This window comes from Clostridium sp. CM036 (assembly GCF_055081135.1).
This window is the reverse complement of the sequence record NZ_CM143652.1, coordinates 3,461,370-3,576,712: the sequence shown is the minus strand read 5'-3', so window position 1 is coordinate 3,576,712 and position 115,343 is coordinate 3,461,370. Positions and strand designations below refer to the sequence as shown.

The 115,343-nt window shown below is 31.7% G+C and carries 101 protein-coding genes, 20 tRNA genes, 1 riboswitch and 2 other annotated features (2 of these 124 cut by a window edge); of the genes, 23 read left to right on the top strand and 98 right to left on the bottom strand.

Going from position 1 to position 115,343, the window contains the following annotated elements; all coding sequences use genetic code 11:
* The 12 genes from hemB to ACWJKE_RS16925 all read right to left on the bottom strand — a co-directional run.
* Positions 1-63, bottom strand: the 5' portion of a protein-coding gene (gene hemB, locus ACWJKE_RS16980) for a porphobilinogen synthase (RefSeq protein ID WP_216301932.1). It extends 903 nt beyond the left edge of the window; 63 of the gene's 966 nt are visible here — the first part of the coding sequence; it begins with the start codon at positions 61-63; its stop codon lies beyond the left edge, outside the window.
* A gap of 94 nt (positions 64-157) precedes the next feature.
* The gene (gene cobA, locus ACWJKE_RS16975) at positions 158-1,615 is read right to left on the bottom strand and encodes a uroporphyrinogen-III C-methyltransferase (protein WP_462959039.1); all 1,458 of its coding nucleotides are present in this window, start codon (positions 1,613-1,615) and stop codon (positions 158-160) included.
* Positions 1,616-1,644: 29 nt separating this feature from the next.
* The gene (gene hemC / locus ACWJKE_RS16970) at positions 1,645-2,520 is read right to left on the bottom strand and encodes a hydroxymethylbilane synthase (RefSeq protein ID WP_165411632.1); all 876 of its coding nucleotides are present in this window, start codon (positions 2,518-2,520) and stop codon (positions 1,645-1,647) included.
* Between the two features lie 27 nt (positions 2,521-2,547).
* Entirely contained in the window at positions 2,548-3,207 is a 660-nt protein-coding gene (locus tag ACWJKE_RS16965) for an NAD(P)-dependent oxidoreductase (RefSeq protein ID WP_462959038.1), read from the bottom strand.
* The gene (gene hemA / locus ACWJKE_RS16960) at positions 3,171-4,355 is read right to left on the bottom strand and encodes a glutamyl-tRNA reductase (protein ID WP_220286079.1); all 1,185 of its coding nucleotides are present in this window, start codon (positions 4,353-4,355) and stop codon (positions 3,171-3,173) included. Before hemA ends, ACWJKE_RS16965 begins: the two co-directional genes overlap by 37 nt.
* 30 nt (positions 4,356-4,385) lie before the next feature.
* Positions 4,386-5,336 carry an adenosylcobinamide-phosphate synthase CbiB gene (cbiB, locus tag ACWJKE_RS16955; RefSeq protein WP_216302036.1) on the bottom strand — a complete coding sequence of 317 codons (951 nt, stop codon included), beginning with the start codon at positions 5,334-5,336 and terminating at the stop codon, positions 4,386-4,388.
* 80 nt (positions 5,337-5,416) lie between these two features.
* Positions 5,417-6,910 carry a cobyric acid synthase gene (locus tag ACWJKE_RS16950; protein ID WP_216301928.1) on the bottom strand — a complete coding sequence of 498 codons (1,494 nt, stop codon included), beginning with the start codon at positions 6,908-6,910 and terminating at the stop codon, positions 5,417-5,419.
* Between the two features lie 135 nt (positions 6,911-7,045).
* Positions 7,046-7,229: riboswitch (cobalamin riboswitch) on the bottom strand.
* Between the two features lie 221 nt (positions 7,230-7,450).
* Positions 7,451-8,104, bottom strand: coding sequence for a tRNA (guanosine(46)-N7)-methyltransferase TrmB (gene trmB, locus ACWJKE_RS16945; RefSeq protein ID WP_216301927.1), 654 nt, complete (start codon positions 8,102-8,104; stop codon positions 7,451-7,453).
* Between the two features lie 67 nt (positions 8,105-8,171).
* Positions 8,172-8,789 (bottom strand): site-2 protease family protein, encoded by a 618-nt coding sequence (locus ACWJKE_RS16940; protein WP_187351393.1) that lies wholly within the window; start codon positions 8,787-8,789, stop codon positions 8,172-8,174.
* Positions 8,790-9,080: 291 nt separating this feature from the next.
* Positions 9,081-10,127 (bottom strand): hypothetical protein, encoded by a 1,047-nt coding sequence (locus tag ACWJKE_RS16935; protein WP_216301926.1) that lies wholly within the window; start codon positions 10,125-10,127, stop codon positions 9,081-9,083.
* Between the two features lie 46 nt (positions 10,128-10,173).
* A complete protein-coding gene (locus ACWJKE_RS16930; RefSeq protein WP_462959037.1) occupies positions 10,174-11,199 on the bottom strand; it encodes a phosphodiester glycosidase family protein in 1,026 nt (341 codons plus the stop codon).
* A 162-nt stretch (positions 11,200-11,361) separates the two neighbouring features.
* On the bottom strand, positions 11,362-12,738 hold the full coding sequence (locus tag ACWJKE_RS16925) for a PhoH family protein (RefSeq protein WP_165411624.1): 1,377 nt from the start codon (positions 12,736-12,738) through the stop codon (positions 11,362-11,364).
* 179 nt (positions 12,739-12,917) lie between these two features.
* Here ACWJKE_RS16925 and perR point away from each other — a divergent pair, with 179 nt between their 5' ends.
* Positions 12,918-13,334 (top strand): transcriptional regulator PerR, encoded by a 417-nt coding sequence (gene perR / locus ACWJKE_RS16920; protein ID WP_165411623.1) that lies wholly within the window; start codon positions 12,918-12,920, stop codon positions 13,332-13,334.
* A 48-nt stretch (positions 13,335-13,382) separates the two neighbouring features.
* On the opposite strand, the gene ACWJKE_RS16915 is transcribed toward perR, so the two are convergent.
* Complete coding sequence (locus ACWJKE_RS16915) at positions 13,383-14,612, bottom strand: ABC transporter substrate-binding protein (protein ID WP_216301923.1); 1,230 nt, start codon at positions 14,610-14,612, stop codon at positions 13,383-13,385.
* A gap of 106 nt (positions 14,613-14,718) precedes the next feature.
* On the opposite strand from ACWJKE_RS16915, the gene ACWJKE_RS16910 reads away from it, so the two are divergent.
* Complete coding sequence (locus tag ACWJKE_RS16910; protein ID WP_216301922.1) at positions 14,719-15,660, top strand: VCBS repeat-containing protein; 942 nt, start codon at positions 14,719-14,721, stop codon at positions 15,658-15,660.
* Positions 15,661-15,872: 212 nt separating this feature from the next.
* On the opposite strand, the gene ACWJKE_RS16905 is transcribed toward ACWJKE_RS16910, so the two are convergent.
* The 12 genes from ACWJKE_RS16905 to ACWJKE_RS16850 all read right to left on the bottom strand — a co-directional run bounded on the left by ACWJKE_RS16905 (position 15,873) and on the right by ACWJKE_RS16850 (position 30,170).
* Positions 15,873-16,847 (bottom strand): hypothetical protein, encoded by a 975-nt coding sequence (locus tag ACWJKE_RS16905; protein WP_462959036.1) that lies wholly within the window; start codon positions 16,845-16,847, stop codon positions 15,873-15,875.
* 54 nt (positions 16,848-16,901) lie between these two features.
* Entirely contained in the window at positions 16,902-17,147 is a 246-nt protein-coding gene (locus ACWJKE_RS16900; protein ID WP_165412004.1) for a hypothetical protein, read from the bottom strand.
* A 101-nt stretch (positions 17,148-17,248) separates the two neighbouring features.
* Positions 17,249-17,716 (bottom strand): hypothetical protein, encoded by a 468-nt coding sequence (locus ACWJKE_RS16895; RefSeq protein ID WP_253198077.1) that lies wholly within the window; start codon positions 17,714-17,716, stop codon positions 17,249-17,251.
* 241 nt (positions 17,717-17,957) lie between these two features.
* Positions 17,958-18,551: a ribosome biogenesis GTP-binding protein YihA/YsxC gene (gene yihA, locus ACWJKE_RS16890; RefSeq protein ID WP_165412005.1), complete on the bottom strand. Its 594-nt coding sequence runs from the start codon at positions 18,549-18,551 to the stop codon at positions 17,958-17,960.
* Positions 18,532-20,874 (bottom strand): endopeptidase La, encoded by a 2,343-nt coding sequence (gene lon, locus ACWJKE_RS16885; RefSeq protein WP_216301920.1) that lies wholly within the window; start codon positions 20,872-20,874, stop codon positions 18,532-18,534. The genes yihA and lon overlap by 20 nt, the downstream gene beginning before the upstream one ends.
* Positions 20,875-21,113: 239 nt before the next feature.
* A complete protein-coding gene (lonB, locus tag ACWJKE_RS16880; RefSeq protein ID WP_165412007.1) occupies positions 21,114-22,796 on the bottom strand; it encodes an ATP-dependent protease LonB in 1,683 nt (560 codons plus the stop codon).
* 252 nt (positions 22,797-23,048) lie between these two features.
* Positions 23,049-24,458: a group II intron reverse transcriptase/maturase gene (gene ltrA / locus ACWJKE_RS16875; protein WP_462952630.1), complete on the bottom strand. Its 1,410-nt coding sequence runs from the start codon at positions 24,456-24,458 to the stop codon at positions 23,049-23,051.
* A 500-nt stretch (positions 24,459-24,958) separates the two neighbouring features.
* On the bottom strand, positions 24,959-26,251 hold the full coding sequence (clpX, locus tag ACWJKE_RS16870; protein WP_165412008.1) for an ATP-dependent Clp protease ATP-binding subunit ClpX: 1,293 nt from the start codon (positions 26,249-26,251) through the stop codon (positions 24,959-24,961).
* A 34-nt stretch (positions 26,252-26,285) separates the two neighbouring features.
* Entirely contained in the window at positions 26,286-26,870 is a 585-nt protein-coding gene (gene clpP, locus ACWJKE_RS16865; protein ID WP_216301919.1) for an ATP-dependent Clp endopeptidase proteolytic subunit ClpP, read from the bottom strand.
* Between the two features lie 153 nt (positions 26,871-27,023).
* Positions 27,024-28,316 carry a trigger factor gene (tig, locus tag ACWJKE_RS16860; protein ID WP_165412010.1) on the bottom strand — a complete coding sequence of 431 codons (1,293 nt, stop codon included), beginning with the start codon at positions 28,314-28,316 and terminating at the stop codon, positions 27,024-27,026.
* A 170-nt stretch (positions 28,317-28,486) separates the two neighbouring features.
* The gene (locus tag ACWJKE_RS16855; protein WP_216301918.1) at positions 28,487-29,323 is read right to left on the bottom strand and encodes a sugar phosphate isomerase/epimerase family protein; all 837 of its coding nucleotides are present in this window, start codon (positions 29,321-29,323) and stop codon (positions 28,487-28,489) included.
* A gap of 16 nt (positions 29,324-29,339) precedes the next feature.
* Positions 29,340-30,170 (bottom strand): hypothetical protein, encoded by an 831-nt coding sequence (locus ACWJKE_RS16850; RefSeq protein WP_216301917.1) that lies wholly within the window; start codon positions 30,168-30,170, stop codon positions 29,340-29,342.
* A 559-nt stretch (positions 30,171-30,729) separates the two neighbouring features.
* Here ACWJKE_RS16850 and pflB point away from each other — a divergent pair.
* The 3 genes from pflB (at position 30,730) to ACWJKE_RS16835 (ending at position 34,952) form a co-directional block, all read left to right on the top strand.
* Positions 30,730-32,958 carry a formate C-acetyltransferase gene (pflB, locus tag ACWJKE_RS16845; RefSeq protein WP_216301916.1) on the top strand — a complete coding sequence of 743 codons (2,229 nt, stop codon included), beginning with the start codon at positions 30,730-30,732 and terminating at the stop codon, positions 32,956-32,958.
* 176 nt (positions 32,959-33,134) lie between these two features.
* Positions 33,135-33,860 carry a pyruvate formate-lyase-activating protein gene (gene pflA, locus ACWJKE_RS16840; RefSeq protein ID WP_216301915.1) on the top strand — a complete coding sequence of 242 codons (726 nt, stop codon included), beginning with the start codon at positions 33,135-33,137 and terminating at the stop codon, positions 33,858-33,860.
* Between the two features lie 465 nt (positions 33,861-34,325).
* Positions 34,326-34,952 (top strand): class I SAM-dependent methyltransferase, encoded by a 627-nt coding sequence (locus tag ACWJKE_RS16835; protein ID WP_216301914.1) that lies wholly within the window; start codon positions 34,326-34,328, stop codon positions 34,950-34,952.
* Positions 34,953-35,249: 297 nt separating this feature from the next.
* On the opposite strand, the gene pyrE is transcribed toward ACWJKE_RS16835, so the two are convergent.
* From pyrE to ACWJKE_RS16685, 30 genes are all read right to left on the bottom strand, one after another.
* Positions 35,250-35,816: an orotate phosphoribosyltransferase gene (gene pyrE, locus ACWJKE_RS16830; RefSeq protein ID WP_216301913.1), complete on the bottom strand. Its 567-nt coding sequence runs from the start codon at positions 35,814-35,816 to the stop codon at positions 35,250-35,252.
* An 11-nt stretch (positions 35,817-35,827) separates the two neighbouring features.
* Positions 35,828-36,724 (bottom strand): dihydroorotate dehydrogenase, encoded by an 897-nt coding sequence (locus ACWJKE_RS16825; protein WP_462959035.1) that lies wholly within the window; start codon positions 36,722-36,724, stop codon positions 35,828-35,830.
* Positions 36,717-37,451, bottom strand: coding sequence for a dihydroorotate dehydrogenase electron transfer subunit (locus ACWJKE_RS16820; RefSeq protein WP_216301911.1), 735 nt, complete (start codon positions 37,449-37,451; stop codon positions 36,717-36,719). The genes ACWJKE_RS16825 and ACWJKE_RS16820 overlap by 8 nt, the downstream gene beginning before the upstream one ends.
* Before the next feature lie 35 nt (positions 37,452-37,486).
* Positions 37,487-38,356 carry an orotidine-5'-phosphate decarboxylase gene (gene pyrF / locus ACWJKE_RS16815; protein WP_216301910.1) on the bottom strand — a complete coding sequence of 290 codons (870 nt, stop codon included), beginning with the start codon at positions 38,354-38,356 and terminating at the stop codon, positions 37,487-37,489.
* 51 nt (positions 38,357-38,407) lie between these two features.
* On the bottom strand, positions 38,408-39,595 hold the full coding sequence (locus tag ACWJKE_RS16810; RefSeq protein ID WP_216301909.1) for a dihydroorotase: 1,188 nt from the start codon (positions 39,593-39,595) through the stop codon (positions 38,408-38,410).
* 96 nt (positions 39,596-39,691) lie between these two features.
* Positions 39,692-40,126, bottom strand: a complete 435-nt coding sequence (locus tag ACWJKE_RS16805) for an aspartate carbamoyltransferase regulatory subunit (protein ID WP_165412713.1) — start codon at positions 40,124-40,126, stop codon at positions 39,692-39,694.
* A complete protein-coding gene (pyrB, locus tag ACWJKE_RS16800; protein ID WP_462959034.1) occupies positions 40,126-41,052 on the bottom strand; it encodes an aspartate carbamoyltransferase in 927 nt (308 codons plus the stop codon). Before pyrB ends, ACWJKE_RS16805 begins: the two co-directional genes overlap by 1 nt.
* Before the next feature lie 280 nt (positions 41,053-41,332).
* Positions 41,333-41,409 (bottom strand) — tRNA-Arg (locus ACWJKE_RS16795).
* Between the two features lie 52 nt (positions 41,410-41,461).
* A tRNA-Gly gene (locus ACWJKE_RS16790) sits at positions 41,462-41,535 on the bottom strand.
* Positions 41,536-41,540: 5 nt separating this feature from the next.
* Positions 41,541-41,615, bottom strand: a tRNA-Gly gene (locus ACWJKE_RS16785).
* A gap of 26 nt (positions 41,616-41,641) precedes the next feature.
* A tRNA-Leu gene (locus ACWJKE_RS16780) sits at positions 41,642-41,726 on the bottom strand.
* A gap of 15 nt (positions 41,727-41,741) precedes the next feature.
* Positions 41,742-41,817, bottom strand: a tRNA-Lys gene (locus ACWJKE_RS16775).
* A gap of 79 nt (positions 41,818-41,896) precedes the next feature.
* Positions 41,897-41,972: transfer RNA gene (locus tag ACWJKE_RS16770), tRNA-His, on the bottom strand.
* Positions 41,973-42,050: 78 nt separating this feature from the next.
* Positions 42,051-42,126: transfer RNA gene (locus tag ACWJKE_RS16765), tRNA-His, on the bottom strand.
* A 4-nt stretch (positions 42,127-42,130) separates the two neighbouring features.
* Positions 42,131-42,207 (bottom strand) — tRNA-Arg (locus ACWJKE_RS16760).
* A 35-nt stretch (positions 42,208-42,242) separates the two neighbouring features.
* Positions 42,243-42,316: transfer RNA gene (locus ACWJKE_RS16755), tRNA-Gly, on the bottom strand.
* Between the two features lie 14 nt (positions 42,317-42,330).
* Positions 42,331-42,406: transfer RNA gene (locus ACWJKE_RS16750), tRNA-Pro, on the bottom strand.
* 15 nt (positions 42,407-42,421) lie between these two features.
* Positions 42,422-42,497 (bottom strand) — tRNA-Lys (locus tag ACWJKE_RS16745).
* 4 nt (positions 42,498-42,501) lie between these two features.
* A tRNA-Arg gene (locus ACWJKE_RS16740) sits at positions 42,502-42,578 on the bottom strand.
* A 33-nt stretch (positions 42,579-42,611) separates the two neighbouring features.
* Positions 42,612-42,686: transfer RNA gene (locus ACWJKE_RS16735), tRNA-Gly, on the bottom strand.
* Between the two features lie 43 nt (positions 42,687-42,729).
* Positions 42,730-42,814, bottom strand: a tRNA-Leu gene (locus ACWJKE_RS16730).
* A gap of 15 nt (positions 42,815-42,829) precedes the next feature.
* Positions 42,830-42,905, bottom strand: a tRNA-Lys gene (locus ACWJKE_RS16725).
* A 4-nt stretch (positions 42,906-42,909) separates the two neighbouring features.
* A tRNA-Gln gene (locus ACWJKE_RS16720) sits at positions 42,910-42,984 on the bottom strand.
* An 8-nt stretch (positions 42,985-42,992) separates the two neighbouring features.
* A tRNA-His gene (locus ACWJKE_RS16715) sits at positions 42,993-43,068 on the bottom strand.
* A gap of 4 nt (positions 43,069-43,072) precedes the next feature.
* A tRNA-Arg gene (locus tag ACWJKE_RS16710) sits at positions 43,073-43,149 on the bottom strand.
* A gap of 35 nt (positions 43,150-43,184) precedes the next feature.
* Positions 43,185-43,258, bottom strand: a tRNA-Gly gene (locus tag ACWJKE_RS16705).
* Between the two features lie 6 nt (positions 43,259-43,264).
* Positions 43,265-43,340 (bottom strand) — tRNA-Pro (locus ACWJKE_RS16700).
* A 260-nt stretch (positions 43,341-43,600) separates the two neighbouring features.
* Complete coding sequence (locus tag ACWJKE_RS16695) at positions 43,601-44,071, bottom strand: metallophosphoesterase (RefSeq protein ID WP_216301908.1); 471 nt, start codon at positions 44,069-44,071, stop codon at positions 43,601-43,603.
* 63 nt (positions 44,072-44,134) lie between these two features.
* Positions 44,135-44,740 carry an XTP/dITP diphosphatase gene (locus tag ACWJKE_RS16690; RefSeq protein WP_216301907.1) on the bottom strand — a complete coding sequence of 202 codons (606 nt, stop codon included), beginning with the start codon at positions 44,738-44,740 and terminating at the stop codon, positions 44,135-44,137.
* Between the two features lie 78 nt (positions 44,741-44,818).
* Positions 44,819-45,793, bottom strand: a complete 975-nt coding sequence (locus tag ACWJKE_RS16685; RefSeq protein ID WP_462959033.1) for an AIR synthase family protein — start codon at positions 45,791-45,793, stop codon at positions 44,819-44,821.
* A gap of 91 nt (positions 45,794-45,884) precedes the next feature.
* Between ACWJKE_RS16685 and ACWJKE_RS16680 the strand changes: the two genes are divergently transcribed.
* On the top strand, positions 45,885-47,267 hold the full coding sequence (locus ACWJKE_RS16680; RefSeq protein ID WP_253198076.1) for a hypothetical protein: 1,383 nt from the start codon (positions 45,885-45,887) through the stop codon (positions 47,265-47,267).
* A gap of 118 nt (positions 47,268-47,385) precedes the next feature.
* Here the strand turns inward: ACWJKE_RS16680 and ACWJKE_RS16675 are convergent, their stop codons facing one another.
* The gene (locus tag ACWJKE_RS16675) at positions 47,386-49,005 is read right to left on the bottom strand and encodes a peptide ABC transporter substrate-binding protein (protein ID WP_462952799.1); all 1,620 of its coding nucleotides are present in this window, start codon (positions 49,003-49,005) and stop codon (positions 47,386-47,388) included.
* 479 nt (positions 49,006-49,484) lie between these two features.
* On the opposite strand from ACWJKE_RS16675, the gene ACWJKE_RS16670 reads away from it, so the two are divergent.
* Entirely contained in the window at positions 49,485-49,667 is a 183-nt protein-coding gene (locus ACWJKE_RS16670; RefSeq protein ID WP_268064085.1) for a hypothetical protein, read from the top strand.
* A 58-nt stretch (positions 49,668-49,725) separates the two neighbouring features.
* Here ACWJKE_RS16670 and ligA read toward each other — a convergent pair whose 3' ends face one another.
* The 21 genes from ligA to ACWJKE_RS16565 form a co-directional block, all read right to left on the bottom strand.
* Positions 49,726-51,720 carry an NAD-dependent DNA ligase LigA gene (gene ligA, locus ACWJKE_RS16665; protein WP_462954360.1) on the bottom strand — a complete coding sequence of 665 codons (1,995 nt, stop codon included), beginning with the start codon at positions 51,718-51,720 and terminating at the stop codon, positions 49,726-49,728.
* Positions 51,721-51,874: 154 nt separating this feature from the next.
* On the bottom strand, positions 51,875-54,133 hold the full coding sequence (pcrA, locus tag ACWJKE_RS16660; RefSeq protein ID WP_216301903.1) for a DNA helicase PcrA: 2,259 nt from the start codon (positions 54,131-54,133) through the stop codon (positions 51,875-51,877).
* A 74-nt stretch (positions 54,134-54,207) separates the two neighbouring features.
* Positions 54,208-54,510 (bottom strand): YerC/YecD family TrpR-related protein, encoded by a 303-nt coding sequence (locus ACWJKE_RS16655; protein ID WP_462959365.1) that lies wholly within the window; start codon positions 54,508-54,510, stop codon positions 54,208-54,210.
* 186 nt (positions 54,511-54,696) lie between these two features.
* Positions 54,697-54,927: a preprotein translocase subunit SecG gene (secG, locus tag ACWJKE_RS16650; RefSeq protein ID WP_216301901.1), complete on the bottom strand. Its 231-nt coding sequence runs from the start codon at positions 54,925-54,927 to the stop codon at positions 54,697-54,699.
* 112 nt (positions 54,928-55,039) lie between these two features.
* Entirely contained in the window at positions 55,040-56,335 is a 1,296-nt protein-coding gene (gene eno, locus ACWJKE_RS16645) for a phosphopyruvate hydratase (protein WP_165412702.1), read from the bottom strand.
* A gap of 126 nt (positions 56,336-56,461) precedes the next feature.
* Positions 56,462-57,991 (bottom strand): 2,3-bisphosphoglycerate-independent phosphoglycerate mutase, encoded by a 1,530-nt coding sequence (gpmI, locus tag ACWJKE_RS16640; RefSeq protein WP_216301900.1) that lies wholly within the window; start codon positions 57,989-57,991, stop codon positions 56,462-56,464.
* Between the two features lie 175 nt (positions 57,992-58,166).
* Positions 58,167-58,913 carry a triose-phosphate isomerase gene (tpiA, locus tag ACWJKE_RS16635; protein WP_216301899.1) on the bottom strand — a complete coding sequence of 249 codons (747 nt, stop codon included), beginning with the start codon at positions 58,911-58,913 and terminating at the stop codon, positions 58,167-58,169.
* Positions 58,914-59,021: 108 nt separating this feature from the next.
* Complete coding sequence (locus tag ACWJKE_RS16630; RefSeq protein ID WP_216301898.1) at positions 59,022-60,218, bottom strand: phosphoglycerate kinase; 1,197 nt, start codon at positions 60,216-60,218, stop codon at positions 59,022-59,024.
* Positions 60,219-60,444: 226 nt separating this feature from the next.
* On the bottom strand, positions 60,445-61,452 hold the full coding sequence (gap, locus tag ACWJKE_RS16625) for a type I glyceraldehyde-3-phosphate dehydrogenase (RefSeq protein ID WP_165412698.1): 1,008 nt from the start codon (positions 61,450-61,452) through the stop codon (positions 60,445-60,447).
* A gap of 80 nt (positions 61,453-61,532) precedes the next feature.
* Complete coding sequence (locus ACWJKE_RS16620) at positions 61,533-62,567, bottom strand: sugar-binding transcriptional regulator (protein WP_216301897.1); 1,035 nt, start codon at positions 62,565-62,567, stop codon at positions 61,533-61,535.
* 157 nt (positions 62,568-62,724) lie between these two features.
* Positions 62,725-64,095, bottom strand: a complete 1,371-nt coding sequence (gene rpoN / locus ACWJKE_RS16615) for an RNA polymerase factor sigma-54 (RefSeq protein WP_216302031.1) — start codon at positions 64,093-64,095, stop codon at positions 62,725-62,727.
* Between the two features lie 189 nt (positions 64,096-64,284).
* Positions 64,285-65,217, bottom strand: coding sequence for an ABC transporter permease (locus ACWJKE_RS16610; protein ID WP_462959032.1), 933 nt, complete (start codon positions 65,215-65,217; stop codon positions 64,285-64,287).
* Positions 65,210-66,316, bottom strand: a complete 1,107-nt coding sequence (locus tag ACWJKE_RS16605; RefSeq protein ID WP_462959031.1) for an ABC transporter permease — start codon at positions 66,314-66,316, stop codon at positions 65,210-65,212. Before ACWJKE_RS16605 ends, ACWJKE_RS16610 begins: the two co-directional genes overlap by 8 nt.
* Positions 66,309-67,850 carry an ABC transporter ATP-binding protein gene (locus ACWJKE_RS16600; RefSeq protein ID WP_462955223.1) on the bottom strand — a complete coding sequence of 514 codons (1,542 nt, stop codon included), beginning with the start codon at positions 67,848-67,850 and terminating at the stop codon, positions 66,309-66,311. The genes ACWJKE_RS16605 and ACWJKE_RS16600 overlap by 8 nt, the downstream gene beginning before the upstream one ends.
* Before the next feature lie 180 nt (positions 67,851-68,030).
* Positions 68,031-69,113: a BMP family lipoprotein gene (locus ACWJKE_RS16595; RefSeq protein ID WP_462959030.1), complete on the bottom strand. Its 1,083-nt coding sequence runs from the start codon at positions 69,111-69,113 to the stop codon at positions 68,031-68,033.
* Between the two features lie 274 nt (positions 69,114-69,387).
* On the bottom strand, positions 69,388-70,311 hold the full coding sequence (gene trxB / locus ACWJKE_RS16590) for a thioredoxin-disulfide reductase (RefSeq protein ID WP_462959029.1): 924 nt from the start codon (positions 70,309-70,311) through the stop codon (positions 69,388-69,390).
* A gap of 40 nt (positions 70,312-70,351) precedes the next feature.
* A complete protein-coding gene (locus tag ACWJKE_RS16585) occupies positions 70,352-71,191 on the bottom strand; it encodes a DegV family protein (protein ID WP_216301891.1) in 840 nt (279 codons plus the stop codon).
* 55 nt (positions 71,192-71,246) lie between these two features.
* Positions 71,247-71,714 carry a tRNA (cytidine(34)-2'-O)-methyltransferase gene (locus ACWJKE_RS16580; protein ID WP_216301890.1) on the bottom strand — a complete coding sequence of 156 codons (468 nt, stop codon included), beginning with the start codon at positions 71,712-71,714 and terminating at the stop codon, positions 71,247-71,249.
* Between the two features lie 133 nt (positions 71,715-71,847).
* Entirely contained in the window at positions 71,848-73,410 is a 1,563-nt protein-coding gene (locus ACWJKE_RS16575) for a MutS-related protein (protein WP_462959028.1), read from the bottom strand.
* Between the two features lie 165 nt (positions 73,411-73,575).
* Positions 73,576-74,166, bottom strand: coding sequence for a response regulator (locus ACWJKE_RS16570; RefSeq protein WP_220286097.1), 591 nt, complete (start codon positions 74,164-74,166; stop codon positions 73,576-73,578).
* Complete coding sequence (locus ACWJKE_RS16565; RefSeq protein ID WP_462959027.1) at positions 74,163-75,959, bottom strand: ATP-binding protein; 1,797 nt, start codon at positions 75,957-75,959, stop codon at positions 74,163-74,165. Before ACWJKE_RS16565 ends, ACWJKE_RS16570 begins: the two co-directional genes overlap by 4 nt.
* Positions 75,960-76,261: 302 nt before the next feature.
* On the opposite strand from ACWJKE_RS16565, the gene ACWJKE_RS16560 reads away from it, so the two are divergent.
* The 3 genes from ACWJKE_RS16560 to ACWJKE_RS16550 are packed head-to-tail and all read left to right on the top strand — an operon-like array spanning position 76,262 to position 79,550.
* Positions 76,262-77,404, top strand: a complete 1,143-nt coding sequence (locus ACWJKE_RS16560; protein WP_216301887.1) for a LuxE/PaaK family acyltransferase — start codon at positions 76,262-76,264, stop codon at positions 77,402-77,404.
* The gene (locus tag ACWJKE_RS16555; RefSeq protein ID WP_216301886.1) at positions 77,401-78,750 is read left to right on the top strand and encodes an acyl-CoA reductase; all 1,350 of its coding nucleotides are present in this window, start codon (positions 77,401-77,403) and stop codon (positions 78,748-78,750) included. Before ACWJKE_RS16560 ends, ACWJKE_RS16555 begins: the two co-directional genes overlap by 4 nt.
* A 29-nt stretch (positions 78,751-78,779) precedes the next feature.
* Positions 78,780-79,550 (top strand): SDR family NAD(P)-dependent oxidoreductase, encoded by a 771-nt coding sequence (locus tag ACWJKE_RS16550; RefSeq protein ID WP_216301885.1) that lies wholly within the window; start codon positions 78,780-78,782, stop codon positions 79,548-79,550.
* A gap of 86 nt (positions 79,551-79,636) precedes the next feature.
* Here ACWJKE_RS16550 and ACWJKE_RS16545 read toward each other — a convergent pair whose 3' ends face one another.
* Both ACWJKE_RS16545 and ACWJKE_RS16540 read right to left on the bottom strand, forming a co-directional pair.
* Entirely contained in the window at positions 79,637-80,464 is an 828-nt protein-coding gene (locus tag ACWJKE_RS16545; RefSeq protein ID WP_216301884.1) for a Cof-type HAD-IIB family hydrolase, read from the bottom strand.
* An 83-nt stretch (positions 80,465-80,547) separates the two neighbouring features.
* Entirely contained in the window at positions 80,548-81,900 is a 1,353-nt protein-coding gene (locus ACWJKE_RS16540; protein ID WP_462959026.1) for a VanW family protein, read from the bottom strand.
* A gap of 174 nt (positions 81,901-82,074) precedes the next feature.
* On the opposite strand from ACWJKE_RS16540, the gene ACWJKE_RS16535 reads away from it, so the two are divergent.
* The gene (locus tag ACWJKE_RS16535; RefSeq protein WP_216301882.1) at positions 82,075-83,115 is read left to right on the top strand and encodes a M42 family metallopeptidase; all 1,041 of its coding nucleotides are present in this window, start codon (positions 82,075-82,077) and stop codon (positions 83,113-83,115) included.
* A gap of 49 nt (positions 83,116-83,164) precedes the next feature.
* On the opposite strand, the gene sleB is transcribed toward ACWJKE_RS16535, so the two are convergent.
* Positions 83,165-83,881: a spore cortex-lytic enzyme gene (gene sleB / locus ACWJKE_RS16530; RefSeq protein ID WP_369811880.1), complete on the bottom strand. Its 717-nt coding sequence runs from the start codon at positions 83,879-83,881 to the stop codon at positions 83,165-83,167.
* Positions 83,882-84,319: 438 nt separating this feature from the next.
* Between sleB and ACWJKE_RS16525 the strand changes: the two genes are divergently transcribed.
* Positions 84,320-86,275, top strand: a complete 1,956-nt coding sequence (locus ACWJKE_RS16525; protein WP_462959364.1) for a YgiQ family radical SAM protein — start codon at positions 84,320-84,322, stop codon at positions 86,273-86,275.
* Between the two features lie 71 nt (positions 86,276-86,346).
* On the opposite strand, the gene ACWJKE_RS16520 is transcribed toward ACWJKE_RS16525, so the two are convergent.
* The 3 genes from ACWJKE_RS16520 to ACWJKE_RS16510 all read right to left on the bottom strand — a co-directional run bounded on the left by ACWJKE_RS16520 (position 86,347) and on the right by ACWJKE_RS16510 (position 88,563).
* A complete protein-coding gene (locus ACWJKE_RS16520) occupies positions 86,347-86,997 on the bottom strand; it encodes a hypothetical protein (protein WP_462959025.1) in 651 nt (216 codons plus the stop codon).
* Between the two features lie 65 nt (positions 86,998-87,062).
* The gene (locus ACWJKE_RS16515) at positions 87,063-87,950 is read right to left on the bottom strand and encodes a YegS/Rv2252/BmrU family lipid kinase (RefSeq protein WP_220319577.1); all 888 of its coding nucleotides are present in this window, start codon (positions 87,948-87,950) and stop codon (positions 87,063-87,065) included.
* Positions 87,951-88,134: 184 nt separating this feature from the next.
* Positions 88,135-88,563, bottom strand: a complete 429-nt coding sequence (locus tag ACWJKE_RS16510) for a CBS domain-containing protein (RefSeq protein ID WP_216301879.1) — start codon at positions 88,561-88,563, stop codon at positions 88,135-88,137.
* Between the two features lie 231 nt (positions 88,564-88,794).
* Here ACWJKE_RS16510 and pssA point away from each other — a divergent pair, with 231 nt between their 5' ends.
* Positions 88,795-89,307 carry a CDP-diacylglycerol--serine O-phosphatidyltransferase gene (gene pssA, locus ACWJKE_RS16505; protein ID WP_462959024.1) on the top strand — a complete coding sequence of 171 codons (513 nt, stop codon included), beginning with the start codon at positions 88,795-88,797 and terminating at the stop codon, positions 89,305-89,307.
* A gap of 100 nt (positions 89,308-89,407) precedes the next feature.
* Here the strand turns inward: pssA and ACWJKE_RS16500 are convergent, their stop codons facing one another.
* The 5 genes from ACWJKE_RS16500 to ACWJKE_RS16480 all read right to left on the bottom strand — a co-directional run bounded on the left by ACWJKE_RS16500 (position 89,408) and on the right by ACWJKE_RS16480 (position 94,472).
* Positions 89,408-89,737, bottom strand: a complete 330-nt coding sequence (locus tag ACWJKE_RS16500; RefSeq protein ID WP_216301877.1) for a hypothetical protein — start codon at positions 89,735-89,737, stop codon at positions 89,408-89,410.
* Positions 89,738-89,845: 108 nt separating this feature from the next.
* On the bottom strand, positions 89,846-90,892 hold the full coding sequence (gene cax / locus ACWJKE_RS16495) for a calcium/proton exchanger (protein WP_165412673.1): 1,047 nt from the start codon (positions 90,890-90,892) through the stop codon (positions 89,846-89,848).
* 272 nt (positions 90,893-91,164) lie between these two features.
* Positions 91,165-92,055 (bottom strand): L-serine ammonia-lyase, iron-sulfur-dependent, subunit alpha, encoded by an 891-nt coding sequence (gene sdaAA / locus ACWJKE_RS16490; RefSeq protein ID WP_216301876.1) that lies wholly within the window; start codon positions 92,053-92,055, stop codon positions 91,165-91,167.
* Between the two features lie 20 nt (positions 92,056-92,075).
* Positions 92,076-92,753: an L-serine ammonia-lyase, iron-sulfur-dependent subunit beta gene (gene sdaAB / locus ACWJKE_RS16485; RefSeq protein WP_165412671.1), complete on the bottom strand. Its 678-nt coding sequence runs from the start codon at positions 92,751-92,753 to the stop codon at positions 92,076-92,078.
* A 60-nt stretch (positions 92,754-92,813) separates the two neighbouring features.
* Positions 92,814-94,472: a nucleoside kinase gene (locus tag ACWJKE_RS16480; protein ID WP_220319576.1), complete on the bottom strand. Its 1,659-nt coding sequence runs from the start codon at positions 94,470-94,472 to the stop codon at positions 92,814-92,816.
* Between the two features lie 126 nt (positions 94,473-94,598).
* Between ACWJKE_RS16480 and ACWJKE_RS16475 the strand changes: the two genes are divergently transcribed.
* The 3 genes from ACWJKE_RS16475 (at position 94,599) to ACWJKE_RS16465 (ending at position 96,750) form a co-directional block, all read left to right on the top strand.
* Entirely contained in the window at positions 94,599-95,288 is a 690-nt protein-coding gene (locus tag ACWJKE_RS16475) for a DUF421 domain-containing protein (RefSeq protein WP_216301874.1), read from the top strand.
* Complete coding sequence (locus ACWJKE_RS16470; RefSeq protein ID WP_165413649.1) at positions 95,285-95,665, top strand: DUF4363 family protein; 381 nt, start codon at positions 95,285-95,287, stop codon at positions 95,663-95,665. Before ACWJKE_RS16475 ends, ACWJKE_RS16470 begins: the two co-directional genes overlap by 4 nt.
* A gap of 137 nt (positions 95,666-95,802) precedes the next feature.
* Complete coding sequence (locus tag ACWJKE_RS16465; RefSeq protein ID WP_165413650.1) at positions 95,803-96,750, top strand: ketose-bisphosphate aldolase; 948 nt, start codon at positions 95,803-95,805, stop codon at positions 96,748-96,750.
* Positions 96,751-96,939: 189 nt separating this feature from the next.
* On the opposite strand, the gene ACWJKE_RS16460 is transcribed toward ACWJKE_RS16465, so the two are convergent.
* Positions 96,940-97,977 carry a nucleoid-associated protein gene (locus tag ACWJKE_RS16460; RefSeq protein ID WP_216301873.1) on the bottom strand — a complete coding sequence of 346 codons (1,038 nt, stop codon included), beginning with the start codon at positions 97,975-97,977 and terminating at the stop codon, positions 96,940-96,942.
* A 343-nt stretch (positions 97,978-98,320) separates the two neighbouring features.
* Between ACWJKE_RS16460 and ACWJKE_RS16455 the strand changes: the two genes are divergently transcribed.
* From ACWJKE_RS16455 to leuS, 5 genes are all read left to right on the top strand, one after another.
* Positions 98,321-98,869 carry a class IV adenylate cyclase gene (locus tag ACWJKE_RS16455; RefSeq protein WP_216301872.1) on the top strand — a complete coding sequence of 183 codons (549 nt, stop codon included), beginning with the start codon at positions 98,321-98,323 and terminating at the stop codon, positions 98,867-98,869.
* Entirely contained in the window at positions 98,869-99,789 is a 921-nt protein-coding gene (locus tag ACWJKE_RS16450; RefSeq protein ID WP_462959023.1) for a DUF5685 family protein, read from the top strand. Before ACWJKE_RS16455 ends, ACWJKE_RS16450 begins: the two co-directional genes overlap by 1 nt.
* Positions 99,790-99,913: 124 nt before the next feature.
* Positions 99,914-100,543 carry a J domain-containing protein gene (locus tag ACWJKE_RS16445; protein WP_220286203.1) on the top strand — a complete coding sequence of 210 codons (630 nt, stop codon included), beginning with the start codon at positions 99,914-99,916 and terminating at the stop codon, positions 100,541-100,543.
* Between the two features lie 26 nt (positions 100,544-100,569).
* Positions 100,570-101,070 (top strand): hypothetical protein, encoded by a 501-nt coding sequence (locus ACWJKE_RS16440; protein ID WP_253198072.1) that lies wholly within the window; start codon positions 100,570-100,572, stop codon positions 101,068-101,070.
* A gap of 76 nt (positions 101,071-101,146) precedes the next feature.
* Positions 101,147-101,408: a binding site (T-box leader), on the top strand.
* A 96-nt stretch (positions 101,409-101,504) separates the two neighbouring features.
* Positions 101,505-103,964 (top strand): leucine--tRNA ligase, encoded by a 2,460-nt coding sequence (gene leuS, locus ACWJKE_RS16435; protein WP_220286106.1) that lies wholly within the window; start codon positions 101,505-101,507, stop codon positions 103,962-103,964.
* A gap of 87 nt (positions 103,965-104,051) precedes the next feature.
* Here the strand turns inward: leuS and ACWJKE_RS16430 are convergent, their stop codons facing one another.
* From ACWJKE_RS16430 to ACWJKE_RS16400, 7 genes are all read right to left on the bottom strand, one after another.
* Positions 104,052-104,843: a GTP pyrophosphokinase gene (locus ACWJKE_RS16430; protein WP_216301867.1), complete on the bottom strand. Its 792-nt coding sequence runs from the start codon at positions 104,841-104,843 to the stop codon at positions 104,052-104,054.
* Positions 104,844-104,896: 53 nt separating this feature from the next.
* Positions 104,897-105,586 carry a metallophosphoesterase gene (locus tag ACWJKE_RS16425; RefSeq protein WP_216301866.1) on the bottom strand — a complete coding sequence of 230 codons (690 nt, stop codon included), beginning with the start codon at positions 105,584-105,586 and terminating at the stop codon, positions 104,897-104,899.
* A 308-nt stretch (positions 105,587-105,894) separates the two neighbouring features.
* On the bottom strand, positions 105,895-107,115 hold the full coding sequence (tyrS, locus tag ACWJKE_RS16420; protein WP_216301865.1) for a tyrosine--tRNA ligase: 1,221 nt from the start codon (positions 107,113-107,115) through the stop codon (positions 105,895-105,897).
* 209 nt (positions 107,116-107,324) lie between these two features.
* Positions 107,325-107,540, bottom strand: a binding site (T-box leader).
* A 188-nt stretch (positions 107,541-107,728) separates the two neighbouring features.
* On the bottom strand, positions 107,729-108,139 hold the full coding sequence (locus ACWJKE_RS16415) for an ATP-binding protein (protein WP_216301864.1): 411 nt from the start codon (positions 108,137-108,139) through the stop codon (positions 107,729-107,731).
* Positions 108,140-108,256: 117 nt separating this feature from the next.
* A complete protein-coding gene (locus ACWJKE_RS16410) occupies positions 108,257-109,402 on the bottom strand; it encodes an AlbA family DNA-binding domain-containing protein (RefSeq protein ID WP_216301863.1) in 1,146 nt (381 codons plus the stop codon).
* A gap of 107 nt (positions 109,403-109,509) precedes the next feature.
* The gene (locus ACWJKE_RS16405) at positions 109,510-110,628 is read right to left on the bottom strand and encodes a Ger(x)C family spore germination protein (protein ID WP_462952791.1); all 1,119 of its coding nucleotides are present in this window, start codon (positions 110,626-110,628) and stop codon (positions 109,510-109,512) included.
* Positions 110,621-112,027 carry a spore germination protein gene (locus tag ACWJKE_RS16400; protein WP_462952790.1) on the bottom strand — a complete coding sequence of 469 codons (1,407 nt, stop codon included), beginning with the start codon at positions 112,025-112,027 and terminating at the stop codon, positions 110,621-110,623. Before ACWJKE_RS16400 ends, ACWJKE_RS16405 begins: the two co-directional genes overlap by 8 nt.
* A 129-nt stretch (positions 112,028-112,156) precedes the next feature.
* Here ACWJKE_RS16400 and ACWJKE_RS16395 point away from each other — a divergent pair, with 129 nt between their 5' ends.
* Positions 112,157-113,236 (top strand): GerAB/ArcD/ProY family transporter, encoded by a 1,080-nt coding sequence (locus ACWJKE_RS16395; protein WP_462959022.1) that lies wholly within the window; start codon positions 112,157-112,159, stop codon positions 113,234-113,236.
* Positions 113,237-113,467: 231 nt separating this feature from the next.
* Here the strand turns inward: ACWJKE_RS16395 and ACWJKE_RS16390 are convergent, their stop codons facing one another.
* Positions 113,468-114,010 carry an ECF transporter S component gene (locus ACWJKE_RS16390; protein WP_216301859.1) on the bottom strand — a complete coding sequence of 181 codons (543 nt, stop codon included), beginning with the start codon at positions 114,008-114,010 and terminating at the stop codon, positions 113,468-113,470.
* Between the two features lie 251 nt (positions 114,011-114,261).
* Here ACWJKE_RS16390 and ACWJKE_RS16385 point away from each other — a divergent pair, with 251 nt between their 5' ends.
* A complete protein-coding gene (locus tag ACWJKE_RS16385) occupies positions 114,262-114,417 on the top strand; it encodes a DUF5670 family protein (RefSeq protein WP_165413665.1) in 156 nt (51 codons plus the stop codon).
* A gap of 64 nt (positions 114,418-114,481) precedes the next feature.
* Here the strand turns inward: ACWJKE_RS16385 and ACWJKE_RS16380 are convergent, their stop codons facing one another.
* On the bottom strand, positions 114,482-115,343 hold the 3' portion of the coding sequence (locus ACWJKE_RS16380) for a peptide chain release factor 3 (protein ID WP_216301857.1). 740 nt of this gene lie beyond the right edge of the window; 862 of the gene's 1,602 nt are visible here — the last part of the coding sequence; its start codon lies beyond the right edge, outside the window; it ends in the stop codon at positions 114,482-114,484.

Below are 115,343 nucleotides of genomic sequence, written 5' to 3'. Positions count from 1 at the left end.
CGTTTCTCTTACTAAATCTCTTATATTACTTGTTTCTCTTAATCTTCTATTCCTTTTGAACACAGTTATCCACTCCTAATTAAATAAATTATCATTTTATCCACAAATTGTTATTAATTCATCACCTGCGGTGCTGTAAATCATCTCTAAATTAACATTACATTTTTACAAGCTTGCTTATAACCCCTTCTGCACTATATTCATCACATATAATAGATTCTATACCATTATCTGAAAGTCCCTTTGCAGTTATAGGTCCTATAGCCAGTGCCGTTTTCGATTTTATAACTTCAATACCTACCATTGTAATCATATTTTTAACAGTCGACGGCGAAGTAAATACTATCAAATCTACATCTTTTATTTCATTTTCATATCTTAATTTACCACAAACCGTTTCATATGTGAAAACTTCATCCACGCTGCAGCCAATACTTCTTAATTCTTCTACCAAATAAGGTCTTGCATCTTTAGATCGAGGAACTAATATTTTATCTTTCGTTTTTACGTATGTATTCATTTTCTCAAACAAACTTTCAGCAACAAAATGATCTGCAACTATTTCTGGCATAATCCCTCTATTTTTAAGAGCGCTTGCAGTGGCTGGCCCTATGGCTGCAATTTTAGCTTTGAGCTTCCTAATATCAAATTCAATATCCTTTAAGTAATCGAAAAAGATATTCACTCCATTTACACTGGTTAAAGTTAAAAAATCATAGCCCGCAAGCTTTGTTTTATAATCATCTAAATTATATGAAGTGTTTTTAAATTCAATGGAATTTATCTCAAGTACTTCTGCACCTAAATCTATTAATTTTTCTCTTAATTCCTTTGATTGCTCTTTTGAACGAGTTATACAGATGTTCTTCCCGAATAAAGGTTTCTTCTCGTACCAATTGAATTCATCATTAAATTTAATTACTTCCCCCACTACGATAATGCAAGGAGATGATATTTCTGATTTTTGCACCTTACATAAAATATCTTCTAGCGTTCCCACTACCTTCTTCTGCTTTGATGTAGTTCCTCTCATTATTACCGCGCAAAGAGTATCTTTACTTTTTCCATTGGATATAAGATTTCCTGCAATCTTTTCTAGATTTTTAAAACCCATCATAAAAACCAAAGTTCCGCCAAGCCTTGCTACCGCATTCCAATCAATATTAAGTTTTTCTGCGGTCATTGCAGTGAATATATGGAAACTTTGAGCTATCCCTCTATGAGTGATAGGTATCCCAGCATAATTGAGCACTGCTATTGGTGAAGTTATTCCTGGTATAACTTCAAATTCAATGTTCTCTTCAAGAAGTGCTAAAGCTTCCTCTCCGCCACGTCCAAATACAAATGGATCTCCGCCCTTAATTCTTCCAACTACATGTCCTTTTTTAGCGAGCATTACTAGCATTTCATTTATCTCTTCCTGAGTTTTATAATGACAGCCCGGCTCTTTTCCACAATAGTATATTTCACATTCCGCTTTTAAATATTTAAGTATACTAGTACTTGCTAACCTATCATACATAACTGCAGTACATTTTTCTAGCATTCTTATTGCTTTTAGGGTTATTAGTTCCTCATCTCCTGGACCGACTCCCATTAAATAAACCTTTCCCATTAGTATCCCCTTTCTACTTTTTAATATGATTAATTATCTTCTAATATTTTTTTAGCTAGATCAGCACCTAGCTTTATATAATCATTTTTATCTCCTGAAAGTTGTTTTTTCACTATTTTCCCATCAACTTCAAACACGCCAAGCATGTGCATAGTTTCTCCTTCAAAATAAGCATATGCTCCTATACAACCATGGCAATCCCCATTAAGTGTCGCCATAAAGCTTCTTTCTGCGTCTACGCAAATTCTAGCATCGTAGCAATCTAATTTTCTAATCATAGATACTTGTGGATGGCTTTTAACCATTTCAATACCTAATGCACCTTGGGCTATTGCTGGTACAACTTCCGTTGGTTCAAAATAGTTAGTAATTATCTTTTCCATACCTAGTCTTTTTAGTCCTGCAGCCGCTAGGATTATGCCATCTAGGTTTTCCTTTTCTATTTTTGCTATTCTAGTCTGTACATTACCTCTTATAGGTACAATCTCCACATCTGGTCTTAGTATCTTAATTTGAGTGCCACGTCTAATACTACTAGTTCCTATTCTTGCGCCCTTAGGCAAGTCATAAAAACTAATGTTGTTAAAGGCAACAAATGCATCCCTAACATCTTCTCTAACTGGAATAGCCACTATTTCAAACTCCTCTGGTATGTCGTAGGGTACATCCTTCATACTATGTACTGCTATATCAACTTTTTGCTCCAGCATTGCAACCTCTATTTCCTTTACAAAAAGACCCTTACCTCCTATTTTATCTAAAGTTACATTTAAAATTCTATCTCCCTTAGTCTCAATAAGTACCTTTCCAGAGTCAATATTAAATTTTTCTTTAATCATAGCCATAACTGTATTAGCTTGTACTTGTGCAAGTTCACTTCTCCTAGTTCCTATATTAATTTTCAAAATTTATTCCTCCTTTAACTTCAACTTTCAATTCTCAACTATCCCAAATTCAGCTCCATAAAACATTTCTAAAATAGTATTTTGCACTCCCTTATTATAGAAAAAGTAGAAATCTTCACTACATACAAAATTCATAATTTCCTTTTTGACTTCACTATTCTTTACCATATTTCTCATGCTACATGTATAATTTATAAAACCTTCATACTCACAAATTTTATCTTCTATGACTTTCGACATGAAAAGTGTTGTTTTAGGGCTACCGTTTTTAGTATGTAATGCAAATTTCATATTGGGTGTACTTCTTTGAACTGGTGTTACAAATAACCCTTGTTTATAATCCCCGCAGTGTACATATAGTTTACTTTTTCTATCGCAGTATTCTTTTATACCATCATTTGTCTCTATATTATCTGTAGCAATAATTACAATATGATTCTGATCCACATATCTTTCATCATATTCACCCTTTATTAATTTTAGGTTATAAATATTTTGTAGTGTGTAAAATTCTAGGCAAAACTCTTTTGATACTACAGTAATATTACAACCTTCTTTTGAGAAAGTTTTACATTTTATAAGAGCTGCCTCTCCCCCACCAACTATAAGTATATTAATCTTATCTGATAGCAGTGAAATCATGGTATAATTTAAACCTGAAAAATCCTGCTTATTATGTCCACGCATTCCTTAGACCTCCCCTTCAAATGTTCCTCCTTTAACACCTCTATAGCTTTGTTTACATAGGCATTTGAAGTACTCTTCAAAAGTATCTCTGCTAATTTTTCATTATCCTTAGTCTCTTTCTTGTGCTTAAAAGTCTCTAGTCTTTCTTTGTAAACACCTTCACCATTGTGTTTTAACTTTTTTATAAAAGGCGATAACTCTTCCATGGTTTTCCACTCTATATACTCTTTTATAGCTTCATCCACAATGTATCTATTATCCCTCATAGAGGCTTCACGTCTTTTGTAGTTGGCATCATGGATATCGCCTAACATATCTATGTCATACACTTCATATAAGGGGTTTTCACTTACTATTTCTTCAATGTCCCTTGGTACAGCTAAATCAAATAATAATAAGTGTTTGCTCGGTAACTCCTTTAAGTGAACCACAGTATGAGGGGCCGTTGTACAAGATATAACACAATCCACCTTTTCATAATATTTATGTATGTCGTTAAACGGTATCATTTTCACCCTCGGATCTTCTATATTAGCCTTATGAATATCCCTAACTGCAATATATAGTAAATTTATTTTTCCCTCTAGTATATATTTTGAAGTTAATTCTCCTACCGCTCCATAGCCTAAAATCATAAAATTTTTGTGTCCCCTATCTATTGCTTCTTTAACTACCATAGAAGATGAAGAAACCGGTATCTCACTTATTTTAGATTTATTTCTAAACTTCTTGCCACAAGCGATAGCATTTTCAAAAAGTCTTTGAAGTTCCTTTTTAGTTGATTTTGAACCTTTTGCAGCTTCATAAGCATCCCTAACTTGCCCTAAAATTTGGTCCTCTCCAAGTAATAGTGAATCAAACCCACAGACCACATCCATTAAATGTTGTATTGCTTTTTCTTCCTTATAATTTTCTACACACTTTATTAAAGACCTATCCCAATTTAATGCCTTAAAAATCTTATCAACAATCTCTTCATCCTTAGATTTAAAATATATCTCTGTCCTGTTGCAGGTACTTAAAATAACTGCCTCTTCGCAAATATTTAAAAGTTCCTCTAAGCACTTTCCTTGGCGTTTTGGTATAATTGAGAGTTTTTCTCTAATTTCTATTTTCACATCATGCTTTAGCCCTATAAGTTGTATCATTATATCATCTCCAAAAATACATCACTATTACTAATATTTCATATATACGCATATTTCATATAACATGCATATTATTATTAAATAAAACATTGCCCCATACATTAATTTTATTGTATCTATTATATGTTCTTTCCCCAAATCGTTTATTTTGTTTCCTATTGTTGGTTTATACATTTTTTCTCCAAAATATTCATTCGTACCACCTAGTCTAACTCCCATAGCCCCCGCTGCTGCGCCTTCTGGATAAGCACAATTAGGACTTTTATGATTTTTTCTATCTCTTATCATCACTTTTATACTGCAAGCAATATTTCCTCGAACAAGTGGTGATGCCAAACAGATTAAAAATCCTGTTATTCTTGCTGGTATAAAATTAAATACATCGTCTGTTTTAGCTGGAAAGAACCCAATATATTTATATTTTTCATTCATATATCCAAGCATTGAATCCATGGTATTTATGCCCTTATACATCATAGCTAAAGGTGCTCCCCCTAATAATGCATAGAGAATAGGGGCTATAACACCATCTGCTGTATTCTCTGCAATGGTCTCCACATCAGCTCTTACTATTTCATACTCAGTAAGGGTTTTTGTATCTCTCCCTACAAGGTACGATAATTTAACTCTTGCGTCATAAATATCATTATTAACTAAAGAATCATAAACCTTCTTACCTTCTTTATGAAGGCATCTAGCAGCTATTGTCGTCCAAAGCAATATTATATTGAGAATATGGTACAACCAAAAAAACTTATTAGAAATTCTCAAAATTATAAAAGGCACTAAAAAACTAGAAAGTGCTACTATAACTACAATAATTCCGCCAAAAACTTTAATTTGACCATTAGTTTTACATATCGTTCTGCCTAACTTATCTAATTTAGAAATAAGCTTTCCTATATAAATCACCGGATGTTTAAACCAATATGGATCTCCAATTAATAAGTCTAACATTACCGCTAAAATTAAATCTATTATGTTCGTCTGAAATAGTATTGCCATTTTAATTCCTCACTATCTTATACTGTTATAATTTTTTAAATAGTTGTTAACTGTCCCTAACTTTTTCTTTTTATTCCTATGATTTTATAGATTGAATCCATATCTACATTATCTCTAACTATATCTGCTAGCTTGTCTAATTCTTTTTCTCTTAGATTTTCATAAACCTTAGATTTTTTAGGTTCCATAGCTTTTTTTACCCTTAAAGTATTAATCATATGTTCTCTAAACTCTACTCCATCAAAAACTCCATGAATATATGTACCCATAACATTTCCACCTGCATTTATTGCTCCATCGAAGGATGACGTATCAGAACCATTCTTATCATAGATTTCAAAAAGTGGTTTTGCATTATGACCATATTTACAAATTCCCATATGTATTTCGTAACCATAAGTTTCTATACTAGTATCCCTAATGTTAATGCTACGAGCCTTTACTCTTGTAGTTATTTTCTCATCTTCAAATATTGTGTCTACGTCTAAAAGCTTCATACCCTCTGTTTCTTTTGAATTTCCCTCTAAGCCATTAGGGTCACTTAAGCTATTTCCTAACATTTGATAGCCTCCACAAATGCCTAATACGTTACCTTGTACACTATATTGCTGAACCGCTTCTGCAAGTCCCGAATTTCTTAAAGAAATTAAATCATCAATAGTATTTTTTGTTCCCGGTATGATAAGGAGGTCTGGTGTGCCCAATTCTCCTTTAGTTGTAACAAATCTAACTGATACATCTTCTTCAGCCTTTAATGCGTCTAAATCCGTAAAATTCGATATATGTGGAAGCTTTATTACAGCAATATCAATAGGTGCAGTAATTTTTTTGTTAAATTCTACTGCACCATCTTCATCTTCGAGTTCCAATCTAAAATAAGGAACTACTCCTGCACATGGAATATGTATAATATCCTCAAGCATTGTAAGTCCTGGCTTTAAGATTTCTAAATCTCCTCTAAACTTATTAATAATAGTGGCTTTAACTCTTTTTTTCTCGGCCTCATTAAGCAAAAGCAAAGTCCCTGCTAGTGACGCAAATACTCCACCCTTATCTATATCTCCTGCGAGTATCACAGGTGCATCTATAAGTTCCGCCATTCCCATATTCACTATATCTCTATCTCTTAAATTAATTTCTGCTGGGCTACCTGCTCCTTCCATTACTATAATATCAAACTTCTTCTCTAATTCTTCAAACTGCTTTTTTAACATGTCTTTGAATTCCAATTTCATATTATGATATTCCATAGCTGTACTATTCCCAAAAACCTTTCCATTAACGATAATTTGGCACTTTTTATCCGAGGTAGGTTTTAATAAAATCGGATTCATATATACCTCTGGCTCCAATCCTGCCGCATAGGCTTGAAGCACCTGCGCACGTCCCATTTCTTTTCCATCCAATGTAATATAAGAATTCAATGACATATTCTGTGACTTAAAAGGACATACTGAAAACCCATCTTGCACAAAAATTCTGCAAAGTGCTGTTACTAATATGCTTTTTCCTACTGATGAAGCGGTTCCTTGAACCATTACTTTAGCCATTACTATTTCTCCTTTCTTCCTGCTTGTATTCTTATTTGGCACACAACAAAAAAACAGCAAGCTTGCGCACCTGCTGTTATGTACAAATTTTTCATTGCACTAACTTGAATTCTACAGTTCTTTCCCGCCGAAAGCTTAATATTACTAATTTAGGCAGGTCTCCTGGCTCTTGATACACTTTCTCTTATCACTTTCCCTTTCAGGTAGTTATAAAAGATTTTCTCTCAATTACAGTAGCGGGGGCTGCTGTGGAATTACACCACATTCCCTTTTCACCTTACTAATCATATACTAAAGTAGCTGCATCCACTTTAGTGGCTGATTAATAATAGGCACCTAAACAAATCTATTCATTTTTAACTAATATAATTCATAATTTTCATTTTTAAAATTTTCAATTTAATACATTTCTATGTAATTAAGTTTATAGCATTATGTTAATCCTGTCAATAAATAAGAATCTAAAATGCTTAAGTCTCATATGGTTATAAGTTATCTCCTGCGAAGCTGCAACAGTTCCACAGGAGATGCATTAATTCGCTAAATTAATTTTGCCTGTAGAAACATAGCTTGTTTGCCTATTTCTGTGAATTTAGCTTCATATTCTGTAACTACGTTATCTTTAAAATCACTCTTATGCAAATCATAGGTTGAAAATAATATTTCAAACCCACACTCTTTGAAATAATCTACCGATTCTTCGAATAACTCTGTATCATCTGTTTTGAACCAAACTTCAGATCCCGGTTTTAAGAATTTCTTATAGCTCGTCAAGAACTTAGTATGAGTTAATCTTCTTTTATTATGTCTGTCTTTTGGCCAAGGATTACAAAAATTTATATAAATTCTGCTTATCTCATCTTTTGCAAACACATCATCAATAAGCATAATGTTCATTGGCATAAGACGTACATTTATGTCTTGTTCCCCTTCAACTTCTCTTACTTCTATAACTTTTCTAAGGGCAAATACCAGAACCTCATCTTTTAAATCAATGCCTACAAAATTGATATCGAGATCTCTCCTGGACTTTTCTGATATAAATCTACCTTTACCGCAACCTAGTTCTAGATGAATTGCATTGTTATTTTTAAACTCTTCATTCCATTTTCCTTTGTGATCATATTGGTCAGTTATTACAATATGACTAGTTTCCAGCTCTGGCCTAGCCCAATATTTTTTTCTTAAGCGCATATATTTTTCTCCTTACATTCTAAATAATAAAAAATCACTATATGATTTTCTTAGCTTTATATTAATATTAAAACATCCCTGCAATATTTAAAAATTGTTTAAATAACCATAACCCTGGCGCTTGCACGATATAAGTAAAAACTGATTGTCCACCAGGTAATATAGGCAATATTAACACCATAAATATTAAGAATTGATACCTATAAATTGTATCTGGTAAATTGTAAAAAAACTTTGGGAACAAATCCCTAACTATATGAGATCCATCAAATCCCGGTATTGGCACTAAATTAAGAAAAAACAAAATACAATTTAGGTACCCTGTAATTATTAAAATTTGGCTAATAATAGTATATAATCCACCATGAATTGGTGGAAATTTCGAAAATAACACAGTAAGAATTGCAAATACAAACCCTAGAATTAGATTAGCAATTGGGCCTGCAACTGAAACTTTCAAATCATCCTTATAATAATTTTTAAATGCACTAGGATTTGTCTGAACAGGCTTTGCCCAACCAAACCCTACTAATATAATCATAAGAAATCCCATTGGATCTATATGTGCGATTGGATTCAGCGTAAGTCTCCCTTGAAATCGTGGAGTTTTGTCTCCTAACCTATCTGCTACGATAGCATGCGCATACTCATGAAAAGTAAATGCTAATAAAATTGCGGGTATCATCAAAATCTTATTTAATATTTGTTGTGTATCCAAATTTATTCCTCCTTATACTCCTACATGGTAGGCAATGTTAATCGCTACTCACCTTGTTAATGCATCTTTGACTTGTTATTTTTTAAGATGTCTACTATCCTATTATAACAAAGTTTATTGTTATTTTGAATTGAATATTCTTAAAATAAAATAATATATTCCCACAACTATATCCTTATGAATTAACTTATATTTTCAGATTATAGAAAAAACCTTATCTTAAAAAGATAAGGTCTTAAATAAACATCATAGTATCGACTACTTAAAAAGAACAAAAGATACTTCTTTATCATTAACCAATGATACTATTCCCTTAGTATACAATTGCAATAATTTTCCTTTATAGCTAGTTTCAGTTCCAGAACTAACATCTTTTATTACAGCTTTCATTACATCATTTTGATAGACCTTACCAAGAGATGTAACAAATAGATCATTTTTTTTAGAAGGTTTTTGTAAATCAATCACTTTCCAATTTTCAGTATTTTCTAATGTTTTCCCATAATAAATTTTGCTTACCAAATTATCTTTTAATTCTCCAAGATACACATTGTCCTCATCATCAGTGCCAATTAAAGTAAGTTTTTCTACACCTTTAATATTTATAGGTTCCTCAAGGGTGGTAGAATACATTTTATTATAGACTAATCCCTCGTACACCAAATTATCTTCATGGCGCGCTAATGCCATATTACTCACACTCTTTGGTATTGTATCAATTTTTGTCATCTCTTCGTCTCTGTCACTTCTATAGTCTCTGTCAATTCTGTATATACTACTGCTACCACCTTCATTTAAAACCTTTATATAAATAACCCCTGTTAAAATTGATACTTGAATATCTTCTACTTCATCATTTGTACCAGTATAGGCTAATTTTCCTATCTTTACTTTTTCACCTTTTTCTACGTCATAAGAATATACTACTAATTTACTAGACTCATCATCACTTTTCTCTACTAAAAACATTCTATTTCTATCTGGAAGCCATTTATAAAAAGAAATTTCACTTCCATCTTCAGCCTCTATATTTTTAACGTTTCCATTCTTACCATCAGCAATTTTTAATTCTTTATTCTCATAATAGCATAAATATTTAGCACCATAGGATACTAATATATTTTCTGCGTTTGCTGGCAATGTAATATCAATATTTTTTAATTTATCGCTTTTATTTTCATCAATTTTTTCCGTAACCATTTTTGAATCAGTAGCTAAAAAATAATGATCTATATAAAATAGAACTAAACATTGCATGGATAACGAAAATACTATCCATATACTTATTCTTTTCTTCCAACTCATAGTTTCTTCTCCTTTAATTTAAAATGTACTATGCTCAAATTTCACTTTATTGCCTACTCTCCACATAAATAATTGAAGGTATAGATCTTTCTCCATAGCTGTCGCTAGGATTGTTTATAACTTCATCATCATAAAACAAGGTAGAAGAAGAACCTCCATCTAAATTAGTAGCATTATAAGCACCAAACTTATACAATTCGTCTTGTACCTCTCTTAAAGTAGCCCCTAAACTGCCTACCTGTCTACCATCGATAACTAATAATATTATTGCTCCATCTTTTCTTTGTCCAATAGCTGTTCTAGGTGCTATCCCCTGCCCTCCGACACCCGTATTTATAGTTTTCTGTCCATTAACTATAAGTGCCGGACCAAAAGATACCGCTTCCATCACTTCAAGCTCTTTCATTTCTTTAATTGAATGAGCTCCAACTAATAGATTTCCCGACTTAGTAAATGCTACAACCTCTGTTTTTTCATTTTCATTTTTTATATCATTAAAAATTTCTTTACCATTAGACATTATAATTCCTGTTGGATTTGCTCCCGTTCCTGCCCATTTTGTGTCACCAGCTTTATCTGTAAACGCGCCACCATTAACCGCTGCAATTGCATTATTATTTTTTGCAATATCACTAGTTAATTGCCCTTCCCTTAATTGCCCTTCCCGGTTGAGCTTACTACTATACCCTACTTTTAATCTAGTCGCGTCACTGATTACTAACACATGCCCTTTAAATTTTGTCCCTTTAACATCATATCTTTCAATACTATTATCATCTTTATTTTCTACATTTACGCCAGCCAAGTTATCTTGAGCTATAGTTTCCACTACTTGGTCCTTCATAATTTCTTTTATTTTTTCATCGGATAAAAATGATGTTGCTAGCCACTGTAATGAAAGAGTGGTCATTGCTGAACCTACCACTGTAGTCTTTACATTTTTAAACGGACCATAATAAATCATAAATGGGCCTGTAATAGCTGTAAAAGTTAATTCAAATATTATAAAAAATAAAACAAGCGTGCTTTGACTTCTTTTTTTTCTCTTCCCACATTTTTCTATTTTTTTCATCTTTCCCATCCTTTTCTTTATTATGTACTATCATATTATACAATAAAACTATATATTTTAACACATCTTTTAAATGTAATTTTTGTGAATATAAATATCATATGATAAATTAATACAAAAGAGAGTATAAATTTTTATACTCTCTTCTATAGAATTAAATTTTTATAATTTTTTAGAGCCTTCGTATGCTAGGGGCGACCTCTCACATTCATCATATTTCAAAGTTACTTGATAACACAAGTCACTACCCTTCATTTTTTCAGAGGCATAACACAAACCATTTGACCTTGAATCAAGAAAAGGATGATCTATTTGTTCTGGGTCACCTATAAGAATCAACTTAGTTCCCTCTCCAACTCTAGTTATTATTGCTTTAACTTGTTTCGGCGACAAATTTTGTGCCTCATCTATAATTACCCAATTTTTAACTATGGACCTTCCTCTAAGATAAGCAACAGCTTCAGTAGTTATAATTCTCCTATCAAACAAGTCATTTATTTTATCTAATAGTTGCTTCTCATTTTTGTAACGTTCTTTTTCATCAGATTCCACAAGTATCTCTAAATTATCAAATATCGGCCTCATGAATGGTGATATTTTTTCTTGTTCTGTACCCGGTAAAAACCCTATTTCCTCATCCATAGTAACATTGGGTCTGCAGATTAAAATCCTTCTATAATGTTCATTACTATCCTGTAATATTTTTTGAAGTCCTACCGCTAATGAAAATAATGTTTTAGCTGTTCCTGCAGGTCCTTTTATAATTACGAGTGGTGCTTTTACTGAGTCAGCGCTTAAAGCTTCCAGCATAAATTTCTGACCTACATTTCTTGGCGAAACTCCTGAAGGTTTACTTTCCTTATTATAAAGAGGTACTACATTTTTACCATCATATCTAGCGAGTGCTGTTTGTTTAGGATTTTCCATTGAATGAATTATTAAAAATTGATTTGTGTATAAAAATGGAGTGGTATATTCTTCTGTTTCCTCATCATATTTAAGTAAGGCACCAACTTCCAAATTTTTTTTACTGAAAAACTCCTGAAGCTTTTCTGGAGATACAAATACCTCCATTCTTCCTGTATACTGATTATCATACTCCGGTACAAATTTTTCATAAAAATCTTCTACATTAATATCTACGGCATCTGCCTTTATTCGTTGAAAAATGTCTTTGGTTATTAACCATACATCCTCGCCTTGCTCTTTAAGCCCTTTACATACCTGCAATATTCTATTGTCAGCTTTTTCTTTATTCCAAGAATCAGGAATTTTGGTATCATAATGATTCATCTCTACTCTAAGTCTTCCTCCACTTGTTAAATCAATACCCTCATTTAGTTTCCCCTGCTTCCTAAGTTTATCAATAAGTCTAGCCGCATATCTAGCATTAGCCCCTAAATCACTTTTATCTTTCTTAAAACTATCTAATTCCTCGAGTACCACTTCAGGTATTATTACATCATTATCTCCAAAAGATAATATGGCGCTTGGTGAATACAAAATAACATTTGTATCTAGTACATAGGTTTTTTTCAAAATGTCAGCTCCCCCTTTCTCTATTACTAATATATGTTACTTATCCTATAAATGAATTAAAAATAAAATAAAATTTGAAATTCCTATTAATTCTAAATATATTATTTTTTTGACAAGTAATAGTTTTTATTATATAATAAAACCTACAACAGATTTGATAACATTATAGGATGGTGTATATGGATAACATTACAACAATTTTTAAAGAGAAGAAATTAAAACTTACACCTCAACGGATTGCTGTTTATAAATATTTGCAATCAACAAAAGAGCATCCTTCTGCAGAAGTGATTTACAAAGCTCTGCAACCAACGTATCCTACTATGAGTTTAGCTACGGTTTATAAAGCATTGAAAACTCTTATAGAAGTTAAATTAATAATTGAACTTAATGTAGGTGAGGGTAACTTTAGATATGATGGCAATGTGTCTTCACATCCTCACATACATTGCATAAGTTGTGGCAGGGTTGATGACATAGAAGGCATACGTTTTTCAAATATACGCGAAGATGTAAAACAGCATACTAGCTATGAAGTTTTAGAGAGTAAAGTATATTTTTATGGTTTATGTGAAAATTGCAAAATAATTAAATAAAGAAAGAAGTATGAAATTAAATTCATACTTCTTTCTTTATTTACCAAATCATTTATAACTTTCTTTTAATAACTCTTCCCATTCTTTAGAGCTATAACCACCACCTAAAATCTTTTTCAAAGCCAAAAGTACATTGTTTTTGAGTTTATCAGGTAAATTATATAATATAGGTATATTATTATCATTAGCTTTATATATATGTTGAACCATTATTTTACCAATACCTGTGACTTTATTATTTGCGATTTTATTTCCACTTATAATTCCTTTCTGCACAATTCTTGCTTGAACCTCATCACTGTAAATATATTTAATAAACGCATCGGCATTATCGCCATTCTTTGCATTTACAGGAACACTTAATAAAGAATTAATTATAATAGGCCCATTAGACCCATACTTTGAATTATTCTCGTAATCTCCTATTATGCCTATGTTACTTCCATTAAGTTTAGAATTATAATAAGAAATACATACTAATAATGGAGAATCGCCATTATTAAAACCCGTAATATTTTGTTCATTACCTAATTCAAAAGAGTCTTTAGTAATTCCATTATTTTTTGTTAAAGAATCAAATTCTTTAAATATTCCCTGTACATCTTTCAATTTTTTATAAGATTCCTCACCACTATCATATTTTTCCTCAACGTCATGAATACTTATGCTCTTGCTAGCTATTAATGAAAATAGAAATCCACTCGCATCTACATCTCCCGTTAACACTACAGGAGTTTTCATACCCTTACCATTAATTTGCTTTAGCACATTTAACCATTGTTCTAAATTATTAGGGTTAGATATTTTTAGTTTCTCAAGATTCGCTTTATTATATAGTAGCTCAATAGAATATGGCACAACCCCTATTCCATAGTATTTATCTCCTACTCTACCATAAGAACTCATAATATTATAGTATCTATTATTTATAGTATTATCATCATAAGAATCTTTCATATCACTCAAAACTCCATTTTTACTAAGTTCAATAAGTTTATTCCTATTAGTAAAAATCACATCAATTTCTGTTCCTAAATTAATGGTCTCCATGATATCACTTTTATCACCTAGTGCATCATTTAGTTTTACTTCAACATCAGGGTTGTTCTTTTTAAAATCATCAATTAAAAGCTTAATTACTTTTGAAGAAGACTCATCAGTTGTGTCTAAAAATATATTTAATTTTTTTTCTTTTTCATCCATTTTGCATGATGAAAAGCTAAACACCATAGTTAAAACTATAAGAACGCAACATAAATTTTTTAATGATTTTTTCATAAGTTCACCTCACTTTATTAATAAATATGAATCTTTTTTAAATTTATTTAATATAAATTAATTAAACATACAATTGTTACATATAATTTAGAGGGGGGTGTAATATATGAAATTACAGATACTATTTTTTAAGAAGAAAATTGTCTATTATACTTTAGCAATTATTACCTTTACCATAATGCTTACATTTTTTTTGTTTTTCAGAAAATGTTCAATAAGTACGTTTAATGTTGTTAATGAAAACAAAATGATGCAAGCTGATCTAACAGCAGATGGGAATAAGGATATTCTCTACATAAAAACAGATGCAGATAAATATTATATCCAAATAAATTCAGAATCTAAAAGTTATTACCTAGAGCCTTCTAAAAAAAGTAACACAGTGGGAAATTATTATTCACAGTGGCCGATGCGACTTACTTTAATGGACATATCTAGAAATAATATACCTGAAATATTTACTCAAGCATCAGTAAAGGATGAGGCTATTCAGCATGTATTTCTTTGGACCGGAGAAAAATTTGATGATATATTTTGCAGCACAAACAATATTTTAGGTTTTATAGATAGTAAAAATAATAAAACTCCTAAAGTTATATCTGGAAATATTAAAGATGGTGAAATGAACTTAGTCAGTTATATTTTCATTAAAAATAATTTAAAGTCTTTTAACTATAATTATGCCGATAATTATATGGGTAAAAACACCATGTTAGGTTTTGTAAACCTGATGGAAAGCTTTCCATTATCAGAATTAAATATGTCAAAAGAACTTTTCGCACCTTATTTAAATGGTAATGATATTTCACTATTAGGCGATTTATCAAGCCAAAAAATACATTTTACTTTTCAAGATGCTGTTTTCAAAGATTATAATTGGGACAAAGACGGTAATGCCAGTGAAATTCTATGGACATTAAATTTTAAAGGAACTAATACAAATGATTTAAAAGAAACAAAAAACTATACTATAGACCTAATTGTAAAGCTTATGCCTAATGAGAATAAAGTTTCTATCTTCAAGATCAGCTCTGTAACCCTTAAGTAATAAAGCGATATTATTAAGATATACACAATTATAAAAGGGACCGTATTATCGGTCCCAAGGGGGATGGGGGGTTACGCATAAAATAATTATTTTATGCTAATGGAGATTTCAACTCCGATTACATTTATAATATTACCCTTTTTACGGAGTTTTATTCATTATAAAATATATTTAAATTTTTTATATAGAATACACATTTATTTGTAGAAATTCTAATGTCTTGAGGTATCATTTTCCTCTACGATTTTATTGAGCACTTCAATTTTTTTATCATCTACTAGATGAGCTAATATAAAAATAAGCTGTTCCTTATCCTCATCCTCTAAGAATTGTAAAATGCTATGTGTACTTTCTTTAGGACTCGTATGTTTAAATTCAACGTCTTTGCTTTCAAAAGAATCATTATTCGATATGGAATTCATAATATCATCAAGATTTGGATTGTTTAAGTCTAGATTATTTAAATCTATTCCAGATAGCATATTTGAAATTTCGCTTAAATCTATACCACCCATACCTGAAAATATATTTGATAACATGTTATCTTGCCCATCTTCATTTGAATTTACTAAATCATTATTCTCATTAAGATCATTGTTTTTTTCATTACTATTACCATTATTACGATTACTATTACTATTACCATTATTACGATTACTATTATTACTATTATTACTATTATTATTTTTATTATTTTTATTTTGATTATTTTGATTATTATTACCATTTTGATTATTATTATTATTTTTTGCTGAATTCGATGTTGAATTTACATTTCCTGAATAACTATCCGCTGAGTTGCCTCGCATGTTATTACCTTGCCCTCCTAAACTGTCCATCAAATTTCCTAACATATTATTGTCTTGTCCGCCTAAACTGCCAATTAAATTTCCTAGCATATTATTGTCTTGGCCACCTAACCCAGAAATTAACCCTTCAAGCATATTATTGCCCCCGCCATTATTTCCTCCAAGAAAGCTAGTTAATAATCCCATCAAAGGATTTGCAGAATTTCCATTAATCATTTGTGCTAATGGGTTATTGCCAGAATTGTTATTGTTATTATTGTTGCCGTTGTTATTATTATTGTTACCGTTATTATTACTGTCATTGTTATTATTTGCATTATTATTATTATTATTTTCATTATTCATATTATTTCTATCATGTTTATGATGTTTTGACATATTTATCACCTCATTTATAAATGGGAGAGCATAAGCTCTCCCTGATTTTTAGAATTAACAACAACATCCTCTCGCTGGTGTTTCAACATTTCTACCTTTACAACAACAACAAACTATGAATATCAATATTAGCAAGAAAGCATTTTTGTTTTCAAGTAGACATGTTCTTTGAAGTATAATTAAGAGTATTAACGCACAACATGGATTTGTACATATACTTGAAAACTGATTTCCATTTCTACATCCACATTCTGATGTTCTATCACAACATCTTCTTACACGACGTCTTCTTTTTGACATATAAAACTCCCCTTCCTGGGCCATGTTTTAATGCACTATTTATTTTAACTCAAGTTAATTAATATTTTAATTTATCTATTTGTGCAATTACAATTATTTATCTAACAATCTTCATCACAGTTATCTAGATTTATAAAATTATTTGTGCATCCTCTGCCTTGTCTACCATTATTGCCACCACATGCGAATATAAGAATTAAGATTATTATCCAGCAACATGCACCGCCGCCGCCGAATCCGCCACATCCGCCACCAAATCCACCAAATCCGCCAAATCCACCTCTACTACTTGAGCCACATCTGCAAAGTTCCTTGCAGTGTTTAGGATCGCATCCGCAGACAGTTCCACTCTCTTGTCCTTGACCCCATCCTCCGCATAAGCATAATAGAATAATGATCCAAATTATTGAGCTTCTTCCGCCGCCGAATCCGCCACATCCGCCACCAAAGCCGCGTCCACAGTCACAGTCTCCTCTGTTGTTACAGTTGCCACCTCCGATGCCACAGTTGCCACCGCCTAAATTTCCTTTGCCACTACTCAAGCCACTTAATAAGCTATTCATATCCATTTACTTGCCTCCTTATTGTTGTTTTACCTTTTAAAATCTTTTTCTTTGGTTCTAATATATACTATTCTTGTAGAAATAAATTGACACAGATTTTCAAATTAAATCATCTTTTCCATGTGCTTAAATCATTACCTGCGATCTGTATATTTTTTACACATGCTAAAGGCAAAAAAAAATAGACCTCATTACTTTATGCACAAAGTACTAGTTTGCACGCCGTAATGTAGGTCTCTTTTATTTTTTATTCTTCTATGTGATCATCTTTAAACATGTTTCCTAGTAACTCTTTTACACCTATTTTCTTTAGTGAGGAAATATTAATAATTTCCTCATTCGCCTCAAGAGCAAATGTTTCCCTTATCAACTTATTATTTTTTACAAGCTCTGCTCTATTTAACTTATCTTTTTTTGTTGCCACTATTACAACTTCATAACCAAAATGTTTAATCCATCCGTACATTAGAAGATCATCTTTAGTTGGCTTACGTCTACAATCCACAAGTAATGCTACCTTTTGAAGTTGTGGTCTACGAATTAGGTAGTCCTCCATCATCTTACCCCATTTAGCTTGTTCAGTTTTTGATACTTTTGCATATCCGTAACCTGGTAAATCAACAAAATAAAAGCTATTGTTTATTAAAAAAAAGTTTATAAGTCTAGTTTTTCCAGGTGTTCCACTAACTTTAACCAGCTTTCGCCTATTTGTTAAAGTATTTATTAAAGAAGACTTTCCTACGTTGGACCTACCAACGAAAGCATACTCTACCATATTATCTGTAGGATACTGGTTAGGTTTTACTGCTGAAATTATGAATTCAGATTGTTTTATCTCCATTATATATCTCTCCAATTAATGCATTTTCAAGCACATGTTCTACTTTACTTGCAATTATAAATTTTAGTTTATTTTTAATACTATTTGGTATTTTTTGTATGTCTTTTTCATTATTTTTAGGTATTATAATTGTATCAATTCCTGCCCTATAAGCAGCTAGCGATTTTTCCTTAAGTCCACCAATAGGCAGCACTCTTCCTGTAAGTGTAATCTCCCCTGTCATCGCTACATTATGTCTTACTTTTTTGTTAGTTAAGGCAGATACCATTGCAGTTATCATAGTTACCCCGGCCGATGGTCCATCTTTAGGCACCGCTCCCTCTGGTACATGAATATGAATATCTTTATTTTTATAAAAATCTTTATCAATATTATATTTGGCTGCATTAGCTCTAACATAGCTGTATCCAGCTTTAGCAGATTCTTTCATAACATCTCCTAATTGACCGGTAAGTTGAAGCTTACCAGTTCCATCCATAGCACTTACCTCTACAGGCAAGATAACCCCACCAACCTCTGTCCACGCAAGGCCTGTTACAACTCCTACTCCATCTTCCTCGTCAGCTTTATCATAGGTATATAAAACTGGACCTAAATATCGTTTAACATGTGAAGTTGTAACATTAACATTTTCTTTACCCTTTTCTACCGTTTCAGTTATTGCCTTTCTTATAACTGAGGCAATTTTTCTTTCAAGATTTCTAACCCCTGATTCCCTAGTATAATTTTCGATAATGCAATTCACCGAAGAATCGGAAAAAGTTATTTTATCATCATCCATATTATGTTCTTTTAACATCTTTGGAATAATGTGATTTTTAGCGATATGGAATTTTTCTTCTGAAGTATAGCCTGACACCTCAATAACTTCCATTCTATCTAGTAATGGTCTTGGAATGGTATCTAATTTATTTGCAGTAGTTATAAATAAAACTTTCGATAAATCAAAGTCTAATTCTAGGTAATGATCCCTAAAAGTTGCATTTTGTTCACTATCCAAAACTTCTAAAAGCGCATCTGCCGGGTCACCCTTAGAATCACTGCTCATTTTATCAATTTCATCTAATAAGAATAATGGATTTCTATATCCGGCTTGTTTCATGGCATATATAATTCTACCTGGAATTGCTCCCACGTAAGTTTTTCTATGTCCTCTTATTTCAGCCTCATCTTTTACTCCACCAAGTGACATTCTAACGAAATTTCTATTTAATGCATTAGCAACAGACTTTGCTATAGATGTTTTTCCAACTCCTGGTGGACCTACCAAACAAAGTATAGGACCCTTAAGCGTATTACTGATTTTTTTAACTGCTAAATATTCTATTATTCTTTCCTTAACATCCTCGAGCCCATAATGTTCCGCTTTAAAAACTTCTCTAGCCTTGTTAATATCAATGGTATCTTTAGTCACTTTATTAAAGGGTAGTGCTAATATCCAATCCAAATAGGCTTTTGTTACTCCACTTTCAGAAGAATAACTCCCTGAACTTTTCAATCTATTTAGTTCATAAATTGCTTTTTCTTTTGCCTCTTTAGGAAGCTTTGCCTTTTTTATTTTATTTTCATATTCTACTATTTCTCTCTTATCTTCGTCATCTTCTCCTAATTCTTCTTGTATAGCTTTTATTTGTTCTCTTAGGTAATATTCCTTTTGGATTTTATCAATTCTACCTTTAACCTTGGTTCCAATCTTCTTTTCTATTTTTAATACTTCAACCTCATTTTTTAATATAAATAACAATTTTTCTAATCTTTTAATAACTTCTACTGTTTCAAGCAATTCTTGTTTTGTCTCTGGCTTTAGTATTAAATATGAGCTTACCATATCACAATATCTTCCTGGCTCTTCCGTCTCTTCTAAACTGAATAAAGCATCTGGGAAGTTGTTAACTGATAGATTTATGTATTCTTCAAAGGCTTTATCTATACTTCTAATGTATGCCTTACATTCCTTATTATCTTCATACAGTTCATCTTCAATAATTTCTACTTCCACCCGTACAAAAGGTTCCTTCTCTTTGTACTCAAGAATCTTACCTCTCTTTATTCCCTCAACTAGTACCCTAATTGCATCTCCTGGCAACTTTAATATTTGTTTTACGTTACAAATAGTACCAATATTATATATATCCTTCTCTTCTGGTTCTTCAATTTTTGATACTTTCTGTGAACCCAGAAAAATCTCTTGATTATTTAGCATAGCATCCTCTAATGCAAGTATAGATTTTTCCCTACCAACATCAAAGTGCAATACCATATATGGAAATATATTCATGCCTCTTAACGGAATTAACGGAAGAAGTTTTGTAATTTTATCCATTTTTCTCCCTCTTTTCTATATTATATTAATTTTTTTCTATTAATGTAAAATCAAACTTCTACTTTACAAAGAATAGATATCACAAACTATAAATATTTGATCATTATATTTTTATGTTTTTATATTTCGACTACTATAGTATACCTATAATACAATTATTTTTCAATACTACAAAGTTTAAAATAAAAAAGGTAATCTACTATAATTAAATAGTGATCACCTTTTTTTTAAAATATGATTTATCCTTTTAATGATTCAGCTGCTATAACATCCACATCTTTCTCAAATGCAATTGAAATATTTTTAGGATTCTCCTGAAGTAACGCCTCACGAATTACCTCACTAATATTACTCACTGGTATAATCTTAATATTTTCAATACTTTTAAAACTATCTTGCCAATTATCCCTCGGAATAATAACTCTTGTGGCACCTGCTTTTTTTGCAGCAGCGATTTTAGCATTGACACCGCCTATCGGCTTTACATTACCATGAATTGATATCTCTCCTGTCATTGCAACCATATTATCAACTGGCACACCTTTTATTGCACTATATATTGCAGTTGTTATGCTAACCCCGGCTGATGGGCCATCTACTGGTGATCCACCTGGAAAGTTTACATGAATATCATAATCATCACAATCTATATCAAAATATTTTTCGAGTACTGTAACCACATTTTCTACTGATGATCTCGCAGTACTTTTTCTTTTCAATTTTTTATTGCTACTACTTATTTCTTCTTCTTCAATAATTCCTGTAATTTTAAGAACACCTTTTCTAAGCTTTATTTTTTTTGCACTAGCTTCAATTTCCATTACCGCTCCTATATTAGATCCGTAAACCGCAAGCCCGTTTACATATCCAATTTGTGGTTTATCGGATATCATATTTTCGAACCTTGGGGAGTACTGACCATTTTCTATAACCCACTCAACATCCTCAACACTTACTTCATCTCTATCATCGTTAATAGCCATACCACTAGCTAACTGAATTAAATTAACAGTATCACGTCCATTGCTAGAGTATTTACCAACAAGCTTTAATGCTTTTTCACATATTTTAAGACCTATTTTATTTATTGAATTTTCAGCGATTGTTTGTAATTCTTCTGGTAGTAATGCCCTAAAAAATATCTCTATGCACCTTGACCTTATTGCAGGCATTATTTCTTCTGGATTACGTGTAGTTGCACCTATAAGTCTAAAATCAGCTGGAAGCCCTTCATCAAATACTTCTTTTATATAAAGCGGCATGTTAGGATCTTCTCCATTATAATAAGCGCTATCTAAAAATACTTTTCTATCTTCTAATACTTTAAGGAGTTTATTCATTTCTATAGGATGTAGCTCTCCAATTTCATCAACAAATAGAATTCCGCCATGTGCTTTTGTAACCGCTCCAGGCTTTGGTTGAGGTACTCCAGCCGCTCCGAGTGGTCCGGCTCCTTGGTAAATGGGATCGTGAACGGATCCAATAAGCGGATCTGCAATCCCTCTTTCATCAAATCTAACAGTTGTTCCATCTATTTCTACAAACTTAGAACATTCATTAAATGGAGATCGTTCTCTTTTTTTAGCGTCTTCAAGTACTAATCTAGCAGCCGCTGTTTTTCCTACTCCAGGTGGCCCATAAATTATGACATGTTGAGGATTAGGTCCGCATATTGCTGCTTGCAGTGCCTTAATTCCTTTTTCTTGTCCTATAACCTCCTCGAATCTTGTCGGTCTGCTTTTTTCAGTAAGTGGTTCTGTAAGGCTTATGCTTTTCATTTTTCTTAAATTTTCCATTTCTTTTTTGTTTCCTTTATTAACAACCACCTTACTACTTTGCTGACTTTTTAATGCATTAAAAAAATATAATCCAATAACTATTGTAAAAAAAAGTTGTATTGCCATAAGAAGTTTCATTGTCATATTATTTAAAGTTTAATATTTAATATATTAAACTAATCCTCCTTTCTCATATTAAATTTGCATATTTTAGTAAATATTGCATCATTTATATTATGGTCAAGAAATGAATAATATATTCTTCTTATTCCATATATTATTCAAATTTTTAATTTTATAATTTCCTCAAATCGAGTAGGAGCTAAATAATTAATTTATTTAGCGACCTCTCACACCACCGTGCATACCGTTCGGTACACGGCGGTTCAATAGAAATTAATGTTTTAATAAATATGTCTCAGATATAGAAACTAATCCTATATTTTTAAGGTATTTATTGGTCAATGTTTTGTTTAATATAGGGCTATTGGATGTTCTCCAATAGCCTTTCCTTGTATTTGCATATTGCAAAGCTTTATTGTTTGGTATTCCTAATTTAACAAGGTTCCCATATTTTGTTTTAATCTTTTTCCATTGTTTCCAAAAACACATTCTAATTCTTCGCCTTAACCATTCATCAAGTGTTTTAAGAATACTTTTAATGTCTGCAATAGCAAAATAATTTATCCATCCAACTATCACTTGCTTAAGTTTCATAAACCTATATTTCATGCTCATCGCATTACTTCTTGAAGTTAATTCTTTTAGCTTTGCTTTGAATTTGATTATAGGTTTTTGAGGAACTCTCATTCTGTATTCACCTTTTGCTCGGTAAAATGAAAATCCTAAAAATTTAAGTTTCCAAGGTCTATCTACTGTACTCTTTTCTTTATTCACTCTAAGCTTTAACTTTTCCTCAATAAATCTCGTAATACTCTTCATTACTCTATTTGCTGATTTCTCACTTTTGACGTATATATTCGCATCATCAGCATATCTACAAAAGTTTAGTCCTCGTTTTGTTAGTTCTACATCGAGTTCATGTAACATTACGTTACTTAATAATGGGGACAAAGGCCCGCCTTGAGGTGCTCCTTCTTCTGTATTCATAAATACCCCATTTATCATCACTCCACTTTGTAGATACTTTCGTATCAGAGAAATTACTCTACTATCTTTAATATCTTCCGATAGTATCCTTATTAATTTATCATGATTTATCGTATCAAAGTATTTAGAAAGGTCTATATTCACCGTCCATGTATGTCCAGCATTAATATATCCCCTACATTTTTCAACAGCTTGTTTTCCACTTCTTAAAGGTCTAAAACCGTAACTATTATCAGAAAATTTCTTTTCATATATTGGTATTAGAGTTTGTGATATCGCTTGTTGAATAACTCTATCTAATACAGTAGGTATTCCAAGTAGCCTAATTCCACCGTCAGGTTTTGGTATTTCTACCCTTCTTACGGCTAGAGGTCTATATCTACTTTCTAATAATGATTGCCTTAATTCTTGTCCATGCTCTTTTAGATAATGTAGAAGTTCATCTACTGTCAAACCATCAATCCCATGACTTCCTTTATTGGCTTTTACTCTTTTATATGCTTTATTCATATTATCTCTCGATAATATCTGCTCGAGTAAACCATTATCATATTCATTCACATCGTTTCTTCCTTCTTCTGACATAGAGGAAATACTATGCACTTCTACATTACCTTCGAGTTCCACTCTATTCTCTCGTAGAGAGCCTTCTTTATGAAGTTGTCTGCTTTTATCATATTTTCTCGTATCCTTCAAAATTCCAAAACCTCCTATTGTTCAGTCCTTCCCACGCTAACGCGTTTTGCATGGTACTATGACGTCTGCTGACTTCTGATAGTTCAGCCATACATCACTGTATGGGTTGTTATTTCTAAATTCATATCCACAACTTACCTATCAGATCTCCCCGGGTAAGAACGCAATCTTTCACTCCATCTATCTGCTACATTTACACCACTTGTTTCGAATAGTTTTGGGCTTCGTTTTGTATTGCAAACTTACCCACAAGCATATGCCTTATATGTAGTTTCTGTTCGTCAGACCGGAGTTTGGCCGCCAACTTCCTTCAGATTCCATCTCACGATGGACACCCTTGTCTTAAGCTATGCACTTGGCACTATTAACCCGTGCTAGGGACTTTCACCCATTAGATTGCGCCCATGCCGGGCGCACAATAAAAAAAAGACAGATATATAATCCGTCTTTCTTCTACATTAATATTACACCTGCGTAGGTGATGATTTAGTCTTAGTTTACTATGCTGTTTCTGGGCCTTTTTTAGTTTTAATTTTCTGTGCAATCTTTAATTTTTCTCTTTTTCCACTTTCAGCTAAGACTAATTGTGGGTTTCTAGTTCTAATAGTATCCTCATTAACTATTACTTTAGATACTTGTTCATTAGATGGAATATCAAACATAATTTCCTTCATTGTATCTTCTATAATAGATCTAAGTCCACGAGCTCCAGTTTTTCTTTTGATAGCTTCTTTAGCTATAGCTTTTAACGCTTCTTCTTCAAACTCTAATTCTACGTTATCCATCTCAAACAATTTCTTATATTGTTTAATGAGCGCATTTTTAGGTTCACTAAGAATTTTAACTAATGCTTCTTCATCTAACGCTTCAAGAGTAACTACTATCGGAAGCCTTCCTACAAACTCTGGAATTAATCCAAATTTCAATAAATCTCCTGGCATTATAAATTTCAACATTTCTCCTACATTTGCTTCTTCTTTTGATCTTATTTCAGCTCCGAAACCAACAGATGTAGTTCTAGTTCTTTTTTCTATAATTTTATCAAGTCCATCAAATGCTCCTCCACAGATAAATAAAATATTTGATGTATTTATCTGAATAAACTCTTGATGAGGATGCTTTCTTCCACCTTGTGGTGGAACTGATGCTGTAGTGCCTTCTAATATTTTAAGTAACGCCTGTTGAACGCCTTCTCCAGATACATCCCTAGTTATAGAAGGATTTTCAGATTTTCTAGCTACCTTATCTATTTCATCTATATAGATAATACCTTTTTCTGCTTTTTCTACATCATAATCAGCATTTTGTATTAATTTAAGTAAGATGTTTTCTACATCTTCTCCTACATATCCTGCTTCAGTAAGTGTAGTCGCATCGGCTATTGCAAAAGGTACATTTAAATATTTTGCTAATGTTTGAGCTAGTAAAGTCTTACCACTTCCTGTAGGTCCAAGTAATAATATATTACTTTTTTGAAGTTCAACATCACCTTCATTAACATTTGAATTTATTCTTTTGTAATGATTATATACTGCTACAGCCAAAGATTTTTTAGCGGTATTTTGCCCAACTACGTACTCATCTATATATTTTTTTATCTCTGCAGGTTTTGGTAACGACCCTAGGTCTAGTTCAACATCCCCCTGGAATTCATCTACAATTATTTCAGAACATAATTCTATACACTCATCACAAATATACACTCCTGGTCCTGCAATTAATCTTCTAACTTGTTCTTGGGTTTTACCACAAAAAGAACATTTAAGTTGTTTTTTTTCATCAAACTTTGTCATATTTTCACCTCAACTAACCTTATTTCGTTTAATGTTATTTCTTTTTAGATATAACTTCATCTATTAATCCATACTCCATAGCTTCTTGTGCACTCATGAAGTAATCTCTTTCAACATCATGTTGAATTTTTTCAATTGATTGTCCAGTTCTTTCACTATAGATTTTATTTAGTGTAGCTTTAGTTTTCATAATTCTTTTTGCGTGAATATCAATATCAGTTGCCTGACCTTGGAACCCACCTAAAGGCTGATGTATAAGTATTTCGCTATTAGGTAATGCAAATCTTTTTCCCTTTTCACCAGCATTTAATAAGAACGATCCCATGGATGCTGCCATACCAATACAAATAGTTGAAACTTGTGGTTTTATATATTGCATTGTGTCATAAATAGCCATCCCTGCTGTAATTGATCCACCTGGACTATTTATATATAAATAAATGTCTTTATCAGGGTCTTCCGACTCTAAATACAATAACTGAGCAACAACTAAACTAGCAGTGACATCATTTACCTCTTCTCCTAGGAAAATTATTCTATCATTTAATAATCTCGAATAAATATCATAGGATCTTTCGCCCCTATTAGTTTGTTCAACAACCATTGGCACTAAACTCATATAATTCACTCCTTTACTCTAATAATAGTACTGTTTAACTAGGTAATCTATTCCTTAATTCTATCCCAAGTAATTATTTTTTAATCAATTAATTTTATCCTGTATTTAAAATTAATTGCCAGAGAAATATCTGGCAATTAATTCTAGTATAAATTATGCAGTAACTTTTGCACTATCAACTAACATATCTATTACTTTTTCATTTACAACATCAATTTGTAGATATTGTTTTTGCGCTTTCATAATTAAGTCTGCTGTTTTATCTATTTCTTTGTCTCCATATTGCGCCGCAACTTGTTTAGCTTTTTCTAACAGTTCTTCATCACTAGCTTCAAATTTTTCTATTTTCGCTATCTCTGTTATTACCAAATCAGTTTTAACTCTCTTTTCAGCTGCTTCTTTCATGAACTCCCTAACCTTTTCTTCAGTGTTGTTAGTGTACTGATAGTACGATTCAAGATCTAACCCTTGTTGTTTTAATTTCATTTCTAAATCTTTGAGCATTATATCAGTTTCTCTTTTCACCATAATTTCTGGAATATCCATTGCTACGTTAGAACAAACTGCATCTATTACAGCTTCTTCAAATTCTTTCTTTTCTCTATCTGCACTTGATACCTCAAGTGATTTTTTAATGTTATTTCTTAATTCTTCTAAAGTATCGAATTCTGACACTTCTTTAGCAAATTCATCATCAATAGCTGGTAATTCTTTTTCTTTCATGCTTTTAATAGTTACATTAAAAGTTGCAAGTTTTCCATTTAAGTCTTCTCTTCCATATGCTTCTGGAAAATTAACTTTAACTTCTTTAGTTTCTCCAGCTTTTAAGCCTATTAATTGTTCTTCAAAGGTATCAATAAATGATCCTGAACCAATTTCAAGTTCAAAATCTGTTCCTTGTCCGCCTTCGAAAGCTACATCTTCAACAAATCCTTCGAAGTCTATAATTGCTATGTTGCCCATTGCAACAGCGCCATCAAGCTTCTCTTCAACTCTAGCATTTTTTTCTTGCATGCCTTTTAACTGATTTTCAATTTCATCATCTGTTACCTTATATTCAGTTTTCTTAACTTCTAATCCTTTGTATTCTCCAATTTGAACTTCGGGTGCTACTGCAATTGATGCAGTGTATACAAAATCTTTTCCTTCCCCTATTTCAACAATATCAATTTGAGGATAATCCAATGGCTTTATATCATACTCTTTTAAAGCTTCTGGATATGTATCATCACAGCAGAAGTTTATAGCATCTTCAAAGAAAACACCTTCACCATACATTTTCTTTATTATATTCATTGGAGCTTTACCTTTTCTAAACCCAGGTATATTAATAGTCTTTGAGTTTTTTGCACAAGATTTTTTCAAAGATTCATTAAATCTTGTTGCTTCCACCGTTATTTCTAATTTAATAATATTTTTTTCTAATTTTTCCATTTTAATGTTCATTATATTACTCCTCCTAATCGCCACAAATGCTTATTACTTTAAATATTATAACATAACTTTTCATGTATTTACAAATATTCTTAAGCATATTTGCTCAAATAGTCTAATGCTATAATTATAACCAAATTGCTTATAATTTACAAGTTAATTTTGCCAAGCTTTTCTCCTTGCTATAGTATAGAACTGTCACTTATAGAAGTGCGAGGCTTTCCTTCTGAACTATTGTTAAATTTTTCAACAACAAATTCCTTTGCTTGTGTCAGTTCCTCGCAACTTAAATAATTGCTGCTATAAACTTCTATAGTTCCTTTTCCACTATACTTAACGCTCTTAAGTTTGTTATATATATATTCATAATCCAAATTACCTTTTCCAGGTAAAAGACAAGGGGAATTTTCATCTCTATCATTAATATGAAGGTTCACTATATTTTCACCCATAACCTCAATATACTTTTCTATAGAAACATTGGCTTTATACGCTTGTTTAAAATCTAAAGTAAAATATATTGGGTACTTACATTTAGCAGCCAAAAATGTTAAAAACTTTAAATTTGCCGACATACACCAAGATACATTTTCCTGCGCCAATTTAATCCCCATTTCCATTGCAATATAGGAAAGTTCATTATATGTATCTATAACAAATTTAGTATCAAGCTCATTAAAATCTGCACTGCGCATACCATGAAATGTATAACAGCTTGCACCTAATATCTTTGCTGCCCTACAAACTTTTTTAAAATGTTTTAACATGTCCAGGCGTCTTCTGTCATATTTATCAAAAAGATACGGCTCAAATGAACTTGAAAATGCATGAACCGAATTTACATTGAATTCATAGGTTTCTTTTTTTTCAAGTAACCTCTTTAAAAAATCTTCCTCGTACTCACCCGGTGTATTAAAAAATATTTCACCATGATTAAACCCTAACTCTTTCATCTTTTTTATACTGTTTTCCGTACTCAAATTAGGATAAAAACATGCCGAAGATAATCCTATATCCATGCTTAACCTCTTTTCTCTACTGCGTTACTTCACCTAATGAATTTACATACACTACCTGACCATCTACAATTGTTTCAAGCCCCTTTGCCGTTATGTTTTTAAAAGTAATTTGCTTACCAGATAATGACATTACCTGCGTATGCTCATTATTTTTTAAATTCACCTTCCATATATATTGAACTTCCTTTTCCTTCATCCAAGGTAATTCACTAACGTATGCAATATTATCTTCATCAATGAACTTAGGTGTAATTGACCAAATATATGTTGGTTTCTCTTTAAGCTTATTTACTTTAGGAAAAACTTCACCTTTACTAGATTTATATTCTTTTTTTGTGATGTCTTTAGTGATTTTATTCACATCAATGTATAGCATATCCTGGTTTTTCGTACTCTGCACTACTATTGCTTTCTTACTTGGACTTATGTCATATGATATATCTTTAGTGTTTGATACACCTTTTATATTTTTTTCGCCTGATTTTACATTATATTCAACGCTAATTTTCTGCCCATCCGAAAATGAAGCAGTAAAGATCTCATTTTTTTCAACCGCTTCCGCTTTTAAAGCAGCCTCTGCCTTTGCTTTTGCTGAAGCCTCTGCAGCTTTCGACTTTTCATCATCTGCCTGTTGTTTAACAACTTCTTCTGATTTTTTTTGTGATTCCGCTGCCTTACTTCCCTTATCCTCTGCATTGATTTTTGGTTTACTTAATAAAAAATCAAAATCTGTAGCTAAAAATATGCTCAACCCTATTATAGGTACAATAATCAATAATAATATTGTTTTTCTTCGTTTTTTCACTTCTTTCTCATAATCCTTACTAAACATGCTAGGCTTCTTCATATAATTTACCTCCATTATAATTGATGCAGTATTATTAATTATACATCATTGTAAATGAAAATAATATGGTTTTTTAAAGATGACATATATGTCTCTTTGTTTATCCCATATCATCTACCCCTTTAGCGATATATATTTTCCAAGTAGTCTATATTAAATAATCTTCTGCAAAACTGCAACATCTAATTTGATTAATAGTCTGCATTGATATAATTTGTTAAAGTTTCAAGTAATTAAGAATATTTTTCTATTATAATCCAATCCAGTATGGCCTTGTTTCATTTTAAAAACATCCTGTTGTTTTTCTTCGTTAAATGTTTAACACTTCTAAAGTGTTGTATTTCAACGTTCGCATAGTCATCTGAATATTCTCAATTTTCCAACTTTTATAAAACACTTGAACTGTTTCATTTTTAATATTACAATATATATATCGACATAATCAATTTAAATTACCACTACTATATATCGATTATTTTATGAATTTGTTGTGATTTTATGTAAAACCAATCACTTTAAAAAATATTATAACATTAATGTATTATAAGGAGGAAAACAAATGTTTAAACAATGGACAGGCTTTAAAGGCGACCAGTGGAAAGATGAAATTAATGTAAAAGACTTTATTCAAAAAAATTATACCTTATATGAAGGTGATGATAGTTTCTTAGTAGGAACAACTGATAAAACTAATAAAGTTTGGAATAAAGCTAATTCCCTTATTATAGAAGAAATAAAGAAAGGTATTATAGATGTAGAAACTAATGAGGTTTCAGGCATAGATAATTTTGCACCTGGATATATAGATAAAGAAAATGAAGTAATTGTTGGATTACAAACAGATGCACCACTCAAAAGAATAGTAAACCCATTTGGTGGCTTTAGAATGGTAGAGCAATCACTTGAAGAGTATGGCTACGAATTAAACAAGGATATAAAAAAATACTTCCCTAAGTATAGAAAAACTCATAATGAAGGAGTTTTCGATGCATATTCTGATGCTACTAAAGTTGCAAGAAACGTAGGATTATTAACTGGACTTCCAGATGCATATGGTAGAGGAAGAATAATAGGAGATTACAGAAGAATAGCTCTTTATGGATTAGATTATTTAGTAGAGCAGAAGAAAAAAGATTTAAAAGAATTAACAGGACGTGCATCAGATGATTTAATAAGACACAGAGAAGAACTAAGCATGCAAATTAAAGCACTTGGTCAAATAAAAAGCATGGCTTCAAAATACGGCGTTGATATTTCAAAACCGGCTACCACTGCGCAAGAAGCTGTACAAGCAGTTTATTTAGGATACCTTGCAGGAATAAAAGAAAACAACGGCGCTGCAATGTCACTTGGACGAACTACTACTTTCTTAGATATTTATTTTGAAAGAGATTTGGCGAAAGGTTTAATAACCGAAAATGAAGCTCAAGAGATTATTGATCAATTCGTAATTAAACTTAGAATGGCAAGACATCTTAGAACTCCTGAATATAATGATTTATTTGGTGGAGATCCAAATTGGGTAACAGAATCAATAGGTGGCGTTGCTCTTAATGGCAAAGCAATGGTAACAAAGAATTCTTTTAGATTCCTTCATACATTAACAAACCTAGGATCAGCACCAGAACCTAACATGACTGTACTTTGGTCAGAAAAATTACCAGAAACTTTCAAAAAGTATTGTGCTAAAATGTCTATCGAAACTGATGCCGTACAATATGAAAATGATGATATAATGAGACCAATATATGGTGAGGATTATGGTATAGCTTGTTGTGTATCTGCTATGGAAATTGGTAAGAGAATGCAATTCTTTGGAGCAAGAGCTAACCTTGCAAAATCTTTATTACTATCGCTTAATGGCGGAGTCGACGAATTAAAAGGCAAACTTGTGGTACCTGGAATTGAAAAGACAACTGATGAAATTCTTGACTACAAAACAGTTAGAAAAATGTATTCAAAAGTTTTAAAATATGTTGCGCAAATGTATGTGGATACAATGAATACCATACATTATATGCATGATAAATATGCTTATGAAGCTGGTCAACTTTCTCTTCATGATAGTGATCTTAAATACTTCATGGCATTTGGAGTAGCAGGGCTTTCTGTTGCAGCCGACTCCTTAAGTGCTATAAAATTTGCTAAGGTATCTCCAATAAGAAATGAGAATGGCATAACCGTTGATTTTGAAATTGAAGGAGATTTCCCTAAATACGGAAATGATGATGATAGAGTTGATGATTTAGCTGTTAATCTTATAAAGGAATTCAGCGATAATCTTAAAACACACCCTACATATAAGGGAGCAGAGCATACTTTATCAGCACTTACTATTACATCAAATGTAGTTTATGGTAAGAAGACAGGAGCAACTCCTGATGGAAGAAAACAAGGTATAGCACTTGCTCCTGGAGCAAACCCAACACAATGTAACGATGAAAATGGAGCATTAGCATCATTAAATTCAGTTGCTAAGATTCCTTATAGAAATTATTGCCAAGACGGAGTTTCAAATACTTTTTCAATAGTACCAGCTGCACTTGGAATAGATGAATCTACAAGAATAAATAATCTAGTTTTCCTTTTAGATGGTTATTTTGCACAAAGCGCACACCATTTAAATGTAAATGTACTAAATAGAGAAGTTTTAGTTGATGCTTATGAGAATCCAGACAAATATCCAACACTCACAATAAGAGTTTCAGGATATGCTGTTCATTTTAATAGATTATCAAAAGAACAACAACTTGAAGTTATTAGCAGAACTTTCCATGATAAAATCTAAATAATTTTATATATTATGAGAGGTGCTTATTATAAGCACTTCTCAATTTATATAAAACTAATTGTGGGTTTCATTTTATATTAAAGCAAAAATATTGTTTTTGTTTTAATATGAAATGAATATAATCTAGTTTTGACATTGAAATTTCTTGTAACAAATCTGAAGGAGGAGTATATATGGTAAAAGGTAAAATTCATTCTATAGAGAGCATGGGCCTGGTTGATGGTCCTGGAATAAGAGTAGTAGTTTTTTTTCAAGGCTGCAAACTAAGATGTGCCTATTGCCACAACCCCGATACTTGGAATCTAAGTGGCGGCATTGAAATGACTGCGGAAGAAATTGTTCAAAAAATCATTAGATTCAAACCATATTTTAATAGATCTTCCGGTGGAGTTACTTTCTCTGGCGGCGACCCGTTAGTTCAACCACAATTTCTACTTGAGTGTTTAAAATTATGTAAACAAAATGGTATCCATACTGCCATAGACACAGCTGGTTTTGGTGATGGTGACTATTCAGAGATATTAAAGCATACAGATTTAGTTCTTTTAGATATAAAGCATACAACTGGTCAAGGTTATGTTAATTTAACTGGCAGAGATTCAACTGATGTTAATACATTTTTAGAAGCGTTAAGACACTCTAAATCTAGAGTTTGGGTAAGACATGTTGTTGTACCCGGAATTACAGATTCTGTGGAACATATAACTAAACTCGCGAAAATTATTAGTAAAGAGGTTCCGCATGTTGATAAACTAGAGCTTCTTTCCTATCACGTTCTTGGAGTAAATAAATACGAAGCTTTATCTATCCCTTATAAATTAAAAGGTGTAGAACCAATGGATAAAGTTAAAACTAAAGAACTCCAAACACTAATAAATAATTTACTTAAGATCAAATAAAAATACGAAATTTTTCCTGCATGACTACAAATTAGAGTTTGAAACATGGAAATCCATTAAGGAATTCTAATGTTTCTACTCTTCTTATTTTAAGTCACTTCCGGAGAAGGTTCATGCTATTATGTATATGACGTCGCAAGCAAAACCCATATCAATTATGATGTGGGTTTTGCTATATTAACATCCTGAATATAATTTAAGGTACTAATTGTATAATAAGTAACGATTGACTCAGTTGAATTTTTGCAGTAAAATAATAAACGAACATATTCATATGTGAACATATGAATATGTGAACATATGAATATATAAACAACTACATATAAAAATATAGATTTTGTTATTGGAGGTTTTCATTTACTTAATCCCTCATCCCACAAATATAAAACTATAGAATTTATAATCTATATAGGAAGATATTTTAGTACAAATCCAAATATTATTAACTCAATAAGGGAGGAAAGTATGCATTTACATTTACAATATAGGATTATTTCAAAATTTTATGATTTAGTAGACGTATTCTACTTTAATTGTACAAAGACCAATCCAAGAAAAGGTATATTGGACTTTATATCAGAGCGAAAATCAAAAGTATTGGAAGTTTGTATTGGAACTGCTACCAACAGTATTATTATTGCAGATAACAGAATAAACACTGAAATAGTTGGCATTGATTTATCTAAAGAAATGTTAGCACTTGCCAAAGAGAAAATAGAAAAAAGGGGAATACGAAATATCGAAACCCTTGTTATGGATGCAACAAATATGAACTTTGATGACAATTATTTTGATGTCGTCTTAATTTCATTAGTTTTACACGAAGTTGATGATAATATAAGGTATGAAATAATGAAAGAATCCAAAAGAGTATTAAAAAACAAAGGCAAAATAGTTGTTGTTGAATGGGCTCAACCTAAAAAACTTATTCAAAAACTTCTATTTTTAATTATTAAACTATTAGAACCAAAGGGATTTAAAGAGTTTTTACAATTGGACATAAAAAAATATGTTGAAAAATTTTCTCTAAAAGTCTTGAGCGAGAAAAAATGTGATTATACTCGAATATTTGAAATTACAAAAGAAGAATAATTTTAGTAACATAGTGCGTTATCTTCTTAAACAACTATTAGCAACCCAATTATATCTTTTTTCTTAGAGAATGCTAATAAAAGTATATATTGCGTAGAATGCGTTCGAGCGACGCTTAGTAATTCTTAATTAATATTATTTTCAGTTGAGTAAAGAAAAATGCATGTTTGAACGCAGCAAGTTTGCATTTTTTAGCAACTTAAAATAATATTAATTTTAGAATTTCTTGGCAAAGTGAGCGCATTTCAGCAATATATACTCTTCATTACAGCATTCTGTGAGAAAAAAAGATTACATTTATTTTATATTTCTACTACCAGGTTTTATGTAAGCTGTTCCAGCTTTACAAAGTGGGCACTCTGATGGATCGTAACTTTCAATATCTAGTTTTATTGAGCTATAGATAGGATAATCAATAGTGCTACTTCCTCTATCTACTATGCAACATATCCCAACTACTTCTGCCCCAAGTTCTTTTAAGACTTTTATTGTTTCTAAAGAAGACTTGCCAGTAGTTACTACATCCTCTGTAATTAAAACCTTTTGTCCCTTTTTAATTTCAAATCCACGTCTAAGTTCGAAGGTGCCGTTTACTCTTTCAGTAAATATAGCAGGCTTTCCTGTTTGTCTACCTACTTCATAAGCTACTATTATACCACCCATCGCCGGGCCTACTACCACATCAAAATCTATATCTTTAATCTTTTCTACTACTACACTTAGTACCTTTTCAGCCTTGTCTGGATACTGAAGCAATTTTGCACATTGGCAATACCTATTGCTGTGTCTTCCTGAAGATAACAGAAAATGTCCCTCAAGTAGCGCACCTGATTCTTTTAATATATCTAAAACATTAATATTCATAGTATCTCCTCCTATATAATCCCTCTAATTTCACTTAGATCTTTAATACCTTCTTTTATCATATACTTCTCAATTCCGTCGATTATATCATTGCAAATATCCGGTTTTATGAAATTGGCAGTTCCAACTTGAACCGCCTCTGCTCCCACCATTATAAATTCTATAGCATCCTCAAAGCTAGTTATACCACCCATACCTACAACTGGTATATTTACAGCTTTACATACTTCATGTACCATTCTGAGTGCCATAGGTTTTATAGCTGGTCCTGATACCCCTGCATATATATTATTAAAAATCGCTTTTCGTTTATGTATATCAACTGCCATACCTTTAAACGTATTTACTAAAGATAATGCATCTGCTCCAGCTTCACAGCATTTATATGCCATATCTACTATGTCCTCTGCATTCGGTGAAAGTTTAACCATAAGAGGTTTCTTGCAAATACTCTTAATTTCTTTCACTGCTTCATATGCTACCTTTGATTTAATTCCAAAAGCCATACCCCCACATTTTACATTAGGGCAGGATATGTTTAATTCGACTATATCTATAGCCTCATTATTTAATTTTTCTATTGCCATCATGTATTCTTCTATACTACCTCCACCAACATTTGCAATTATAGCTGTGTTATATTGTTGCATTTGCGGAAGTTGTGTATTTATAAAATTTTCAATACCTGGATTTTGAAGTCCTACACTATTTAGCATTCCCCCACGGGTTTCATAAATTCGTATTCCATCATTACCTTGCTTTTCATTTATCGTAAGACCTTTACTTGATATGCCGCCAAGTCTTCCAATATCGTAATACTTACTATACTCCTCGCCAAATCCAAAAGTTCCAGATGCAGCTATGACTGGATTTTTTAAATGCACACCGCATAATTCTACTTTAGTCATTAAAAATCAAATCCTTTCCTTCAAAGACTGGACCATCCTTGCAGGTTCTCTTATTTCCACCCACGGTTTTACAAGTACATACAAGACATGCACCTATTCCGCAAGCCATATGGTTTTCCATAGACACATATACTGGCACTTTTTCATCACAACACATATTTACAACCTTTTTCATCATAATTTCTGGTCCACAGCAAATAACAGTTTCATATTCTTTTACATTTATTATGTCTGTTACGTATCCCTTATGACCAATTTTACCACTTTCTGTGGATAAGTTAATTTTATTTACATATTTTTCCACAGAATCCACAGAATAATCCACAGTCCTAAACCCTGCATACAAATCTATTTCACACGACCTAAGTTTTTTGATCAGATAAACAAGTGGCGCTATTCCAATTCCTCCAGATACAACAGCAATTTTCCCTTTTATTTTTTCCACATCAAATCCATTTCCGAGTGGCCCCATTATCTGAAGTTCATCATTTGCGCAGAGTTTACTAAGATATTTTGTACCTTGACCTACTATTTGGTATAAAAAACTTATTTTCTCATCATCCACATCATACACACTTATAGGTCTTGGTAATAATGGCTCCATTTCTTTTACCTTTAACATAAAAAATTGTCCTGGTTTTACGTTAAACTTGCCCTTTATAGAAAGCTTATACACGCCATCACTTATTTCAACATTTTCATATGTCTTTTCTACTGAACATATCAAATAAACCCCTCCAGCATTTTAATAAAGAATATATCTTATTTTTTGTTTGCGGCTTTTCTTATTTCGTCTCTCATTTTTATAGCTTCTTCGCGAGCACACTGTTCAAAACGAATTTGACCATTATCTGCTTTCTTGTATGCAAGCAAAATACTTCTAGATGCATTTACTACTCCACCATTCCCATTTTTCAAATATATGGCTACATCTTTCGCTGCTCCACCTTGTGCTCCATACCCCGGTATTAAGAAAAACATTTTTTGAAGATCATTTCTCATCTTTAACCCTTCATCTATATGCGTGCACCCAACTACTCCACCTATGGAGCTATATCCACACTCTCCAATAAATTCACTTCCGATTTTTAATAACTTTTCCCCCACAATATCATAAACCTTTTTATTTTCTTTATTCTCTATGTACTCTATATCTTCTGCTCCTTTATTGGAGGTTCTTACTAGTGAGAATAATCCCTTTTCCTTATTTTTTAAATAAGGAAGATATGGTTCAATACTATCCATCCCCATGTACGGATTTATAGTTATAAAGTCACTTTCAAAATCCCCTTCAAAATGAGCTTTAGCATACATTTGTGCAGTTTTTGCAATGTCTCCTCTTTTAATATCTGCAATCACTATGCCACCTTTGCTTTTTATATAACTCAAGGTGTCTTTGTATACTTTTAAACCTTTTAATCCAAGAGCTTCATAATATGCTATTTGCACCTTATAGCAAGCTGATACATCAAAAGTAGCATCAATTATCATTTGATTAAATCTGTATAACGCGTGCTCCTCATGCATAAACTTATTCCTAAACTCTACTGGTAAATATTCTAAATCCGTATCAAGCCCAACGCATACATGACCGTTTTTTTCTACACTTTTAAATAATTTATCTATAATCAAAGATTATTCCGCCTTTACCATTTTATTTACAAATCAACACTTTGTTTGTTTCTACTTATCTTTATAAATTATTCTCCCTGCCTTAATAGTACACATTACCCTACCTACTACAGCCTTACCCTCAAATGGGGAATTGTGTCCTTTAGATAAAAACTGCGAAGGATCAATGTTATATTTAGATTTAGTATCTAACAGTACCAAGTCTCCATCATAACCTATTTTTATTTCGCCCTTGTTAAATCCCATAATTTTAGCTGGGTTTTTTGACATCAATTCAGAAAGTTTATTTAAAGTAATATGACCTTCTCCTACCAATTTAGTGTAGCATACAGGAAATGAACTTTCTAGTCCTGATATACCAGGAGCGCCCTTTATTTTATCCTCAACACTATGTGGCGCATGGTCAGTAGCTATAACATCCACAAAGCCATCTTTTATAGCTTGTATTAAGAAGCTTACATCCTCAACTTTCCTCATAGGTGGATTTACCCTATAGTTTGTTTCTTCTGTTAATGCTAGATGATGCGGCGTAACTTCACAGGTTATTCGTCCCCCCTGCTGTTTTCCTTTTATAATATCTTGCATAGCTTCTTTTGTACTAACATGAGCTAAATGAAGTTTACAACCTGTGAATTTTGAAAGGGCTATATCTCTCCATGTCATCATATTTTCAGCAAGCCTTGTATCAACTTCTACTAACTCTTCATTTTCAGCATGAGATATTACTGTTAAATCCTTTTCTTTAGCTTTAACCATTGCCTCAAGCATTATACGACTATCATAAACCCCTTTACCATCATCCGATATAAATCTTACTGCATTGGTTAACTGACCTAGGTGATCTATAGATTTCCCCAATAGATCCTCTGTAATAGATGCACATTGATGAATGTCCAAGAGATTTATTTCCCTAGATTTTTTGAGCACCTTATCTATTGTATCCATTGAGCTACATACTGGTTTTGTATTTGCCATAAGGTTTACCGCAGTATATCCACCCCGCACTGCGGCCTGGCTTCCCGATAGTATATCTTCTTTATATGTATACCCCGGTTCTCTAAAATGACTGTGAAGATCTATAAAAGAAGGGGCTAAAATATATCCCTCTCCATTTATTACCTCACAGTCTTTTTCTAGTTTTTTTCCTATTTCATATATTGTTCCTTTATTTATATAAACATCGCCAATAAAATCCTGTGATGAATCAACTACCCTTGCGTTCTTAATTAACAATTCCATAGTTCTACCATCCCTTCACACTGTATTACGATTTTTTTTGTACGGTCTAAGTCACAATTTAAACCGTACACTTTATATTAATAATTATGTGTTTTATTACGATACAGTAGTATGGTTATTAATCTCATCACAATATATACATCTATACTCGCCCTTTTCACTATTTGCTAAGTAGAAACTATTCAAAATTTCTTGCTCTACAGATGTTATGCATCTTGGATTATTGCATCTTATAACATTATCAATTTTATCTGGCAGCTTTAGTTTAACTTTATTTTCAATTTTTTCTCCAGTTATTATATTTATTGTTATGTTAGGGTCTATAAACCCCAACACTGTAAAATCTATATCAATCTCGTTTTCTATTTTAATTATATCCTTTTTTCCGAGCTTCCCGCTATGTGCATTCATAATAAGCGCCACTGTAAATTGAGCATTATCAAGACCTAAATAGTTGAATATTTTGAGTCCTACACCCGCTTTAATATGATCTATTACTATTCCTCTTTTTATGCTATTTATTGTTACCATTACTTATCCACCCCCAAAAGTTTAGCAATAAGTGCCATTCTTGCATACATACCATATTTTGCTTGTCTAAAGTAACATGCCCTTGGATCAGCGTCGATTTCCACAGCTATTTCATTAACTCTAGGTAGTGGATGAAGAATTATCATATCTTTCTTAGCTTTTAGCATTTTTTCTTTATCCAGTATATAAATATCTTTAAGTCTTATATAATCTTCCTCGTTAAAAAATCTTTCTTTTTGAACTCTAGTCATATATAAAATATCTAAATCTACAATAACATCCTCTAATTTTTCAACTTCAAGGAACTCCATATTATTTTTTTCCAATACTTCCGATTTAATGTATTTAGGAATTGTTAATTCATTTGGTGAAATTAGTATAAATTTAATGTTTTCATATCTTGACATGGCTTTTATTAATGAGTGAACTGTTCTACCAAACTTTAAATCACCACAAATTCCTATGGTTAAGTTTGATAATGACCCTTTAATATTTCTTATGGTTAAAAGATCTGTTAATGTTTGAGTTGGATGTTGATGCCCACCATCACCGGCATTTATTACTGGCATTTGAGAGTGCATAGATGCAACTTTAGGAGCTCCTTCTTTGGGATGTCTCATGGCTGCAATATCTGCATAACATTCTACTGTCCTTATAGTATCTGCTACACTTTCCCCTTTTGCTGCCGAACTTGATTTCGCCTCAGAAAAACCTAAAACCTGACCTCCAAGTCTTAACATTGCCGCTTCAAAGCTTAATCTTGTTCGTGTGCTTGGTTCATAAAATAATGTTGCCAAAACTTTCCCATCACATATATGAGAAAAATTTTCAGGTTTTTTAATTATTTCATCTGCATAATCAAAAATCTCCTCAAGCTCTAATATTGTAAAATCCATTGGTTCAATTAAGTGTCTTCCTTTTAGCATATTACATCCACTCCTTCTCAGCCTCTCTGAGCTAAATTTAAAGGTACTATAAGTACTTTTAATATTACATTTACTTCTAAACAAAAAACGCCATCTCTTTTATGAGAAGGCGTAGTAATATCGCTGTAAAACATCTACTTCCTTCTCAGCCTCTCGGGCAAAATTAAAGGTTCTTTATTCTTTTACCTATAATACTATACATTTTAATCCCTGTCAACATAATTTACCACAAAAATAAAAACCACCTTAAATATAATTCAAGGTAGTTTTTCAAATTAATTGGTGCGCCCAGAGGGAGTCGAACCCACGGCCTTCAGATTCGAAGTCTGCCACTCTATCCAACTGAGCTATGGGCGCATAATAAAATAATTTTTAAAAAGTCTTTAGTATAAATACTAAAGACTTTTATTGGAGCGGGTAGAGGGAATCGAACCCTCGTAATTAGCTTGGAAGGCTAACACTCTACCATTGAGTTATACCCGCATGTTTGGAGCGGGAGACGAGATTCGAACTCGCGACGTTCACCTTGGCAAGGTGACGCTCTACCACTGAGCCACCCCCGCATATTGTTGTTTTTATAAATAGTATTTGGTGCAGGTGAAGGGAGTTGAACCCATACACCCGAAGGCGCTAGATCCTAAGTCTAGTGCGTCTGCCAATTCCGCCACACCTGCATATTATTACTATTTTGGTGGCTTACCGGGGAATCGAACCCCGGACACCATGATTAAAAGTCATGTGCTCTACCAACTGAGCTAGTAAACCTTATTAGTTAAATTCAAACCTATACATCTAAGTAAAGAGTCCGATGCCTTACGGTTTTGAAAGGCATCCCAATTTTAAATGGGGTGGACGATGGGACTCGAACCCACGACAACCAGTACCACAAACTGGCGCTCTACCAACTGAACTACGTCCACCGTATTGGGAATTTTAAATTTATTAAGGTTATATTATTTTCTAATACAATACCCTTTATTTGTAATTTTATTTTTAAATGGGGTGGACGATGGGACTCGAACCCACGACAACCAGTACCACAAACTGGCGCTCTACCAACTGAACTACGTCCACCGTATGGTGCGTCTTAAGGGATTCGAACCCCTGGCCCACGCCTTAGAAGGGCGTTGCTCTATCCAACTGAGCTAAAAACGCTTATATGTTAATGCTCAGTTGAACGTTAACATATTTGGAGCGGGTAGAGGGAATCGAACCCTCGTAATTAGCTTGGAAGGCTAACACTCTACCATTGAGTTATACCCGCATATTATATTTTAATGGTCGGGGTGACAGGGATTGAACCTGCGACCTCATGGTCCCAAACCACGCGCGCTCCCAGCTGCGCTACACCCCGGCATATATTAAAAAATGGTGCGACATCGGGGGCTTGAACCCCGGACACCCTGATTAAGAGTCAGGTGCTCTACCAACTGAGCTAATGACGCATATTGGTGCATCTTAAGGGATTCGAACCCCCGGCCCACGCCTTAGAAGGGCGTTGCTCTATCCAACTGAGCTAAAGATGCTTGTATACTTAAACTAATATGTATAAACATATTTGGAGCGGGAGACGAGATTCGAACTCGCGACGTTCACCTTGGCAAGGTGACGCTCTACCACTGAGCCACCCCCGCATATTATTGTTTTTATACATAGTAATTCATTTGTAAATAGTAATGGTGCAGGTGAAGGGAGTTGAACCCATACACCCGAAGGCGCTAGATCCTAAGTCTAGTGCGTCTGCCAATTCCGCCACACCTGCATATTATTACTATTTTGGTGGCTTACCGGGGAATCGAACCCCGGACACCATGATTAAAAGTCATGTGCTCTACCAACTGAGCTAGTAAACCTTATTGGCTGGGATAGCAGGATTTGAACCTACGGATGCCACAGTCAAAGTGTGGTGCCTTACCGCTTGGCGATACCCCAGCATTAAATGGGGTGGACGATGGGACTCGAACCCACGACAACCAGTACCACAAACTGGCGCTCTACCAACTGAACTACGTCCACCGTATGGTGCATCTTAAGGGATTCGAACCCCTGGCCCACGCCTTAGAAGGGCGTTGCTCTATCCAACTGAGCTAAAGATGCTTGTATATTAGTGTTTAAATAAACATTAATATATTTGGAGCGGGTAGAGGGAATCGAACCCTCGTAATTAGCTTGGAAGGCTAACACTCTACCATTGAGTTATACCCGCATATAGTGGTCGGGGTGACAGGGATTGAACCTGCGACCTCATGGTCCCAAACCACGCGCGCTCCCAGCTGCGCTACACCCCGCTACCCATTAAACTTTAAAACCATTTAATGTCCTAAATTAATCCTGACCTCATAACCATTTAAATTCAATGATTTTTTCTGACGACATGGATTATTCTACACCATATGTTTTAATACGTCAATACTTTTTTTAAAACTTTCTCATTTTAATATTAAAATAAATCCTATCAACCTGTTATTTTTTATTTTAACTTATTTTAGTCTGATTAAAAAAACTAAAATTTTAGAAGTTCACATTTAAAATACCTAGCTATAAACAACTAGAATCTTATCAAATTTGGCTCTATGCATCCCTGGTTGATACTTATAATAGCAAAGCTCCGAGCTCCATCTCTTGGTAGTGACGCACTTCCAGGATTTATATACCATATTCCTTCTTCAAAATCTATTTTTCCAATATGTGTATGTCCATACAAGACTATGTCAGCCCCCGTTTCTAAAGCCTTATATCTTAATTTAGCCAAACTCTCTTTTACACTATATCTATGTCCATGAGTTAAAAAAAATTTTTTTAAGCAAATTTCTTTTACCCTGTCATTAGGTGTACTTGTAGAAAAATCACAATTGCCTTTAACATTAATTATTTCTCCATTATAATGCTTTCTTATAATGGATATGTCGTCTACATTATCGCCTAAGTGGATCAACACATCTAATCCCTTTATTTCGCATCCTAGCCGTTCTATGCTGCTAATAATGCCATGTGTATCGCTTATAACACCTATTCTCATTTAAAATCACCCTCTTCATTAATATAACATATGCATCTTAGACTTTTTTGAGATGCCTAATAATTATACATCATATATTAATTTTTCAAGCTCACCTTTTAGTTTATCTAGTGCCCTTCCCCTATGACTAATAGCGTTTTTTTCATTACTTTCCATCTGTGCAAAAGTTTTATTGAATTTTTCCACAAAAAATAGCGGGTCATATCCGAAACCTTCTTCACCTCTAAAATCTGCTGTGATTATCCCCTCTGACTCTCCTTGTACTTTTACTATTTCATCTTTATTAATTATAAGTACCATTGCGCAAATGAATTTAGCTTTTCGCTGTTCTTCTGTTTTGCCATCTAAAAGGTGCAATAATTTTTCATTATTCGCTTTAGTATTTCCGTGTTCCCCCGCAAACCTCGCTGAAAAAATGCCTGGAGCTCCATTTAATGATTCTACTGCTAATCCCGAATCATCGGCAAGTACCATATCCCCATGGGCTATTTTGAAAATTTCACTTGCCTTTATATCTGCATTCTCCATGAAAGTGCTTCCTGTTTCCTCTACATCAATGTTAATATTGGCTTCTTTTAAAGATAGTACTTCAAAAGGAAACCGTGATAATATTTCTTTTATTTCCTTAATTTTATGGTCATTATTACTAGCAACTATTAATCTTCTCATTGTATACTCCTCACAACTCTCTAGGGTAGATAATAATTAGTAATCATTATCTACTCTAAAAGTAATCTATTTTAAAAATTATATACTAAATAACTCATCTCTAGTAGGGGGCAAAACATCTTTACAAGTTTCATCTTTTACTAATATCCCTCTAGACGCAGTCATTTTTCCTATTACCGTAGCTTGTACTCCATTGCTATTTAATTTATCCACCAATTCTTTCCCAGATGCCACCGTTATTAGCATGCTTCCAGAAGATATAAATTTCAAAGGGTCAATATTAAGTCTTTCACATATTTTATATGTAATATCACTAATTGGCATTTTATCACTATACGCCTTAAATCCTAAATTGCTAGCCTCCGCAACTTCCCATAATGCTCCTAGAACACCACCTTCAGTTATATCATGCATAGAATTAACCCCGAACTCTCCTGCTATACGTCCTTCATTAACCACACTAATGCTACTAATATAGTCTTTAGCTATTTCTATTTCTTTAGGAGTTAAAACGCCTTGTATCCTGTCTAAATGATCATTTACTATAATTGAAGTTCCTTCCATACAAAGCAGTTTGGTAACGACAATTTCATCTCCGATTTTTGCACCTGAAGTTGCCACAGCACCTTGTGCTTTCCCTTTTCCTATAGCAGTGCATGAAACTATTATTTTATTTACAGCTTCTGTAACCTCAGTATGTCCACCTAATATCTCCACATTCAGTTTTTTTGTCTCTTCATCAATTTCACTCATAATATTTTTTATATCTTCTATCGTCGCTGTTGGCGGTATAAGAATTGTAACTAAAATGCCTACAGGCTCAACTCCACAAGAAGCTATATCATTGCAATTTATATGAACTGCTAATTTGCCCATATTTTTATCAGCTCCGGTTATTGGATCTGTAGATACTACGCACTCATATTCGCCAAAATTTATTACACTGCAGTCTTCGCCTATTCCACTTCTAATTCTTACATCGCCCCGGACAACACTTTTATTGTTGTCAATTATTTGTTTTAAGTCATCCCAATTTAATTTTCCAACTTTCATTTAAATTCTTCCTTTCTAATTTCATAAATCTAGCACATTTTAACAATTGTAATCATATTATCTATATAAGTACTAATTATATGGTGGTGTTATGTTGAATTTTCTAGGACCTTTTTTAAAAACCAATACATTAAACAAAACTAACATAAAAAATCAATTTTTCTACTTATCAAAAGAATCATTAAAGGATATAGTTTTCGATTCTAAATGTGGCATATATATTCCCTCACGCGATTTAAAATCTAAATCCTTTTCTAAGATTGATATTAACACAATTAATTTAAATTCTCCACTTTTATGTGTTTACAAAAAAGCAGATGCTAAATTAAAATCGAAAGAAGGCATGTTAAATTGGAATGAGAACAAAGTAAAGAAAGAAATAACTGTTAATAGTAATGCATTCATGACTTTATCACTACTAGAGCTCGTAGACTATTATAATAACTTTAAGGACGTCGATGATACAAAATATGATCTAAGCTCTATTTACCTTAAACTTTGCAAAGAACAATTAGAATTTTATGCTTCTTATTTTCGAAATAAAGATGGGCTCTTTGTTGACAAAAAAGATTTAACTAATCCATTAAACCAAGAATTTAATTTTGAAGATAAAAACAATAAATTCAAATTTTCTGATCAAGCCTTTATGATGTCTGCTTACTACAAATATTCTACTTATAATAACGTAAAACAAGAGCATGAATATAAACAATTTGCTCTAGATATCCTAGATATGTTTTCTCAGTATAAGGAAGAAATTTACAATGTTTCTTTTGAGGAACTCAATAAGATATGCTTAGCATTAAATATTTTTTATAAGTACTCTGGCTTAGAACTATGCGAAACCCTATTGCTAGATTTTTTAGATTTGCTTATAGATCAATATAATGCTAAGCCATCTTTAATTGTTAATGCTAAATTAGATCATTCCTGTATGCTTTTTATAAACTGTACGCTTATGTATAATAATACATTAATTCTTAAATTTAAAGATACTAGTGACGATTTATATGAAAAGCTTACAGACTTATACGATGCCGATAAAGGTATCTTGCTAAAGGAAAGTGCTGATAAAGAGACAAATTATACTTGTGATGAGCTCTTATTATACATTTACAGCCAAATCATATATTCTGATTTTAACAATATTGAAGATAATTCTTTCATGCTTCAGGATATTTTCAAACATCAAATTTTGGATTCTGGTATAATTTTAAGCTGGCCTGAGTCCCCCTCTTTAGATAACGCTGAACATTACAGGGATTTTTCACTAAAATCAGAGGATTTGATACAAGAGGATGATTTTAGAATGCCTGAAATCCCCACACCTGAAACCAATGAATTAGCTTCTATATTCATTAAAAATGTGGTATACAATAAACGAAAGGAGAGCTTTAAGCAAAGTAAGTTATCTTTTGATAGCAGCAAAAATATGTTTATATTCTTCTTAACAATATTTTTCCACACTCACTAATATTAAGAGTTAATAATTTTCTCTTATATTATGCTATAACAAAAAAGTATATATGGCTAAAATGCATTCTACGCAATATATACTTTTATTAGCATAGTATAAGAAAAAAAGCTTAATTTTATTTGGAATCAGTCTTAGCCTCTTTATAAGCATAATCAAACACTAAATTCCCGCTTTTAGTTAAATAGATATCTTTAATATTTTCTCTTTTACAAATAACTGTATTGCCTATATATATAGGTATACATGGTAAGTCTTTTGCTAATATAGATTGTGCATGATTATAAATTGTTACTTTATTTTTATCGGTTTTCTCCATCAATGCTTTTTCTATAGTTTTATCATAATCCGAACTCTTATATCCATAAATATTATCTTTTGAATATGATGTCCATCTAGTAAAGAATTTATAAATGTCTCCATATTCCTCATCATTTTTTGAAAATACTATGTCATAATTTCCCTCTTTAAGTACTTTTTCGAGTTCATCTTTTGTGTATCCAGTGCACACTACCTTTATACCTAAATATTCTTTAATATTTTTAGCTATTTCCTTGCTTATTTTAGTATCAAAATTTTTATTTTCATATACCATAACTAATTCTTGTTTTTCTTCATAATTACTACTTTTTTTTAAATATTCTAAGCCTTTAATTTTATTCTGGGATGCATTAAAAATCACTTTACCACTATTGTCATTAGACCTAGTAAAAGGTGTATAATTTATTGTTGGAACCGCTACATCTTCTGATATAGTTTCTATAATTAACTCCCGATCTATAATTGAACCAATTGCATTTCTAAAATTTATATCCACTGAATCTCTTTTTTCTAGTATATTTTTAGTTTTTAGATTGAAATTCATATAATACATACTCTGCGATAGTTTAACTTCAGTTTTATTTTCCGTGCTAAGGGCACTTACTTCACTTATTGGTGGACTTACAAGTACATCAATTTTTGAGGTATCACTATACTGCGAAGTTTCAAAATTTGCTAAAGCTTTCTCTTCATCCTTTATAGAAGTAAATAGCATTTCATTACTAACAATTTCATTGGCTCTCCAATACTTTTCGTTCTTTACTAATTTTATTTCTCCATCTTTGTTTACCTCTTTTATAATAAATGGACCACTATATTGAATTTGACTGTAGCTATCTTTCCAGTTCCTTGTATCCATATTATTTCCCCTTAAAGTGAAAACTGGATTGCTAAGGATATTTATAAAGTTCTCATTAGGATTATTTAGCCTTATCTCTAATGTTAAATCGTCCTTTGCAACAATACCAACATTTTCAAAATCTACTTTTCCTGCACTAAAATCCTTAGCCCCAAATATGCAATATAATTGCTTAGCAAAAATATTTCCTTTTTCCAATAAAATGTTGTGAAAGAACCTTTTAAAATCATCAGCTTTTATAGACGTTCCATCGTTATAATGTAGATCTTTTCTTAATTTAAAGGTATACCCTATTTTGTCCTTACTAACCTCAATTTTTTCTGCCATGGCAGGTACAATTTTACCATCTTTATCTTCTCTTACTAATCCTTCAAATAAAACTAATAACAAGTCTTTTTCGCGAACACTATCATTATTTGTCATAAGCAAGTCTGCCGGCAATTCTCCCAAGTTATAAACTAAATATTTTCTAGATGTTGTTAGTTTTACTTTCTTTTGAATACATCCACTGGTTAGCATCGTCATAAAAATCAACATTATACATAATAACTTTTTCATAATTACCCCCAATATGTGTATTATTAAGAGTATTAACTTTTCATATATGAAATAATCAAATATCCAATAAAAAATAAAAAAGTATATATTACTATTAATGCATTCACTTCGCTAAGAACTACTAATTTTATTTTCAATTAATCTCCTGAAAAACATAAACTCGCTGTCGCTCAAACATATGTTTTTCTTAACGTATCTTAATTAAAAATAAAATAAGAAGTTCTAAAGCTTGTTTCAATGCATTATACGCAATATACACTTTTTTTTTGCGCTTAATTCTGTAATATATTTTAACTATATATTATATAAATGAATACATATAATCATTATACTGTGTAAAATTGACTTGTTATTTATCTTAATGTACATTATTATATTAATATGTACTTACAGATTTTATATATGTAAGTATTTAGGAGGCCTATTCCATGTTAATCCTGACTATAAGAATTTTTTCTATATTTTCCATATTAATTTTTATGCTTACATCGATATGGGGCTTTATTTTATTAATTAAAATATTTAATCAGTTAAGATATAAAAATTATTTACTGGAAAAACTTCTACAAAACGCCTCTAGCTCATCTTCAAAACAGAGACACAAGGAATATCCTAAAGATGATTTTAAAGTCGAAGATATTTCTAGTCCAGATGAAAAATAAATATTAGTAGCGCAACATAAAGAAGACGTCATTTGACGTCTTTCTTACATTTTCCACACTATTTTAACATGTTTACTAGTTCTTCTTCAGATATGACTGTAATTCCAAGCTCTTGAGCTTTGGTAAGCTTACTTCCGGCATTCTCGCCTGCTAAAACGTAACTGGTTTTATTAGAAACAGAACCTGATACTTTTCCTCCATGATTTTCTATTATCAATGTGGCATCACTACGCCCCATTGACGTAAGGGTTCCAGTTACTACGAATGTTAACCCGTTAAATAGATTATCGACCTGATTTGAGTCTTCTACGGCCATATTTACGCCATACTCTTTTAACCTATCAATTATTTCTCTGTTTTTATTATCTTCAAAAAATCTTAGTACACACAAAGCACTTATTTCACCTATATCAGAAACCTCTATTAGTTCATCCAATGTTGTATTTTGCAAACATTCAATAGATTTATAATGCTTCATTATGGATTTCGCTGCTATCTTACCAATATTAGGAATTCCGAGGCCTGTCAGCAATCTTTGTGCTTCATTTCCCCTTGATTTGTCTATAGCATCTAGTAACTTATCTGTATTCTTTTCTTTTCCAATTATACCTTTCTCTATAAGCTCCGCGCGGTAATTAAACAGTGAATATACATCTGCTACATCTTTAATATATTCTAAACGGATAAGTTCCTTAATATAAGCCGTACCAAACCCTTTTATATCCATAGCATTCCGACCAACAAAATTAATTATGTGTCTTTCTAATTGAGCCATACAGTTAGGATTTGTACATTTGATATCAGCCGTATCTTTTTCACGGACAGTAGGTGTTCCACATACCGGGCATCGGTCTGGAATTTGGAATCTATTTAACTTCTCAGAACGTTTTTCTTTGACTACAGCCTTAATTTTCGGGATAATCTCTCCTGATTTGTATACAACAATTATATCTCCAATCCTTATATCTAAATCATTGATAAAATCTTGGTTATGAAGAATTGCTCTAGATACAGAAGTTCCGCATAAACGAATTGGCTCAAAAATTGCTGTAGGAGTAATTCTTCCGGTTCTTCCTACTGATAGTTCAATATCAATCAATTTTGTTTCTTTTTCTTCTGGAGGGAACTTATATGCTATAGCCCATTTGGGAACTTTTGAAGTATTACCAAGCTTTTTTCTATCTTCCAAGTTATCAATTTTTATAACAACTCCGTCAATATCGTATGCTAAATTACCTCTATCTTCTCCTATAGCCTGGATAGTATTCCACACTTCATCAGCTGTTTTACATTTCACATAATTCTCAATAACTTTTACACCCTGTTTTTTTAACCATTCATAGCCTTCGGTATGTGTTTTAAATTCAATTCCTTTGGAGTCTTGAATATTAAAAATAAACAGAGATAATTGTCTTTCCTTTGTTATTTTACTATCTAACTGCCTCAATGTACCAGCAGCACAGTTTCGAGGATTAGCAAATATCTTTTTCCCTAATAGCTCTTGCCCCTCATTAACCTTATCAAACGCAGCACTTGCCATATATACCTCACCACGAATCTCGAGGTATGGCACTTGCTCTTTCAGTTTCCGCACGACATCCCCAATTACTTTAGCATTTTCAGTGACATCTTCACCTTGAATGATTCCATCACCGCGAGTTACAGCTACTGTTAATTTACCTTCTACATAACGTAGTGACATTGACAAACCATCAATTTTAAGTTCAACAACAAATGTTGGATCACTAAGTTCTTCAATCATTTTATTTACATAGGCATAGACTTCTTCTTTTGTAAATACGTCTTGCAAACTGAGCATTGGTACATTATGTTTTACTAATACCCCAGCTTTTCTTTTAGCGTTCCCACCTATGTTTTGAGTCGGGGACTCTAATGTGATAAGTTCTGGATATTCTTTCTCTATTGCTTTAAGCGCAAGCATCAATTGATCATATTCATAATCTGATATTTCCGGATTATCTTGGTTGTAATATCTATCACTGTGATATTTAATTGTCTTTTTTAATTCTTCAATTTCATCTTTTACACCAATTTTCATAAACTACACCCTTTCCCACGAAATCAACGTTCATCTGCTAGGTATATGAAATAAAATAACTAGCACACTCACTAGCTATTTTATCCAAAATGCCTTAGCGCATTCAAATAAATAGCAAATCAGTATGCTAGCCCTATTTTCATGTGCCTTATAACATTTCTAAAGGCGCTTTATCTAATATCAGCTTTTTTATTCCCATGTTATCAAACGCTATTGAAATCATTGTATCATTATCAGAACTCGATTTTGACACTATGGTACCTATTCCAAATTTAGTATGTCTAACTTTCCTACCTACCGTAGCTTCTCTATTCATAGCATTCTCACTATTGACACTTTGCTGCCCTGGATCATTTCCTTTCGCTGTAGCTGATGCATAATCTTGAGGCGAAGTTTTACTTAGTAGTCCATGCGGATTATAATTTTGTGAATTTCCAGTGTTTTTTCTCTTTAATACCTGCACAGTCCTATTCTTAGCTCCCCCGATAACTTCTTTTAAATCCGGAGAAATTTCACTGATAAAATCAGAAGGCTGATACCCAACATTTCTTCCAAATACCATTCTACTCTCGGCAGATGTTATGTAGAGCTTCTCCTCCGCCCTTGTTATAGCAACATAGCACAGGCGCCTTGATTCTTCCATTTCAGTAAAGTTGTTAAGCGAAGACATGCCGGGGAATATCCCATTTTCCATACCAACCATAAATACTACTGGAAATTCTAACCCCTTTGCACTATGAACAGTCATCATTGCCGCAGTCTCTACTGTTTCATCAGGGTCATCAGTGCTCGAACCTAAACTTACTCCTTCTAAGAATGTTAAAAGCGACTTATCTTCTGAAGTTCTTTCAAATTCTACAGCATCTGATACTAATTCCTTTATATTCTCTACCCTGCTCTCATCCTCTGGTTCCTTAGAAAGTTCTAATTGCTTTAAATACCCTGTATCACTTATTATAGATTTAATTAACTCAGAGACTGTTCCTGTTTCATTTTTGGCCATAAAGCTATTCATAAGACTTACAAACTTATTTATAGATGCTTTATTTCTAGTTGTCAATGTAGGTATAAAATCTACATCTAGAATAGCACTATACAAGCATTGATCTATACCTGTTGCAAATTCTTGAATCTTTTGAATAGTTGCATCTCCTATACTTCTTTTAGGCACATTTATAATTCTTTTTAAAGCGATATCGTCAAGTGGGTTATTAATAAGCTTTAAATACGCCATTATATCCTTTATTTCTTTTCTATCATAGAATTTTAATCCTCCCACTATTCTATATGGAATCAAATTTTTTCTGAAACTCTCCTCAAAAATACGTGATTGAGAATTCATCCTATATAAAATTGCAAAGTCCTTATAGCTTCTATTTTCCTCAGTCATAATTCTCTTAATTTGACTTGCTACAAAATTTGACTCGTCTCTATCTGTAAACGCTCTATATAAATTAATTTTCTCTCCACAATCTTTTTCAGTCCTTAGAGCCTTATCTTTTCTTTGAGAATTATTCCTTATAACTTCATTAGCTGCCATAAGTATATTTCCGCAAGATCTATAATTTTGCTCGAGCTTAACAACCTTTGCCTTTGGATAATCTTTTTCAAAATCTAAGATGTTGGTGACATCCGCACCTCTCCAAGCATAAATACATTGGTCATCATCTCCAACTACGCATATATTTTCACGCTCATCTACTAAAAGCTTTATAAGCTCATACTGTGCTTTATTTGTGTCTTGATACTCATCAACCATAATGTACTTGAATTTTGAATGATAGAAATCCAAAACTTCCTTATTATTTTTTAAGAGTTCAACTGCTTTAAAAATTAAATCATCAAAATCTAGTGCATTGTTACCTTTTAGTCTTTTTTGATAAAGAACATACACATCAGCGATTTTGTTTTTTCTATAATCGCTTTCATTTTCTTTTTTAAATTTTTGTGGACTAATAAGTTCGTTTTTAGCACTCGATATTTTACCTAAAATTTCTGAATCTGTTAGATCTTTTTCATTTATTTGAAGTTCCTTCATACACTGTTTAATCAAACTTTTTTGATCATAGCTATCATAAATAGTGAAATTCTTATTATATCCCAGCCTATCTATCTCTCGCCTTAAAATCCTAACACAACTAGAGTGAAAGGTAGAAATCCACATATTATCCGCTATATTGCCTACTAAAGAACGCACTCTGTCCTTCATTTCACCAGCCGCTTTATTAGTAAAAGTTATGGATAAAATTTGAGACGGATATATAGCTAAATCCTGAATCATATGCGCAATTCTATAGGTCAAAACCCTAGTTTTCCCAGATCCCGCTCCAGCTAATATTAGCAATGGGCCATCAACTGTTATTGCAGCCTCGCACTGCTCTTTGTTTAACAAACTTTTCAAATCCATGAAACCACTCCTTATATATTATATTAACCGTCCCTCTCTATCCGCATCTAAAATGTCGTTAAAAATGAATACACTTATTTCGCTAATTCCAAACGCTCTAATATAAGTTTATACCCATCACTACCATAATTTAATGCTCTGCCGATTCTACTTATTGTAGCAGTACTTGCCCCTGTTACACCTGCTATATCCAAATAGGTCCTTTTATCTGCTAACATTCTTGCTACTTGAATCCTTTGCTCAAATGCTTTAATTTCATTTATAGTGCATAAATCTTCAAAAAATCTATAGCATTCTTCCTTTGTTTGAAGGCTTAAAATGCCATCAAAAAGGAAATCCATATCATTACTTTCTAATCTAGAACTGTATTCACTCATCATCCTTCACCTCTAATAATCATAGATTCATATATACTATTAAATCATCTACTGGGTCTCTACTCATCACCTGAACACTTAAAAATCATATAAAAAAATGCAGCTTATTAAATTTTTTTAAATAAACTGCTGTGAAGTATAAAATATTTATTTGATTGTACCTAAATTATTACTTAGATAAGTATATTATTTAACTAAATTTAACATCACTGTAGTTATAGCAAAGAAAATTGCTGAAACTACTGTAATTCTTACTAGTACTGATTCTGCTGTTTTTGTTTTATTTTTTGCAAAAAAAGTTTCAGAAGTTCCTCCTATAAGGCCACTTAATCCATCTGATTTACTAGGTTGCATCATAACGGATACAATTATAGCAATTGAAGTTATAACCTGTAAAACTACTAGAAAACTATGCATGTGTACACCTCCAATTCATCGAATACATAATTATTTTAGCATACTCTAAGACAGTTTACAATGAATTGTAAAATTTAAGAGTATAGCCTATAAAGACTATACTCTTAATTAATTATCTATTTATGTTATAGAATGCTTTTAATCCTCTGTACTCAGCCATTTCTTCTAATTCTTCTTCTATTCTTAATAATTGATTGTATTTAGAAACTCTTTCGCTTCTAGCTGGGGCACCAGTTTTAATTTGTCCTGCATTCATAGCTACAACTAAGTCAGCTATTGAAGTATCTTCTGTTTCTCCTGATCTATGAGAAACTACTGCAGTATATCCTGCCCTTTCAGCCATTTCTATAGCATTTAGTGTTTCAGTTAATGTACCTATTTGGTTTAATTTTATAAGAATTGAATTTGCAGTTTTTCTTTCAATTCCCATTTTTAATCTGTCAGTGTTGGTTACAAATAAATCATCTCCAACTAATTGAACTCTATCTCCTATTTTATCAGTTAAGTACTTCCAGCCTTCCCAATCTTCTTCAGCCATTCCATCTTCAATAGATATAATTGGATATTTGTTTACAAGTTCTACATAGTAGTCAGCCATTTGCTCTGGAGTTAATATTCTTCCTTCTGAAGCTAAGTTGTATTTTCCATCTTCAAAGAATTCAGAAGCTGCTGGATCAAGAGCAATATAAATATCTTTTCCAGGAACATATCCAGCTTTTTCTATAGCTTCTATTATAATTTTTATAGCTTCTTCGTTTGATGATAAATCTGGAGCAAATCCACCTTCATCACCAACACCAGTCGCTAGTCCTTTAGTTTTTAATAATGCTTTTAATGAGTGGTAAACTTCTGCACTCATTCTTAAAGCGTCCTTAAAAGAAGTTGCTCCAACTGGCATAACCATAAACTCTTGTAAGTCTACATTATTGTCAGCATGGCTTCCACCATTTATAATGTTCATCATTGGAACTGGTAAAACCTTAGCATTTACTCCACCAATATATTGATATAGTCCGAGTCCTAATGACTCAGCAGCCGCTCTAGCACATGCAAGAGATACTCCAAGAATTGCATTAGCACCTAGTTTAGCCTTATTAGGTGTGCCATCAAGATCTATCATTGCTTTGTCAATTGCTATTTGATCATATACATTCATTCCAACTATCTCTTCAGCTATTAGATTGTTTACATTATCAACGGCTTTTAAAACTCCTTTACCGTTATATGTATCCTTGTCTCCATCTCTTAACTCTACCGCTTCAAATATGCCAGTAGAAGCGCCTGATGGTACTGATGCTCTTGCTATCGTTCCATCTTCGAGTGTTACTTCAACTTCAACAGTTGGAAATGCTCTTGAGTCCAGAATCTGTCTTGCATAAATATCAATTATTTCAATAAAGTTTTTCATGTTATCTAACCTCCAAATTTTTTCTCTATGTTATTATATCCTAAGTTAACTTAAGTTAATCCTATACTTTACGGAAACTTAAGTTAATCTTAGATAATACATTATTCAATTTAGTTTTCTTTTAACCTATTTAATTAAAGATTTTCCTGTCATTTCACTTGGTATACTGAGTCCCATAGCTTGGAGCATAGTTGGTGCAATATCCGCCAATATTCCACTATCTTTTAGACCATTACTGTGATTTGAAACGTATGTGAATGGAACTAAATTTGTAGTATGTGCCGTCATTGGCTTTCCAGACGAATAATCAAGCATTTGTTCAGAGTTTCCATGATCTGCAGTTATAAATACGCTACCGTCCTTGCCTAGAACGCACTCAACAATTTTTCCAAGGCATTCATCCACTGTTTCTATAGCTTTTTTAGCAGCTTCAAAAACGCCTGTATGACCTACCATATCTGGGTTAGCATAGTTAAGTATAATCATGTCGTATTCATCTGTTTCTAGTCTCTTTAATAATTCTTCTGTAACCTCTTGCGCACTCATTTCTGGCAATAAATCATATGTTGCTACTTTAGGTGATGGAATTAATGCTCTATCTTCATTTACATTCGGAGCCTCAACCCCTCCATTAAAGAAGAATGTAACATGGGCGTATTTTTCAGTTTCAGCTATTCGGAGCTGTTTTTTACCCATTTTACTAACATATTCTCCAAGCGTATTAGTGTAACTTTCTGGGGTATACGCTACATCAACATTTTCTATAGTTATATCATATTGCGTAGTACATACAAAGTTCAAATTTAAAGTTTCTCTTTTAAAACCATTAAATACTTTATCATTTAATGCCCTAGTAAGTTCGCGAGCTCTGTCCGGTCTAAAGTTAAAGAATATTACACTATCGTTATTACTTATAGCTGAAACAGGCTTATTATTTTCCATTATAACAGTCGGAAGAACAAATTCATCTGTCTTATTATCATGGATAGCTTTTTTAACTGCCTCTATTGCTGAGGTATTTTCCTCACCCTTAGATAAAACCATAGCATTATATGCAAGTTCAACTCTTTCCCATCTCTTATCTCTATCCATAGCATAATATCTACCACATACAGTAGCAATTTTACCCACGCCTATTGTATTCATATATTCTTCGAGTTCTGCTATGTATTGTAGTGCTGAACCTGGTTGCACATCCCTACCGTCTAACAATGCATGAACATAAACATTTTTAGCACCTTTATCCTTAGCAAGCTTTATTAAAGCTTTTAAATGATCAATATGAGAGTGGACTCCTCCATCTGACAATAATCCTAAAAGATGCACCGAAGAATTTGCCTTAATAGCTTTATCTATAGCTTTATTAAAAGCAAGGTTTTCAAAAAAGTTTCCTTCTTCAATTTCTTTTGTTATTTTCGTAAGTGCTTGATATATAATTCTACCAGCACCTATGTTTAAGTGGCCAACTTCTGAATTTCCCATTTGACCCGCTGGTAGTCCTACCTCTAGGCCACTTGCATTTAATTTCGTACTTGGATATTTCTTTATTATTCTGTCATAGTTTGGCTTACTGGCCGCAACTACTGCATTTCCATCTACGTTACTTGATAATCCGAATCCATCTAAAATCATTAGCATTACTGGTTTTTTTGACATTTTTGTTCCCCCATCCGTTGTTTCTAAAATAAAATACATGTATATGTATCGACAGTTCAGAGTTATAATTAACTAACTAAAGTAGATTACTCTACTAAAGTAGCTAAATCCACTAAAGTGGCTGCATCTACTAAAGTAGTCTAGCCACATTAGTGGATTCATTTACTATAACATCTTAATAATTTACTATTCCTGCGAAGTCTTGTGCCTTAAGGCTAGCTCCTCCGATTAATCCACCATCTATATCTGATTTACCCATTTGTTCTTTTATAGTTGTTGGTTTAACAGATCCACCATATTGAATTCTAACTTTTTCTGCTACTTCTGCTCCGAACATAGCTCCAACAGTTGCTCTTATAAATGCAATTGTATCATTAGCCTGATCAGCAGTTGCAGTTTTACCTGTACCTATTGCCCAAATTGGTTCATAAGCAATAACCAATTTTTCCACTTGTTCTTTTATAAGTCCTTCTAAATCTAATTTTACTTGACTAGCTAAGACTTTTTCTGTAATATTTCCTTCTCTATCACTAAGAGTTTCCCCTACGCAAAGTATAGGAATAATACTATGGCTATAAGCAGCTTTAATCTTTTTGTTTACAGTTTCATCAGTTTCATTGAAATATTGTCTTCTTTCACTATGACCAATTATAACATATTCAACGCCCATATCTTTTAGCATTCCTGGTGCAATTTCACCTGTAAAAGCACCATTTTCTTCAAAATGCATGTTTTGAGCTCCTACCTTTATATTTGTACCCTTACTTGCCTTTATTACTGCGTCTAAACATAAAAATGTAGGACAAACTACAACATCACATTTTGCATCTTTAACTAACGGTTTCATTTCCTCAATTAAAGTTACAGCCTCAGCTACAGTTTTATTCATCTTCCAATTTCCTGCAATTATACCTTTTCTCATCAAAAAACCCCCAAGTATTCTTTTATTGTAAGTAATAATTATTAGTATTGTTATCTGGACAACAATTAATGTATATTAAAAAATTTGAAATGTCTTATTTAACTTTAACTATTTATTTGTAAGAGCTTCAATTCCTGGAAGTAGCTTACCTTCTAAGAATTCAAGAGATGCTCCACCACCTGTAGATATATGAGTCATTTTATCTCCAAATCCTAATTGATTAACAGCTGCTGCACTATCTCCACCACCTATTATAGTAGTTCCATCGACTTTTGACATAGCCTCAGCTACTGCTATTGTTCCTTTTGCAAAATTCGCAAATTCAAATACTCCCATTGGTCCGTTCCAAACAATAGTTTTAGCCATGCTAATAGCGCCTTTATACATCTCACAAGTCTTAGGTCCAATATCAAGTCCCATAAACCCATCAGCAATATTTTGACTTTCAGTAACTACTGGCTCTGCTTCAGCTGAAAATCTATCTGCAACAATATTATCTACAGGTATTAAAAATTTAACTTTTTTTGACTCAGCTTTTTGCATCATAACTTTAGCATATTGTACTTTATCTTCTTCAACTAGTGAACTTCCGATAGAATATCCACCAGCTTTTAAGAATGTATAAGCCATTCCTCCACCAATTATTAAAGTATCAACTTTTTCAAGCAAATTTTCGATAACATTTATTTTATCAGAAACCTTAGCTCCACCTAAAATTGCTACGAAAGGTCTAACAGGGTTCTCTATTGTATCCCCTAAAAATTTTAATTCCTTTTGAATTAAATACCCACATACTGAAGTCTCAATAAATTGTGTTACTCCAACTGTAGAGCAATGAGCCCTATGAGCAGTTCCAAAGGCATCATTTACAAATACATCTGCAAGGGACGCTAATTCCTTTGAAAAGTTTTCTGTATTTTTAGTTTCTTCTTTTCTATATCTTGTGTTTTCTAATAATAGAACATCTCCGTCTTTCATTTTTGATACGGCAGATTTTACATTATCACTAACTACATTTGGGTCTGCTGCAAAGACTACTTCTTTTTTTAACATTTCGCTTAATTTCTTAGCAACTGGCGCTAAAGAAAGCTCAGGTTTTGGTTCTCCACTTGGTTTTCCAAGATGTGAACATAAAATAACTTTTGCACCTTTTTCTATCAAATAGTTTATTGTTGGCATTGCACCTACTAATCTATTTACATCTGTAATTACCCCATCTTTTAATGGTACATTAAAATCGCATCTTACTAAAACTTTTTTACCTTTAACCTCAATATCCTCGATTGTTTTTTTATTGAATTGCATACACATTCTCCTCCCATATGGTTTATAATACAAGTTTCTTATAATTTAATCACATTCATATAAATAGACTACCCTACTATCTTACTATTTACTACTATCTTACTATTTATTTGAATGTACCTTGTATTAATAAAATATAAAAAGGTCCGGTTCCATAGACTAACTATAAAACCAGACCTTAATACTATACTTACAGTTTCCTACAGTTTTATAATAAAATTAAATTTTATAGTCTGTCTGCAACATATTTAGTTAAATCTGCTAATCTGTTTGAATAACCTGCTTCATTATCGTACCATGAAACAACTTTAACCATATTTCCTTCGATAACCATAGTTGACATAGCATCAACTATAGAAGATCTTTCGTCTCCTTTAAAATCAATTGAAACTAAAGGTTCTTCACAACAACCAAGTATTCCTTTCATTTCAGTTTCAGCTGCTTTCTTAAATGCTGCATTTACTTCTTCTACAGTAACATTCTTTGAAACTTCGCAAACTAAATCTGTACATGAAACTGTTGGAGTTGGAACTCTTAATGAGAATCCGTTTAATTTTCCTTTTAATTGTGGTAAAACTAATGCTACTGCTTTTGCTGCTCCTGTTGTAGTTGGAATCATTGATAGGTTAGCTGCTCTTGCACGTCTCATATCACTATGTGGAGCATCTAATAATCTTTGATCTCCAGTATATGAATGAATTGTAGTCATTAAGCCTTTAACTATTCCAAATTCTCTGTCTAAAACTTTAGCAAATGGTGCTAAACAGTTTGTTGTACATGATGCATTTGATATTACGTTATGTTTTGCTGAATCATATTTTTCTTCGTTAACTCCCATAACTATTGTAATATCTTCATTTTTTGCTGGTGCAGATATAAGAACTTTTTTAACACTTACACATAAATGATCGCTTGCTTTAGTAGCATCTGTAAAGAATCCTGTTGATTCTAATACTATTTCTACTCCAAGTGAACTCCAGTCAATATTCTTTGGTTCTCTTTCTGCAAATATTTTAATTTCTTTTCCGTTAACTACTATTGCACTTTCTTTAGCTTCTACAGTTCCGTCAAATTTTCCGTAAAGTGAATCATATTTTAAAAGATGTGCGAGTGTCGCAGCATCTGTTAAATCATTAATTCCTACTACTTCTAATTCTGTTGAATAATTTTTTACTAGTGCATTAAATACATTTCTTCCTATTCTTCCAAATCCATTAATTCCTACTTTTACCATCTTGGCAAAACCTCCTAAATTTTATTAACCTAATTATATGTAAATATATAATTTTTTCATTAATCAAATCATTATATAGTTTACTCTCTTTTCTCTATAATATTTACTATTTCTTCTGCAGCCGCTTGATCAATTATTAAAACAGTGCTTAAGCGGTTGATTTCAGTAGCGATGATGGCTCTAGCTTTATTTTTTCCAGCCGCTACTGCGATTAGTGTTTTGCTGTCTGTAACATCTTCATTTTTCACCCCAATAGTAGGTGTAGAATGAACTATTTCTCCTAATTCATTATAGTATTGACCAAATGCTTCTCCTACTGCACCTAATTCTTCAAGTTCCTTTATCTCTTTTTCAGGTACTTCTCTTTTCATAGCCATATCACTGGCGATACCTATTCCATAAATAAGAATATCAGCACTTCGAATCTTATCAATTATACTTTTTATACTTTTTTCATTTACTATAGTTTTTAAAGCATCATTGCTCAAATTATCAGGTACATGTAGTAATTCGTAATTTCCACCAATTTTATCTGCTAGCCTAGCCACTAAAGTATTAGCTTGAATTTCTACATTTCTGGCCATACCGCCCCTGGCCGGAAGCACTAAAACATTGGTATATTTGTTATTTTTAGATAAATTGTCTACAACTTCCTTAACTGTTGATCCACCTGTTATTGCAATTATACTGTTATCTTTAATAATATCCATAACATAAATTGCAGCTACCTTCCCAACTTCTTTAAGGACACTTTTATCAATTTCAACGTTCCCGGGAACAACTATAACTTGCTGTAGCTTCAAATGTTTCTCAATAAATTTCTCGATTTTAGACAACCCTTTTATCTCATGAATAAATCCTTTTAACTGATCTAAAATTTCTTCACCATCAGTTGTTATAAACATGCCCAGTGCATTAACCTCAATCAAGTTTTGGGACTTTAGAAAGTTTATTTCATTTCTTACTATTCTCTCGCTTATGCACATCTGATCTGCTAAAATTCTTCGTCCTATAGGTTGATTATAACATATCATCCTTAATATATCATGTCGTTTTTCAAGAAGTTCTATTAATTCAGGCACTATTTTTTGTTGTAATTTTAATATACTCTCCACTTGAACACCTTTCTGGACTTTTTAAGTCCCAGCTTATATTTTTTGCTCCCACAAACATTATAGATGAAATACCAACTTTTTTAAATTAGTATTTGCAAAAAAGATGTTAACATTTTGTTAACGGCATGATTAAATCATCTCCTGCGTAGCTGAAATATTAAAATCTTTTCCGCTTACAAGAACTTTTAATTTCAAGTTCTTCCCTATATTTTGCTACAGTTCTTCTTGAAATATTCATCCCTTCTACATTTAATCGATTACAAATAATTTGGTCTGATAAGGGCTTCTTTTGGTCCTCATTATGCACCATTTCTTTAATAGTTTTCTTAATATTAGTTGTGGATACATCCTCACCACCTACAATTGACGCAATGCCATTAGTAAACAAGTCTTTTATTTTAATGACTTTCCCGTTATTTATACTAACATATTTCTCCCTAATTGCACGGCTTATAGTAGATTCATGCATTTCTAAATTGTTAGCAATCTTTTTAAGCGTCATTGGTTTTAAATATTCAGCGCCTTTATCGAAATATTCCTTTTGAACTGCCAAAATATCTTCCAAAACTCTATATACAGTGTTTTTCCTTTGTTCAATACTTTTAATAAGAAACACTGCGCTATTAATTTTATCTTTTACATATTCTACAGCTTCTATATCATTTTCATTTTTAATAATTTCTTTATACAAACTATTTATATTCAATTTAGGAAGTACATCTTCATTCATAGAAATAAAATATTGGTCATCAATTTTATTAATATAAGCATCAGGCACAATATACTTAACCGTCTCACCAGTATAAAATCCTCTTGACGGCTTAGGCTCTAAAGTTTTTATTATATCTCCATATTTTTGAACCTCAGAAATTTTAACATTTAGTTCCTTAGCTATATCATTGTATTTATTTTCTCCCAATAATTCTAAATACTTATCAATGATTATATAAATATTTTCATCATCTATCCCCAGATTATGTAATTGAATCCTTAAACATTCCCTTAGGTTCCTAGCTCCAATTCCTTGTGGCTCTAAAGATTGGAAAATTTCAAGTGCAATTTCAGCATTCTCGTTTGTTATTCCGAGCTCCCTACATATATCAGATAAATCTTCCGATAAATAACCTTTGGTATCTAAGTTCTCCACCATATATTTGCATATTTCTAAAATTTCATACTGCTCCGTTAGTTCTCCTATTTGCTCTTTAAGATAATCTTTAAGAGATTTTTCCTCTGCAATATAATAAAATGGCGAAATTTCCTCATTTTCATTCTTTGCAGCATAGCTCTTTACTTTATAATCATCCTTGCCAAGATATTTAATTATTTCTTTATAATCAAATTCATTATTGTTATTACTTTTGTGGTTTTGCAAGTCTTTTTCCTCCAGCACTGGATTCTCTTGCATCTCTTTATTTACATATTGTCCTAGCTCATACGCTGACATTTGAAGAAGTTTAACAGACATTTGCATTTCTTGAGTCATTATTAATTTTTGTTCTTGAATCAAATTTAAACCAAAATTAATGTTCATTTTATTATCACCTCATCTTTGGTTGCTATTTATTTTCATGTACCTCTCATATTATAAATATTATAACATAGCTAATGATATAAACCTAGATTATGCATTAAGCTAGAAATAAAAATAAAAAATCTCAGCATAAATTTCTACAACAGCAGAAAACGTAAGCTAAGATTTTTTATTTTTAAAATATTATCTAGATCCTTTAACATATGGTTTACCACTCGCAAGGGGGCCTGTTGTTTTTCCAACAAATCCTGCAAGTGCAATCATGGTAAGTACATATGGAATAACATCATATACTTCTGTAGGTAAATTCCAGCTAAGTCCCTGTGCAAAAATATTAAATGCACTACCAAAGGCAAATAACAAACTAGCCCCAAGCGCTCCGAAAGGTTTCCAATTACCGAAAATAACAGCCGCTAAGGCAATAAATCCACGTCCTGCAACCATTCCTTCTCTGTAAAGTGGTGTTATTCCCAGGGATAATGCTGCTCCACCGAGCCCTGCTAGCATTCCTGATAAAATAACACATAAATATCTTATCTTATAAACATTTATTCCTAAAGTATCAGCCGCCTTTGGATGTTCTCCTACAGCTCTAATTCTAAGTCCTAAAGGTGTTTTATATAGTATATAATGCGAAACAAATACTAAAATAATCGCGAGTATTACAAACCAGTTTAGCTGCGATATTAAATTCCCTATTATTGGTATATTTTTAATCCAATCCGGTATGTTATATGAAAGTCCTGTTACTATATCTGTTTGGCCACCTTTACCACCAAATAACTTAAATATTAAGAAACTCGCAAGGGCAGTAGAAAAAAGATTTATAGCAGTACCTGAGATTACTTGATCTGCACGCAAATGTATGCTCAGCACAGCGTGTATTAGTCCCAAAATACCCCCTGCTATCACCCCAAAAAGTATTCCCATTGCTGGACTTCCAGTGGTGTAACTTCCATATACCGCAAAGAAAGCGCCTATTACCATCATACCTTCGAGGCCTATATTAACCACACCTGATTTTTCTGAAAATATACCACCCAGTGCTGCAAAAATTAGAGGCGTAGCTATTCTTAAAGTTTGCGCAAACAAATTAATTAAAATAACACTACTCATTTGTAATCGCCCCCTTCTTTTTCTTCTCAGAGAAGTATTTAACAATATAATCTGTTGCTACAAATATAATAATTATAGCTTGGATTAAATAAACTATTTCTTTTGGTATTCCGTTTAATTGAAGGGTTCTAGAACTACTATTTAATGTTCCAAATAATAAAGCTGATGCTATACATCCAATAGGATTGCTCTTTGCAAGTAAAGCAACTGCAATTCCATCAAACCCATAAGAGGGAAGTGCCATGAAATCTTTTGCATTATGAAGCACGCCTGCAACATGCGTTGCCCCACCAACTCCGGCTATTGCACCAGAAATCACCATAGCCAAAACAGTATTTTTCGCTACATTAATCCCACCATATTCTGCAGCATGTGGATTTATACCAACTGCTCTTATTTCGTAACCAACAGTGGTTTTCCATAATAACCAGAATATAAAGATAGCTACTGCTATGGCAAGGAATATACTAATATTAGCTCCACTACCGCTAACAAACCTATAAATTTCTGCACTCTCTTGTATATTAGGAGTACTTGCTTTACCTTCCACTCCAAAACTAGTTCTTAGAATAATAAAATTGGCTAAAGCCATAGATATATAATTCATCATAATTGTGTTAATAACTTCATGAGTGCCTACTTTAGCCTTTAAATATCCCGGGATTGCTCCCCATACTCCTCCGGCTAAAAGTCCTGCTAAAATAACTAAAACTATATGAATTACTGGATTTAGTCCTGGCAATGTTCCAACAACAGCAGCTGCCATCATTCCAAGTATAAATTGACCAGCAACACCTATATTAAATAATCCACATTTAAATGCTACAGCATTTGCAACTCCTGTAAATATTAATGGAGTAACTTCTGAAAGGGTAACGAAGGTTACTCTAGTATTACCAAACCCACCTTTATATATAAGTCCAAATAAATCACCTAAAGCTGAAAAGTATTGTAATATAGAATATCCTTTTGCCCACATTACAAAGAATACAGCAACAAATATAGAAACGATTATAGAAAAGAAAGGGAAAGCAAGTGTTTTAATGATATTTTTTGCTATACTTACAAAATTACTATTTTCACTTTCTACTTTATTCATTATCTTTAGCTCCTTCCGGTGTTTTATTTAGATTACCACCAGCCATAAGTATACCAAGTTTTTTCTCTGTTGCATCACATCTATCGAGTATATCTACTATTCTGCCATCATACATTACGGCAATTCTATCTGATAATGCCATTATTTCATCAAGTTCTAATGATACTAATAAAATCGCCTTACCCTTATCACGTTCTACAACTAATCTTTTGTGAATATATTCAATTGCACCAACGTCAAGACCTCTCGTAGGTTGTGCTGCTATTAATAATTCCGGATCTTTTGAAATTTCTCTAGCTGCTATAAGTTTTTGTTGATTACCACCTGATAATGATTCCGCATTTACATCTGCATTTGGAGTTCTAATATCAAATTCGCTAATAAGTTCATCACAGTGTTTTCTAATTTCTTTGTAATTCATAACTATGCCTTTACTGAAGGGTGCATTTTTATGAATTCCAAGCACTGAGTTTTCAAATAGAGAATAATCTAATATAAGCCCTCTTTTATGCCTATCTTCTGGTATATGGCCAACACCTACTGACATAATATCTCTTGGTGACTTACCATATGTATTTTTACCGTTTATTATAATGCTTCCACTCTTAGGCTTTTGAAGTCCAGTTAAAACTTCTAACAATTGAGATTGACCATTTCCATCAACACCAGCTATCCCAAGAATTTCTCCACCATATACTGCTAAGTTTAAATTTTGTACTGCAGGTAATCCTCTGTGATCACTTGCACAAAGATTTTCAATTTTCAATATTTCGCCGCGAATTTGAGCAGGATTTTTCTCTACAGTTAGATTAACTTTTCTGCCTACCATAAGCTGCGCTAATTCGTCTATACTTGTTTCTTTAGTCTTTACTGTTCCAGTTACTGCACCTCGCCTAATTATAGTAACTCTATCACTCATACTCATAACCTCTTTTAATTTATGAGTTATCAGTATTACGGATTTTCCTTCTTTTTCAAGATTTTCAATTATGATTCCGAGTTCCTCAATTTCCTTTGGTGTTAAAACTGCTGTAGGCTCATCTAATATTAAAATTTGTGCACCTCTATATAGCGCCTTTAGTATCTCTACCTTTTGTTGTTGCCCTACAGAAATATCTTCTATAACCGCGCTTGGGTCTATTGCGAAACCGTACCTTTCTGAAATTTCTTTAACATCATGTATCGCTTTGCCCATATCAATTTTGAATCCTTTTTTAGGTTCAATACCCAACACAATATTTTCCGCAACAGTAAAATTATGTACAAGCATAAAATGTTGATGAACCATTCCTATACCTAACTTGATAGCATCATTTGGAGTAGATATATTCACTAGGTTACCGCTTACATAAATCTCGCCTTCTTCTTGTTTATATAGACCATAGAGAATATTCATAAGGGTTGTTTTTCCTGCGCCATTTTCACCAAGAAGAACGTGTGTTTCGCCTCTTAATAGTTCAAAATTTATGTTGTCATTGGCAATGGTTCCTGGAAAAATCTTTGTTATGCCCTTCATTTCAATTACCTTTTCCATTGGATTTCCTCCTTAAAAAGATTATTCATCACCTGTAGGTGCTGACATCACCTGTGGTGCTGACATCATCTTCACCCAAAATTTTCATTATTCTTAGAAAGAGCTAGATGTAACACATCTAGCTCTTATTGTATACTAAAAACCATAAATCAGTAAATGAAAATTTATATTTATTGATTTTTATTTAAAATCCATTGCTCCTTTTCTATTTACTGGAACAACTGTTTCTCCAGCTATAACTTTATCTTCATATTTTTTAACTTCATCCAAAACATCTTTTGGTACGTTTTTATTAGATGTATCAGCTATTCCTACGCCTTTTTCTTTTAACCCAAGATTAGTAACTGTACCGCCTTTAAATTCGTTTTTAATTTGAGCTTTAGCTTGATTGTAAGTTGCTGTATCAACTCTTTTTATCATACTTGAAAGTATAATATCAGAATACTGTGGAACTGTTAAAGATTGATCCATATCAACTCCTATAGCCCAAACTGTCTTCCCTCCATCTTTTAATTCATTAGCCGCTTTAAATAAACCAAGTCCAACTCCCGCTGCTGCATGATAAATTACGTCGCAACCGCCTTGATATAATGATTTAGATAATTCATAACCTTTTGCTGAATCATTGTAACTATCTGCATATTTTACAGTTGTTCCTGCACTCTTACCATCTATGCTCAATAATCCTTTTGCAGCTTCTGGATTAACTGCTTTAACACCAGCTGCAAACCCAACTTCAAATCTATTTATTAATTCATTATCTTTTCCACCAATAAATCCAATTTTATTAGTTTTAGTCATTTTCCCAGCAATAATTCCCATTAAAAAAGATCCTTCTTGCTCTTTAAAAGTAATTGATGCTACGTTTGGAAGATCAACAACTGAGTCTATAATTGTAAAGTTTTTATCAGTATGAGTTTTAGCAACCTCTGTCATTGCATCTGCAATTTGATATCCAACAGCAAAAGTTAGATTTGAACCCTCTTCGACTAATGACTCTAAATTTGCTGAATAATCCTCTTTCTTTTGAGCTTCAAGAGCATGGTACGTGAAACCGTCTTCAGATTGCGCCTTTTTAACCCCTTCATCTGCTGATTGGTTAAATGCCTTGTCGTTTAATCCACCCTCATCAGTAGAAAGTCCTACAACTACAGTACTTTTTTGTGTATTTTTTACAGCTTCCTTCTTAGTTCCACAGCCAGCAAACAATGTTGTAACTATTGCCATTGATGTAAGTACTGCAACTATCTTTCTTTTATTCATAATAAATTCCTCCCTAAGTAATTAACTAATTAATTAAACAATATTATTGCTTCGCAGTATGTATTCTATAAACATTAAAAAAATCCTTTTTATTTTAGAATATTTTTATTTGTAATCTTTATCTGATGCTAAAGTATATTATATGCTATATATAGATTTTTTATTACTTGCCTATGTTTTTATTTAAACCTAATTATTACAATTTTAAAGTATTTTTTTAGAAAGGACACTCATAACTGAAATTATGGGTATTCCTTCCGAATTTACAAACTAATTAAATCATATTTTCAATGTAATATTCAGCATGGGTAGATGCTATTGCCCCATCTGCTGCTGCTGTAATTATTTGTCTTAGTAATTTTACTCTTATATCTCCTGCAGCGTATACTCCAGGTATATTAGTTCTCATTTCTTCATCAGTGATAATTTCGCCTCGTTTATTCATGGTAATCTTCCCTTTAAACAATTCCGAAATTGGAAGGTATCCTACAAATACAAAACATCCATCTGCTTTTAAATCGTGAGTTTCACCAGTTTTAATATTTTTAAGTACTAATCCCTCCAAGCTTTCTTCGCCCTTAGCCTCCGTAACTACTGTATTCCAAACAAACTTTATTTTTGGATTATTAAAAGCTTTTTCTTGAAGTGACTTAGCAGCTCTGAGCTCTGCTCTTCTATGTATTACCGTAACACTTTTCCCAAATTTAGTTAAGTATATAGCTTCAGATATAGCTGAATCTCCGCCTCCTAGCACTGCAATGTCTAAATCTTCAAAGAAGTCAGCATCACAAGTTGCACAATAAGAAACTCCTTTCCCTCTTAATTCTATTTCATTTTTAAATCCACCAAGTCTTGGGCTCGCTCCTGAGGAAATTATAATTGTTTTAGCCTTGTAAGTTTCTCTCATACATTTGATTACCTTAATGTCGCCTTCGAGCTCAACTTGCATAACCTCTTCTTTAACAAATTGTGTTCCAAATTCCTTCGCTTGCTGTTTCATTCGCTTGCTTAATGATGCTCCTGTACAATCTTCAATAGAGCCTGGGTAATTATCTATTTCATTAGTTGTAGCAACCTGTCCACCAAACTCTCCTCTTTCAATAATTAAAGTGTCCATTTTTGATCTTGATGCATAAATGCCAGCAGATAATCCTGCAGGTCCGCCGCCAATAATTATAGTATCATAAATATGTACCATACGCTTAACCTCCTCACTTTTTATTCACTTAGTAAAAATTTTAATATTCTTCAACGTAAAAAATGCCACAGGCACCTTCACCTGCATGTGTCCCCACAACGCATCCAACCGAGCATTCTATAAAGTCCATTTCACGTTCACTCATATGAGACCTCAAACTTCCTAGAATATCTCGGTCACTAGCTTGCAATAGAATACTTGTCTCTCCACTTCTAGTCCCTGTTTGCTCTAAATTTTTCAAAATAGTTTTTATTGCTTTTTTGCTTCCACGAACTTTATCTATTACGGCCATTTCACCATCTTTTACAGTTAAAATTAATTTTATCCCGAGTAGCCCGCCTATCGCTCCAGCAGTTTTAGACAATCGACCACCTTTAACTAAATTATTTAATGAATCAAAAGCAAGCGCACTTTTCACATGAGGTATTGTTTGTTTAACTTTTTCTTCTATTTCAAATATATTACATCCCTCTTCTTTTAATTTACAGGCTTTTAAAACCAAAATTCCAAGACCTGATGTAACATTATAACTATCAATTGTGATAATATCTTCTGATGATAACATGCTTTTAGCCATACATGAAGATTGATAAGTCCCACTCATTTTTGAAGATAAATGAATAGAAACTATCTTATATCCCTCATCTAAATATTTTTTATAGCATTCATAGAATCTATGTGGGTTTACCTGAGTGGTCACAGGGAACTGCTCAGAATTATTCATTTTATATAAATATTCTTGTAAACTAATATCCTCGCCATCCCTGTAAGTTTTGTTTTCTATGTTCACGAGTAGTGGTAAAACTTCTATATTATACTTATCAATAATGTCTTTATTTAAATCGCACGTACTATCTGTTATGATTTTAATCTTTTCCATTCCTATCTCCTTGTTCGTCTCTTGGGGATATAACAGTTGTTAATTGCTATGCACCTTATTTCATATTCTTAAACCCTATTTGCCTAAGTGCTTCATATGTCACAATAGCTACTGTATTGGAAAGATTAAGGGACCTAGTTGTGCTATTTATCATAGGCACTTTTATACACCTTTCAGGATCGCTACCACGAACATTATCTGGAAGGCCTGATGACTCTCGACCAAAAATTATAAAATCCCCGTCTTTATATTTTACATCTGAATATAATTTTGAAGCTCTTGTTGTAGAATAGTAGAAAGTTGACTCTTTATATTTTTCTCTAAGAGCTTCATATGTATCATGTATCTCTAAACTCAAATAAGGCCAGTAATCGAGTCCCGCTCTTTTAAGTTGCTTCTCCTCTAAACTAAATCCTAAAGGTTTTATAAGATGAAGTTTGCAATCAGTTAGTACGCAAGTTCTTCCTATATTACCAGTGTTTTGTGGAATTTCCGGTTGAAATAAAACTATATTTAAATTCACAATAAATCCTCCTTACCCTTCTTTTTCAGTATAAAACATATAAATATCTAAAACCATATTACCCTAAGTATAGCTAATAGTAAAGATGCAGCTAGTCTACATTCTCTGGGTTATATCATCACCTGTGGTGCTACTATAATAATTTCTCTATGGTCTCAGCTCTTTTAAACGATCTAGATATTATTTTCTTTGGATAACCCATGTACTCTAAAAGTTTTATAGCATTTCTTGTTTGAGAAACTCCTTTTTTTATCTTATAATCAAAACTTAATCCTTTACTCGTATCAACCTTTTCACTAAAATAATAAAACTCATAATTTTCTTTTAGAATGTTCACTAATTCTCTATCATGAGTCGCTACAATAGAAACAGATTTTCCATTGTTTATGTATGTTAGTATTTCCGCCGACATTGAAATTCTCTCTATTGGGTTTGTACCCCTAAATATCTCATCTATTGGGCAAAATACAGCTGCATCCTTTTCTAGCGCTTTGATTATTCTAAGAATTGCTTCCGCCTCTGCCATATAGAAACTTTTTCCCTTTGTTAAATCATCATTAGGGCTAATTGATGTAACTATGTTAAAAAAAGGAGCTTCGTAACTCTTAGCCAAAACAAAATCAAAGCATTGAGCCAAAATTATATTTACCCCTAGCATTCTTAGAAAAGTCGACTTCCCTGCCATATTTGTGCCCGTAAGCACAATACCTCCATTTTCTATGTTAATTGAGTTTGCAACAGCCTTGTCTATAAGAGGATGTATTCCCTCTTTTATAGTTAACTTAACCTGCTTTATAAACTTAGGTTTTACATACTGCTCACCTAAATTATGCTTATAACCCGCGATAGAAATTAAGGCTTCTACTTCACCAACTGCACCGTAAAGGTCCATTAAAACTTCTTTTTCTTCTTTTATCCTATGAGATATAGAATAATAAGCAGTTTCTTCAAGGAGAAATATAACAGATATAAATTCAAACAATCCTTGCCACATATTTATAAATCCTATTAATCTTATGTTTCTATCTATATCCTTTACAGATTTAAGCATTATCGTTATCTTATCTTTATAATAAACAATATCTTTATTATTTATGCTTACAATTTTTTTAGCTGCCTTAATATTTTTTTGCAGATAAAAAATGCCATTAGATTTAATTTGCCTTACTTCCGAAGAGTTTATTAGCATATTAATAGACGCGATTCCAAACAAAACTATCATAAATTTAATATTCACAAATATCGCAAGCAAGATCGCTATTAATGGTAATATCTTCCCGATAAAAGTATAAATATAATATTTAGTTTTATTTATTATAAGGTCAGTTTCAATCATATCTAGAAAACTATTTTTTATATCACTACCTAATTCAAGGAAAATGCACTGAAGGCTTTCTCTTAATCTGTCATTTTCTTTAAATGACTGAATTAGTTTCCCCCTTTTTTTCAATTTTTCTTCATTCATTAAAGGATTTCTAAGCATTGTGTATAAAGCGGCTTCTCCAGGGCTACTATATGCTCTATCCAATTTTTCGTACACCTTATTCATATCTAAATCGTCCCATGTTTGATTATCTAAGGTATATTCATCTTTTTTATGTATACTAAAAAACTTCTTAATCTTCTTAAAATCTCTTTTCTTATCCATATCTCCCTTATAATCACTTCTTATTGAATGTAAATACCTATTACTCATAGTAAAATACTCCTTTAGTTTTTTTAAACTATTTCATCTAAACTACATTATAGCAAAATCCGATACATATTTCCAATGTTTATTATAAATAAACAAGTTCTGAACCCTTGCTAATCAAGAGTTTCATAACTTTCATATACACTTAATCCTATATATGTAGAAGTCTTAAAATAATTTTGCTATAGCAGCAAATCTTTCAGCCTCTTTATAATTTTTCTCACACTGGTTACACTCCCCTATTAATCCATATATCTTGCCGTTGTATGGATTAATATAAAGTGCAGTTTTTAAACTTCCTAATGCTTGAGTACAATTACCTTTAGCCATTTGATTTTCAGCTTTATTAATATAATAGTTTTCATCCTTAACCCCTTCTATAAGTTCGGGCTTTATTTTAACTAAATCCTTTAGCAGTGAATCTATCCTTTTAACAGAAAAGGGTTTTTGAAGATAAGTTACAGCACCAAGTTTTGTACAATCTATAGCATTTTTCACTGTGGCAAAGGCTGTCATAATAATTACTGGACAAGATATATTCATAGATCGTATTTGTCTTAAAACCTCTGTACCAGTCATTTCTGGCATTCTAATATCTAAAAATATAAGATCTAAATCTTTCTTTTCTTCAATTATTATTTCAAGTGCATTTTTTCCGTTACCTGTAGATATAACCTCACATCCTCGTGATTCTAAACATGTTGTTAACAGCACCCTTATATTTTTTGTGTCATCTGCAACTAAAATTTTACTTTTCATAAAGCACGCCCCTTTTTATTTCTAGAAATAGGAAGGGTAAATGTAAAGATACTACCCACATCAAGTTCACTTTCACACCATATAGTTCCCTTATGGGCATCCACTATTTCCTTGGCAATAGAAAGTCCAAGACCTACGCTCCCAGACCAATAATCATTACTTTTAATTTGCACGAATTTCTCAAAAACTTTATCTCTATATTCTGTTGGCATTCCTTCACCAGTGTCTTTGACAAATAAATGAACCATATTGTTTTTCAAATAAGAACCTATGGATATCACATCTCCTAAATTAGAATGTTTAAAGGAGTTTGAGACTAGGTTATTTAACAGCCATTCTAATTTTTCCTTGTCACCAAGGACAAGAGGAAGTTTCTTTTGTTCATAGTTCATTTTAATACCCAGAGATTTTGCTTGTGCCTCATAGGATTTACAACAATTTTCTATAATATTTTTAATATTACAAGGTTTAATATTAAAAATAGTTCTATCAGATTGAATACGAGATAACCGAAGAAGATTAGTCACTAAATCTGAAAGTTTTTCACCATCTTCTTTTATGGTGTCTAACACTGTTACTTGTTTTTCATTGAGCTTGCCAATATGTTTATCATGAATAAGTTCAATACCAATCATAATTGAGGTAAGCGGAGTTTTAAATTCATGAGATACAGTATCAATAAAATCTATCTTTATTTTTTCTAATTGTTTTAATTCAGTAACATTTTTCATCAAAATAACTACACCATCTATTCCTAAACTACTATCTTTAATTGGATTTACTGTAGTATTAAAAAAATATGTTTTTCCCTTTGTAGACACTTTTATAGTTTTCTCTTCATTTTGCAAGTTATTAATTACTGAAAAAACATGATCATAAAGATCAAAATTTCGAATACTATCTAAAAAATGTGTGTTAACCACTTCATTTTCTTTAATATTAAAAAAATTTTCACAGGACTTATTAAGAAGCATGATTCTAAAATTCACATCCAGCACTATTATTGGATCAGGAATACTTTTAACTATAGTAAGAGATCTATTTTTCTCTGCCATTAAAGAGCCTTTACTACTTTTTTCATATTCAAAAAGCTTTCTAGTCATTTCATTAAATTCAGCAGCAAGCGTTCCTATTTCATCGTTATAAAATACGGGAGCTTGAGTGCTTAAATCCCCATTTTTAACGGATTGAATAGTACGGATAAGAGCTCTTATAGGCTTCAGTGCCCGATTTATATAAAAAATAGATATAATAAAGCCTATTATTATTATGGGAATAGATAATAGATTAACGCAAATACAAAAAAAGCTAACCTGCTTAACTTTAATTTTATCTTTAATTATAGTTTTTTTTCTAATTTCAACAATATCTCTTAGGTCTTTTTTCACATCATTAGCAGATAAAATTATTGATAAATTATGAGTTTTAATAGAATCAACGGTATTGGTTTTTGTATCAATTTGAGAATAGAGTTTTACAAATTTAAGATAGTTTGTATTGATTTTATCCATTAATATCTTCTCATTTAGATTTGTAACTCGGGCACTTTCCGTATTAAAATACATATAAAATTTTTGATTGTTATCATAAAATAAATTAACGCCATTTTGGTAATTATTTTGAAATATTGCTTTAAGTTGATTATCAATGCATTCATCCATATTATTTGATGAATCTACAATTTTGTAACTATCCAGTTCAACATTATCTATTGATCTTCTTACTTCAAATATATTATAAATTGATACAGCACTAACTAAAGTAATAATTATAGTTAGAACTATGTAAAACACTGCAATTTTCCCTCTCAAAGTCTTAATAGAAAACCCCTCCCAATCAAGTAACTTTTTAGTGATTCAATGTATTTTATGGTTATATTTGTGAATTAGTCAACTAACACTCTACACATTAAATTGGATTAATTCTATGTAAAAGTAAGCATACCCTCTGTGAAGTTCCTATTTTGAACTATAGTAAGATAAATATTCTTAAAATATAAATTTAACAAACAACTAATTTTCAACTATACTTCAATGCATACGGAATAAATATCCATTAGTTTATGATTTTCAATAGTAAAATAGGAGGGTACTTAATGAGTAAATATAATTATTTTAAAGATTTTAGAAGTAATGTTATAAATCAATATGAGCAATGCAGTGCATATAAGTTGCTTTGTGACAATGAATCATACAATCCAAGCCGAGATCTAAATACAAAAGAGGATATTAATCATGTTCCTTTTATTGCGACCACCCTTTTTAAAAAGTCATCAGGGCTATATTCAAATCTTCTTAGAATAAATACAAAGAATCTTGAAAAGTGGACAGTTTCTAGTAGTACAAGCGGAGATCCTAGTGTAGTTGGAAGAAATCTTCCAGATCTTTTAAAAATCCAGGAATTGATGCGTTGCGATAAAAAGACACTTCGACCTCGATTTGATTATGAATGTGTTTTTTATCCAGAACCAGAAGTAATGAGAATGCATAATAGTGAGAATTTGTGTGATAAACCAACAGAGTCCTATATTGGAAACCTCCTTGATTTATTTGATTTTGGTAAAAGTACACTTTTCTTATTAAAGCCTTTTGAAGGTAATTTCCAAGTAGATATAGATGAATTTGAGAAGTTTATTACTAATCATAATAATAAAGAAGATTATCTTTTAGTTGGAGGGTCCACCCTAATATTTTATAATACTATTGAATATTTAATGGATAAAATGGAGCCTGTTAACCTTGGAAAGAATGTTTTAATTCATACTGGAGGAGGTGGTTGGGATGGTAGAAAGGGATCTGTAAATATTGGGAATAAAATTGAGAGATGGAGATTTGTAGAAACTGTATCACGTTTTCTCGGAGTACCGGAAGAAAATTTTATTGATTCATATTCTTTTACAGAAAATAGTTTCGTTATAACAGGTCATTATTCAAAGAAGCATAAGGATTACCTCTTCCATGTACCTAGCTGGGGAAGAGTAATCATAAGAGATGTAAAGACTCTTAATCCATTAAATAAAGTTGGAAACAAAGGATTTATTCAAGTATTAAATGCATATGGTACTGATACTTTTGCAGGTGCATCCGTGCTTGTAGATGATATTGGAGAAATAGTTTCTACAAATAGATGCCCAGATTGTGGCAAAGATGAAATGACCATAAAGATTCTTGGAAGAGTTAAAGGAGCAGAGGCTAAAGGCTGTGGTGCAACACTTAATGTATCAGGAGGTAAAAAATGAGAATTGAATATACAGTAGGAAAGACAATTTTAGAAAAAGATATAAATGGGTTAAAGCTAGAATTAAATTGTACAGATGAAGAACAGATAATTAGCGAGATAAAAAGACTTAATTCAAATAAGAAAGCTGCTCATGATATATCTACAGAAAGAACTATAGAAACTTTAGATAAATGTGCTAAACTATGGCTAAATAGAGAATATTCTCAGAAACATATTGATGCTTTGGCTACAATAACCAATCAAAGTCCGCAACTTGTAGCCTATGAACTTGAAGGAAGTATGTCAATGCTTTTAAGAGAGAACATTGAAAAAGAAATTTCAGAAGAACTAGGTGATAGTGATGTACTTGATAATTGGGCAGAAACAAGCTATGGGTATTGCCATAGACAACCTAGAGGATTAATTTTCCATAACGTATCTGGTAATGCATTCATCGTAATACCTGTAAGTATCTCTATGGGCTTATTATCAAAGAATTGTAATATAGTTAAAGTATCAGGAGATGAACCATATTTTGCATATGCTTTTTATCAAAGTCTATGCGAAATTGATAGCAGTATAAAGGATAGACTTTCAGTAACTTATTTTGATAGTTCCTCCTCAAATATATATGAAACTTTAGTAAAAGAAAGTGATTGTGTAGTACATTGGGGCGGAGCATATTCTGGTGGAATAATGGCTGGATTATGTGCTAAACATCAAACACATCTTATTATGCATGGTCCTAAAATTAGTTTCGAGGTAATAGATGAAGAAAAAGACTTGGAAGTTGTTGCCCAAAATATAGGAAGCGATATTGTATTTTGGGAACAAAAGGCTTGTTTATCTCCAAGAATTATTTTTATAAATAAAGATATAGACAGGATTTTTTTTGCTTCTGAGCTTGCTAAGTCCCTAGAGAATTTATCAAGTGTTTTACCTAAAGCATACTTGAATCCATGGAACTCAGTAAAAACAATACAAGATAGGCAATATTGCTTATTGAAATATGGCCTGAAAAATGAAACAAAAGTATATTCTTCAAAGAATGCTGACTATACAGTAGTTTTAAATGAAACATTACCAGATAAAGAAGATATAGATAGATGCTTTAATAGATTTATTTTTGTTAGCCCTTATGAAAGTAAGGAAGAACTTTATAATTATGTAGAAAAAAACATTAAAGATTACCTTCAAACTATGGGTTATAATGGATCTGATATTGAAATTATTGAAAACATGACTCAACTTGGAGTAAGCATTGTAACTAAGCCAGGTTTTATGTCTAGGCACTATCCAGGCACATCTCATGATGGAATGTTTAATTTACAAGAAATGACTTATGTAGTAAGCAGGCAGCTGTAATGACAATTCTCTATATGGAGGTAAACTAAATGAATTTTAAAGATAAGAATATTATACTCACAGGTGCCTCTTCGGGTATAGGCAATGAGGTATTAAAAAGATTAGGTGTGTATAATGCAAATGTAATAGCAGTTGGTAGAAATGTAGAAAAAATAAATAACTTCGGATCCTATGTAATACCATATTCCTGTGATGTATCTAATAAGGAAGAGATGGATAAGCTGTTTGAATATGCAATAGCTACTTTAGGTCATGTGGATATATTTATAGCTAATGCAGGTTTTGCCTATTGTGAAGAAATACTTGAGCCAGATTGGGGTCACATTGAAGATATATTTAAAACTAATGTAATTTCCCCTATTTATGCTTTTGAAAAAATGAAAAAACTCAATAAAGGAAAAGAATATCATGTAGCCATTACCTGTTCGGCTGTTAGTAAAGTCCCTTTACCAGGATATTCCTTATACTGTTCTACCAAAAGTGCAATAGATGGCTTTGGACGCGTCCATAATTATGAAATTAGAGATAAAGGCAGACTTTCATTAATTTATCCTATTGCTACAAGTACTAACTTTTTTAAAAGAGCTGGAGATAAAGCACCAGTACCTTGGCCAGTTCAGACAGCAGATAAAGTTGCTGAAAGCATAATAAAAGGTATTGAAAAAAATAAAAAATCTATATATCCATCAAAGGCATATGCAGTCACCCTTGGCCTTAATAGAATATTACCCTTTTTATATCCCATTTATGCTAGAATTCAAGCAAAAAAATTTATTAAATGGATAGAAAATAAAGCCTAATCATTGAAGTTGACTGGAATAACTTCCTACAACTCAAAATTAGCCTTTCATTCCACTCTTTCAAGGATGGAATGAAAGGCTTACCATTACACTTCTAGCACAAATTTCTCAATAACCTTCGCTACTCCATCGTTATTATTAGTATCAGTAATATATTTTGCAGCTTCTTTCACGAACCCATCTCCATTTCCCATAGCAACTCCAAGTCCTGCAATTTTAATCATAGATAAGTCATTTTCACTATCTCCTATACAAATAACCTGTTCACGATTTATTCCATAATAATCAGCTAAAATCTTAACCGCATTTCCCTTTGATACTCCCTTATTTGTTACTTCAAAATTATCGAAATGAGAGCTTACCACTTCAAAATTATCCATATCTCTTAATGATATTTTTGCTTTTCGGATTTTTTCTGTATCCTCATCTACCCCTATACCTTTAAAAATTTCAGTTTCATATTTCTTAAATATCTCATTCCACTCCTTCACGAGCACTACTTTGATCTGCTTATCCTTTGGTAGTGTTTTATTAACTCCCGCATAAAAAGATGTAGAATATGTTAAATTTTCCGTAAAAATCATGTCTTTCGTATAAAAATGCGGATAAATCTCATACTTTTTAAACACAGATAGCAGTTTTTCGCATTTTTCCACACCTAACGCTTCATTGTAAACTACTTCATCTCTATCTTTTTCCCTAATATAAGCACCATTCGCAGCTATTACCGGTGATTTAACTCCCAAGAGATCCGAGAAAAAATCAGCAGAGGCAAAAATTCTTCCCGTACATACCGCAATCTTTACGCCCTTTTTATTAGCTAGCCTTATAGCGCTAAGATTCCTTTCACTAATAGTTTTTTTATCATTTAGAAGTGTACCATCCATATCTATACATATCAATTTGTAATCCATATTTTTCATTCTCCTTCTTAAGTTTTTTTATTAAATCATCTTCTGAAATGTCATTAAGAAGAGAACATAACGTTAATTAAACGTTATGCTCTCTTCTTAGTACCAACTTTTATAGTTCCATTAATAACGTTGAATGTATCATTATTTATAACCTGTGTACCAATTAGCTTACCATTTTCGTAAGTTTTTCTATACACTTTGACTTTAAATCCTGCATAACCCGTCTTAACAATTTCTTTTTCATCCTCGTACTTAGTTGGATCTTGTATTGTTTCGGTCTTTGGCTGAGTAACTTCCAATACTTCACTTACAATTTCATAAGTTCTTTTAGTTAATGTGGAATTAGAATAAATGTTAAATGAGAGATTTCTGTTTGATATAACACCTTCAATGTATATTGGATACTCAAATGTGTTTTTAAACTTATAATCTAGATTGCCATAATCAACTGTAGCATCTTGTCCTTTTGGGATATAACCCGAAGAAATTGTATGATGAATTCTTTCTACAGAAAGAATTTCAGTTGTAAGCATTGCATTATACAGAGTAGATGAAACCTGGCATATTCCCCCACCTAACCCTTGCTCTAATTTATCTCCAACAATTACGCCAGCGGTTTTATATCCTCTTGCTGCAGTTCTCTCTCCTACAATTCCATTAAAGCTAAAGACATCTCCTGGCATAAGTAGTGTCCCATTTATACTTTTAGTAGACAACTCTATATTTGTAGCTCTGCCTTCTTGTGAACTTGCAAAGTTCGTACTATAGCTTGAAATTTTTGTATTTATCGCATTTAAGGAAGCTTCCGTAACTTTAGGACTTAATTTCTTTACTGGAGCCGTGATACTTATATCATCTCCCGAGAGAAGACCATTTATTTTACTTTTAATTTCTTTTTTCAATTTTACTGATTCTAACTGCTTTCCATAAGCGTCACTTGTAACACTAAAGTTTCCACTGCTAACCATAGTTATAGTTGCATTTACTGGATCTTTATTTATATCTTTTGTCATTTCCTCTAATATTTTATCAACAGCCTTATCATTATATTCAAAGGTCAGCTTTATTTGCTTATCATCAGGATTTTTAATAGCTTTATATCTTTGTAACATATTCATGTCACTTCCATAGCTCATTGCCTGCTTTATAGCTTCATCAATATTATATTTTGCGTCTAGCATTGAATAGTCCAAGGTATATTTTTTATCTTCATTTACTATTGTAATTTTTTTCTTAATCACCTTACTTGAGTACTTTTCCTTCATTATTATTTGGGCTTGTTCCTTAGTTTTACCTGTTAAGTCTTCATCTTCTATTTTGATTTTAGGCAAAATCAAAGAATCCCATTGTTTTACTTTAAAATAAGAGTAGCTAGTAAATATAATTGCACCTAACAACACTAAAATTCCTAATACTATAATCGCTTTTTTCTTCATATGTAATCTCCTTTTCTACTCAAGCATATTATACTACAAAGAATCTAATATTCCTATACTTTCCCCCTATTCACTCTTGCTTATTTGTTAACTTAGCTTAATATCTCATTTCCAATTAAGTACCTTTTATGGTAAAATTAAACTTATACTGATTCCATTTTAAGGAGTGATAATATGAATTATAATGAAGATAAAATTAAATACTATTTAAAGAACATTTTATCAATATCTAGTCCTTCAGGTTATACACAAAAAATTATGGACTATATAAATGATGAGCTTAATATTCTAAACGCACCCCATTTCATTACTAATAAAGGTGCAATTGTAATCACCTTAAAAGGCAAAAATAACGATTACCAAAGAACACTTTCTGCTCATGTGGATACACTTGGTGCAATGGTTAAAAATATTAATTCCAGTGGTTCTTTAGCATTAGATCCTATAGGTGGATACATGATGAATTCAATAGAAGGTGAAAACTGCGCCATAGAAACTATTGATGGCAAAACCTTCACCGGAACTATCCATTGCACAAAACCTTCAGTGCATATTAGTGGTAATGATGCTCGTGAACTTAAAAGAACCCCTGAAAACATGGAAGTAATTCTTGATGAAAAAATTTCTTCAAAAAAAGAAGTGGAGGAATTAGGCTTAAGCGTCGGTGATTTCATTTGCTTTGATGCGAGAACACTCTTTACCGAAAAAGGTTTTATAAAATCTAGGCACCTAGATGATAAGGCTTCAGTTGCAATTCTCCTTTATGCTATAAAACACATAGTAGAAAATAACATTGAACTTCCATATACAACTAATATATTTATTAGTAATTATGAAGAAGTTGGACATGGAGCTTCTGCATCAATTCCAGAAAATACTAAAGAGTTTGTATCAGTAGATATGGGTTGCCCTGGTCTTGATCAAAATTCATCTGAGTATAGTGTTTGTATTTGCGCTAAAGACTCAACAGGCCCTTATGATTTAGATCTAAGGAAAAAATTAACAAATATATGCAAAAAAGAAAACATAGATTATAAAATAGATATTTATCCACACTATGGTTCTGATGCTTCTGCTGCTCTAATAGCTGGATGGGATATTAAAACCGCTTTAATTGGTGCCGGAATTTTCGCTTCACATGGATATGAAAGGACTCATATGGATTCCATATTATGTACTCTAGATCTAATAATTAAATATTGCACGCAAGAATAATGCATATAAAATAGTAGTAGAAATTTTCTACTACTATTTTATGATTATTCTAGCTACAAAATCTATGTTTACCAATTACTTTTATAAGTGTGCGTGACCATATCCACTTATTAGTAGCCGTTGCAGGATTAAAATAGAATACTGCTCCATCTGAGGGGTCCCATCCATTTATTGCATCCCTTGCAGCCCTTACGGAGCTTTCTTCAAGTTTTGCATTTATTTGTCCATCGACTATAGCTGTGAATGCCCCTGGTTGATAAATTACTCCCGCTATTGTAGCCGGGAATCTTGCATCTCTTGTTCTGTTTAAAATTGTTGCTCCAACAGCCACCTGACCTTCATAAGGTTCTCCTCTAGCCTCCCCATTTATGAGCATAGCTATTAAATCCACATCCTTATTATTTGTTACGTTTTGGCCGGAAGCTGATCCACCTGGAGTTGATGTACTAACCGAAATACCCATGGCCGCAAGTGTTTGTTTTCCTGCAATTCCATCTGCATCTAATCCATTACTACCTTGAAATGCCTTAACAGAAAGATATGTATTGTAACCATATATTCCATCAACACTATCCTTATGGTATCCCCATTGTTTTAGTTTAGTTTGAATTTGTTTAACTTGTTCACCGCGCGCGCCATATTTGTAAACCTGTGCCATAACTTTCATACTAGAAATATTAAGGTAAATTTCATTTGCAAAATATGTAATTAAAACTATCATAACCACAGCACTACATCTTTTAAATAATTGCTTTTTACTCTTCAAATTAATTCCTCCTTAGAAAACAATCTATAAATTTCATTAACATTAATAGTTTGTTCTAAATTCCAAAAAAAATACACTATGCTACTATAATCTAATTAAGTAACACAGTATATTTTTAGAATTAAATTTCTGCATTATAATATTTAAAATACTCTAGTGAGTTATCTTTTGTTATTACCTTAAAATGCTTATTTTCTCTTAAAATTCGACATTTTATAATCACAATCTAACATTTATAAACTTTTACAGTTCATATTTTTCAATAGTTATGTTAATATTATTAAATACAGTTAATACAAGACAACTAGCTTTAATTTGAGAGTTGAAAATTGAGGGTTATGGTTGGTTTTTATGAAAACCTGAAAAATATTAAACTATATTTTAAACTCGCAACTTTCCACTATCAATTCTCAACTAGTCTATTAGGAGGATTAAATGATATCAAATAAACAATTTTTACCTATTAGCATGAATGATTTGAAAGAAAGAAATATATCTCAATTAGATTTTATAATAATTACAGGGGATGCATATATTGATCATCCCTCCTTTGGAACTGCTATAATCGGAAGAACCTTAGAAAGAGAAGGCTTTACCGTAGGTATTATCGCGCAGCCTAATTGGGAAAGCGTTAATGATTTTAGAAAACTTGGAAAACCTAAATATGCATTTATTATAAATTCAGGTAATATAGATTCTATGGTTAATCACTATACTGCAGCAAAGAAAAAAAGACACACTGATCTTTATTCACCAGGTGGCAAGTCAGGTCATAGACCAGATAGAGCAGTAATTGTGTATTGTAATCGCGCTCGCGAAGCTTTTAAAAATGTTCCAATTATAATTGGTGGAATAGAGGCCAGCCTTAGGCGATTTGCCCATTACGATTATTGGGCTAATAAAGTAAGACGAAGCTTATTAATTGATGCTAAAGCAGATTTACTAATCTATGGTATGGGAGAAAAAACTATAGTTGAAATGGCTAATCTTTTCAAGTATGGCATGAGTATTGATAAAATGACTACCCTTCGTGGAACTGTCTACGCTTCAAAAGATATTAGTGAACTTAAAGACTTTATAGAGGTACCTTCTTTCGAAACTGTTTCCACTGATAAAAATGCTTATGCAGAAAGCTATAAATTACAGTCTTTGGAACAGGATGACATAAGAGGAAAAGTAGTAATACAAAAACATAATGATCGATATGTAGTACAAAATGCTCCTCAAATTTCTTTAACGCAAAATGAAATGGATATAACTTATGGTCTGCCGTACACTAGAACATATCATCCTATATATGAAGATAAGGGCGGTATTCCTGCAATAATTGAAGTTGAATTTTCTATAACCAGCCATAGAGGTTGTTTTGGTAGCTGCTCATTTTGCGCTTTAACCTTTCATCAAGGTAGAGTTATTCAAAATAGAAGCCAACACTCTATTATAGATGAAGCAAAGCTTTTAACTACCTTAAAAAATTTCAAAGGATACATTCACGATATTGGTGGACCTACTGCAAATTTTAGACATAGAGCTTGCAAAATCCAAGAAAAAGTAGGTGTATGTCGAGATAAACAATGTATGTTTCCAACTCCATGTAAAAATCTTATTATCGACCACACTGAATATTTGGATTTATTAAGAAAAGTTAGAGTAATTCCAAACATTAAAAAAGTTTTTATTCGTTCTGGAATAAGATATGACTATTTAATTTTTGATAAAAACCCTAAGTTTTTTGAAGAATTGTGTCAACATCATATTAGCGGACAATTAAAAGTAGCACCTGAACACATAAGCGACAAGGTACTAGACCAAATGGGAAAATCAAAGCAAGAGGTATTTGACCGTTTTGTTAAAAAATATTCGCAGACAAATAAACAATTGGATAAAAATCAATTTTTAGTTCCATACTTTATGTCAAGCCACCCTGGTTGTGACTTAAATGAATCAATTAAATTATCAGAATATATAAAAGAAATGGGATATACTCCAGAACAGGTCCAAGACTTTTACCCAACACCCGGGAGTTTATCTACCACAATATTTTACACCGGAATTAATCCTTTCACGAATGAGAAGGTTTATGTTCCAACTGAGCAAAAAGAAAAAAATATGCAAAGGGCTCTGATGCAATTTAAAAATCCAGATAACTATAATATTGTAAAAGAAGCACTAATAAAAGCTCATAGGGAAGATTTAATTGGTTTTGATAAAAAATCATTAATACCGCCAAGACCTATGAAGGCAAATACTAATTCCAAATTTAAAGGGAATAAAAATTCTAAAGTAAATCCTTTAAAGACCGGGTCAAAACCCGTTTCAAATACTATTTCAACAACCGTTTCAAAAACTGACTCAAAAATTAGTCCTAGCAAAAAAGCTAGAACTAGAAAATAAAAAAGCATATATGACTACATTTTTTTGTAGTCATATATGCTTTTAAAATTTTCACCTGTGGTGCTATAACATTAACCATTTTGCCTTTTCTTTTTAAACTTTATTAATCCATAATCTATGGTTATAATCCAAGAAATATCGCCTAGCAATAACCATGGGAGATTTCCATTTATTGAAGTTAGAATTACTGAAATAATTGTAACAATAGAAGATATTATTATTATTGCTGATCCTATTTTATTAGAATATGTTTTGTTAAAAAGTTCTATACCTTTAATAATAAAAACTGAATTTATTATAAGTAGTCCAATATAACAATAACCTTCTAGTTGTAATTCTATAATGTATCCACAAAGGATTGATACATTAATATCTGAAGCAGATTTATATATCATAATGCAGTATACTACAGACAACATTAAGCAGATAAATAAAATCTTTTTAAGTTTAATTTTATTGTTTCTTGCAAATATAAACACTGAAATAACGCCACATATTGGTATGCTAAGTAAATTTGTGAATACCAAAGGTTTTAATAAATATAAATAATTTTGATTTTTTATAACGCAAAGGATTATTAAAGCTATGTATCTAAACGTCATTAAAATTAAAGCAATAACACTAATTATTTTAATTTTTTTAGGTGCATAAATCAAACTAGAAATTATACCTTCATACAATAAAAAAAACACTATCAACAGCAGTAAAAAATATATACTCATTCATATACTCTCCTAAAATTGCTACTATTAATATTTATTAATTTATGTTTGATATTATGCTTAATTTACTTTATTTTAGTACCTAATATAGATATTCCACCTTTTTCACATTCTATAAGGAGTGGGAAATCGGGTCCTCTTTCTCCATCTATATCTGTACCAATACCTTCGAAGCATTCTATTTCTAATCTATCAGTTTTAAAATAAACAATTCCTTCTATATTTTCTAAATGCTCATTTCGAATCATTTTAATAAAAATATTTAAGATATTCTTCATGTTTCCAGCCTTTATTATAATTACATCTAAAAGTCCATCGTCCACCTTAGCTTTATATGCAAATTTTAAATTTCCTGCAGTTTGTCCATTGAACACTAACATTAAATACATATTTCCATCAAAAGAAACTTCATCTGAACTAACTTTTATTTTTAGTTTTCTAAAATTAGGTAACTGTTCAATTCCTTTTATATAATATGCAAGTTTTCCTATAGTGTTTTTTAGATCCATATCCATTTTTTGTGATATATCTGTAAATAAACCTGCACTCGCTACATTCAGAAAATATTTATCATTTATTTTCCCTATATCTATTTTTTTTGCATCGCTTGTTAATATTTGATTGCATGCCTTTTCAACATCTTGAGGCATTCCTATATAATTTGCAAAATCATTTGCAGTACCTGCGGGAAGAATTGCTATAGGTAAATCAATATTCTTTTTTTTCATCTCATTTACTACAGTATCTAAAGTTCCATCTCCACCTGCTATTAAAATGTATTTGTAATTTTTGTCTATATCAAAAAAAGCATCTGATATAGGATTTTCATTGCATATTCTATATGGCACTATCGTGTGCTTATATTTTTGATGAATCATTATTATCTTATCTAAATCTGATGCTATAGTATTTTCTCCAGAATATGGATTATAAATAAATTTTACCTTGTTCATTACATTCTCCCCTATTTCCGTTTAAATTTAATATGTTATTTATAAACATTATACCTCTTTAAAAATGAATCCACAAGATTTACCTTTCCTGTGGATTTTTAGTTAATAAAATAAAAGTCAATAGTAATTTAACATATAATTGCGCTAATAAATTACATTTTTTATTTATTTTTTAACATTCTCATTAAATATTCTGTGTGCATGGGATAGAAATATCACTGAGTACGTCCCTAGCCTCTTCATGAAGCTTTGGTTCTAATGCCACATCCCCTAGCGAAACCATCCCAACTAATTGATCCTTTGCCGTTATTGGTAGCCTTCTTATTTGCCTTTCACTCATAATCCTAATAGCATCATCCACATTCATATTTTGATCTCCTACTACTGGGTTAGAAGTCATAATATCTCGAACTTTTTGCGTTTTTACATCCTTGCCTTCTGCCACGCATCTAAGTATTATATCCCTATCCGTTACAATACCAATCACTTTCTCCTTTGTTTTTACAGGAATTGATCCTATATTATGTTCTTTCATAAGCTCGGCTGCATGCTTTGCAGTATCATCTACAGATAAACTTAAAACGTCTTTAGTCATTATTTCAGAAACTTTCATTTTATATTCCTCCTTCTTAATTTTTTATGTTAGATAAAAATTACTAATATTTTTATTTTAACCATAAATAAATGTTAATATTAATATTTTTTTATTATATTTTTCCTTGACCACCCAATAATAAAATTTATGATTTCATACTTAAATGTTTCTATAATATGATGTATAATTTAAAGTATGATTTTATATTAATATATTAGTGAAATTTTATTATTTTAGGAGTGATATTTAGTGAATAAATCCTCTATACCCAATATTCTTACTTTTGGAAATTTAATTTTTGGTTTATTATCCTTGCTAATGACTTTTCAAGCTAATTACAAATTATCTGTAATTTTTATATTATTAGCTGGTTTTATGGATAGATATGATGGCCAAGTAGCACGCTTTTTACAAGTATCTAGCGCTTTAGGAAAAGAATTGGATTCATTAGCTGATCTAGTATCTTTTGGCGTTGCACCTTCTTTGCTTATATATAATTTATATAATTTCATTTCCTTAGGCTATTTGGGTTATATTTGTTTTTTAGTTTTCCCTGTAGCTGGTGCATATAGACTAGCACGATATAATAACTCTAAATTTAATAATGTTTATACTGGTATCCCTATTACTATTTCTGGAATGCTTTTAGCACTCTATGCTTTCGTGACTTTAAATTCTCCACACAATTTCCCTCTTACTATTATTATAATATTTATACTCTCTTATCTTATGGTAAGTAAATTTCAAATAAAAAAAGTGTAAGAAATATAATATTTCTCACACTTTTTTAACGACATCTCATCTCAGAAGGAAAGTCCACAATTTTATAACAGGAGATGCTTAATAGCTCCGTAGGAGATAATTAATCTTTTAACCTTAGCTCCTCGTCAATCTCTGTTTCTATATACTCTGTTTGAATCTTGCAGTTCATAACCTCGGTCTTAATTTTGCAATAAGACATATAACTATAACCCGCATCGTCTAGCACCTTTATTGTTTCGTCTATAATATCCCCCAAATTATCAGCTCTTTTTAATGCATCCTTAACCTCACTTTTTTTAGATAGTGCAATTTTATTTAATTCATCTGCTCCACCTATTAATAGCCTATAAGAACTAACTAGTTTAGTTAAAATATCTGCTAAATTATTTACATCATCGTAATAATTCTGAATTACTCTTCTATGTGCCAAATAATCACCTTTTAGTTTAATTATATTATTATATATATCTATTTATGCTTAGGTGCATTAAAATAAATAACAAGTCAAAGCTGCAACTTGTTATTTATCTGAATTTACCTAGACAATATAATAATATGCTAAAGTAATTATGATATAGGTAGTAATTAAAATACTTCCTTCTAGCCAATAGGTTTTCCCATCTTGAAAGACTAAAAAAGACATACCTACAGCTATACTACACATTATTATGTGAAAGGTTGGAAATAGAAGTGTCATATTTAAACCCATAAAGCAAGAAAATATTACAAGCACAGGGGTAACAAAAAGTGAAATTTGGATGCTTGATCCTATAGCTGTTTCTAAGCTCATATCTACCTTGTTTTGCATTGCACACATTATTGTAGAAACATTTTCTCCTATATTGCCCAAAAGTGGAATTAAAATTATTCCTATGAACTCTTGGGATATATTATAGTTTTTAGTAAACTCTCTAATATTATAAATTAGCTTATCACTTATAAAATAAAGTAATACAGATATACAAATTAAAATCATTACACTTTCAATAACTTTTTTATTCACGACAACTTTTTTTTCTTCTTTATCCACGCTTACAACAAACAAATTGTTATGAGTATACAATGAGAATATTAGTCCTAAGATATAAATACCTATCAGTAAAAAAGCGACTTTCACACTTATGGATATAAGTACCGAGTCCTTAACTACAGAGTATCTATTTAATGTTGCTATAACTACCATGGAGGACAAGGCCAATAGTAACATATTGAAATTTGTTCGTGCTATTATCCTATTGAAATTCTGCTGCCTGAACTTAAATCCTCCAAACACTACCGCAATTCCAAGACCCAAAAGCATATTGTTTACAATTGACCCAATTAAAGAAGCTTGAACCATAGGTATCATTCCATACTTTATTGACCATATTCCCATCATCAGCTCTGGAACATTGCCTACTGTAGCAGCTAAAAGCCCCCCTTTTTTTTGCCCTATATAATCTGAAATGCTAGTGGTTTGATCTCCTAGTAGAATAGCTAACGGAACTATAGCTATAGAATATATTATTGTATTTATTAAACTTGAAGAAGTGCTTATAAACATTAATGCAATTACACCGATTATAAAAATATAGGTTTTTTTCATTCACAACACCAAACTATCATTATTTTGCACTTTCATTTACGTATTCTTCATCAATCCCCTCAAAAATATCTTCACTAATATTTCTGTATGTGTTATACACTTCATTTTCATCTGTATTGTACCACTGCATTTCTATCCCTCCCTTTAATTAGTTATCTCCTTTATTATTCTATTCATTATGATTTTAAAGGTTACTTTACTAAGTGATGTGATATACAAAAAAGAGGGACACCCCGTTTAGGATATCCCTCTCTTAACTTCCAACAATATATTTATTTAAGCGAACCTTGTTTTAATAATATTTTTTTTGCAAGTTCAAGTCCTGTAGGAGTAGTTGCAAGCCCGCCCATAGCTGTTTCTCTTAATTCACAAGGTAATTGTTTTCCCACCTTATACATGGCAATTACTGTATCATCAAAAGGTATTCGACTTGTAACCCCACTCATAGCCAAATCTGCAGTAGTCAAAGCACTTACTGCACCAGCTATATTTCGTTTAGCACACGGCACCTCAACCAACCCTGCGACAGGGTCGCATACTAGTCCTAAAATGTTTTTTATAACAATAGCAGCTGCATTTAGTGCCATAGCGGGAGTACCACCCATCATTTCCACTACAGCTGCTGCGCCCATGGCAGCGGCAGAACCACATTCAGCCTGACATCCACCTTCAGCTCCTGACATTGTAGCATTTTTAGCTATTATAATTCCTACTCCAGAAGCTGTGAATAACGCATTAATTAGCTCATCTTCAGTTTTATTTAACTTCTCTCCTGCTGTAATAATTACTGCAGGAAGTATTCCACAAGACCCCGCTGTCGGCGCAGCGACTATTTTTCCCATGGCTGCATTCACTTCTGAGCAAGAAAGAGCTCTCGCCATTGCTTTTATCATAAATTCACCTGTCAGTGTATTTCCCCCCTGCGCATACCTATTCAGTCTAATTGCATCCCCACCTATTAATCCACTAATAGATCTAGTTTCATTTGTAAGCCCATATTCCGCAGCTTCTCTCATTATATTTAGATTTTTCCTCATCTTTTCAACAATTTCACTACGCGTAAATCCACTTTCTTCTTGTTCACACCTTATTGTATATTCCGAAATCGGTATATTTTTCTCTTCACATACACTTAAAAGTTCTATCCCTTTGTTTACAAACATATTATTTCCTCCTCGCTGTATTACGACCGTTGCACTGGTGATATTTCTCTTATACTGTAAATATCCTCCATAGACTTAATCTTACTTAATACGTTTTCAGTTACTATGGTATCTGTCTCAAACACCATGGCTGCTTTTAGCCCTCTACTATTTCTATACACATTCATAAATGCTATGTTAACATTTCCATCATATAACAAGGTACTTACTTTTGAAATCATCCCTGGAATATCTTTATGGCTAATTATAATTGTTGGATAGTTACCTGTAAATTTAACTGGTTGGCCATCAACTTCAAATATCGAAATATTTCCTCCTCCAACAGACGACCCAACAACTTCAACTATTTTCTCATTTTTTTTTGTTATAATAAACTTTACTGTATTAGGATGAACATCTCCCAAATCGTCCTCAGCAAACTCTATTTGGAGCCCTTGATTTTTAGCTATAGCTAATGAGTCTTTAAGTCTATCATCCCAAGGATCCATCCCTAAAATCCCTGCTACTAATGCTCTATCCGTTCCGTGGCCTTTATACGTTTTAGCAAAAGAACCATGTAAAACAAATTTTACTGATATTATATTTTTCCCTGAAATTATAGCGGCAATTTTACCAAGCCTTGCAGCCCCTGCTGTATGTGAACTTGATGGCCCTACCATAATTGGACCCAATATGTCAAAAACACTATAGTTTTTCATTTGTTTCCCTCCTTGTAAGCATCTGCACAGTATAACGTAATTATTTTATTTCCAGGTGCTTTAGTATTTATAAAAGCAACTTCCGCCAGTAAATTCTCTTATTATTGAATTATCTGGTACTAAATCTTTATCTACATCTTTAAAAAAATTAAGAAAGCTTCTTAATCTACTTGCCTCATAATATACTGGACTTTCTTCCCCAACTTTATTAAGCTCGGCTAATGCAAATTTCTTAAGCACACAAAGCTCATATACTACGCTAGAATTAAACATTGCATCTGCCTGCTCTTGAAATACAAAAATATTTTTTTCCTCTCCACGTTTTATAGAAGGCCACATTTTCAGTGTATCTTCAACGCCGTATCCTCTTGATAAATAATCTCTAACTATTCTCCTTGTCATTCTTACGTCTGTTGTAGAAATCCTGTTGTGATCATCTAAATTAAGCTGTGTTAAAGGACTTATATATATTTTAAATTTACTATCCTTAGATATAGATGAAGTTAAAATCTCATTTAATCCATGTATTCCTTCTACAATCATAACTCCATTTTCGGGCATTTTAATCTTATTACCATGCCATTCCCTTTTCCCTGTTTTAAAATTAAAACTTGGTACTTCAGTCTCTTTGCCTTCCAGTAATAATTTTAAATCCTTATTTATAAGTTCTAAATCTAAAGCATATATAGATTCAAAATCATATTCTCCACTTTCATCTCTTGGAGTGATTTCCCTATTAATAAAATAATCATCTAATGAAATAAATATTGGTATTAAGCCATTTACCCTCAATTGAATCCCTAATCTTTTTGAAAAAGTAGTTTTCCCTGATGAGGACGGTCCAGCAATAAGAACCAATTTCACCTTTTCCCGCTTATAAATCATATCCGCAATATATGCAATTTTCTTTTCATGAAGTGCTTCTGCTACTCTAATTAAATTAACAATATCGCCATTTACCACTTCATTGTTTAGTGCACCAACACTTCCAACACTTAGTATTTCTCCCCATTGCGCTGCTTCATAAAATACTTTAGCTAGTTTTTCGTGTTTATAAAATTTAGGGATTCTATCTGGTTCATCATTTGTTGGATATCTTAATATAAACCCCGGCTCATAGTACATTAAATCAAATATTTTTAATATTCCTGTTGAATAAGCCATAGGGCCATAGAAATAATCATATCTCCCATCTAGTTCATAAAGCTTTATCTCTTTTCCTGTTACATATTTTAAAAGCTTAACTTTATCTTGCATATCATACTGCGTAAAAATTTCCACTGCCCTCTCTTTTGAAAATGCTATCTTTCTTATAGGAATATCTGCTTTTATTATTTCGCTCATTCTGCTTTTTATATCATATATGTCATCAATATCTAGTGCAAGAGTCTTATGAATCTCACCAAATAATCCCTTACTTAAAGAATGTTCGATAGAAATTTTAGCTTCAGGGAATAATTCAGAAATTGCTTTTATTAGTACAAATTGAAGGGTCCTAACGTACGCCATCGTTCCGATTCTACTTGTAATATCTACGAGTTCAAAATCACCCCCATGCGCGATAGTACTTCCTAGCTCATAAAATTTATTGTTGATTTTACCTAAAACTACTGGAAAATCGCTTACTAAATTATTTTTTTTAATAATATCATTTAATATAGTTCCCTCTGGAACTATAATGTTTCTACCATCCTTAAGTCCTATATTGAAACTACGCATACAATCATCCCCTATTTTTAGTAGTTATTACTATTATACTTTAGTTTTTAAAAAATGTATCCTTTCCCCCTTATAATTTTTGAGTTTAAAGGAAACATATACATCATATGTTAAAGAGGTGTTACAATGCTTATTTTAGTAATCAGAACTTTTGTCTTATACTTTACAGTAATATTTATTATGAGGATGATGGGTAAAAAACAAATAGGTGAGCTTGAACCTTTCGAACTTGTGATTGCATTGATGATTTCTAATCTTGCAACCTTCCCCATGGAAGATATAAGAATACCAATTATACATGCAGTTATACCAATATTCACTTTGTTATTTCTCCAAATAGCCACTTCCTATATTGAACTCAAAAGCGAAAAGGCTAGAAAAATTTTAACAGGTACTCCGAGCATATTAATAAAAAACGGCAAAATTGATATTGCAGAGCTCAGATGTCAAAGATTTAATATTAATGATTTATTCGAAGAACTTAGATTAAAAGGGTATTTTAATTTATCCGATATCCAATATGCTATTTTGGAGACTAGCGGTGAGCTATCCATATTGCCTAAAACTAGTATTTCTAATGCAACTAAGGATGATTTAAATATATCCATAGCTCAAGAGTCTTTGCCTATACCTTTAATTATGGATGGCAATATAAATTATAAAAATTTAAATCTTTTAAAAAAAGACATAACTTGGTTAAACAATATATTAAGAAAAAATAATATTTTATGTGCTAAAGATGTTTTCATAGGAATGATTGACTCTAAAAATAAGTTCTATTATCAACTTAAAGAAGGGAAAGATAAGAAAATATGAAAAATGTTATTGTAGCCTTCGGCTTATTTTTTACAATGATTATAGGCATATTTGTATCTATTAATCTTATAAATTATAATTGCGCCCATTTACAAAATTTGAATTCTTCCTTAGAAAGCTATATACTTAAAGAGAACTACGAAGATGCATACAATTTATCACTAGATTATGTAGCTGATTGGAAAAAAGCTTCTAAATTTTTAACTATATATATACATCATGAAGATACAGATCATATGGACAACGAGCTTTTAAAATTAACTCAATATATAAAAATGAAAGATAAGTCTGAATGTTTAGCCACTGTACATAGTATGAAATATCTTATAGATCATATAATGTCTCATGAAAAAGTATCTATAAGCAATATTTTTTGATTTTTTAAATTTATGGGTACAATTTATAGTAAAGGGGTAGAAAATAGTCCAATTATAGCTTATAATTATAACATATCATAAAAGTCCCGCAGGGACAATATATGTCCCTATTACAAAATTTGAAAGGTGGAATTAACATGGCTTTAGTTACTACTACTAATATGTTTAAAAAAGCTTTAGAAGGCAATTACGCTATTGGAGCTTTCAACATCAATAATATGGAAATAATTCAAGGAGTTGTCGATGCTTGTGCTACTCACAAGTCAGCTGTTATACTTCAAGTATCAGGCGGCGCTATGAAATATGCTAGACCTACTTACCTTAGAAAAATGGTAGAGGCAGCTGTAGAAGACACTGGTCTTGACATTGCTCTTCATTTAGATCACGGTTCAGATTTAGCACAATGTAAACTTGCAATAGCTTCTGGATTTACTTCAGTAATGTATGATGGTTCTCATCTTGATTATGAAGAAAATGTAAGAACAACTAAAGAAGTAGTTGAATATGCTCATTCTAAAGGTGTTGTAGTTGAAGCAGAACTTGGAAAGCTTGCTGGAATTGAAGATGATGTTAATGTTTCCGCAGCAGACGCAACTTATACTGATCCAGAACAAGCTGTAGATTATGTAACAAGAACTGGTATTGATTCTTTAGCTGTAGCTATAGGAACAAGCCACGGTGCATATAAATTCAAAGGCGAAGCTAAACTTGATTTTGAAAGATTAGCAAAAATCACAGAAAAATTAGAAGAAGCTGGAAAGCACAATTTTCCAATAGTTCTTCACGGAGCATCTGCAGTTGATCAAGATTACGTTACTATGATCAATGAATTTGGTGGCGAAATGAAAGGCGCAAAAGGAATTCCACTAGATATGCTTAGAAAAGCAGCGTCTATGGCTGTTTGTAAAATAAATATGGATACTGATTTAAGACTTGCTATGACTGGTTCAATAAGAAAAGTACTTACAAAAAATCTTGGCGAAATAGATCCTAGAAAATATTTAGGCGAAGCAAGAACTAACATAACTAAATTAGTTGAAAGCAAAATCACTAACGTTTTAGGTTCTTCTAATTCTTTAAAATAAATTAGATTAAATTCATTTAAATCTAAATTGTTAAAACAAAAATACCCACAGTATATTCTACTGTGGGTATTTTTGTTTTATTTTTTATTATATAGGAAACTATAATGCTTTCATGCGCAGAAAAAAGTATATATTACGTATAATGCATTAATCGTATTGCAATACGCGTAATATATACTTTTTTCTTATCTATTTTTCAACATAATTGCTTACATGTTTAATAACCATATTAATTGTGCCATCACCATTTCTTTGTATTTCAAAGCGACTATTATCATGATATGTTTCTTCATTTACGTATAAATCTATATCTTTATCAATTTTTAGTCTTACTCTTTTTAGCTTTTTGTCTATCCACTCTTTATCAAGACTAATATTTTCTGAAACTCCTTGTTCTGTTATAAATTCAACAAATTTTTCTTTAGTATCATTATTTTCAGAAAACATTTCCTCAGACAATTCTTTAAGATCAATATTATCTTCTTCTCTAAGCTTTCTTTTTATAGTACTTCTAACAACTTCTGCTTCATCTGCATTTTCTGCAAAGTTGTTTTGCGTGAATTTTTCAGCTGCCTTCACGAAGTTTTTAGTAACATCTCTTTCATTATCAATAATTGTGCAACCTAAGAAATCACTTATAAAGTAGTTTGAGCCATATTCCTCATCTTCTTTATTCTTGCTTTTTTTATCGATAACCATTAAATCAAAATTATTTTCATCTCTAATTGGTTTTAAAAACGTACATTTCTGTATTCTTTGAGAACTACCAGGTAATCCTGTAACCTGCGATACTATATCAATGCCTAATTTATTATCCACAAATTCGATAGTGTGCACATAGTTTTTAATATAATCCATTTTAAATATCCCAAGCATTGGTCCAAACTCTGTGGTAAAAGATACTATTACCAAATCACAGGAAGGAACGTTCCCAATAGATCTCATTAAAATAAACATCTGCCTTGCTAGGTCCTTAGATACCGCCAGTAAATTATTCTCACCATTCAAGTATTCTTGTGATAAATCTTTTACTATATTTCGATCGGAATTAAAGACTCCATACTTTAATTCTTCATCCTTTAAGCACTTCTGGATATGTTTCAGTAAATAGTTATATTTTTCTTCATCTAAGTCTAATGCATATTCATTCAAGATAGGTTCATCTGCATTGTTATCTAAAACATGAATAATAGCCTCATTTATATTAACTTCTTTTATATACTCCAAAAAAACACCACCTTAATATTTATCTAAGGCGCATTTAAACAAATAACAAGTCAATAATGCTAGTCCATTTATTTAAACGTGCCCAATTATTATACTATGTATCGTCACTTATAACAAAGTCATATATTGCTATTATCCTTAGTTCTTAACAGACTATTATTGTGACTACCTATTTTCCTGTATTGGAATTTGTAATTTTAAAGCAATATTAATGTTACTTTACTTAAGTTATGATATAATCACAATTAATGGTATAATAAAGAATTAATGATTAGATGTATAAAAATAGAAGCATAACAATTAATAACTGTTATGTTCCTAAGAGTGACAAGGAGGAACTACTTTGAGAGAAATAGAACTTAGAATTATAGATATTGATGTACAAGAAATCCGCAAAAAACTATTAAACATAAATGCTATAAAAGTAAAACAAGAAAATCAAATAAATAATATTTATGATTTCTCGGATAAAAGGTTACTAAACGGCAAAGGCTATGCAAGAATACGAACAGTGCATGATGAACTAACAAATTCCACAGTTCATTACATAACCACGAAAAAACTCATAAGCCAAGAAAAGTATAAAATTATGGATGAACACGAATCAGAAATTAAAGATGCAGCTGCTGCCAAGGGTATATTCGAATCCTTAGGTCTAGAGCTTATACAATCTATTAAAAAATATAGAGAAAGCTATAAATACAAAAATACTCTTATTGAAATAGATATAAATGAGAAGACATTCTGTCCTTTTCCTTACATAGAAATTGAAAGCGAGGATGAATTCGAAATTGAGGAAGTTGTGACTTTGCTCGGTTACCGATTAGAGGATACAACGGCTAAAAGCATTTATGAAATATTAAAATCAAAAAAATCATCAAAGGAACTATAATGTTTGGATATGTAACTCCATGTAAAATGGAAATGAAGATAAAAGACTACGAGAAATTCAAAGCTTATTATTGTGGCCTATGTAACTCTATTAAAAATAATTTTGGAAACCTACCAAGGCTTACTTTAAATTATGATATGACTTTCTTGGCAGTACTTTTGGATGCACTTTCAGAGAATAAATACAATTTTATTAAATTCAAATGTATTATGCATCCACTAAAAAAAAGGATTATGATTAATAATAACCAGGCAATAGATTATGCCGCCTTTTGTAACATTACTTTAGCCTATTATAAGATAATGGATGATGTTTACGATAATAAAACAATGAAAAGTAAAGTTTTTTCAATGTTTTTAAAAAACTATTTATCAAAATCAGATATAGCATATAATGATGTAATGAATTATACAAAAGAAAAGCTTTTATTACTAAATACCCTCGAAGCGGACCATAAGGATCTATGCATTGATGAGCAGCTATCTATAGATGAGCTTTCTCATGTTTTTGCTGACCTTACAGGCTTTATAATATCATTTTATTATAAGACTGCTTCCTTTAAGGATGATTTATATTGGCTTGGGTATAATTTAGGTAAATGGATATATATTATAGATGCTTATGATGATTTAGAAAAGGATATAAAAAGTGATTCTTTTAATGCTATAAATTCATTGTTTAATACTGATAAATTAGATTTTAAAAGTTTTAGTATATCGATAGCACCGCGAATTGATTTTTTATTATCTACCTGCGCGCAGCAATGTTTAAACTATCTAAATAGATTACCTTTAATAAAAAATGAAGCCATATTATGTAATATACTAGAACTCGGACTCATGGAAAAAATGGATAAGGTTTTTAACGACATTTCAGAAGGAAAGCCTCCCACTTCTATAAGTGGGAGTAACATACCCTAACAAGTAGAAAACTTCAGTGGGGGTATAAATATCCTTCTGAAGTCGTTAATATTACATCACCGCAGGTGATGATTTAATAAAGAATGTAACATTAATAATTTAAAAGGAGTGGAATATAAAGATGATAAATCCCTATGAAGTACTTGGTGTAAGACAAGGCTCATCTAAAGAAGATATTAAAAAAGCCTATAGAGAGCTAGCAAAAAAATATCACCCTGATCAGTATGGTGATAATCCTTTAAAAGATTTAGCAGAAGAAAAAATGCAGGAACTAAATGAAGCCTATGATTCACTTATGAAAAATACTAGTTCTTCAAGTAGCAATGGTTCTTCTAACAGTTACAATTCGTCTAATAATTATGGTTCTAATTCAAATAATGACTATACTAATAACAATATATATCAATCTATAAGAATGGATTTAAATAGCGGAAATATCGCTTCCGCTGAGCAGAAATTAAATTCCATGAATACTAAAACTGCCGAGTGGAATTATTTAACGGGAGTGCTTCACCTCAAAAAAGGTTGGCATGATAGTGCTTATAATTTTATAAGCCGCGCTTGCACGCAAGATCCTAATAATATTGAATATAGACGAAGTTTTAATGAACTAAATTCGCGTACTTCAAATTATAGAGATAACTATTATGGCAAGCGTAACAATGATTTTGGCATGGGTAATCTATGTCTTAACTTGTGGTGTGCAGATAGTATTTGTGAATGTTTAGGCGGAGATCTTATATCCTGTTGCTAATTCTATTAATTTAGGAGATGATTTTTATGAAATCTAATAATATTGCTAAGGGTGGAATATTCGCAGCACTTAGTTTAATATTACTATATCTTTCTTCTATTTTCCCTACAAATAAATTTTTTATGTTAGGCATTGCTTCCTGTATTATTCCACTTTCAATTTTAACTACCGGAATAAAGAATACCATTGTAGTATATAGTGCTGTCTCCTTGCTTAGTTTATTTATTATACCTTCAAAGCTTATAAGCATTGCATATATACTAATTTTTGGTTCCTATGGCTTTGTGAAATATTTTATAGAAAAATTAAGGAGTATGATTTTAGAAATTGTGCTTAAGTTATTGTATTTTAATATAGCCTCCGCTATACTTATATTTATTTATAAATTATTTATATTATCAAAACTTCCTAATATAAATATATATTTAACAATAATTGTTATGGAGTTTGCCTTCATAGTATATGACTATGCGCTTACTGTATTTATATCCTATGCAAATAAAAATCTTGTTATGAAATTTAAGTAAATCACATAGCCTTGACACAAAATTCTATTTAAATTATAATGAATAATAATACAATCTTAAACAAATGATACTATAATAAATTGCTTTTATTAGGAGTAGTAGTATTTATAGCATTTTAAAGAGAGCTGCTGTTGGGTCATTAAGATAAATAATGTCCCATAGGTGTGAAGCAGTAATGATATAATATGAACTTGCCTATGAGCTTATTTTTAAGTAAAATCTTACTTGTAAGTAAAAGCTTACTTGTGAAAACAAGTACGGTTAAAACCGTTATATTCTTAAGTGAGGCGTAATGCCTAATTAGAGTGGTACCGCGGAATATTACTTTCGTCTCTTTGTTGAGATGAGGGTTTTTTTTATTTTCTAATTTAAAACTAAGTGGAAAAGATTAATAATTGTTTTTAACCTATAGATCATAATAAGGAGGAATACTAATGGCAAAATATACTACAACTATCGATGAAAAATGGCAACAAATATGGGAAGAAACTAACCTTTATGAATTTGATGAAAATAAAATTGATAAGAAGTTATATGTACTTGAAATGTTCTCTTATCCATCTGGAAGCCAATTACATGCGGGGCATTGGTTTAACTATGGCCCTGTAGATTCTTGGGCTAGAATGAAGAAAATGCAAGGATACAATGTATTTCAGCCAATGGGCTTTGATGCTTTTGGTCTACCTGCTGAAAACTACGCAATAAAAACAGGAGTGCATCCAAAGGATTCTACGAAGCAAAACATTATTAATATGGAAAAGCAATTAAAAGCTATGGGAGCAATGTTTAATTGGGATCATGAAGTTGTTACATGTCGCCCTGATTATTATAAATGGACTCAATGGTTATTCTTAAAACTATTTGAAAAAGGCCTTGCTTACAGGAAAAAAGCACCAGTAAATTGGTGTCCTAGCTGTAGTACAGTACTTGCAAATGAGCAAGTAGTAGATGGCTTTTGCGAAAGATGTAACACTGAGGTTACTAAAAAGAATTTAACACAATGGTTCTTAAAAATAACTGACTATGCTGATGAACTACTAGAAAAGCTTGATACCTTGGATTGGCCTGAAAAAACCAAATCCATGCAAAAACATTGGATAGGCAAATCTACTGGTGCTGATGTTACTTTTAAAGTAGTTGATTCTGATGTAGACTTTAGTGTATTTACTACAAGAGTAGATACTTTATTCGGTGTTTCATATGTAGTCATAGCCCCTGAAAATGAACTTGTAGATGTCCTCACTAAAAGTGAATATAAAGATGCTGTTGAATCTTATAAATATGATGCTAGAAAACAAACTGATATAGAAAGACAATCTATTACAAGAGATAAAACAGGTGTATTTACTGGTTCTTATGCTATTAATCCTATTAATGGACGCGAGGTTCCAATTTGGGTAGCTGACTATGTTCTAAACACTTATGGAACTGGTGCAGTAATGGCTGTTCCTGCTCATGATGATAGAGACTTCGCATTTGCTACTAAATACAAATTGCCTATTGAAAGAGTAATTATTGGTTTTAAAAGTGTAAATGGAGAGGGCGAAAATCTCCCTTATACTGAACATGGAAAAATGGTAAACAGTCAAGAATTTGATGGTTTATCTACCATCGACGGAAAAAAAGCAATTGTAAAAAAATTAGAAAGTATAAGTCTCGGCTGTGAAAAAGTAAACTTTAGACTTCGTGATTGGTTAGTTTCAAGACAAAGATATTGGGGCGCTCCTATTCCAATAATTCACTGCGAAAAATGTGGGGCTGTTCCTGTACCTGAGGATCAACTTCCTGTAGAACTGCCGTACAACGTAGAATTTGCACCAGACGGAGAATCACCACTTGCTAAATGCGAGGATTTTATGAATGTCCCTTGCCCAGTTTGTGGCGGCGCAGCTCATAGAGAAGCTGATACTTTGGATACATTCGTTTGTTCTTCTTTCTACCAATTTAGGTATGTAGATAACAAAAACAATGAAAAAGCTTTTGATAAAGAGTTAGTAAACAAAATGCTTCCTGTAGACAAATATGTAGGCGGACCTGAACATGCATGTGGTCACTTACTATATTCAAGATTTATAACCAAGGCTCTTCGTGATATGGGATATTTAGACTTTGATGAACCATTCTTATCTCTTACTCACCAAGGTTTAATTTTAGGACCAGACGGAGTGAAAATGAGTAAATCAAAAGGAAATACTATTTCTCCAGACATGTACATAAAAGAGTTTGGCGCAGATGTATTTAGGATGTACCTAATGTTTGGTTTCGGTTATATTGATGGTGGAGCTTGGAGTGATGATGGTATAAAAGCCATTGGAAAATTTGTTGATAGAATTGAAAGAGCAATCGACACTGGAATCTGCATTATGTCAAAAGACCTTAATAACAAAGACTCTCTAGGAATAGAAGAAAAAGAATTAAACTACTGGAGACATTTCGCAATAAAAGGTGTTACCGAAGATACAGAAAAACTTCAATTTAATACCGCTATTGCAAGACTTATGGAGCTTACAAATGCTATATTAAAATATTTTAATGTAGACAATATAAATAGTAAATTTTTAAAAGAAGTGCTTGTGGATTACCTTAAGATTTTAGCTCCCTTTGCTCCTCACTTTGCAGAAGAGAAGTGGGAAAGCTTGGGTATGGGTTACTCTGTATTTAATCAAATTTGGCCTAAATTTGATGAGTTTGCTCTTATAAAAGATGAAGTAGAGCTAGCTATTCAAATCAATGGTAAAATTAAATCCAGAATAACTGTATCTCAAGATTTAGATGAAGAAAGTATAAAGGAAATTTCTCTTAAAGATGAAACAGTAATCGCTACCCTAGAAGGTAAAACTGTTCGTAAGGTTATTATAATTAAAGGACGACTAGTTAATATAGTAGCTTCTTAGTAAGAACTACATATAGTTTTTACAGTTTAAATTCGAATTATTATAAAAGGAGAGTAGAAATTTTTAATTTCTACTCTCCTTTTCAATTTAAACTCTATACATATCTAATGTTTTTTGAGTTGCGCGAAGTAAGCTACTAATTTCATAAACTTCTCCTTCTTCTATTAGCTTATTTAATTGTTCTCTATACCTAGCTGCATCCGTTGACTTTCCAAGCGACGAAAGCACAAGTATATTATTCATTATATCCGACACCAAATTAGATTTTACCTCAAACAATTTTTGTGCATCTTTAATTTCATCTTTAATTTCTAGCATCTGTTCATCTAATTGAAAAGCAGCATCTGCAGCATTTTTAAGTTTTGCCCTTATATTCTCTGGTATATCATGCTTATATTTATAATTTAGAGAATGCTCTACTGTAGCCCAAAAATTCATTGCCAAGGTTCTAATTTGAAATTCTGCTAGTATTTCGGTTTGACCATCAGCTAAGTTTACAGGATACTTTATAATCATATGATAGCTTCTATATCCACTACCTTTTACATTTGCAACATAGTCTTTTTCATAAACCATCTGCATATCACGTCTTTCACGGATTAGATTCACCACTTTATCAATATCATCTACAAACTGACACATTATCCTTATACCTGCAATATCTTCCATTTCATATTCAATTCTATCCAGAGGGATACCGAATTTATTAGCTTTCTCAAGAATACTAGATATTTCTTTAACCCTCCCGGTAACAAACTCTATAGGTGAATACTCATTTTTTCGTCTATATTCTCTTCTTATACTTTTAAATTTTACTTTTAACTCTTCTACACCCTGTTCATAAGGAATTAAAAATCTTTTCCACTCTCTTATTGCCATATACTCAGTCCTTTACATAAAATTTCATATCCACATTGTATTAACTTTTGATACTATTCTAATATTTTTAAAGGATCGAAGTTTAGATAATCACAAGAAGTAACTATATATTCTACGCCTTCTATATTTCCTTCATATAGCCTATTTAAAGATGGTCCATGTAAATGACCATATATGACCTTGCATACATTATATTCTTTTACTATTCTTATAAGTTCAGTCTCCTCAAACTTATCATTAGTAGGTGGATAATGAAGCATTACAATAAATTTATTATAACCCTTTTTCACTGCCTCATCGAGTGAAATTCGAAGCCTTATTAACTCTCTATTATATATTTTTTCATCATGAGTTGTAAATCTTGTATTTCCTGGGCAATTCCATCCCCGTGTTCCGCATATAGCAAAATCTTTGTAGTTAAAAAAGTTGTTTTGGATAAAATCCATATCCGCGTAGAGAGCATTAAGCTTCGTGATACCACTCCACCAATAGTCATGATTTCCTTTTATAAGTATTTTTTTACCTGGAAGCTCATGAATCCATTCTAAATCTTCCACACCCTCAGAAATATTCATGGACCATGAAATATCCCCTGCAATTAGTACAGTATCATCCGCTGAAACTTTGCTAAGCCAATTTTCTTTAATTTTTTCATTATGATTACTCCATTTATCTCCAAATATATCCATGGGTTTATCTGAATTTATAGATAAATGAAGATCAGATATTGCCCACAACGCCATAATATACCTCCTTATTAATCGTTTAGTTTTTTTCCATTAATTATCTATATCCGTTACATAAGCAATAACCTTAGCTATTGCTACACTCATTAGTGCTCAAAGTTTAACCTTAGTCATTTTTTTAATGTCTCTATGCTATTATACCTTTATATTGATTGTATTAAAACTTCTATCACTAAAAAATTCTCCCCAACTTGCCTTTAACCCTTCTCCAGCTTCAAAAGATATTTTACTAAAAGCTTTTTACCACTAAAAGAAAAAAGCAAAGTTAAAATATTAATTTCAACTTCGCCCTTTTTAAATAATTGCTATTCTATAGTTAAAGAATAGTATTTTTTCTTTCCTTTTTTAATAAGTACACAACCATCTTTAAAATTTTCTTCTAAAAGTGTTGCATTCTTATCTTCAATCCTTTTATCGTTAATAGTTAATCCGCCCTGCTCAATTAATCTTCTAGCTTCTGCTTTTGATGGCACCACTTTAGTGTACACCAATATATCCATCAATCCCGCATTCTTCATGTCGCACGGTATAGATACTTTAGGTACGCTACTCATATTAGTTCCACCACCAAATAATGCTTCTGCTGCGGTCTGAGCTTTTACAGCTTCTTCTTCTCCATGAATAAGTTTTGTAACCTCGAAAGCTAAAACTTTTTTAGCTTCATTGATTTTTTCATCTTTTAAAGCACTTAAACGCCTAACTTCATCCATTGGTACAAAAGTAAGTAACGATAAGCATTTTTCTACATCTAAATCTCCAATATTTCTAAAATATTGGTAAAAATCATAAGGAGATGTTTTATCTGCATCAAGCCACAGAGCTCCATTTACAGTTTTACCCATTTTAATCCCTTCGCTATTTGTAAGTAGTGTGCAAGTCATTCCATAAGAAGCTTTACTTTCTTTTTTTCTTATTAGTTCTATACCAGCAATTATGTTAGACCATTGATCATCTCCACCTAACTCCATAGTACATCCATATTTTTTATTTAACATTAAAAAATCATATCCTTGCATAAGCATATAGTTAAATTCAAAAAAAGATAAACCTTTTTCTAACCTCTGTTTAAAACACTCAGCAGCTAACATCTTATTTACTGAAAAATGTACTCCTATATCTCTTATAAAATCTACGTAATTTAAATTTAAAAGCCAGTTTGCATTGTTTTCAAGGATTGCTTTACCATCACTAAAATCTATAAGTTTTGAAAGCTGTGATTTTATACAAGATATATTATGATCAATTTCTTCTTTTGAAAGCATTTTCCTCATATCTGTTTTACCAGATGGATCACCAATCATTGTAGTTCCACCACCAACTAAGGCTATGGGTCTATGCCCTGCTCTTTGCATATGTGCCATAAACATCATAGTTATGAAATGTCCAATATGTAGGCTATCCGCTGTTGGGTCATATCCTATATAAAATGTTACCTTTTCCTGTCCTAATATTTTCTTCATTTCATCCTCGTGAGTAAGTTGTTTTATATACCCTCTCTCTAAAAGCGTATCATATACATTTTCCATAATTTATTCCTCCTTATTTTAACGACATTTCAAAATGAAAGTCTTCCTCTTCTATACTATGGTATCCCATAGTATAACAAAGAGAAAAGTTCAGTTGAAACCTAAGTCTCCTTTTGAAGTCGATATACTTATCTTCTGCGAAGCTGTGAGCACCGCAGGTGATGATTTAATACTGTGTTATTTTTTGAAATAAAAAAAACGCCTCCTAAGAAAGGGACGAAAAAATTCCGTGGTACCACCCAAATTGATTTAACAATCCGCTCATTCCTTATAACGTAAGGTTAACCCGTCTCAGCTTACTTTTTAAAATCTTATTTCAGCTTAAAGCTCCAGAATGTATTTCACTATATTCCTTAACTAGTTCACACCTACCACTAGCTCTCTTAATAATTCCTACAGTTACTTTTTTCTTTCATAGCCTTTTAGATATAATTATTCATGTTATTAATTATATATGTGTATTTATAATATATCAAATGATATATTTGCTTGTTATAATTGATTAAAACCCTATATATACTATTTACGTTTATTTTCAACTATTTTCTCCATATACAATAAAAGCAGGGCTGAAAACCCTGCCTTACATTCACATAAATAATATTCTATCTCTTTATGTGATATAATTCTTTAAAAATTGTGGTGGATTTAAGCATTCGCAACCTATATTCACATAAAATTCCAAGTTATACTTATTAGCTAAAATATCCATTTTAGAAAACAATTGTGCCGTATGCTCAAGTTTATCATCAATAATATTAAATACACCATCAACAAAGATGGTATCAATATCATAATCTCTAGAAAGCATACCGCACAAAAATCCATAAAAATCATCATGACTTTTTAAATTGAACTCATTTATTGCTACAAGTCTCATTTTTGTACTTAATTGCAACGTAGCTTTAGTATCATCATCAATATATACTATGTTTCCTTTAACTTTATCAACGGACTGGTTGGCTAATTTAATTAGAGCTTTAGTTTTACCTGAACCCTTTTTACCACAAAATACATGAATCATGTTAAACGCCTCCTATTTTATCTAATATAACCAGATAATTATTAAATAGGTCTACTCGTACACAATATTTTTATACATATTATATGTTATTCGTAATATATTCACAATATTATAGTTTTAAATAAAGTTCTTAATCCCTGGGAAAATCACCTTAAAAGTATTATCATCTTTTGAATCTACAAATATTACCTTACCATATTTTGAAAAATCTTTTTTCATTCGTGCAAATCCTCTTCCTGATTTTATAAATCTTTTTCTATCATCTAATGCTATTAACTTATCATATATCCACATATTCCTTTTTAAATAATTATGGGTATTAATTTCAGTTGAAAATAATAGGTTACCTGGACTAAATACGCTTACACTGTTATAGCTTACCACTATTTCAATTTCCTTATAAAATATAGTATAATCTCTATAAAGTATTGCGTTTTTTACAGCCTCATACACTGCAGCAATAGGATAATTTACTGGAAATATATTTTTAAAAAATTCTTCTGTCCTATCTAGCATATCTAATAAATTCCCTTGCACAATTATAACCTCATCAAAGTTATCGTTTACCTTATTTACTATCTTTATCATATTATGCGGTAAATAGATACTGTTAATTGAAGAAAATACCAATAATCCCCCTAGTGTTACTACCCTCTTATTATAATCTCTTTCAATAAAAGTTATTCCTGCATTGTCCATAAATCCTAATCTACTGTTATCATTTACTAAAATGCCCTTATTTAAAAAGTATTTATTAATTATATTAAAATCTAAACTACTAATACCACTATTTACAATAGGTATAGTTTCGATATTGAGACTTAGATTTTCTTGTAAACAAGAAATTAATTCTTCTTTTCTCATAGTATCTGTTGTGGAACCTCTCCTAATGTAAAATGCACCATTCTCCCTTAATTGATAGGGCCTTTGACCACCATCATATATAGTTATAATCGCCAAATTTTTGCTTTGAAATGTTACGAAATCTAGCGATACTGGAATAGGCGGTTCACATCTTGAACTTATAATTTGTTGTAACTGTTCTTCTTTAAAGTCACATACCTTAATACCTATGATTTTTTTCGTTTTATCCTCTACTCCAATAACAAGGTATCCCCTTCCTCCACGGGAGTTGGCTATAGCACATATATCTTTAGCTAATTCTCTTTTACCACTTTCTATTAATATATCAATTCTTTGCTTGAAATCTAATTTTGTACCCTCATCCCTCTTTAACAATATGCTAATTTTTTTGCTATCCATATATTTCACTCCAACCGCGCTATAGTGATATATTATGCTTATAGTAGTGCAATGTTTCCAAAGTATTATACCTTACAACAAAAGACGATGGAATACCACCGCCTTTTTTATTGAAAGTTTTTAACAGTCCCGGTGTTCATTATTTTCACTTCAACTTCAACTTTTAGCTCAGTTTTTTTAATAATATCATCATTTTTTATCTTTGGATATTTTGCATGAAATTGCTCCGTTATATCAAAAATATCCATATTTAATGCCTTATATTTTGCAAACAGATTATTGCAGGCTTTCAAAATATTTTCTTCTGACTGCTCCTCAATTTTACTGATATTTTCTTTTGTAAGTGTAATTTCTTTTTGAGCTTCTGCTAAATCCACCTTAACTTTAATTTTCTTTTTTAAATGAACAATATTATCATCATAACTGATTTCTGTCTTAGTTTTACTTTTTAATATTTCTAAAGTTACAAATTTATTAGCATCACGGGGATTAGTTACTTCTAAAGTACCACCTAAAATAGTGTTCATTAAAAAGTTAAAGCCTAAGCCTTCATCTCTTTGTAATACACTAACCATTTTATCGTCTTTGATCACAGCTCCGCCATTTACTTCTAATTTTGGCTCTAAAGTATCTTTTGCGATATCTATTATTGTTACTACATTTACTTTATCTCCAATTTTTCTTTGATTGTAAAACTCATTTAAACTTAGTTTTACAGCTCTTGAAGATGATCCAATATTTTCTATAAGTTGCACTACAAATAATCCAATATATTTTTCTTGAAGAATATTTAGCTTCATAAGTTTTTCTGGATCTCCTTGATATACTGCAATATATGGTCTTATAAGCAATTCTTGATCACGACTCATAAAATCTATGAAATTATCAACACCGAATTCTGCAGCCTTTTGAGTAAATATTACGGCATTATTCTGTGTATAGTTTAATTTATAACTAGAAATAGCATTCATATTTCTGACAGCTTCAAACATTGTTTTTCCTGTTGCTTTAAATAAGATTCTTTGATCCGTCCCTTCAGGTGATGTTCCTCTTACTCCCTTAAACGCTTCAGCATATAATATAGGATTACCGGTATTATCTGCATCTATTACTAATGCAGAAATAAATAAAACCTTATTAATATCCTTATAACTAAAACATGATGTCATAGTAAAACAATTCGTTATTATGCATATTATAACTAATATTTTTTTATACTTATTCATTATAATCATCCCTATCAAAAATACTATTTGATATCTTGCTAAGATCTTTTCTATATAATATATCCTTAAATTTAAAGCTTTCTAGTGTACCTAAAGGGAATAAATATGGATATCCACAACTCTCTAGTCCCGCCATATGTGAGATAAAAATAAAAAAACTAATGTAAAATCCTGGTAATCCAAGCACTGAGGAAAACACAATAATAATTATATTCCATATGGATAGAGCGCCATAAAGCTTAGGCACTAAAAAAGAAGAAATAGATGAAATTGCCACAATTACTATAGTGCTTTGTGAGGCTAAACCTGCTCCCACTGCAGCATCGCCTAAAATTAAAGCTCCAACAATGCTCATTGCCTGGCCTATGAGTTGTGGCAATCTTATTCCTGCCTCCCTAAGTAATTCAAAGAAAAAAGTCATTAGTAGTAGTTCTATAACAGTAGGCAAAGGTACTCCTGCTCTAGCGACTGAGAGTTTTACGGCAAATACCTCTGGGATAAGCGAAAAGTGAAAAGTAGTAATCGCCAAATATACCCCTGACAATAAGGTAGCTGAAAAAAAACTAAACACCCTCATAAGTCTTGATAGATTAGTAAAATACTTATTAGAATAATAATCATCTGGTGTTTGAAAATTATCCACAAAAAAATACGGTGCAGTAATTACAAAGGGGGTTCCATCTACGATTATTGCCACTTTCCCTTCTAAAAGCTTTGATGCTGCCACATCTGGTTTTTCGGTAGTTCCTATTGTGTCAAATGCGGTGTTCTTATTTTTTAATTCTTCCTCAATGTAATTTGTGTCTAAAATAAACTCTAATTTTATATTGGTCACCTTTTTCCTTATATAATCAACAAGTTTCTTCGGGGCCACACCTTCTATGTAGCATATTACTGCCACCGTATTAGATTTGCTCCCTAAAATTATCGGCTCAAATTTCAAATTTGAATTTTTTATTTTACGCCTAATCATTGATACATTATCTACAAAAGCTTCCGTGAATCCTTCCCTTGGTCCTTTAATTACATTTTCTGTAGAAGGCTCTCCCACACTCCGCCTCACATATCCCTTGGCCTCACAATAAATTGATTTATTTGCAAAAGAAAATATAAGCACCAAGTCTCCAGATAAAATGTGATCTATAGCCTCCTTATTACTATTAATATCTCCAATGCTATTAGCTGGTAATACTTCTTTTTTTATATACTCTAAATCTACAGTTGTAATTTTATGTTGTATTAGAGGGTTAAATATATATTCACTAATAAATTTAGAATCACATAAATCATCAATAAATACGCCGAATATTATTCCCATATCAGTCTCTATCTCTCTATATTTGATATCGTAGCTATTTTTTAATTTTTCTTTAATATAATCTATATTTATTTTTTCCATTTTAATCACCCAACTTATTATTTGTAATATTTAAGTTTAATATTCTCAAATTGGGAAATAATACAACTATATTGCAAATTTTATTACAATGCAATTTAGAATCAAAACAAGGAGGAGACAAGAAAAAAAATGGATAAGCTAAATACAAAACATTTAATGTTCATAATTTGGGGAACCTGCATTGTAGCAATGAAAACTTACCCCAATGTATTCATTATAAATGGAGGTAGAGATTCCTGGATTTCCGTCACTATTGCTTCTATTATTTTATTATTTTATTTTATTTATTTGATTTTTGTTTGTAAAAAATGCAATTGCTATGATATGGACAAAATATACCATAAAGCCTTAGGTAAAACCATGGGAGACATCTTTTTAATTTTATTTATCATAACTTTAATTGTCAGCTTAATAGAGAGTTGCTCTGTAGAATCAAATGCCTTGCATCTAAATCTGCTTTCAGATACTCCTCCTTGGTTTTTTCTCTTGTTTATAATAATACCCGCCGTTTATATTACAAAGAAGGGTACTAGAGCGATAACTATAGTTACTATTTTAGTTATTTGTCTTACTATGATAGCCGGGATAAACCTAGCAATTCTTACAGCTAAATATAAAAAGTTTAGTCACCTACTTCCTATAATGGCGGATGGCGTCACTCCCTCTTTTATTTTATCTATAATAAAGGCCCTTGGATGTTACGGTAGTATAGCTGTTTGTATCCCATTTTTGTCTAGGGTAACTAATAAGTCAAAAATCACAAAACATTGCGTTATTGCAATATTAATAGTAATACAAATGGAGATTTTCGCAAACATAGGCGTTTTAAGTACCTTTGGCGTAGTTAGAGCCTTGGAGATTAACTATCCTAAACTCATACAAACTCAGTTAGTTGATTATTTCGGGTTTATAGAAGGAGGGGAGTTTTATGTAATGCTTCAAATGGTAGGCGGCTGGTTTATAAAATATGTATTAGAGCTAACCGCTATCATGATTTTATTAAAAAAGCTTTCCTTCTCTAATAAATATTGGATATACATTATTACTTTATTTGTATTCATAATCTCCTATTTCATTTCCGCTAAAGTAGTATTATTATATAAATTTTTAAATCTTTACGTCTATTTTTCTGTAATAGGCTTTATGTTAATACCAACAATAATTTTCACTGTATTTTACTTTAAAAGTAAAAAAAGCGCTAGAGACTAAAAAAAGTATATATTACTATTAATGCATTCACTTCGCTAAGTACTACTAATTTTATTTTTAATTAATCTGCTGCAAAACATAAACTCGCTATCGCAAGATATAAATTCGCTAGCGCTCAAGCATATGTTTTTCTTAACGCATTTTAATTAAAACTAAAATAGGAAGTTCTAAAGCTTGCTTCAATACATTATACGTAATATATACTTTTTTTTGCGCATAAAATATCTTATATTATCTACTAATTTTGCTTTTTAAAGCTGTTATTAAAGGTAATGCTAAAGCAATACCTCCTACTACTTGAAAAACATTAGTAGGTATGTCCTTTAAAGAAATAATTAAGGCTTGTTTAAGTGCAAATTCCTTAGAAATAAATGTTAGTATAATAGCTCCCCCTAAATAATACATCGCAATCATCCAAATCCCTGCTACAACAAAAGCAAAGATATTATTTGAAAATTTATTTCCATTATAATTTTTTCTATAGGCAATTGTTCCAGCAATATACCCCATTGTACCTTTAATAATGAGTGTAAATGGTGCCCACATGGTATATCCATTTAATAAATCAAATAAACACATACCAACAGCAGAGGATATTGCTGCTTTTTTTCTTCCAAATAATATAGCTGATAAAAAAATCATACTATCTCCTAAATGAAGTACACCCATAAAAGTAGGTATATGTATAACCGAAGCAGCTATAAACGTAATCGCCGCCATTAGACTAATTTGTACTATGTCAATAGTTTTAATTGGTGATATTCTATTTTCCATGTTTATCCCCCCTAAAATTAAATCTTTAATATATCCTTAAGCGTCTTTCTAACATCATTATATACAACATTTATCATCTTTTCAAATGTATGCATACACTTTTCCACAAATATATTGCATATACTTTGCTAAAATAATAAATACTATATATAAGCCACTTTAGTAGATAACTCTACTTTAGTAGATAACGCCACTCTTATGGGTTTTTAATCTTATATTAAATTGTAATTTTAATAAGTGGAGGTGGAAATATGACCTTTTTACGTTGGTTAGGTGGATTTGTAGTGTTATTTTGGTTAATGGGAGTTCTTTTCAGCATAGGTGGAAGTTTAATTAATATCCTGCTAGTAGTTGCTGCGATTGTATTTGTAATTGATGTTCTATCTAGCAGAAAAAGAAACATGTAAAAACCTTCTAAACGTGAAAAAATCTCTTGAAATTAATTCAAGAGATTTTTCTTTTATTTTTTATTTAGTCCTTATCTTTACCAATGTCTGATAAAATCAAGCCTTTATTATGCTCTGTCGCCCAGCTAATACCCCACTCATTTTGGAATACTAATAGGTTTCTGTCCTTAAGGTCTTTAACTATCCTAGCATCACTAGTCAAGTTGAGTTTTTCTTTATCTATATCTATATTACACTTTTCAATCCATCTTATATGTTTAAATGCTAACCTTTCTATCTTAATATCTACATTATATTCATTTTTAAGTCTGAACTCTAATACTTCAAACTGAAGTACTCCTACAACCCCAACTATGATTTGTTCAATCCCTATATGAAGTTCCTTAAATACTTGGATTGCGCCTTCTTGAGCTATTTGTGTAACGCCCTTTATAAATTGCTTTCTCTTCATGGTATCAACAGTTCTCACCCTTGCAAAATGTTCTGGCGCAAAAGTTGGTATTCCTTCGAACTCAAATTTATTTGAAGAAGAACATATGGTGTCTCCTATGCTAAATATACCTGGATCAAAAACTCCAATAATATCTCCTGCATAAGCCGTGTCCACTATTTCTCTCTCTTGTGCTAAAAATTGTTGAGGTTGTGCTAATTTTATTTTATTACCGCCTTGTACATGATAAACATCCATGCCCTTTTGGAACTCTCCAGAACAAATTCTCATAAACGCCATCCTATCCCGGTGAGCTTTATTCATATTAGCCTGAATTTTAAATACAAAGGCAGAAAAGCCCTTACTAAAAACATCAATTTTCCCTATACTTGAATTTCTTGGTAACGGCGCTGAAGTTAATTGTAAAAAGTTATCTAAAAAAGGCTCAACTCCAAAATTAGTTGAAGCACTTCCAAAGAACACCGGAGTAAGTTCT

What these genes read in the sequence shown, in the direction of transcription:
- cobA (WP_462959039.1), bottom strand. Translation starts at nt 1,615, where the DNA reads ATGGGAAAGGTTTATTTAATGGGAGTCGGTCCAGGAGATGAGGAACTA.
- ACWJKE_RS16965 (WP_462959038.1), bottom strand. Translation starts at nt 3,207, where the DNA reads ATGCGTGGACATAATAAGCAGGATTTTTCAGGTTTAAATTATACCATG.
- hemA (WP_220286079.1), bottom strand. Translation starts at nt 4,355, where the DNA reads ATGATACAACTTATAGGGCTAAAGCATGATGTGAAAATAGAAATTAGA.
- ACWJKE_RS16950 (WP_216301928.1), bottom strand. Translation starts at nt 6,910, where the DNA reads ATGGCTAAAGTAATGGTTCAAGGAACCGCTTCATCAGTAGGAAAAAGC.
- trmB (WP_216301927.1), bottom strand. Translation starts at nt 8,104, where the DNA reads ATGCGCTTAAGAAAAAAATATTGGGCTAGGCCAGAGCTGGAAACTAGT.
- ACWJKE_RS16940 (WP_187351393.1), bottom strand. Translation starts at nt 8,789, where the DNA reads ATGATACCCGCAATTTTATTAGCATTTACTTTTCATGAGTATGCGCAT.
- ACWJKE_RS16935 (WP_216301926.1), bottom strand. Translation starts at nt 10,127, where the DNA reads ATGAGTTGGAAGAAAAGAATAAGTATATGGATAGTATTTTCGTTATCC.
- ACWJKE_RS16930 (WP_462959037.1), bottom strand. Translation starts at nt 11,199, where the DNA reads ATGAAAAAAATAGAAAAATGTGGGAAGAGAAAAAAAAGAAGTCAAAGC.
- perR (WP_165411623.1), top strand. Translation starts at nt 12,918, where the DNA reads ATGGATAACATTACAACAATTTTTAAAGAGAAGAAATTAAAACTTACA.
- ACWJKE_RS16915 (WP_216301923.1), bottom strand. Translation starts at nt 14,612, where the DNA reads ATGAAAAAATCATTAAAAAATTTATGTTGCGTTCTTATAGTTTTAACT.
- ACWJKE_RS16910 (WP_216301922.1), top strand. Translation starts at nt 14,719, where the DNA reads ATGAAATTACAGATACTATTTTTTAAGAAGAAAATTGTCTATTATACT.
- ACWJKE_RS16905 (WP_462959036.1), bottom strand. Translation starts at nt 16,847, where the DNA reads ATGTCAAAACATCATAAACATGATAGAAATAATATGAATAATGAAAAT.
- ACWJKE_RS16900 (WP_165412004.1), bottom strand. Translation starts at nt 17,147, where the DNA reads ATGTCAAAAAGAAGACGTCGTGTAAGAAGATGTTGTGATAGAACATCA.
- ACWJKE_RS16895 (WP_253198077.1), bottom strand. Translation starts at nt 17,716, where the DNA reads ATGGATATGAATAGCTTATTAAGTGGCTTGAGTAGTGGCAAAGGAAAT.
- yihA (WP_165412005.1), bottom strand. Translation starts at nt 18,551, where the DNA reads ATGGAGATAAAACAATCTGAATTCATAATTTCAGCAGTAAAACCTAAC.
- lon (WP_216301920.1), bottom strand. Translation starts at nt 20,874, where the DNA reads ATGGATAAAATTACAAAACTTCTTCCGTTAATTCCGTTAAGAGGCATG.
- lonB (WP_165412007.1), bottom strand. Translation starts at nt 22,796, where the DNA reads ATGACAATGAAACTTCTTATGGCAATACAACTTTTTTTTACAATAGTT.
- clpX (WP_165412008.1), bottom strand. Translation starts at nt 26,251, where the DNA reads ATGACAAAGTTTGATGAAAAAAAACAACTTAAATGTTCTTTTTGTGGT.
- clpP (WP_216301919.1), bottom strand. Translation starts at nt 26,870, where the DNA reads ATGAGTTTAGTGCCAATGGTTGTTGAACAAACTAATAGGGGCGAAAGA.
- tig (WP_165412010.1), bottom strand. Translation starts at nt 28,316, where the DNA reads ATGAACATTAAAATGGAAAAATTAGAAAAAAATATTATTAAATTAGAA.
- ACWJKE_RS16855 (WP_216301918.1), bottom strand. Translation starts at nt 29,323, where the DNA reads ATGGATATAGGATTATCTTCGGCATGTTTTTATCCTAATTTGAGTACG.
- ACWJKE_RS16850 (WP_216301917.1), bottom strand. Translation starts at nt 30,170, where the DNA reads ATGAAGAAGCCTAGCATGTTTAGTAAGGATTATGAGAAAGAAGTGAAA.
- pflB (WP_216301916.1), top strand. Translation starts at nt 30,730, where the DNA reads ATGTTTAAACAATGGACAGGCTTTAAAGGCGACCAGTGGAAAGATGAA.
- pflA (WP_216301915.1), top strand. Translation starts at nt 33,135, where the DNA reads ATGGTAAAAGGTAAAATTCATTCTATAGAGAGCATGGGCCTGGTTGAT.
- ACWJKE_RS16835 (WP_216301914.1), top strand. Translation starts at nt 34,326, where the DNA reads ATGCATTTACATTTACAATATAGGATTATTTCAAAATTTTATGATTTA.
- pyrE (WP_216301913.1), bottom strand. Translation starts at nt 35,816, where the DNA reads ATGAATATTAATGTTTTAGATATATTAAAAGAATCAGGTGCGCTACTT.
- ACWJKE_RS16825 (WP_462959035.1), bottom strand. Translation starts at nt 36,724, where the DNA reads ATGACTAAAGTAGAATTATGCGGTGTGCATTTAAAAAATCCAGTCATA.
- ACWJKE_RS16810 (WP_216301909.1), bottom strand. Translation starts at nt 39,595, where the DNA reads ATGGAATTGTTAATTAAGAACGCAAGGGTAGTTGATTCATCACAGGAT.
- ACWJKE_RS16805 (WP_165412713.1), bottom strand. Translation starts at nt 40,126, where the DNA reads ATGGTAACAATAAATAGCATAAAAAGAGGAATAGTAATAGATCATATT.
- pyrB (WP_462959034.1), bottom strand. Translation starts at nt 41,052, where the DNA reads ATGCTAAAAGGAAGACACTTAATTGAACCAATGGATTTTACAATATTA.
- ACWJKE_RS16695 (WP_216301908.1), bottom strand. Translation starts at nt 44,071, where the DNA reads ATGAGAATAGGTGTTATAAGCGATACACATGGCATTATTAGCAGCATA.
- ACWJKE_RS16690 (WP_216301907.1), bottom strand. Translation starts at nt 44,740, where the DNA reads ATGAGAAGATTAATAGTTGCTAGTAATAATGACCATAAAATTAAGGAA.
- ACWJKE_RS16685 (WP_462959033.1), bottom strand. Translation starts at nt 45,793, where the DNA reads ATGAAAGTTGGAAAATTAAATTGGGATGACTTAAAACAAATAATTGAC.
- ACWJKE_RS16680 (WP_253198076.1), top strand. Translation starts at nt 45,885, where the DNA reads ATGTTGAATTTTCTAGGACCTTTTTTAAAAACCAATACATTAAACAAA.
- ACWJKE_RS16675 (WP_462952799.1), bottom strand. Translation starts at nt 49,005, where the DNA reads ATGAAAAAGTTATTATGTATAATGTTGATTTTTATGACGATGCTAACC.
- ACWJKE_RS16670 (WP_268064085.1), top strand. Translation starts at nt 49,485, where the DNA reads ATGCTTACATCGATATGGGGCTTTATTTTATTAATTAAAATATTTAAT.
- pcrA (WP_216301903.1), bottom strand. Translation starts at nt 54,133, where the DNA reads ATGGATTTGAAAAGTTTGTTAAACAAAGAGCAGTGCGAGGCTGCAATA.
- ACWJKE_RS16655 (WP_462959365.1), bottom strand. Translation starts at nt 54,510, where the DNA reads ATGAGTGAATACAGTTCTAGATTAGAAAGTAATGATATGGATTTCCTT.
- secG (WP_216301901.1), bottom strand. Translation starts at nt 54,927, where the DNA reads ATGCATAGTTTTCTAGTAGTTTTACAGGTTATAACTTCAATTGCTATA.
- eno (WP_165412702.1), bottom strand. Translation starts at nt 56,335, where the DNA reads ATGAAAAACTTTATTGAAATAATTGATATTTATGCAAGACAGATTCTG.
- gpmI (WP_216301900.1), bottom strand. Translation starts at nt 57,991, where the DNA reads ATGTCAAAAAAACCAGTAATGCTAATGATTTTAGATGGATTCGGATTA.
- tpiA (WP_216301899.1), bottom strand. Translation starts at nt 58,913, where the DNA reads ATGAGAAAAGGTATAATTGCAGGAAATTGGAAGATGAATAAAACTGTA.
- ACWJKE_RS16630 (WP_216301898.1), bottom strand. Translation starts at nt 60,218, where the DNA reads ATGCAATTCAATAAAAAAACAATCGAGGATATTGAGGTTAAAGGTAAA.
- gap (WP_165412698.1), bottom strand. Translation starts at nt 61,452, where the DNA reads ATGGTAAAAGTAGGAATTAATGGATTTGGAAGAATAGGAAGAAATGTA.
- ACWJKE_RS16610 (WP_462959032.1), bottom strand. Translation starts at nt 65,217, where the DNA reads ATGAGTAGTGTTATTTTAATTAATTTGTTTGCGCAAACTTTAAGAATA.
- ACWJKE_RS16605 (WP_462959031.1), bottom strand. Translation starts at nt 66,316, where the DNA reads ATGAATAAAGTAGAAAGTGAAAATAGTAATTTTGTAAGTATAGCAAAA.
- ACWJKE_RS16600 (WP_462955223.1), bottom strand. Translation starts at nt 67,850, where the DNA reads ATGGAAAAGGTAATTGAAATGAAGGGCATAACAAAGATTTTTCCAGGA.
- ACWJKE_RS16595 (WP_462959030.1), bottom strand. Translation starts at nt 69,113, where the DNA reads ATGAATAAAAGAAAGATAGTTGCAGTACTTACATCAATGGCAATAGTT.
- trxB (WP_462959029.1), bottom strand. Translation starts at nt 70,311, where the DNA reads ATGGTACATATTTATGATACTATAATTATTGGCGGCGGACCTGCAGGA.
- ACWJKE_RS16585 (WP_216301891.1), bottom strand. Translation starts at nt 71,191, where the DNA reads ATGGAAAAGATTAAAATCATAACAGATAGTACGTGCGATTTAAATAAA.
- ACWJKE_RS16575 (WP_462959028.1), bottom strand. Translation starts at nt 73,410, where the DNA reads ATGAGTAATAGGTATTTACATTCAATAAGAAGTGATTATAAGGGAGAT.
- ACWJKE_RS16570 (WP_220286097.1), bottom strand. Translation starts at nt 74,166, where the DNA reads ATGAAAAGTAAAATTTTAGTTGCAGATGACACAAAAAATATAAGGGTG.
- ACWJKE_RS16560 (WP_216301887.1), top strand. Translation starts at nt 76,262, where the DNA reads ATGAGTAAATATAATTATTTTAAAGATTTTAGAAGTAATGTTATAAAT.
- ACWJKE_RS16555 (WP_216301886.1), top strand. Translation starts at nt 77,401, where the DNA reads ATGAGAATTGAATATACAGTAGGAAAGACAATTTTAGAAAAAGATATA.
- ACWJKE_RS16550 (WP_216301885.1), top strand. Translation starts at nt 78,780, where the DNA reads ATGAATTTTAAAGATAAGAATATTATACTCACAGGTGCCTCTTCGGGT.
- ACWJKE_RS16545 (WP_216301884.1), bottom strand. Translation starts at nt 80,464, where the DNA reads ATGGATTACAAATTGATATGTATAGATATGGATGGTACACTTCTAAAT.
- ACWJKE_RS16540 (WP_462959026.1), bottom strand. Translation starts at nt 81,900, where the DNA reads ATGAAGAAAAAAGCGATTATAGTATTAGGAATTTTAGTGTTGTTAGGT.
- ACWJKE_RS16535 (WP_216301882.1), top strand. Translation starts at nt 82,075, where the DNA reads ATGAATTATAATGAAGATAAAATTAAATACTATTTAAAGAACATTTTA.
- ACWJKE_RS16520 (WP_462959025.1), bottom strand. Translation starts at nt 86,997, where the DNA reads ATGAGTATATATTTTTTACTGCTGTTGATAGTGTTTTTTTTATTGTAT.
- ACWJKE_RS16515 (WP_220319577.1), bottom strand. Translation starts at nt 87,950, where the DNA reads ATGAACAAGGTAAAATTTATTTATAATCCATATTCTGGAGAAAATACT.
- ACWJKE_RS16510 (WP_216301879.1), bottom strand. Translation starts at nt 88,563, where the DNA reads ATGAAAGTTTCTGAAATAATGACTAAAGACGTTTTAAGTTTATCTGTA.
- cax (WP_165412673.1), bottom strand. Translation starts at nt 90,892, where the DNA reads ATGAAAAAAACCTATATTTTTATAATCGGTGTAATTGCATTAATGTTT.
- sdaAA (WP_216301876.1), bottom strand. Translation starts at nt 92,055, where the DNA reads ATGTTTGTAAACAAAGGGATAGAACTTTTAAGTGTATGTGAAGAGAAA.
- sdaAB (WP_165412671.1), bottom strand. Translation starts at nt 92,753, where the DNA reads ATGAAAAACTATAGTGTTTTTGACATATTGGGTCCAATTATGGTAGGG.
- ACWJKE_RS16480 (WP_220319576.1), bottom strand. Translation starts at nt 94,472, where the DNA reads ATGCGTAGTTTCAATATAGGACTTAAGGATGGTAGAAACATTATAGTT.
- ACWJKE_RS16475 (WP_216301874.1), top strand. Translation starts at nt 94,599, where the DNA reads ATGCTTATTTTAGTAATCAGAACTTTTGTCTTATACTTTACAGTAATA.
- ACWJKE_RS16470 (WP_165413649.1), top strand. Translation starts at nt 95,285, where the DNA reads ATGAAAAATGTTATTGTAGCCTTCGGCTTATTTTTTACAATGATTATA.
- ACWJKE_RS16465 (WP_165413650.1), top strand. Translation starts at nt 95,803, where the DNA reads ATGGCTTTAGTTACTACTACTAATATGTTTAAAAAAGCTTTAGAAGGC.
- ACWJKE_RS16450 (WP_462959023.1), top strand. Translation starts at nt 98,869, where the DNA reads ATGTTTGGATATGTAACTCCATGTAAAATGGAAATGAAGATAAAAGAC.
- ACWJKE_RS16440 (WP_253198072.1), top strand. Translation starts at nt 100,570, where the DNA reads ATGAAATCTAATAATATTGCTAAGGGTGGAATATTCGCAGCACTTAGT.
- leuS (WP_220286106.1), top strand. Translation starts at nt 101,505, where the DNA reads ATGGCAAAATATACTACAACTATCGATGAAAAATGGCAACAAATATGG.
- ACWJKE_RS16430 (WP_216301867.1), bottom strand. Translation starts at nt 104,843, where the DNA reads ATGGCAATAAGAGAGTGGAAAAGATTTTTAATTCCTTATGAACAGGGT.
- ACWJKE_RS16425 (WP_216301866.1), bottom strand. Translation starts at nt 105,586, where the DNA reads ATGGCGTTGTGGGCAATATCTGATCTTCATTTATCTATAAATTCAGAT.
- tyrS (WP_216301865.1), bottom strand. Translation starts at nt 107,115, where the DNA reads ATGGAAAATGTATATGATACGCTTTTAGAGAGAGGGTATATAAAACAA.
- ACWJKE_RS16415 (WP_216301864.1), bottom strand. Translation starts at nt 108,139, where the DNA reads ATGATTCATGTATTTTGTGGTAAAAAGGGTTCAGGTAAAACTAAAGCT.
- ACWJKE_RS16410 (WP_216301863.1), bottom strand. Translation starts at nt 109,402, where the DNA reads ATGGATAGCAAAAAAATTAGCATATTGTTAAAGAGGGATGAGGGTACA.
- ACWJKE_RS16405 (WP_462952791.1), bottom strand. Translation starts at nt 110,628, where the DNA reads ATGAATAAGTATAAAAAAATATTAGTTATAATATGCATAATAACGAAT.
- ACWJKE_RS16400 (WP_462952790.1), bottom strand. Translation starts at nt 112,027, where the DNA reads ATGGAAAAAATAAATATAGATTATATTAAAGAAAAATTAAAAAATAGC.
- ACWJKE_RS16395 (WP_462959022.1), top strand. Translation starts at nt 112,157, where the DNA reads ATGGATAAGCTAAATACAAAACATTTAATGTTCATAATTTGGGGAACC.
- ACWJKE_RS16390 (WP_216301859.1), bottom strand. Translation starts at nt 114,010, where the DNA reads ATGGAAAATAGAATATCACCAATTAAAACTATTGACATAGTACAAATT.
- ACWJKE_RS16385 (WP_165413665.1), top strand. Translation starts at nt 114,262, where the DNA reads ATGACCTTTTTACGTTGGTTAGGTGGATTTGTAGTGTTATTTTGGTTA.